At 59.4% G+C, this 113,708-nt stretch carries 102 protein-coding genes and 5 pseudogenes (2 of these 107 only partly in view); 66 read left to right on the top strand and 41 right to left on the bottom strand.

The window, feature by feature from the left end; genetic code table 11:
• The 3 genes from MKS11_RS18340 to MKS11_RS18330 all read left to right on the top strand — a co-directional run.
• On the top strand, positions 1-754 hold the 3' portion of the coding sequence (locus MKS11_RS18340) for a YcjF family protein (RefSeq protein ID WP_053810517.1). It extends 308 nt beyond the left edge of the window; only the last 754 of its 1,062 coding nucleotides appear in the window; its start codon lies off the left edge, out of view; it ends in the stop codon at positions 752-754.
• Positions 755-981: 227 nt separating this feature from the next.
• The gene (gene tyrR, locus MKS11_RS18335; protein WP_053810516.1) at positions 982-2,523 is read left to right on the top strand and encodes a transcriptional regulator TyrR; all 1,542 of its coding nucleotides are present in this window, start codon (positions 982-984) and stop codon (positions 2,521-2,523) included.
• A 100-nt stretch (positions 2,524-2,623) separates the two neighbouring features.
• Positions 2,624-3,676, top strand: a complete 1,053-nt coding sequence (locus tag MKS11_RS18330) for an AbrB family transcriptional regulator (RefSeq protein ID WP_023318052.1) — start codon at positions 2,624-2,626, stop codon at positions 3,674-3,676.
• A gap of 70 nt (positions 3,677-3,746) precedes the next feature.
• On the opposite strand, the gene tpx is transcribed toward MKS11_RS18330, so the two are convergent.
• Positions 3,747-4,253 carry a thiol peroxidase gene (gene tpx / locus MKS11_RS18325; protein ID WP_004203917.1) on the bottom strand — a complete coding sequence of 169 codons (507 nt, stop codon included), beginning with the start codon at positions 4,251-4,253 and terminating at the stop codon, positions 3,747-3,749.
• Between the two features lie 102 nt (positions 4,254-4,355).
• On the opposite strand from tpx, the gene ycjG reads away from it, so the two are divergent.
• Positions 4,356-5,321 (top strand): L-Ala-D/L-Glu epimerase, encoded by a 966-nt coding sequence (ycjG, locus tag MKS11_RS18320; protein WP_023318053.1) that lies wholly within the window; start codon positions 4,356-4,358, stop codon positions 5,319-5,321.
• Positions 5,322-5,323: 2 nt separating this feature from the next.
• Here the strand turns inward: ycjG and mpaA are convergent, their stop codons facing one another.
• Positions 5,324-6,031: a murein tripeptide amidase MpaA gene (mpaA, locus tag MKS11_RS18315; RefSeq protein ID WP_087771651.1), complete on the bottom strand. Its 708-nt coding sequence runs from the start codon at positions 6,029-6,031 to the stop codon at positions 5,324-5,326.
• Positions 6,032-6,103: 72 nt separating this feature from the next.
• Here mpaA and MKS11_RS18310 point away from each other — a divergent pair.
• The 3 genes and pseudogenes from MKS11_RS18310 to MKS11_RS18300 all read left to right on the top strand — a co-directional run.
• Positions 6,104-6,217: pseudogene (locus MKS11_RS18310) on the top strand (hypothetical protein); the annotation flags it as partial.
• Positions 6,218-7,834, top strand: a complete 1,617-nt coding sequence (locus tag MKS11_RS18305) for an ABC transporter substrate-binding protein (RefSeq protein ID WP_043521279.1) — start codon at positions 6,218-6,220, stop codon at positions 7,832-7,834.
• Positions 7,835-8,245: 411 nt separating this feature from the next.
• Positions 8,246-9,214, top strand: a complete 969-nt coding sequence (locus MKS11_RS18300; RefSeq protein WP_284109645.1) for a hypothetical protein — start codon at positions 8,246-8,248, stop codon at positions 9,212-9,214.
• Between the two features lie 136 nt (positions 9,215-9,350).
• Here MKS11_RS18300 and MKS11_RS18295 read toward each other — a convergent pair whose 3' ends face one another.
• Entirely contained in the window at positions 9,351-10,235 is an 885-nt protein-coding gene (locus MKS11_RS18295; protein WP_284109644.1) for a LysR family transcriptional regulator, read from the bottom strand.
• A 169-nt stretch (positions 10,236-10,404) separates the two neighbouring features.
• Between MKS11_RS18295 and MKS11_RS18290 the strand changes: the two genes are divergently transcribed.
• The 3 genes from MKS11_RS18290 (at position 10,405) to MKS11_RS18280 (ending at position 13,757) form a co-directional block, all read left to right on the top strand.
• Positions 10,405-11,538, top strand: coding sequence for an alpha/beta hydrolase (locus MKS11_RS18290; protein WP_284109643.1), 1,134 nt, complete (start codon positions 10,405-10,407; stop codon positions 11,536-11,538).
• A gap of 68 nt (positions 11,539-11,606) precedes the next feature.
• Complete coding sequence (locus MKS11_RS18285; RefSeq protein WP_101865541.1) at positions 11,607-12,809, top strand: MFS transporter; 1,203 nt, start codon at positions 11,607-11,609, stop codon at positions 12,807-12,809.
• Positions 12,810-12,887: 78 nt separating this feature from the next.
• A complete protein-coding gene (locus tag MKS11_RS18280) occupies positions 12,888-13,757 on the top strand; it encodes an aldo/keto reductase (protein WP_023318057.1) in 870 nt (289 codons plus the stop codon).
• A 24-nt stretch (positions 13,758-13,781) separates the two neighbouring features.
• Here the strand turns inward: MKS11_RS18280 and MKS11_RS18275 are convergent, their stop codons facing one another.
• From MKS11_RS18275 to MKS11_RS18245, 7 genes and pseudogenes are all read right to left on the bottom strand, one after another.
• Positions 13,782-15,980: a glycosyl hydrolase 2 galactose-binding domain-containing protein gene (locus tag MKS11_RS18275; protein ID WP_087771655.1), complete on the bottom strand. Its 2,199-nt coding sequence runs from the start codon at positions 15,978-15,980 to the stop codon at positions 13,782-13,784.
• Positions 15,970-18,663, bottom strand: a pseudogene (locus tag MKS11_RS18270) (response regulator). The gene MKS11_RS18275 and the pseudogene MKS11_RS18270 overlap by 11 nt, the downstream one beginning before the upstream one ends.
• Before the next feature lie 2 nt (positions 18,664-18,665).
• A complete protein-coding gene (locus MKS11_RS18265) occupies positions 18,666-19,100 on the bottom strand; it encodes a globin (protein WP_004179506.1) in 435 nt (144 codons plus the stop codon).
• Positions 19,097-20,491, bottom strand: a complete 1,395-nt coding sequence (locus MKS11_RS18260; RefSeq protein WP_087771657.1) for a DUF3131 domain-containing protein — start codon at positions 20,489-20,491, stop codon at positions 19,097-19,099. Before MKS11_RS18260 ends, MKS11_RS18265 begins: the two co-directional genes overlap by 4 nt.
• The gene (locus MKS11_RS18255; protein ID WP_043521171.1) at positions 20,476-22,023 is read right to left on the bottom strand and encodes a DUF3131 domain-containing protein; all 1,548 of its coding nucleotides are present in this window, start codon (positions 22,021-22,023) and stop codon (positions 20,476-20,478) included. Before MKS11_RS18255 ends, MKS11_RS18260 begins: the two co-directional genes overlap by 16 nt.
• On the bottom strand, positions 22,020-23,351 hold the full coding sequence (locus MKS11_RS18250; RefSeq protein ID WP_040146309.1) for a DUF3131 domain-containing protein: 1,332 nt from the start codon (positions 23,349-23,351) through the stop codon (positions 22,020-22,022). The genes MKS11_RS18255 and MKS11_RS18250 overlap by 4 nt, the downstream gene beginning before the upstream one ends.
• The gene (locus tag MKS11_RS18245) at positions 23,348-25,165 is read right to left on the bottom strand and encodes a glycosyltransferase (protein WP_004203931.1); all 1,818 of its coding nucleotides are present in this window, start codon (positions 25,163-25,165) and stop codon (positions 23,348-23,350) included. The genes MKS11_RS18250 and MKS11_RS18245 overlap by 4 nt, the downstream gene beginning before the upstream one ends.
• Before the next feature lie 276 nt (positions 25,166-25,441).
• Here MKS11_RS18245 and opgC point away from each other — a divergent pair, with 276 nt between their 5' ends.
• Genes opgC through MKS11_RS18220 form a run of 5 tightly spaced genes read left to right on the top strand, consistent with a single transcriptional unit; the run spans position 25,442 to position 29,583 of the window.
• Positions 25,442-26,659: an OpgC domain-containing protein gene (gene opgC, locus MKS11_RS18240; RefSeq protein WP_065904036.1), complete on the top strand. Its 1,218-nt coding sequence runs from the start codon at positions 25,442-25,444 to the stop codon at positions 26,657-26,659.
• A 10-nt stretch (positions 26,660-26,669) separates the two neighbouring features.
• The gene (locus tag MKS11_RS18235) at positions 26,670-27,569 is read left to right on the top strand and encodes a hypothetical protein (RefSeq protein ID WP_048294582.1); all 900 of its coding nucleotides are present in this window, start codon (positions 26,670-26,672) and stop codon (positions 27,567-27,569) included.
• A gap of 8 nt (positions 27,570-27,577) precedes the next feature.
• Complete coding sequence (locus MKS11_RS18230) at positions 27,578-28,792, top strand: PP2C family protein-serine/threonine phosphatase (protein ID WP_087771535.1); 1,215 nt, start codon at positions 27,578-27,580, stop codon at positions 28,790-28,792.
• Positions 28,782-29,120, top strand: coding sequence for an STAS domain-containing protein (locus tag MKS11_RS18225; RefSeq protein WP_004183770.1), 339 nt, complete (start codon positions 28,782-28,784; stop codon positions 29,118-29,120). Before MKS11_RS18230 ends, MKS11_RS18225 begins: the two co-directional genes overlap by 11 nt.
• A 19-nt stretch (positions 29,121-29,139) precedes the next feature.
• Positions 29,140-29,583 carry an ATP-binding protein gene (locus MKS11_RS18220; protein ID WP_075205485.1) on the top strand — a complete coding sequence of 148 codons (444 nt, stop codon included), beginning with the start codon at positions 29,140-29,142 and terminating at the stop codon, positions 29,581-29,583.
• Positions 29,584-29,654: 71 nt separating this feature from the next.
• Here the strand turns inward: MKS11_RS18220 and MKS11_RS18215 are convergent, their stop codons facing one another.
• Both MKS11_RS18215 and MKS11_RS18210 read right to left on the bottom strand, forming a co-directional pair.
• On the bottom strand, positions 29,655-29,843 hold the full coding sequence (locus MKS11_RS18215; RefSeq protein WP_004183775.1) for a hypothetical protein: 189 nt from the start codon (positions 29,841-29,843) through the stop codon (positions 29,655-29,657).
• Between the two features lie 302 nt (positions 29,844-30,145).
• Complete coding sequence (locus MKS11_RS18210; protein WP_087771536.1) at positions 30,146-31,060, bottom strand: LysR family transcriptional regulator; 915 nt, start codon at positions 31,058-31,060, stop codon at positions 30,146-30,148.
• Between the two features lie 108 nt (positions 31,061-31,168).
• Between MKS11_RS18210 and MKS11_RS18205 the strand changes: the two genes are divergently transcribed.
• Positions 31,169-31,930 (top strand): SDR family NAD(P)-dependent oxidoreductase, encoded by a 762-nt coding sequence (locus MKS11_RS18205; protein ID WP_087771537.1) that lies wholly within the window; start codon positions 31,169-31,171, stop codon positions 31,928-31,930.
• A 141-nt stretch (positions 31,931-32,071) separates the two neighbouring features.
• On the opposite strand, the gene MKS11_RS18200 is transcribed toward MKS11_RS18205, so the two are convergent.
• Positions 32,072-32,638, bottom strand: coding sequence for a DJ-1/PfpI family protein (locus tag MKS11_RS18200; protein ID WP_049092470.1), 567 nt, complete (start codon positions 32,636-32,638; stop codon positions 32,072-32,074).
• Positions 32,639-33,228: 590 nt separating this feature from the next.
• Here MKS11_RS18200 and tssB point away from each other — a divergent pair.
• From tssB to MKS11_RS18095, 21 genes are all read left to right on the top strand, one after another.
• Complete coding sequence (tssB, locus tag MKS11_RS18195; RefSeq protein WP_101865544.1) at positions 33,229-33,720, top strand: type VI secretion system contractile sheath small subunit; 492 nt, start codon at positions 33,229-33,231, stop codon at positions 33,718-33,720.
• 42 nt (positions 33,721-33,762) lie between these two features.
• Positions 33,763-35,307 carry a type VI secretion system contractile sheath large subunit gene (gene tssC, locus MKS11_RS18190; protein ID WP_049092468.1) on the top strand — a complete coding sequence of 515 codons (1,545 nt, stop codon included), beginning with the start codon at positions 33,763-33,765 and terminating at the stop codon, positions 35,305-35,307.
• 9 nt (positions 35,308-35,316) lie between these two features.
• Positions 35,317-36,660: a type VI secretion system baseplate subunit TssK gene (gene tssK / locus MKS11_RS18185; protein WP_165474114.1), complete on the top strand. Its 1,344-nt coding sequence runs from the start codon at positions 35,317-35,319 to the stop codon at positions 36,658-36,660.
• A complete protein-coding gene (gene tssL, locus MKS11_RS18180; RefSeq protein ID WP_049092467.1) occupies positions 36,657-37,346 on the top strand; it encodes a type VI secretion system protein TssL, short form in 690 nt (229 codons plus the stop codon). Before tssK ends, tssL begins: the two co-directional genes overlap by 4 nt.
• The gene (locus MKS11_RS18175) at positions 37,343-39,049 is read left to right on the top strand and encodes an OmpA family protein (RefSeq protein ID WP_049092466.1); all 1,707 of its coding nucleotides are present in this window, start codon (positions 37,343-37,345) and stop codon (positions 39,047-39,049) included. The genes tssL and MKS11_RS18175 overlap by 4 nt, the downstream gene beginning before the upstream one ends.
• Positions 39,050-39,053: 4 nt before the next feature.
• On the top strand, positions 39,054-39,545 hold the full coding sequence (hcp, locus tag MKS11_RS18170) for a type VI secretion system effector Hcp (RefSeq protein WP_087771538.1): 492 nt from the start codon (positions 39,054-39,056) through the stop codon (positions 39,543-39,545).
• 265 nt (positions 39,546-39,810) lie between these two features.
• Entirely contained in the window at positions 39,811-42,465 is a 2,655-nt protein-coding gene (tssH, locus tag MKS11_RS18165) for a type VI secretion system ATPase TssH (protein ID WP_101865545.1), read from the top strand.
• Position 42,466: 1 nt separating this feature from the next.
• Positions 42,467-44,836, top strand: coding sequence for a type VI secretion system Vgr family protein (locus MKS11_RS18160; RefSeq protein WP_165474118.1), 2,370 nt, complete (start codon positions 42,467-42,469; stop codon positions 44,834-44,836).
• Positions 44,837-45,616 carry a DUF4123 domain-containing protein gene (locus MKS11_RS18155; protein WP_049092462.1) on the top strand — a complete coding sequence of 260 codons (780 nt, stop codon included), beginning with the start codon at positions 44,837-44,839 and terminating at the stop codon, positions 45,614-45,616.
• 63 nt (positions 45,617-45,679) lie between these two features.
• The gene (gene tli1, locus MKS11_RS18150; protein WP_087771541.1) at positions 45,680-46,210 is read left to right on the top strand and encodes a T6SS immunity phospholipase A1-binding lipoprotein Tli1-KP; all 531 of its coding nucleotides are present in this window, start codon (positions 45,680-45,682) and stop codon (positions 46,208-46,210) included.
• Between the two features lie 68 nt (positions 46,211-46,278).
• Positions 46,279-46,809, top strand: coding sequence for a T6SS immunity phospholipase A1-binding lipoprotein Tli1-KP (gene tli1 / locus MKS11_RS18145; RefSeq protein ID WP_023287563.1), 531 nt, complete (start codon positions 46,279-46,281; stop codon positions 46,807-46,809).
• Positions 46,810-46,876: 67 nt separating this feature from the next.
• Positions 46,877-47,407 carry a T6SS immunity phospholipase A1-binding lipoprotein Tli1-KP gene (tli1, locus tag MKS11_RS18140; protein WP_046664084.1) on the top strand — a complete coding sequence of 177 codons (531 nt, stop codon included), beginning with the start codon at positions 46,877-46,879 and terminating at the stop codon, positions 47,405-47,407.
• Entirely contained in the window at positions 47,395-49,836 is a 2,442-nt protein-coding gene (locus MKS11_RS18135) for a DUF2235 domain-containing protein (RefSeq protein ID WP_284109642.1), read from the top strand. Before tli1 (MKS11_RS18140) ends, MKS11_RS18135 begins: the two co-directional genes overlap by 13 nt.
• A gap of 20 nt (positions 49,837-49,856) precedes the next feature.
• Positions 49,857-50,114, top strand: a complete 258-nt coding sequence (locus tag MKS11_RS18130; protein WP_002902252.1) for a PAAR domain-containing protein — start codon at positions 49,857-49,859, stop codon at positions 50,112-50,114.
• On the top strand, positions 50,111-51,250 hold the full coding sequence (locus MKS11_RS18125) for a hypothetical protein (RefSeq protein WP_049092192.1): 1,140 nt from the start codon (positions 50,111-50,113) through the stop codon (positions 51,248-51,250). The genes MKS11_RS18130 and MKS11_RS18125 overlap by 4 nt, the downstream gene beginning before the upstream one ends.
• Positions 51,234-54,674, top strand: coding sequence for an ImcF-related family protein (locus tag MKS11_RS18120; RefSeq protein WP_049092191.1), 3,441 nt, complete (start codon positions 51,234-51,236; stop codon positions 54,672-54,674). Before MKS11_RS18125 ends, MKS11_RS18120 begins: the two co-directional genes overlap by 17 nt.
• Complete coding sequence (gene tssA, locus MKS11_RS18115) at positions 54,671-56,263, top strand: type VI secretion system protein TssA (protein WP_284109641.1); 1,593 nt, start codon at positions 54,671-54,673, stop codon at positions 56,261-56,263. Before MKS11_RS18120 ends, tssA begins: the two co-directional genes overlap by 4 nt.
• A 79-nt stretch (positions 56,264-56,342) precedes the next feature.
• On the top strand, positions 56,343-58,097 hold the full coding sequence (tssF, locus tag MKS11_RS18110; RefSeq protein WP_049092189.1) for a type VI secretion system baseplate subunit TssF: 1,755 nt from the start codon (positions 56,343-56,345) through the stop codon (positions 58,095-58,097).
• The gene (gene tssG / locus MKS11_RS18105) at positions 58,061-59,146 is read left to right on the top strand and encodes a type VI secretion system baseplate subunit TssG (RefSeq protein WP_049092188.1); all 1,086 of its coding nucleotides are present in this window, start codon (positions 58,061-58,063) and stop codon (positions 59,144-59,146) included. Before tssF ends, tssG begins: the two co-directional genes overlap by 37 nt.
• On the top strand, positions 59,124-59,666 hold the full coding sequence (tssJ, locus tag MKS11_RS18100; protein WP_049092187.1) for a type VI secretion system lipoprotein TssJ: 543 nt from the start codon (positions 59,124-59,126) through the stop codon (positions 59,664-59,666). Before tssG ends, tssJ begins: the two co-directional genes overlap by 23 nt.
• Positions 59,667-59,816: 150 nt before the next feature.
• Entirely contained in the window at positions 59,817-60,287 is a 471-nt protein-coding gene (locus MKS11_RS18095) for a hypothetical protein (protein ID WP_209012144.1), read from the top strand.
• Here the strand turns inward: MKS11_RS18095 and MKS11_RS18090 are convergent.
• Both MKS11_RS18090 and MKS11_RS18085 read right to left on the bottom strand, forming a co-directional pair.
• Positions 60,282-60,380: pseudogene (locus MKS11_RS18090) on the bottom strand (oxidoreductase); the annotation flags it as partial. The gene MKS11_RS18095 and the pseudogene MKS11_RS18090 overlap by 6 nt on opposite strands.
• Positions 60,381-60,405: 25 nt before the next feature.
• Positions 60,406-61,161 carry an SDR family NAD(P)-dependent oxidoreductase gene (locus tag MKS11_RS18085; protein WP_087771359.1) on the bottom strand — a complete coding sequence of 252 codons (756 nt, stop codon included), beginning with the start codon at positions 61,159-61,161 and terminating at the stop codon, positions 60,406-60,408.
• A 158-nt stretch (positions 61,162-61,319) separates the two neighbouring features.
• On the opposite strand from MKS11_RS18085, the gene MKS11_RS18080 reads away from it, so the two are divergent.
• A complete protein-coding gene (locus MKS11_RS18080) occupies positions 61,320-62,198 on the top strand; it encodes an AraC family transcriptional regulator (protein WP_087771360.1) in 879 nt (292 codons plus the stop codon).
• Between the two features lie 50 nt (positions 62,199-62,248).
• On the opposite strand, the gene MKS11_RS18075 is transcribed toward MKS11_RS18080, so the two are convergent.
• Positions 62,249-62,455, bottom strand: coding sequence for a DUF1471 domain-containing protein (locus MKS11_RS18075; RefSeq protein WP_017898765.1), 207 nt, complete (start codon positions 62,453-62,455; stop codon positions 62,249-62,251).
• 25 nt (positions 62,456-62,480) lie between these two features.
• Positions 62,481-63,410, bottom strand: a complete 930-nt coding sequence (locus tag MKS11_RS18070; protein WP_087771361.1) for an aromatic alcohol reductase — start codon at positions 63,408-63,410, stop codon at positions 62,481-62,483.
• A 138-nt stretch (positions 63,411-63,548) separates the two neighbouring features.
• Between MKS11_RS18070 and MKS11_RS18065 the strand changes: the two genes are divergently transcribed.
• Positions 63,549-64,454: a LysR family transcriptional regulator gene (locus tag MKS11_RS18065; RefSeq protein WP_049092182.1), complete on the top strand. Its 906-nt coding sequence runs from the start codon at positions 63,549-63,551 to the stop codon at positions 64,452-64,454.
• Positions 64,455-64,475: 21 nt separating this feature from the next.
• Here MKS11_RS18065 and MKS11_RS18060 read toward each other — a convergent pair whose 3' ends face one another.
• On the bottom strand, positions 64,476-65,399 hold the full coding sequence (locus tag MKS11_RS18060) for a LysR family transcriptional regulator (protein ID WP_087771362.1): 924 nt from the start codon (positions 65,397-65,399) through the stop codon (positions 64,476-64,478).
• Positions 65,400-65,486: 87 nt separating this feature from the next.
• On the opposite strand from MKS11_RS18060, the gene MKS11_RS18055 reads away from it, so the two are divergent.
• From MKS11_RS18055 to MKS11_RS18045, 3 genes are all read left to right on the top strand, one after another.
• Positions 65,487-66,350: an MBL fold metallo-hydrolase gene (locus tag MKS11_RS18055; protein WP_165474106.1), complete on the top strand. Its 864-nt coding sequence runs from the start codon at positions 65,487-65,489 to the stop codon at positions 66,348-66,350.
• The gene (locus tag MKS11_RS18050; protein ID WP_087771363.1) at positions 66,350-67,261 is read left to right on the top strand and encodes an NmrA/HSCARG family protein; all 912 of its coding nucleotides are present in this window, start codon (positions 66,350-66,352) and stop codon (positions 67,259-67,261) included. The genes MKS11_RS18055 and MKS11_RS18050 overlap by 1 nt, the downstream gene beginning before the upstream one ends.
• A gap of 205 nt (positions 67,262-67,466) precedes the next feature.
• Complete coding sequence (locus tag MKS11_RS18045) at positions 67,467-67,826, top strand: hypothetical protein (protein ID WP_048294633.1); 360 nt, start codon at positions 67,467-67,469, stop codon at positions 67,824-67,826.
• Between the two features lie 19 nt (positions 67,827-67,845).
• Here MKS11_RS18045 and MKS11_RS18040 read toward each other — a convergent pair whose 3' ends face one another.
• Positions 67,846-69,021 carry an aminotransferase class I/II-fold pyridoxal phosphate-dependent enzyme gene (locus MKS11_RS18040; RefSeq protein ID WP_069734195.1) on the bottom strand — a complete coding sequence of 392 codons (1,176 nt, stop codon included), beginning with the start codon at positions 69,019-69,021 and terminating at the stop codon, positions 67,846-67,848.
• 220 nt (positions 69,022-69,241) lie between these two features.
• Between MKS11_RS18040 and MKS11_RS18035 the strand changes: the two genes are divergently transcribed.
• From MKS11_RS18035 to MKS11_RS18025, 3 genes are read left to right on the top strand one after another with little or no spacing between them, the layout of a single operon-like run.
• The gene (locus tag MKS11_RS18035; RefSeq protein ID WP_004203972.1) at positions 69,242-70,045 is read left to right on the top strand and encodes a MetQ/NlpA family ABC transporter substrate-binding protein; all 804 of its coding nucleotides are present in this window, start codon (positions 69,242-69,244) and stop codon (positions 70,043-70,045) included.
• Between the two features lie 8 nt (positions 70,046-70,053).
• On the top strand, positions 70,054-71,067 hold the full coding sequence (locus tag MKS11_RS18030) for a methionine ABC transporter ATP-binding protein (protein ID WP_048294638.1): 1,014 nt from the start codon (positions 70,054-70,056) through the stop codon (positions 71,065-71,067).
• Complete coding sequence (locus tag MKS11_RS18025; protein ID WP_284109640.1) at positions 71,060-71,707, top strand: methionine ABC transporter permease; 648 nt, start codon at positions 71,060-71,062, stop codon at positions 71,705-71,707. The genes MKS11_RS18030 and MKS11_RS18025 overlap by 8 nt, the downstream gene beginning before the upstream one ends.
• On the opposite strand, the gene MKS11_RS18020 is transcribed toward MKS11_RS18025, so the two are convergent.
• The 3 genes from MKS11_RS18020 to MKS11_RS18010 form a co-directional block, all read right to left on the bottom strand.
• The gene (locus tag MKS11_RS18020) at positions 71,704-72,903 is read right to left on the bottom strand and encodes an amino acid aminotransferase (RefSeq protein WP_043522070.1); all 1,200 of its coding nucleotides are present in this window, start codon (positions 72,901-72,903) and stop codon (positions 71,704-71,706) included. The genes MKS11_RS18025 and MKS11_RS18020 overlap by 4 nt on opposite strands.
• A gap of 38 nt (positions 72,904-72,941) precedes the next feature.
• Positions 72,942-73,556 (bottom strand): YitT family protein, encoded by a 615-nt coding sequence (locus MKS11_RS18015; RefSeq protein ID WP_040218056.1) that lies wholly within the window; start codon positions 73,554-73,556, stop codon positions 72,942-72,944.
• A gap of 251 nt (positions 73,557-73,807) precedes the next feature.
• Entirely contained in the window at positions 73,808-74,287 is a 480-nt protein-coding gene (locus MKS11_RS18010) for an Lrp/AsnC family transcriptional regulator (RefSeq protein WP_023318081.1), read from the bottom strand.
• A 334-nt stretch (positions 74,288-74,621) separates the two neighbouring features.
• Here MKS11_RS18010 and MKS11_RS18005 point away from each other — a divergent pair, with 334 nt between their 5' ends.
• Positions 74,622-76,001, top strand: a complete 1,380-nt coding sequence (locus MKS11_RS18005) for an amino acid permease (RefSeq protein ID WP_004203977.1) — start codon at positions 74,622-74,624, stop codon at positions 75,999-76,001.
• A gap of 250 nt (positions 76,002-76,251) precedes the next feature.
• Complete coding sequence (locus MKS11_RS18000; RefSeq protein ID WP_004203979.1) at positions 76,252-77,001, top strand: hypothetical protein; 750 nt, start codon at positions 76,252-76,254, stop codon at positions 76,999-77,001.
• 112 nt (positions 77,002-77,113) lie between these two features.
• Here the strand turns inward: MKS11_RS18000 and MKS11_RS17995 are convergent, their stop codons facing one another.
• The 3 genes from MKS11_RS17995 to MKS11_RS17985 all read right to left on the bottom strand — a co-directional run bounded on the left by MKS11_RS17995 (position 77,114) and on the right by MKS11_RS17985 (position 79,369).
• Positions 77,114-77,308, bottom strand: coding sequence for a hypothetical protein (locus MKS11_RS17995; protein WP_004203980.1), 195 nt, complete (start codon positions 77,306-77,308; stop codon positions 77,114-77,116).
• Between the two features lie 236 nt (positions 77,309-77,544).
• A complete protein-coding gene (locus MKS11_RS17990) occupies positions 77,545-78,663 on the bottom strand; it encodes an oxidoreductase (protein ID WP_080837638.1) in 1,119 nt (372 codons plus the stop codon).
• The gene (locus tag MKS11_RS17985; RefSeq protein WP_053810500.1) at positions 78,626-79,369 is read right to left on the bottom strand and encodes a DeoR/GlpR family DNA-binding transcription regulator; all 744 of its coding nucleotides are present in this window, start codon (positions 79,367-79,369) and stop codon (positions 78,626-78,628) included. Before MKS11_RS17985 ends, MKS11_RS17990 begins: the two co-directional genes overlap by 38 nt.
• 278 nt (positions 79,370-79,647) lie before the next feature.
• On the opposite strand from MKS11_RS17985, the gene zntB reads away from it, so the two are divergent.
• The 3 genes from zntB (at position 79,648) to dbpA (ending at position 82,530) form a co-directional block, all read left to right on the top strand.
• On the top strand, positions 79,648-80,631 hold the full coding sequence (gene zntB / locus MKS11_RS17980) for a zinc transporter ZntB (RefSeq protein WP_004203984.1): 984 nt from the start codon (positions 79,648-79,650) through the stop codon (positions 80,629-80,631).
• Positions 80,632-80,965: 334 nt separating this feature from the next.
• Positions 80,966-81,142, top strand: coding sequence for a hypothetical protein (locus MKS11_RS17975; protein ID WP_369707506.1), 177 nt, complete (start codon positions 80,966-80,968; stop codon positions 81,140-81,142).
• Positions 81,143-81,156: 14 nt separating this feature from the next.
• Entirely contained in the window at positions 81,157-82,530 is a 1,374-nt protein-coding gene (gene dbpA, locus MKS11_RS17970; RefSeq protein ID WP_004203986.1) for an ATP-dependent RNA helicase DbpA, read from the top strand.
• A gap of 45 nt (positions 82,531-82,575) precedes the next feature.
• Here the strand turns inward: dbpA and ttcA are convergent, their stop codons facing one another.
• Both ttcA and MKS11_RS17960 read right to left on the bottom strand, forming a co-directional pair.
• Positions 82,576-83,511 carry a tRNA 2-thiocytidine(32) synthetase TtcA gene (ttcA, locus tag MKS11_RS17965; protein ID WP_284109639.1) on the bottom strand — a complete coding sequence of 312 codons (936 nt, stop codon included), beginning with the start codon at positions 83,509-83,511 and terminating at the stop codon, positions 82,576-82,578.
• Between the two features lie 48 nt (positions 83,512-83,559).
• Positions 83,560-83,994: pseudogene (locus MKS11_RS17960) on the bottom strand (tyrosine-type recombinase/integrase); the annotation flags it as partial.
• 446 nt (positions 83,995-84,440) lie between these two features.
• Between MKS11_RS17960 and MKS11_RS17955 the strand changes: the two are divergent.
• The 3 genes from MKS11_RS17955 to MKS11_RS17950 all read left to right on the top strand — a co-directional run bounded on the left by MKS11_RS17955 (position 84,441) and on the right by MKS11_RS17950 (position 85,515).
• Complete coding sequence (locus tag MKS11_RS17955; protein WP_087771366.1) at positions 84,441-84,761, top strand: TonB family protein; 321 nt, start codon at positions 84,441-84,443, stop codon at positions 84,759-84,761.
• 149 nt (positions 84,762-84,910) lie between these two features.
• On the top strand, positions 84,911-85,075 hold the full coding sequence (locus MKS11_RS27700) for a hypothetical protein (protein WP_350063100.1): 165 nt from the start codon (positions 84,911-84,913) through the stop codon (positions 85,073-85,075).
• Between the two features lie 179 nt (positions 85,076-85,254).
• Positions 85,255-85,515 carry a bacteriocin immunity protein gene (locus MKS11_RS17950; RefSeq protein WP_077266838.1) on the top strand — a complete coding sequence of 87 codons (261 nt, stop codon included), beginning with the start codon at positions 85,255-85,257 and terminating at the stop codon, positions 85,513-85,515.
• 291 nt (positions 85,516-85,806) lie between these two features.
• Here the strand turns inward: MKS11_RS17950 and MKS11_RS17945 are convergent.
• The 5 genes and pseudogenes from MKS11_RS17945 to nifJ all read right to left on the bottom strand — a co-directional run.
• Positions 85,807-85,974: pseudogene (locus MKS11_RS17945) on the bottom strand (SOS response-associated peptidase); the annotation flags it as partial.
• Between the two features lie 338 nt (positions 85,975-86,312).
• The gene (uspF, locus tag MKS11_RS17940) at positions 86,313-86,747 is read right to left on the bottom strand and encodes a universal stress protein UspF (protein ID WP_023289426.1); all 435 of its coding nucleotides are present in this window, start codon (positions 86,745-86,747) and stop codon (positions 86,313-86,315) included.
• Between the two features lie 81 nt (positions 86,748-86,828).
• On the bottom strand, positions 86,829-87,041 hold the full coding sequence (locus MKS11_RS17935; RefSeq protein ID WP_004203998.1) for a KTSC domain-containing protein: 213 nt from the start codon (positions 87,039-87,041) through the stop codon (positions 86,829-86,831).
• Between the two features lie 142 nt (positions 87,042-87,183).
• Complete coding sequence (gene ompK37, locus MKS11_RS17930) at positions 87,184-88,308, bottom strand: porin OmpK37 (protein ID WP_023318087.1); 1,125 nt, start codon at positions 88,306-88,308, stop codon at positions 87,184-87,186.
• Positions 88,309-88,665: 357 nt separating this feature from the next.
• Positions 88,666-92,193: a pyruvate:ferredoxin (flavodoxin) oxidoreductase gene (gene nifJ, locus MKS11_RS17925; protein ID WP_017898746.1), complete on the bottom strand. Its 3,528-nt coding sequence runs from the start codon at positions 92,191-92,193 to the stop codon at positions 88,666-88,668.
• Between the two features lie 361 nt (positions 92,194-92,554).
• Here nifJ and MKS11_RS17920 point away from each other — a divergent pair, with 361 nt between their 5' ends.
• Positions 92,555-92,818: a DUF333 domain-containing protein gene (locus tag MKS11_RS17920; protein WP_004140155.1), complete on the top strand. Its 264-nt coding sequence runs from the start codon at positions 92,555-92,557 to the stop codon at positions 92,816-92,818.
• A gap of 31 nt (positions 92,819-92,849) precedes the next feature.
• Here the strand turns inward: MKS11_RS17920 and hslJ are convergent, their stop codons facing one another.
• From hslJ to MKS11_RS17905, 3 genes are all read right to left on the bottom strand, one after another.
• A complete protein-coding gene (hslJ, locus tag MKS11_RS17915) occupies positions 92,850-93,290 on the bottom strand; it encodes a heat shock protein HslJ (protein WP_004204013.1) in 441 nt (146 codons plus the stop codon).
• A gap of 123 nt (positions 93,291-93,413) precedes the next feature.
• Positions 93,414-94,403 (bottom strand): 2-hydroxyacid dehydrogenase, encoded by a 990-nt coding sequence (locus tag MKS11_RS17910; protein ID WP_004204014.1) that lies wholly within the window; start codon positions 94,401-94,403, stop codon positions 93,414-93,416.
• A gap of 148 nt (positions 94,404-94,551) precedes the next feature.
• On the bottom strand, positions 94,552-95,052 hold the full coding sequence (locus MKS11_RS17905) for a DedA family protein (protein WP_004204015.1): 501 nt from the start codon (positions 95,050-95,052) through the stop codon (positions 94,552-94,554).
• A gap of 206 nt (positions 95,053-95,258) precedes the next feature.
• Between MKS11_RS17905 and MKS11_RS17900 the strand changes: the two genes are divergently transcribed.
• From MKS11_RS17900 to MKS11_RS17890, 3 genes are read left to right on the top strand one after another with little or no spacing between them, the layout of a single operon-like run.
• Positions 95,259-97,898 (top strand): YdbH family protein, encoded by a 2,640-nt coding sequence (locus MKS11_RS17900; RefSeq protein WP_087771367.1) that lies wholly within the window; start codon positions 95,259-95,261, stop codon positions 97,896-97,898.
• Entirely contained in the window at positions 97,895-98,080 is a 186-nt protein-coding gene (locus tag MKS11_RS17895) for a YnbE family lipoprotein (RefSeq protein WP_004204017.1), read from the top strand. Before MKS11_RS17900 ends, MKS11_RS17895 begins: the two co-directional genes overlap by 4 nt.
• Positions 98,081-98,087: 7 nt before the next feature.
• The gene (locus MKS11_RS17890; RefSeq protein WP_004204018.1) at positions 98,088-98,411 is read left to right on the top strand and encodes a YdbL family protein; all 324 of its coding nucleotides are present in this window, start codon (positions 98,088-98,090) and stop codon (positions 98,409-98,411) included.
• On the opposite strand, the gene feaR is transcribed toward MKS11_RS17890, so the two are convergent.
• Positions 98,412-99,314, bottom strand: coding sequence for a transcriptional regulator FeaR (feaR, locus tag MKS11_RS17885; protein ID WP_032455921.1), 903 nt, complete (start codon positions 99,312-99,314; stop codon positions 98,412-98,414).
• Positions 99,315-99,549: 235 nt separating this feature from the next.
• Here feaR and MKS11_RS17880 point away from each other — a divergent pair, with 235 nt between their 5' ends.
• Positions 99,550-101,049: an aldehyde dehydrogenase family protein gene (locus tag MKS11_RS17880; RefSeq protein ID WP_048294657.1), complete on the top strand. Its 1,500-nt coding sequence runs from the start codon at positions 99,550-99,552 to the stop codon at positions 101,047-101,049.
• 123 nt (positions 101,050-101,172) lie between these two features.
• A complete protein-coding gene (locus MKS11_RS17875) occupies positions 101,173-102,063 on the top strand; it encodes an oxidoreductase (protein WP_087771368.1) in 891 nt (296 codons plus the stop codon).
• Positions 102,064-102,081: 18 nt separating this feature from the next.
• Here the strand turns inward: MKS11_RS17875 and MKS11_RS17870 are convergent, their stop codons facing one another.
• From MKS11_RS17870 to MKS11_RS17855, 4 genes are read right to left on the bottom strand one after another with little or no spacing between them, the layout of a single operon-like run.
• Positions 102,082-102,813, bottom strand: coding sequence for a class II aldolase and adducin N-terminal domain-containing protein (locus MKS11_RS17870; protein WP_284109638.1), 732 nt, complete (start codon positions 102,811-102,813; stop codon positions 102,082-102,084).
• A gap of 5 nt (positions 102,814-102,818) precedes the next feature.
• Positions 102,819-103,649, bottom strand: coding sequence for an ABC transporter substrate-binding protein (locus MKS11_RS17865; RefSeq protein ID WP_004204023.1), 831 nt, complete (start codon positions 103,647-103,649; stop codon positions 102,819-102,821).
• A gap of 23 nt (positions 103,650-103,672) precedes the next feature.
• A complete protein-coding gene (locus tag MKS11_RS17860; protein WP_032455926.1) occupies positions 103,673-104,545 on the bottom strand; it encodes a phytanoyl-CoA dioxygenase family protein in 873 nt (290 codons plus the stop codon).
• 26 nt (positions 104,546-104,571) lie between these two features.
• The gene (locus MKS11_RS17855) at positions 104,572-106,092 is read right to left on the bottom strand and encodes an amino acid ABC transporter permease/ATP-binding protein (RefSeq protein ID WP_049116245.1); all 1,521 of its coding nucleotides are present in this window, start codon (positions 106,090-106,092) and stop codon (positions 104,572-104,574) included.
• Positions 106,093-106,580: 488 nt separating this feature from the next.
• On the opposite strand from MKS11_RS17855, the gene MKS11_RS17850 reads away from it, so the two are divergent.
• From MKS11_RS17850 to MKS11_RS17820, 7 genes are all read left to right on the top strand, one after another.
• A complete protein-coding gene (locus tag MKS11_RS17850; protein WP_004204026.1) occupies positions 106,581-107,495 on the top strand; it encodes a LysR substrate-binding domain-containing protein in 915 nt (304 codons plus the stop codon).
• A 170-nt stretch (positions 107,496-107,665) separates the two neighbouring features.
• Positions 107,666-108,922: an NAD(P)/FAD-dependent oxidoreductase gene (locus MKS11_RS17845; protein ID WP_032455928.1), complete on the top strand. Its 1,257-nt coding sequence runs from the start codon at positions 107,666-107,668 to the stop codon at positions 108,920-108,922.
• Positions 108,923-108,948: 26 nt separating this feature from the next.
• Complete coding sequence (locus MKS11_RS17840) at positions 108,949-109,383, top strand: RidA family protein (RefSeq protein ID WP_004190423.1); 435 nt, start codon at positions 108,949-108,951, stop codon at positions 109,381-109,383.
• Positions 109,380-110,054, top strand: coding sequence for a DUF1028 domain-containing protein (locus MKS11_RS17835; protein ID WP_087771369.1), 675 nt, complete (start codon positions 109,380-109,382; stop codon positions 110,052-110,054). The genes MKS11_RS17840 and MKS11_RS17835 overlap by 4 nt, the downstream gene beginning before the upstream one ends.
• Positions 110,032-111,216 (top strand): acetylornithine deacetylase, encoded by a 1,185-nt coding sequence (gene argE, locus MKS11_RS17830; protein ID WP_370447386.1) that lies wholly within the window; start codon positions 110,032-110,034, stop codon positions 111,214-111,216. Before MKS11_RS17835 ends, argE begins: the two co-directional genes overlap by 23 nt.
• 24 nt (positions 111,217-111,240) lie before the next feature.
• Positions 111,241-112,059 (top strand): phytanoyl-CoA dioxygenase family protein, encoded by an 819-nt coding sequence (locus MKS11_RS17825; protein ID WP_004204030.1) that lies wholly within the window; start codon positions 111,241-111,243, stop codon positions 112,057-112,059.
• 22 nt (positions 112,060-112,081) lie between these two features.
• Positions 112,082-113,065, top strand: coding sequence for a zinc-dependent alcohol dehydrogenase family protein (locus tag MKS11_RS17820; protein WP_165474142.1), 984 nt, complete (start codon positions 112,082-112,084; stop codon positions 113,063-113,065).
• A 2-nt stretch (positions 113,066-113,067) separates the two neighbouring features.
• Here MKS11_RS17820 and tynA read toward each other — a convergent pair whose 3' ends face one another.
• Positions 113,068-113,708 carry the final stretch of a primary-amine oxidase gene (gene tynA, locus MKS11_RS17815; RefSeq protein ID WP_087771372.1) on the bottom strand. It continues 1,627 nt past the right edge of the window, so the window shows 641 of its 2,268 coding nt (coding positions 1,628-2,268); its start codon lies beyond the right edge, outside the window — the gene reads right to left on this strand; the stop codon is at positions 113,068-113,070.

Here is a 113,708-nt window from a genome sequence, read left to right as displayed (position 1 = left end):
CGGCTGCGTCGCCGGGGCGCTGATCGTCGGCGCCGGCGTCGGATCGGTGGCCACCGAGTGGCGCCGCCTGTGGCGACTGCGCCAGCGCGCTCACGAACGCGATGAAGCCCGCGATATGCTGCACAGTCACGCGGTCGGCAAAGCGAAAGCCTTTTGTGAGAAGCTGGCGCAGCAGGCCGGGCTGGATCAGTCGCATCCGGCGCTGCAGCGCTGGTATGCCGCCATCCACGAAACGCAAAGCGACCGGGAAGTGGTCAGCCTCTATGCCCAACTGGTGCAGCCGGTGCTTGATGCTCAGGCGCGGCGGGAAATCAGCCGTTCGGCGGCGGAGTCGACGCTGATGATCGCCGTCAGCCCGCTGGCGCTGGTGGATATGGCGTTTATCGCCTGGCGCAATCTGCGGTTGATCAACCGGATTGCCACCCTGTACGGCATTGAGCTCGGGTATTACAGCCGCCTGCGCCTGTTTCGCCTGGTGCTGCTGAATATCGCTTTCGCCGGCGCCAGCGAACTGGTGCGCGAGGTGGGCATGGACTGGATGTCGCAGGATCTGGCGGCCCGGTTGTCGGCGCGCGCCGCGCAGGGCATCGGCGCCGGCCTGCTCACCGCCCGCCTCGGGATCAAGGCGATGGAGCTGTGCCGCCCACTGCCGTGGCTCGCCGATGATAAACCGCGGCTCGGCGATTTTCGTCGCGAGCTGATTGGCCAGCTGAAAGAGACCCTGCAGAAAAGCAAAACCAGTCCGGAGAAGTAACCTCCGCTCAGAGACATTGCCGGGCGGCGGCTTCGCCTTGCCCGGCCTTGAGGTTATGTTGAATCCCGGCTCGCCCTGGCGTCAATTTCACCACTGACCGCCTGACTTTACGGCGCAACGCCCATTTTTCCGCCATGCTGTCAATAATTGTTGACAGTTAGCTTCCCGAAAGTCCATTCCTGGCCTATTATTCTCCGGTCATTGGCACTTTTAGGGTGAACACTCCCATGCGTCTTGAAGTCTTTTGTGAAGACCGCCTCGGTCTGACTCGTGAATTGCTCGATTTGCTGGTGCTGCGCGGCATTGATCTGCGTGGTATCGATATTGACCCTATTGGCCGTATCTACCTCAATTTTGCCGAACTGGAGTTTGCCACCTTCAGCAGCCTGATGGCGGAGATCCGCCGTATCGCCGGCGTGACAGACGTGCGCACCGTGCCGTGGATGCCATCTGAGCGTGAACATCTTGCGCTCAGCGCGCTGCTGGTGGCGATGCCGGAGCCGGTGCTGTCGCTGGATACCAAAGGCAGGGTCGAACTGGCCAACCCCGCCAGCAGCCTGCTGTTTGGCCAAAGCCAGGCGAAGTTGCGCAACCATCCGGTGGCCCAGCTGATCGCCGATTTCAACGTCCAGCGCTGGCTGGAAAGTAGCCCGCAGGAGACGCATGCGGAGCATGTGGTGGTGAACGGGCAGAATTACCTGCTGGAAGTGACCCCGGTCTATCTGGAAGGGGAGCATAACGAGCGAGTGCTGACCGGCGCCGTGGCGATGCTGCGCTCAACCGTGCGCATGGGACGGCAGCTGCAGACCATGACCAGCCAGGACACCAGCGCCTTCAGTCAGATCCTCGCGGTGGGGCCGAAAATGCGCCACGTGGTGGAGCAAGCGCGCAAGCTGGCGATGCTCAGCGCGCCGCTGTTGATTGTCGGCGATACGGGCACCGGCAAAGATCTGCTGGCGCATGCCTGCCATCTGGCCAGCCCGCGGGCGGGCAAACCCTATCTGGCGCTTAACTGTGGCTCCATTCCCGAGGACGCGGTCGAGAGCGAACTGTTCGGCGACGCCCTGCAGGGCAAAAAAGGCTTCTTCGAGCAGGCCAACGGCGGTTCGGTGTTGCTGGATGAAATTGGCGAGATGTCGCCGCGAATGCAGACCAAGCTGCTGCGCTTTCTCAACGACGGCACCTTCCGCCGCGTCGGCGAGGATCATGAAGTACACGTCGATGTGCGGGTGATCTGCGCGACGCAGAAAAACCTGGTCGAGCTGGTGCAGAAAGGGCTGTTCCGCGAAGATCTCTACTATCGCCTCAACGTCCTGACCCTGTATCTGCCGCCGCTGCGCGACTGCCCGCAGGACATTATGCCGCTGACGGAGCTGTTTGTTGCCCGCTTTGCTGATGAGCAGGGGATCCCGCGGCCGAAGCTCTCCGCCGACCTGAGTACGGTGCTTACCCGATACAGCTGGCCCGGCAACGTTCGTCAGCTGAAGAATGCTGTCTATCGTGCGCTAACCCAGCTGGAAGGATTCGAACTGCGTCCGCAGGACATTCTGCTGCCGGACCACGACGTCGCCTCGCTGCCGGTGGGCGAGGAGGCCATGGAAGGGTCGCTGGACGACATTACCCGCCGTTTTGAGCGCTCGGTGCTAACCCAGCTCTATCGCAGCTATCCCAGCACCCGTAAGCTGGCGAAGCGGCTGGGGGTGTCGCATACCGCCATCGCTAATAAGCTGCGTGAATATGGCCTGAGTCAGAAAAAGGGCGACGAATAATCCCGCCAGGCCGGCGACCTATGTCGCCGGCATTCGGCCTGCAAAGCGGGCCAAACCTGTATATACTGGTTTTTTAATTCTTTTTCCGGGGTGGTGCATCTTGGCGTCGCGTCGCGCGATCGGGCAGTGGCTGATATTGCTGCTGCTCTCCGTTCTCTTTTCCTCGCTGCTGTTACGCCTTCATTTGCCGGCAGCGCTGCTGCTGGGGCCGCTGATCGCCGGTCTCATTTTGAGCCTGCGCGGGGTGAAGCTGAGCATCCCTCGCCCCTGTTATCTGGCGGCGCAGGCCATTGTTGGCTGCATGATCGCCAGGGCGATTAATCCCTCTGTTTTTGGCGTACTGTTCGCTAACTGGGCGCTGGTGCTGGCGATCCTGTTGACCACCCTGGCGATCAGCGGCCTCACCGGCTGGCTGTTGGTTCGCTATAGCGCGCTGCCGGGCGCCACCGGCGCCTGGGGAAGCTCTCCCGGCGGGGCGTCGGCAATGGTAGTGATGGCCCAGGAGTACGGGGCAGATGTGCGGCTGGTGGCGCTGATGCAGTATCTACGGGTGCTGTTTGTCGTCGGCGCGGCGGCGCTGGTGGTGCGCTATGCCCTGGGCAACGAGGCGCAGGCAATGAGCCAGGCCATCGTCTGGTTTGCGCCGTTGACCCTCAATTTTCCTATCACGCTGTTGCTGACGGCGGCGGCCTGTTGGCTGGGCGCCCGGCTGCGTATCCCTTCAGGAGCCATGCTGCTGCCGATGCTGTTCGGCGCGCTGGTCCAGGGCGGCGGCTGGGTGATGCTGGAGCTGCCGGAGTGGTTGCTGGCGATGGCCTACGCGGTGCTGGGCTGGACGGTGGGCCTGCAGTTTAACAAAGCGGTTTTTCTACTGGCCCTGAAGACGCTGCCGCAGATTATCGCCTCCATCCTCGGGCTGATCCTGATGTGCGCCCTGATGGCCCTTGCCCTGACTCATATTTTGCCGATGGACTTTATGACCGCCTATCTGGCCACCAGCCCCGGCGGGCTGGACACCGTGGCGATTATCGCCGCCGGTACCCGGGCGGATATGTCGTTCATCATGGCGCTGCAGACGCTGCGGCTGTTTACCATTTTGCTGACCGGTCCGGCGATGGCGCGGACGATTTCCCGCTATGCGCCGCGGCAATAAAAAGCCCCCGCAGAGCGGGGGCTGAGCAAAGCGAATGTCCGCAGGCGCGATGCGCCAGGGCAGTCTGTTATCAGGCTTTCAGGGCGGCCAGCGCGGCGTCGTAGTCTGGCTCTTCGGTGATTTCGTTCACCAGCTGGCTGTAGACGACCTGATCGTTTTCATCGATAACGACCACGGCGCGAGCGGCCAGGCCAGCCAGCGGACCGGCAGAGATAGCGACGCCGTAGTCAGCGAGGAACGATGCGCCGCGCAGCGTGGAAAGGGTCACCACGTTGCTCAGGCCTTCGGCGCCGCAGAAGCGAGACTGGGCGAACGGCAGGTCAGCGGAAATGCACAGCACCACGGTGTTGTCCAGTTCAGCGGCCAGCTGGTTGAATTTACGCACTGATGCGGCGCACACGCCGGTATCAATGCTCGGGAAAATATTCAGTACTTTACGTTTGCCGGCGTACTGGCTCAGCGCGACGTCAGAGAGATCTTTGGCGACCAGCGTAAACGGCTGCGCTTTAGCGCCTGCCTGCGGAATGGTGCCCTGAACAGAAACGGGGTTGCCCTGGAAATGCACGGTTTGTGACATGGTTATCTTCCTGTTTACATATAGTTAACGTCGCGAGTAGTGTATGACATCCGCCAGCTACACGGCAAACCCTATTTAACATTGACCAGAGAGGACAAGGGAATGCGTAACGTGCGAGTGTATGAGGAAGCCTGGCCGCTCCACACCCCCTTTGTGATCGCCCGCGGCAGCCGCAGCGAAGCAAAAGTGGTGGTGGTGGAACTGGAAGAGGACGGTGTGAAAGGCGTGGGCGAATGCACGCCTTATCCACGCTATGGCGAAAGCATCGCGTCGGTCATGGCCCAGGTGATGGCTATCGGCGAGCAGCTGGAGGCGGGACTTACCCGCGAACAGCTGCAGCGGCTGCTGCCCGCAGGCGCCGCGCGCAATGCCATTGACTGCGCCCTGTGGGATCTGCAGGCGCGGCGCGAAGGCAAAACCTTGCCCCAACTGCTGGGAGTGACGTTGCCCGAGCGGGTGATCACCGCCCAGACGGTGGTCATTGGCACGGCGGATCAGATGGCGGCCAGCGCCGCGGCGCTGTGGCAGAAGGGGGCTCAGCTGTTGAAGGTGAAGCTCGACGACCGGCTTATCAGCGAGCGGTTAATCGCTATTCGCCAGGCGGCGCCGCAGGCCACGTTGATTGTCGATGCCAATGAATCCTGGCACAGCGAGGGGCTGGCGGCGCGCTGCCAGCTGCTGGCGGACCTCGGCGTGGCGATGCTTGAGCAGCCGCTCCCCGCCGACGCCGACGCGGCGCTGGAAAACTTCGTTCATCCGTTACCGATTTGCGCCGACGAGAGCTGCCATACCCGGGAGAGCCTGCCGAGGCTGCGCGGGCGCTATGAGATGGTCAATATCAAACTGGACAAAACCGGCGGCCTGACCGAAGCGCTGGCCCTGGCCGGGGAGGCGGAACGGCAGGGCTTTGAACGGATGCTGGGCTGTATGCTCTGCACCTCGCGCGGGATCGCCGCCGCGCTCCCCCTGGCGCCGCTGGCGCGCTTCGCCGACCTCGACGGCCCGACATGGCTGGCGGTGGACGTTGAGCCGGCGCTGCGGTTCAGCACCGGCGTGCTTCATCTTTAAGTTTAAGCCTGCCAGCGCAGCAGGTCGGTCATCGCCGGCAGGTAACGCTCCGTTGCCTCGTCGGCGGAGACCGGCGGAAACTCGGCGGTGATGCAGGGGAGCCCGATATCGGCGCACCAGCTGCCAAAGGAACCTGGGGTGTCGTAGCCCACGCTGCCCACCAGCGGCAGTGAGAAGGCGTCCGCCAGCCAGTGTCCCAGCGGGCTGTGTCCCGGGTCTTCGATGCAGGCCAGCGGATCGTGAAAGGAGACCACCCACGCCGGATGGATCTGATGGATCAACTGACACAGGGCCTGGGTCTCCCGCTCCGAACCAGGCTGCTCGCCGGTCAACAGCACCACGTCTCGTTCCGCCGCCGCGCTGTTCCAGCGGTACACCGTTTCCCCTTGTCTCCAGTTAGCGGCCGGAAAGTTACGGTTGAGGTCAACGCCGTGGGCGTTGGCGCGTAGCCCGAGCTGACAGCCGTCAGGATTGACCGTCAGGACCACGTGGTGGCGGCGCAGCTCCGGCTTCAGGGTGCGCAGGGCGCAGGAGAGGGTCACAATCGACGAATTCTCATCGCCGTGGGTGCCGGCAATAATCAGGCCGCTGCGGCTGTCGGCCATCGGCGCAGGAAACCACAGCAGCGGCGCGCCCAGTTCCGAGCTGCCGTACTGCCGGGTTCCCGGCGGAAAGTCGCCGCGCTGCGGGCGAGGACGTGAAATAGACATAGGGCTTCCTGTGTGTCGTTATTATTCAGTGTTGGCGAAAAGCGTGTTGGAATCAAACCCATTCCCGGAGGCGTGAAATCCGACGGCACATCAATTTTCTATCATATGTTGTTTGCAATTTCAGGTGATGAAACAAATAATTATCGCTCTGTTGGCGGTGTTTTTTCTCATTTTAAAGGGGATCTTATGAAGTATCCTGTCGCTTTGACATGCGGCGCGCTGTGGTTAGCCAGCGTATCTTCTCTGGCCTGGGCGGCGGACGTACCGCCGGGCACGGTACTGGCGGAAAAACAGCAGTTGGTGCGCCATATCAAAGATGAACCCGCCTCGTTAGATCCCGCCAAAGCGGTGGGCCTGCCGGAAATCCAGGTGATCCGCGATCTGTTTGAAGGTTTAGTCAATCAGGATGCGAAAGGCAACCTGGTGCCGGGGGTGGCGACCCGCTGGCAGAGCAATGATAACCGCGTCTGGACCTTTACCCTGCGCGATAACGCCCGCTGGTCCGACGGTACGCCGGTCACCGCCGAGGATTTCGTCTATAGCTGGCGGCGTCTGGTGGATCCGAAAACCACTTCGCCGTTCGCCTGGTTCGCGGCGCTGGCGGGGATCGCCAACGCGCAGAACATCATCGACGGCAAAGCCGCGCCGGAGACCCTGGGGGTCACCGCCGTTGACGCCCACACCCTGCGGGTGCAGCTGGATAAGCCGTTGCCATGGTTCAGCAACCTGACCGCCAGCTTTGCCTTCTATCCGGTGCAAAAAGCCAATGTCGACAGCGGCGCGAACTGGACGCGGCCCGGCAGCCTGGTGGGCAACGGCGCCTATGTTCTGAAAGATCGCGTCGTGAATGAAAAGCTGGTGCTGGTGCCGAACACCCACTACTGGGATAACGCCAAAACGGTGATCCAGCAGGTCACCTTTGTGCCGATCAACCAGGAGTCCGCCGCCACCAAGCGCTATCTGGCCGGCGATATCGATATCACCGAATCTTTCCCGAAAAATATGTACCAGAAGCTGCTGAAGGATATTCCGGGACAGGTGTATACCCCGCCGCAGCTGGGCACCTACTATTACGCCTTTAATACCCAAAAAGGGCCGACAGCGGACGAGCGGGTGCGACTGGCGCTGAGTATGACCATCGATCGCCGGGTGATGGCGGAGAAGGTGCTGGGGACCGGGGAAAAACCGGCCTGGCGTTTCACACCGGACGTAACGGCGGGCTTCACGCCGCAGCCGTCGCAGTTTGAGAGTATGAGTCAGGCCGAGCTTAACGCCCAGGCGAAAGCCCTGCTGGCCGCCGCCGGCTATGGCCCGAATCGCCCGCTAAAGCTGACGCTGCTGTATAACACCTCTGAGAACCATCAGAAGATTGCCATCGCAGTGGCGTCGATGTGGAAGAAGAACCTCGGCGTGGATGTGAAGCTGCAGAATCAGGAGTGGAAAACCTATATAGACAGCCGCAACACCGGCAATTTCGATGTGATCCGCGCCTCCTGGGTAGGGGATTACAACGAGCCGTCCACTTTCCTGTCGCTGCTGACTTCCACCCACAGCGGAAATATTTCCCGCTTTAACGATCCGGCGTACGACAAAATCCTCGCCCAGGCGGCGGTGGAGAATTCGGCCAAAGCGCGTAACGATGATTACAACGCGGCGGAGAAGATCATTATGGCCAAAGCGCCAATTGCGCCGATCTACCAGTACACCAACGGTCGGCTGATTAAGCCGTGGCTGAAAGGCTACCCGATCACCAACCCGGAAGATGTGGCCTACAGCCGTACCATGTATATCGTTAAACACTGATGCGTACTGGCCTCCTGCTCAGGGCAGGTAGCCATTGCTGAACCCAGAGCTGGCGCGGATTGCGGCGCCAGTTATTTATTAATAAGTAAATCAGCCAATTGAGAATTTGGTGCTTTAAGTTTTGCCAGATCTTAAAAATTAATATCGTCTTCATATAATGAAAAACCAGAACTAAATAATTTTTCATGTTCGAAATATATAAAAAGGCTGTCCTTTTCATATTATATATTCAGTAACTGGTCGCACCGAAGATCGACTTAAGTGAAAATACCAGTTTTCTGTAATCCTGAATTACTAACAATGTACATTGATTTCAGATGTCCGGTATGGACGGTAGCACCATAGAATAGACGAGGGGAAACTATTTCTGTTATAACTGTCTGCAATATTATTTGTTAAAGAAGGAAATTAATGATGGCAAATATACTTCGCTCAATACCTATGCTATTAGTGATTGGTTTTAATCTATTGCTGGCCATCCTGTTTAGTTTGATCTATGCCAGGAAGTATCCGGAAACTGATCTATTCATCATCATAACATTTACTGGTATGTTATTAATTTCTACATATATTATAAATTTCTACTCTGTTCCGACCTTTGCAACTAGTGAGAAAAAGAAAATAAAAGGTGTCTTTCCCGGACGAAGAGGTAAGCTAAAAAGAATTATTACAGACTCGATGGTACTAATCCTGGTTTTTTTTGTATCAGGCTCAATAGTATTTTCAGGGAGTGATTTGAATTATGGTCTTACTCTCTTAGCCATTTCAACAGGCTATTTTACTTTCTTGTTTGTTAATTATTATTTTCTGTGTATGTCAAGAGTAAAAGAAAAGATAGTCAAAATAATAAATAAAATTCTTTTTATTGTGTTCTCGATTATATTGTTTTTTTCTAAGATGATTGCAAACGGTTTTGTTAAAGAGTTTTTTGATGTTGATATCGCTAAAGTTCCTTATATTAGTTGGTCATTCTCGATTTTGTTTGCCATTCCATTTTTTTTGATGGCTTCCCACTTGGGGTGTATGATTTTAGAGGGGGCAACAGATTTATTCCGGATAAGGAAAATTAAAGTGCCATCGATGATCCATTATTCGATATTTTGTTTATCTTGCGTTTTTTTTACAATTAGTTATATTTCTTATTTGGGTAGCGCAGGTTGGTTATTTAATGCTGTGACGAAAAAGGTTTATTCTTATGATACCAGGAGCTCTTTTCAATGCAATAATAAGTACTGGACGATTCCAGAGTTAGGGAAGGATGCGAGGTATCTCGCTGAAACATCTGATAGTTACCGTGTTATCTATATTAGAGGAAATAAAATTAATGTGGAAGTTGTAAAATGTGAAAAAAAAAGAAGGATATATCCGTTTTCCCATTGAAAATGCTAAGGATATATTAAAAAAGCAGGCTCCAAAGGGAGGCTGACTCCCGTGAGGCTGCGAACATTGATTCTTGATTTATTGCGGATAGAGGTACATCTTGCCACCGTTCTAAACACGATTCAGGCGACCTCTACTACATTCGCAATGTATCAATGACCGCTCTCAGCGCGGGCGACACATTTCGGTGCGGGTAATAGAGAAATGAACCTTCCAGACGCTGGCTATAGCGCTGGAGCACCCGGATAAGCGTACCGCGTTGCAGATCATCTGTGACCAGCTCCTCCGGGACATAAGCCAGTCCCAGCCCCAGCCGCGCCGCTTTGGCCTCCATATAGCTGTCGGCGAAAGCCCACTGTCCCTGAGGCGGGTGGGTAATTTTTTTGCCTTCCACGTTAAGTTCCCAGGCGTACAGGCTGCCGTCGCCGAACTGATAGGCGATGCAGGGATGACCGGTTAAATCGGCAGGGGTTTGCGGAAAGCCGTAGCGACGAAAATGCTCCGGGGTTCCGACAACCGCCATCTCCATATCGGGCGAAATACGTACCGCAATCATGCCACTCCCCACTTCCGGGCCCAGACGCACGCCCGCATCGAAACGCTCCGCAATAATATCGACGAACCGGCTTTCGGTGATCAGTTCCAGGCGGATATCGGGATAGCGTTGTTTAAATATCGCCAGCTTAGGCAGCAGAACTTTATCAATAGCGTGCTGGCTGGCATTGATGCGAACCGTACCGGACGGTGTTTGCCGATAATGGGCCAGCGTGGCGAGTCCCATATCTAAGGCGTCGAAACCGGATTCGACATTGTGATAGAGCTGCTCACCCGCCTGAGTGAGCGACAACCGGCGGGTGGTGCGCACCAGAAGCTGAACGCCCAGCCGCTCTTCGAATTCGCGAACCGCACGGCTGATCCCGGACTGCGCCAGACCCAGTCGTTGCGCTGCGGCGGTAAAACTGCCTTCCCGCACCACCTGCATAAACAGGTAGAGGTCATTATAGTTTTCCCGTTTCGCCATCTTCCGCCTCGTAACAATCGCGCTATTCAGAACTAAATGGTATTAATCTTAGCATTTTTTAGCCTCTAATAAGCACTTTTATTGCTAGCTACAATAAGCGCATGACAACAAAGCCCAGCAGCGTTGTCTTCTGGAGACTGGTTTTTACACGTTTATTTAGGGGGATTTAATGACGGTTTTCAGCAAAAAAATGACAGCCACGATACCCGCCATGCTGCTATGCGCCTTATTAAGTGGAGCCACAACGATGAGTTATGCTGATACAACTAACCCGAACGCACCTGTTTCATTGATTGAACAATGGGATAAAACATTCCCGGAGAGCGCAAAAGTGGATCACCGTAAGGTGACCTTTCAGAACCGCTACGGGATTACCTTAGTTGGAGATCTCTACCTGCCGAAGGATCGCGGTGAACGCAAACTGGCAGCTATTGCCGTGAGCGGTCCCTTCGGCGCGGTAAAAGAGCAGTCCAGCGGCCTGTATGCCCAGACGCTGGCCGAACAGGGGGTTGTCACCCTGGCGTTTGACCCATCCTATACGGGCGAAAGCGGTGGCTACCCACGCAACGTGGCCTCACCGGATATCAATACCGAGGATTTCAGTGCCGCGGTGGACTTTCTGGGCCTGCAAAAAGAGGTGGATCGCAACCGTATCGGTTTGCTCGGCATTTGCGGCTGGGGTGGTATGGCCCTAAACGACGCGGCGATAGATACACGCGTCAAAGCGGTGGCGACCAGCGTCATGTATGACATGAGCCGCGCGATGGGGCATGGGGTAGGCGATGGCAAAGACCGCTACACGACAGCCGACCGCCGAGCAGTACTGCAGTACTTGAACGCGCAGCGCTGGAAGGATGCGGCAAACGGCACTTTCGCCCCAGGTGGGCATGACATATATGTTGATGATAAAGGCAACGTCAGCGCTGCCGCTCGTATTTTGCCGGAAACCTTGCCCGCCAACCCCAACCCGGTGCTGAAAGAGTTCTTCGATTATTACCGTATGCCGCGAGGTTTCCATGCTCGTTCGGTTAATTCAACCGGGGCATGGAATGCGACGATGCCGCTGTCGTTTATGAATATGCCGCTGCTGAGTTACGCCAGCGAAGTGACTATTCCGACGCTTATTGTGACCGGCGAACAAGCCCATTCACGCTATTTTGCCGAAGATGCTTTCAAGGCGATCGGCAGCAAAGAGAAAGCGCTGGTGATTGTCCCTGGGGCAAACCATGTCGATCTCTATGACAACGCCGCGGGCAAAATTCCCTTTGCTACGTTCGCGCAGTTTTTCGAAACCAACCTGTAATCGCTCTCCTGTACCGGAGACATCCCCAAAGCCGCCTGCAGGCGGCTTTGTTTTGTCGGAGATAAATAATGTCTGGATTACATAACACCCGCGCATACTGGAGCGGCGTCCTGGCGATGACGCTCTGCGTATTTGTGCTCATTGCCTCAGAGTTTATGCCGGTCAGTCTGTTGACACCCATCGCGGGTGATTTACACATTACCGAGGGATTAGCAGGCCAGGGGATCGCGCTTTCTGGCGCGCTGGCGGTACTGACCAGCCTGACGATTTCCCGTCTTACCGGGTCGCTGGACCGTAAATGGCTGCTGCTGGGGCTCACGGCGCTGATGGCGGCCTCAGGATTGATGATTGCCCAGGCGTCCAGTTTTCCGGTTTATATGCTGGGCAGGGCGCTCATCGGGATCGTCATTGGCGGATTCTGGTCATTGTCGGCAGCAACGGCCATTGGGCTGGTGCCGCAACGCCAGGTTCCCCGCGCGCTGGCCATTTTTAACGGTGGTAACGCATTGGCCACGGTCGTCGCAGCCCCGCTGGGCAGCTACCTGGGGGCCACCGTCGGCTGGCGCGGCGCCTTTTTATGTCTCGTCCCGCTGGCGATGGTAGCCTTCATCTGGCAATGCGTTAGCCTGCCATCGATGAAAAGTCAGCGCGCACCAGAGCGGCAGGGAACCGTGCTGCGTCTGTTCCGTCGCTCGACGGTATCCCTTGGATTGTTGGCCTGCGGGCTGTTCTTTATGGGGCAGTTTACCTTATTTACCTATGTGCGACCGTTTCTGGAGATAGTGACTCGAGTCAAGCCTTCTGGCCTCTCCCTGATATTACTGGAGATTGGCGCCGCCGGTTTTGTCGGCACGCTGCTTATTACGACCGTTCTGAACGCCCGGTTTTATCCGACACTGGTGGCTATCCCTTTGTTAATGGCCGCGATTGCCGGAACGCTTCTGCTGGCCGGGCACCACACAGGTTCAGTCGCCGTACTGTTAAGCCTGTGGGGCCTGCTGGCGACGGCAGCGCCCACCGGCTGGTGGACATGGATTGCGCGGACGCTGCCCGAGGATGCGGAGGCGGGCGGTGGTCTGATGGTCGCCGTGATCCAACTATCGATTGCCCTCGGGTCAACGGCAGGAGGCCTGGTGTTTGATAGTCTGGGATGGCGCAGCACTTTTGCTCTGAGCGGTCTGTTACTTTTGGGCGCAGCAGGGGGGAGCTTCCTGCTTTCTGTCAAACACAGGAGATATCAGCGCACTGCGATTAATGAGCTGGATGCATAAGTCAAATCACAAATGACGGGGTAATCGCGGCGATGTTTCTGGTCTATCATGAAATTTTTAACAAACTGAGACTGCACCGTGGAATATTGTGTATTAAGTAACAACCGTAAAATGCCGATGCTGGGTTTTGGCGTTTTTAAGGTGACCGATAAAGCAGAGTGTAAGCGGGCGGTACTGAACGCTATTCGTGCCGGCTATCGCCTTATCGATACCGCTGCCGTCTACGATAATGAAGATGCGGTGGGGGAGGCCGTTCGCGAAGCCATCGCCGAAGGTCTGTGTACCCGCGAGGCGCTATTTATCACCTCCAAACTGTGGGTTCAGGACATGGCCAACGCCGGGATGGCGAAAGCCGGTATCGCCGCGTCCTTAAAAAAATCCGGGCTGGAATACTTCGATCTTTATCTGTTGCATCAGGCGATGGGCGATTATTTCAGCGCCTGGCGCGCGCTGGAGGAGGCTTATGAGGCCGGTATCCTGAAAGCGATTGGCGTGTCCAATTTCTACGCCCATGTGTTAGCGAACTTCTGCGAAACCGTCAGAATTAAGCCGATGGTGAACCAGGTCGAACTGCATCCTTATTTCGCCCAGCCCGCGGCGCTGGAAACCATGAAGCACTATCACGTTCAGCCGGAGGCCTGGGCGCCGTTAGGCGGCGGCAGACATAACCCGTATGAAGAGGCAACGCTGCAGGAGATTGCCGATGCCCATCATAAAACCATTGCGCAGGTTATCCTGCGCTGGAACGTGCAGCGTGGCGTCACGGTCATTCCAAAATCCACCCGCCAGGAGCGTATTGAAGAGAACTTTGCCATCTGGGATTTCTCGCTCACCGTGCGCGAAATGGCGCAAATCAGCGCTCTGGATTTAGGCTATGTCGGCGAAGCGGTAAAACACTTTAACCCTGAATTCGTTCGCGGTTGTCTGGGGGTGAAAATCCACGACTGATCGCGGCTCAGCGGGAAGCCTCCTTCATTTCGCTGCCTGGGCCGCGGCGACGGGTTCGCTATGTTGGTTAGCCCCCACGCGTTTGCCGCGACGGTTGTCAATACGGTAGACGATCGTCACGGGCTGCTGGCCGGCGGGGGTGACGGTCAGCTCCCTGACCATCTGGCCGGCGTCGGGCGGCAGGGTCCGCGTGGTTTCCCCCTGGGTCAGTATCCGACCATTTTGCCTGACCTGCCAGGTCAGGCGGCAATCCTCGCAGGCCGTCCAGGTATCGTTAATCGCCCACAGGCGCACCGTCGCCGGGCTACCCTGACGCCAGCTGGCGGTCACCGGCTCGATGGACGGCAGGATCGGCTGATAGGCGCGCTGCAGGGCATAGTAACCCGCCTTTGGCTGGCGCAGATAATCCACCACCCCCCAGTTGATGGAGGGCCATGTCTCGACAAACATAAACTGGAACAGGGCGGTCACCGGCTGATAACGCTGGCGACGATAGCTCTCCGCCGCCAGGGCCACCAGCCTGGCCTGATACGCCTGGGTGTTTTCAATCATCTCCTGAATATTGTTGCCTCGCGGAATCCCGGCGAATTTAAAGGTCTGGAAAGGCTGAAAATTATGGTACTTCCATCGCACCCAGCCGGGATCGTCGGCGGCGGTGGTTTTCGGCCACAGCAGACGGGCCGGGATAATGGTCTTCAGGGTGGAGAGGCGGGGCAGCGCCTGGGCGCCAAACTCGGTAATAATCCCGGTTTTCGCCGGGGCGAGCAGGTCGCGCAGGGTGCCGAAATACCACCCTGCCCAGTAGTGCTCTTCGACAGCGGAAAAGCGATGCACGATGCGGGAGGTGTCTTCCGCCAGCGCATCGCCCACCCGCTGCGTCAGGGTCTGGTTTAAGGTTTTACGCCAGTCGGGGAAGCGTTTCTCCATCCACGGCGAGTTCCACGGCGGCTCGTTGTGACCGCCCCAGACAATAATCGCCGGCGAATTGCCGAACTGGTCCATCATCGCCCGGGTCTGGCGCACGGCGTTATCGGCGAAGGCGGCGCTATCATCATAACCCCACTGCAGCGGGACATCCTGCCAAATCATGAGTCCCATCTCATCGGCCACCTCATACAGCGCGCGGCCCGCCACGTGGCCATGAACGCGGATGGCGTTGGCGTTCATCGCCGTGACCAGTCTGAAATCCCGGAGATACTTTTTCCGCGTCATGGTGCTCAGCCACGGCGAGCCAATATAGTTGCTGCCCTTGATGAACAGCCGTCTGTCATTGATGCGCCAGCCCTGATTATCCGCCAGCGCTTCCACCTTGCGTAATCCGGTGCGGGTGACGGCGGTATCCATGATCCCCCGCTTATCCACGAGGGTGGCGCGCACGCGGTACAGGTTCGGTTTACCTGTGCCCACCGGCCACCAGAGCTTTGCCGAGGGCATGGGCAGCGAGACGCGCAGAGTGCCTGCGGTATTCTCCAGGGTGACCGCAAAGGCCTGCTGAAAAGGCGGGCCGGAAAAATTGTCCGGGGTGGCCGTCAGGCGCAGCGTGACGGGGCCGGGCGTCACGGCCCGATAGCGGATTTCGGCACGCAGCATGGGCTTCTCCAGCCCCTGTCGCCAGTCCGGGCGCAGGATCACCTCGTCGATAGTGACGCCGCGGCTCAGATGGAGCTTCACCGGCGCCCAGATCCCCCCGGAGTTGGCATCCTGCCCCTGAACCGACCAGGCGCCGCCCGGACGGGTATCGTGCTGATTCAGGATCCCTTTCATCAGCGTCTTGTGCAGCGGCCAGATTTTTTGCGGGTCTTCATAGGGGCTGTCGACCCGCACGGCGAGCTGATTATGGCGGCGAACGGCCCCGGTGATGTCCACCGGGAAGCGCTGAAAATAGCCTTCGTGCCGGGTCAGCGTCTTGCCGTTGAGCGCCACCTCGGCAAAGTAATCGACGCCGTCAAACACCAGCGTAGCCATGGCGTCCGGCGTCAGGCCATGCAGGGTAAATTGATGGCGATACCACAGGGCGCCCTGATGATCGTATCCGGCGCTGTACCAGTTTGCCGGTACCCGCAGCGTGCGCCAGTCGCCGTCCGAAGCCTGCGCGCCGGCGAAGGCGCTGTCGTTGGCGTCATGCACCCGCCATTGTCCGGCCAGTGACCAGGTCACCGGCGCAGAATCGGCGTGCGCCAGCGGCAGGCAAATGACCAGCAGCAGAAGACGTCTAGCGATCACGGGGAACCTCCTGCGTTCTGCGGCGCAGCCACAGGTGGCAGCCCGCGATCGCCTCGGTCAGCGCGTCGCGCAGGTCGCCCGGCACGCTTTGGTCTGGCGAGGCCGCCTGGCTCTCCAGCCGCTGGAGCACACTGGCAAGGCGTTGAAAACCAAGGGTGGCCGCCTCGCCGCGCAGTTTGTGGGCGGCGCGGCGCCATGTCTCCCGGTCATTGGCGTCAATGGCGTGGTTGAGGGCGGCGGCCGCAGCATTAAGTCCTGCAGCGAAGAGTCCCAGCAACTCCTCGACAAGCTCAGGATCGTCGGCGCACTGTTTCAGCAGGCGGGCTTCGTCCGGCAGGCCTTCCTCTTCCTCCGGCGCGCTATCTTCCGCCGCGCCGACGCGGGCGATGGCTTCCCGTAGCGCCTCCTGGCTCACCGGCTTAGCGATATAGCCGTCAAAACCCATCGCCAGACAGCGTTCTCTATCGCCCTGCATAGCGTGGGCGGTCATGGCAATCGCGGGCTGATGTTGCCTGCCCAGCGCCTGGGTCTCTTCCCGCAGCAGGCGGATGGCGGTTTCACCGTCCATCTCCGGCATTTGCAGATCGATCAGCAGAAGATCCCAGCAGGCTGCGCGCCAGCGCTCCAGCGCTTCCCGACCGTTGTTCACTACTTCGCAGCGGTGACCCAACTGCTCCAGCAGCCGTCTGGCGACCTTCTGGTTTACCAGGTTGTCCTCGGCGAGCAGGATATTTAGCCCGGTCAGGTCCCTGACCGGTTGCGCAACGTGGGCAGGCGTTGTCGTCACCACCGGCGTGGGCACCAGAATGCCGGCGATAACCTGATGCAGTTCGCGCTGTGCCACCGGTTTATGCAGATAGTGGGCAATGCCGATGCGCTTAAGCATATTGGCGTCAAAATGACGGCTCATGGAGCTGAGCATAACAATCTGGCTTTGCCTGGCTTCAGGCAAAGCGGAGAGTTCCAGCGCCAGGGATACGCCGTCCATATCCGGCATCTGCGCGTCCAGCAGGATCAGCGGCCATGGCGGGCCTTCGGCGGCCCGGCGTAGCGCCTCGCCAGCGTTGTTCACGCAGGTTGGCATCAGTCCCATCTGGCGAAGCATGGCGTCAAGCAGGCGCAGGTTGGTGCTGTTGTCGTCAACCACCAGCACACGCTGGTGGTTGAAGCGGCTCAGCGGGGCGCTACCGGAGGCCGCGGCGTTCAGGCCTTCCAGCGGCAGGGTGAAGGCAAATTCGCTGCCTGCCCCAGGCTGGCTCTCCACCGTCAGCTCACCGCCCATCAGGCTGACCAGGCGGGCCGAAATGGTTAACCCCAGTCCGGTGCCGCCGTAGCGACGGGTGGTGGAGCTATCGGCCTGGCTGAAGGCCTCGAAGATCGCCTTTTGCTTCTCCGGGGCAATGCCGATGCCGGTATCGCGAATGCGAAAGCACCAGTGGTTTTCGTCCTCGGCCGGCGCTATCGCCAGCAGGACCTCCCCCTGATGAGTGAACTTCAGGGCATTACCCAGCAGGTTGGTCAGGATTTGCCGCAGCCGGGGGCCATCGACGATCAGCACCTCAGGCACCGCAGGGGAGATATCCACCAGCAGCTCAATGCCCTTTTCGCTGGCGGCAGGCATATGCGGGCGGATCAGCGACTGAACAAAAGGGCGGATCTCCAGCGGCTCTACGTCCACCTGCATCTTGCCCGACTCAATGCGTGAAAAATCAAGAATGTCATTGATAATGTGCAGCAGCGACTGGGCTGAGCTCATCACCAGCGAAAGGTACTCCCGCTGCTCCGCGGTCAGCGGCGTGTCGAGGCAGAGCTGCGTCATGCCGAGAATGCCGTTCATCGGGGTGCGGATTTCGTGGCTCATATTGGCGAGGAAAGCGCTTTTCGCTTCGTTCGCCTCACGGGCCTACTTCGCCGCCTCAATGGCCAGCAGCTCTGCGGCTTTGCGCCGGGTAATATCCTGCAAGGTGCCGATCACCCGCTCTGCCTGCTGCTGCATGTTGAGGGTGACGATCTGCCCCGAGAGCAGCATCCAGCGCCAGCCCTGCGTCGGGTGCTGGACGCGAAGCTCACATTCAAAAACCGGCATGTGCTCGTTTTGCGAGGCGATCATCGCCTGCTGCAGAGTGGCGCGATCGTCCTCGTGGATCAGGTTGAGCATAAAGCGCAGCGGAAAGCGCCACTGCGCCCGCGACTGGCCGACCATCGCCAGCAGGGTGTCATTCACCTGCAGGCTGTCGCCGGAGACCTGCCAGTCCCAGATGCCGATCTGGATCGACTCCGCGGTGAATAAAAAGTCATCATGCAGTTGATGACGCGAACGCCGGGCCTCGTCAAGCTCGGTGATGTCGGTATGCAGGCTGACAATCCCGCCATCCGCCAGCCGCTGATGCTGAACGTAAATCCGGCGGTTGCCCGACTGGCGGACCTCGCAGTGGTTCGTCTGGCGGCAGTTGCGGATAATCGCCTCGCGCAGCGTCTGTTGCCGGCCTGGGTCGATGTTGTATCCGGCATCGATAAACTTCTCCGCCAGGCTCTCAAGAGAGGCGCCGACGGCGAGCCAGGGCGCGATCGTTGGATAAAACAGCGCCACCTTATCATTCCAGGCCTGCAGTCGTTCGCGCTCATCGTAGATCATCACCGCCGAGGGTAGGAGGTTAAGGTCGTTACGGTTAGCGGCATGCATGATTACTGGCCAACAGTTTGATAGTGGAGCTCCGCCTGGCGGCGCAGATATTCGAGCCCAGGGGCGATGGCCATTGCCCATGCGGTGAGGATCTCCTCATCGCACAGCGGATCGCAGGCGCGGACGGTTTTGAGCATCGCTTCCCGCCAGAGGGCAAAAAACCGCGGCGGTAGACGCAGGCCTTCCTCGCTCTGCGCTCGCGCCAGCCGTTCCAGAAAATCGGGTACAAAGAGGTCGCCGTTGACCGCCAGCATGGCGAAAAAGCTCTTAAAGATCATCTGCTGGCCTTCCTCACCGGAGCGTTGGGAGAAGTGCTGCTCGGTTTCCGGTGACATATGGATAAAGGTGCTGTAGAAGGCCTGGAAGAAGCGCTGTTTGTCGTGCTCTGGTACGACGCGATTCAGGCTGGCTTCAAAGAGATCGCGATAAAACTTCATGGTGCGCTCCTCATGACCCGTTCGGCCGGCAGGCAGCGGCGGGGCGGGTTAAATTCGTCCGTCGCGCGGTGGGCAAAGTAGCTGTTGTCATCCGCGAGGCCGTTTTTGAACAACGGCCCGGCGTTGTGTTTGTAAAACAGCGCCTCCAGCACCATGGCGTTGGTGGAGAGGGTGAGGGTGGCATTGACGTCGCCGGTGGCCTCGACCCGTCCTTCAAACCAGCCGCGCTGCGGGTCGTTAAGATGGGTAGTGACCGCCATCAGCGCATCGGTATACTCGGTTTCCCACAGCGTCCACAGGACAAAGACCGCTTTGGTGGTCACCTGCGCCAGCCGGGGGTAGTACTTCCCGTCGTCCCCGAGCGTATTCCAGGCGTAGCCATTCCCCCAGACGGTGTCTTCCACGTGCCAGGGCGCCTGGGTAAGCGAAAAATCGGCCCGGGCGGTAAGCACCTTATCCTGCGTCCAGCGCGTTTTCTGGCTGAGCCATATCCCTTCCGCCCGCTCGCGCATGGCTTTTTGCGCCATCTCCGGCACGCCGGGCGGCTGCCAGCCGAACTCCAGTCCAGGCAGCATGGCGGGCAGAGTAGAGAGCACCACGGGTTGCCAGGTGGTTCGCGGGTCGCGGTCGTCAACGGCGAGGCGGCGCTGATAAATAATCACATGGCGCGCCGGGGGAGAGAGGGCCTTGCCGGCCGGAAATCCCCACAGGCGAAACGCGCTGGCGGCGTATTCACTGTCTCCCAGCCGGAGCTCCTCGCGGATCGTCCGCTGACCGTTCTGCAGTGAGGCGGACCACAGCTCCCCGTCTTTATCGATAACCGGACAGAAGTTCCAGCGCAGGACAATTTTATCAATGTATTCACCATACTGCGGCGCGCGTTCGGCGGTGAGCCGCAGGGCGAGCATCAGTCGGGCCATATCTTTTGCTGACCAGCCGCTGGCCGCCGGTTTGCCGCTGAAGTCGACAGGGGTCGCCGTCTGAGTGGAGTATAGCCTGCCCGGCGAACCGCCGTCGGTCAGCGTCAGGCGATTGAGGGTGCCGAGCAGGGGCGTCAGGCGGGCGTCGAATTCCGCTTCCTTTACCAACCCCAGCTCTCTGGCGGCGAGCAGGGCGATAAGGGTGTCGCCCATCTGCCATAGCGTTGCGCGGGGCTGTTTGTCGCTGCCGTTGACCAGGCCGGTTTGCGGCTGGGTATTGTTCTCGACGTACCGCCAGGCGATCTGCGCCCACGTGCGCTCCTGCGGCGTCAGGCTGCTGATGCGGGCAGTGGTGTGCCAGCCGCCTTTGGTCAGCCAGCGCCACCCCGCGCCTTCGCGATAAAACAGCGCCAGGGCGATAAGAAAAAGGACGACGGCGATGGCCAGCCAGCGGGCTATGGTTTTAAGCATTGCGCGGTCACCGGCGGAAGTTTAACGGGCTCGTCAGCCTTGCAGGCGGCACACTGGCAGGCCTGGCAGGCGGGTTTGGTGCGCTGGGTGGTCCCGGTCTGCTCGCACCATGTTTTGACGGCGGGGGTGTTGCTCAGGAACGGGCGATTGCGCGGGCCGTTATTGGGTTCAAAGAGATCCACCAGCTTCTTGTCCCACAGCGACGGGGCGAAATCGCGGTTTTTCGGATTGTCGCTGGAAAACTGCAGCAGTTTTCCCTCCTTTTTAAATAGCAGTGCTTCCAGCATGATGCCGTTGTTGTTGGCGGTAAACTCATTGATTGGCCCGTCGCCGTTCTCATACAACCCCTCGTAATAGCCTTTTCCCGCTTCGTTCGCGTTTTCAATGGCGTCCAGCAGACGATCGGTATAGGGCGAGTTCCACAGCACCCACATCCCCATCGCCGCTTTGAGCGACACGGCGGCGCTATTCGGTACGAACTGGCCTTTGTCGGTTATGGTGTTCCAGTTAAACCCGTCGCTGAACACGGTGTCATAGACAAAGTACGGGGATTTATCGAGCTGATGCTCGGAGCGGGCGGTGAGGATCCCGGTGATGGCGTAGCGATTCTCCTGGGCCTGGTAGACCCGGTCAGCGAAGTTTTTCATCCAGGGATGGGAGTACTCGCGCGGGCTGTTGTTCCGGTCACCAGGGTTATCAAAGCCAAACTCCATGCCATACAGCACGTAGGATTCACTGACCACATAGTTATGCTGGCTGGTTTGCCGTGGGTCGCGCGAATCATAGGGGACCAGCACGCAGTAAATCTCCGCCAGCTCGTAGGGCTGCGGCCGGCTGGCCTGACAGGTGTTAAATCCCCACAGCTGAAAGCCCGCCGCGCCGTACTCCTCGTATCCCAGACGGCCTTCCTGAACGTATTTGGGCTGGCCGTTTTCCAGATACGCCCCGTACAGCGTGCCGCAGGGATCGACCACATGGCTAAAATCCCACCCCAGCACCACATTATCGATGCTGTTGCTGTATTCCGGATAGCGCTCCTTGATCACCTTCAGCCAGATCAGCATTCTGCCGATATCCAGCGCCGAAAAGCCGATTTCACCCGGCTTGTTCTGGTAGTTAACCTTTTGTCCGCTTATCGTGTTATAGGCTTTGTTGGGTAGTTCGTTACGGAATAAATCGAGCCTATTCAACGTGGCGAGAAACTTCAGCATCCGACGGTCAAACTCCGCCTTATCAATAATCCCCAACTCACGGGCTGCGGTCATCGCGGCCAGATAGGAGGCGCTGTCCCACATGGTGGTGGAGGGGTATTTGTTTACCGCATTCACCAGCCCGGTGGTGGGCTGAAAGTTGGCGACGAAGTATTGCCAGGCGTTTCTGGCGATAGTCATCTCCCTCGGCGTCAGCTCCCCGCTGCGCGGGGCGTATTCCGCAGCCGGCAGACCGGTCGCGGCCTGCGCGCCGGAGAGCGAGAGCCACAGCGCCATGAGTCCGGCCAGCAGGGGAAAACGGGAAAAATAGGTCAGCTTCATGGCGTTGCTCCTGCTGAGGACGAGGGTAGAGGGGCAGGGCTCAGGCAGGCCAGACACAGCATCTGCCCCCGGGAAATGTAGGCCAGGCTTTCCAGCACGATCGCGTTGGTATCGCCGTCAATAACGTCGTTGACGCTGCGGTTGAGATTTAACCCTCGCTGCCAGCCCTTGCCCGGGACCTGCAGCGTCTGCACCTGCTGGCGCAGCGCCTCGCTCCAGCTATTACGGAACAGGGCGTACCAGGCAAAGGCGGTGCGGGTGGAGGTGATCGCCGTTTGCTCCGGGGCGGCGCTGCGTGGGGCGAAGGCGCTCTGCGGCTGCCGGTCCGCCAGCGCGCTGGCATAATCCGGCGCGGGCTCGGCGTAGTCAGTGCTGATCGGCGGCTTGCTGACCCTCAGGCTATGACGGCGCTGCTGGATTTGCATGATGCGCCAGGCGATCTCCGCACTCTGCGCGTCAAAGCCCAGCTCAAGTCCGGTGAGCAGGTACGGCAGGCTGATCAGCGAAGGCTGCCGACCCCAGGGCGTGCGCAGCCCCTCATCGGGCACCATGATGCCGTCGATATCGATCATCTGCTGCCCCTGCGGCGGGTTGGTCACCGCCAGCCCCGCCGCGCTGTCGATCAACCGCAGCGTATGGCTGGCGTACAGCCGGTAGCCAAAGCTGTCCCGCGGTTCATCCGCCGCCAGCGCCCAGTGGTGCAGCGGCGCCGCGGCCTGGCTGGCGGGGCTGTTGCTGATGAGCGCGCCGACCCGCCACTGATTAAACAGATCCCGCACCGCGGCGGCGTGCTGAGGATAGCGCCAGAGCAGGGTTTGCAGGGCGGTGAGCAGGCGTCCCATACCGATGGCGGAGGAGTCCGGGTTGCCGAGGATCTGCAGCGTGTCGGCATGGTACTGAGCGGCGGGCAATCCCTGGGCGTTGAGGGGCAGTTGACCGAGGGTAAACAGGGCGGCGGCAATGCGCTCATCACCTTCGGCGGCGGTCACAATATGCAGCTGCTCTGCGGCGACCACGGCGAAAAGATAGCTGCCGACGCTCCACAGGCTGAGCCAGGGTTCGCCATCGTGCGCGTTGGCCAGGCCGTTTGGCTGGGTATTGTTGACATAATACTGCCAGGCCACCCGCGCCCAGATCGCCTCGTCAAAGGTCAGCTCGCGCGGGGGAGGGAGCGGCGGAAAATCCTGGCTCAACGTCATCCCGCCGCTGCTCTCGACGCGCGCGGGCATTTGTTTTTCCACCCACACGACAATCGCAAAACCCAGCAGGAAGCCAATGAGGATAGTGAGATAGCTGCGCGCGGATAGCAGGGCGTCGCGGATCCTCATCGGCTCGCCTCCTGCTCTTCGGGGGGCGTCCACATGGCGGCGAAGATCAGTGGCAGCATGGCGGCAATATTCACCGCGCCCCAGAAAATGTTGATGACGTACCCGGAGGGGTCGTCAACCTGACCGCGCGCCACCTGAATACCGCCCCATATCAGCCCCGACAGGGTGAGCAAAACGATGGCAATTTGCGGCTTGACGAGATAGAGAAAACGGCCCGTCTGTCGCTCTTTCGGCGTAACGTGAAATTTGATCTGCTCCCCGCGCAAAACGGTGTCCAGCGCCCGCAGATTCATCGAGAAAAAGGAGAGGTAAGAGGCCCGGCCGTCCCAGGCAGAAATGCCCCAGGTGCCGAACATAAAGGCCAGTTCGGAGACAATAAAAAAGGGTAAAAAGTGCAGATAGAAAGGGGTAGACCACGCCGACACCGGCGGAATGCCGGTGAAGAGATAGATAACAGGCGAGATCAGGAACACGGTGTTCCACACGCAAGCCAGATACGACCAGAAGGTGGTCGCGTACATCAGCGTTTGCGGCAGCGAGAGTTTAAAGCGGCGTCGGTTGAAGATGTTGTCATGGAACAGGATATCCAGCGATCCGGCGGCGTACTTAAAGCGCTGGATCATCCACGTCAGCATATCCTGCGGAGAGAGCATTTTCGACTCGATCCGCGGGTGCATTACCGAACGCCAGCGGCGGGCAGCGTCGCCGTGCAGCAGGATGGAGGTATAAATATCTTCCGAGACGTGGAACTTATAGGGCGTCAGTTCAGTATCGAAGGCAACGTGGGGGCGCATGGCGTCCTGCAACGCTTCCCGCGTTGCCGGGTCGCGAATATCCCGCGTATGACGCGCGATTTCGGCGTCAACGCTCCAGACGTAGCTGCGCAGCGCCGCCTGCATCACCGCTTCCCGTCGGTGAACGGAGGCGGCGCCACAGCAGAACGCGGCGTTAGCCCAGTTGCGGCGCCGTAAAATCACGTCGTAAAACATGCGCGGATCGTTGAAAAAAGGATCGCGACCAATGGTCACCGGACCGACGATTTTCTGCGCCAGCCAGCCCACGCCATAGCCTGCGCCGCCTGCTTTACGCCGCAGCCAGCGCGCCAGATCCTCCCCCTCCGGGAGATCGAAAAACCATTGTGGGGTCTGCACCCAGGCGACGTCAGGATCGCGAAAATAGCCGAGCGTGTGGCTCAGCAGGGTCGGGAAAACGCGGGTATCAGCATCACAGATGATCAGAAAGTCGCCATCGGTATGTTCAAGACCGTTGCGCAGGTTACCGGCCTTATAGCCGATATTGCTCTGACGGGTGATATAGTTCGCCCCCTCCTGCTCGCAGACCGCCTTCATCTCCGGGCGACGCCCGTCGTCAAGGACATGCACCTTATAATCGAGCGGACCAGGATAGGTCATCCGCATGGCGTCACGAATCGATAGCCTGACCAGCTCCACGTCTTCGGAGTAGGTGGCGATAAACAGATCGACTTTAATCGGCCTCGACTCCACCGCTTCATCCGCGCGCAGACAGTCGTTGATCTCCGTCGGGGGGACCCCTGGCGGAGGATCTTTCTCCTGCCATAAATTAATGGTGAACAGAACTGTGCCAATCCACGCCAGGGTTTCCGCCAGCACCAGAGGAATCGCATACCACAGGGCGTCCGTGTTTAAGGAGGCGGTCCAGCGCCAGTAAATATAATTAGCGCCAAGAACCAGGGCGGCCACAGCTAATACCTGCCAAATCATTCTCACCCAGCGCGGGGTGCTGAGCGGTTCAGGCGGTCGGCGATGTTCAAAACGGGAAAAATAAAAATCCATAGCAAGGATATCCTGATTCCGCGCTGGGTTTGAATGACAGGTCTGTTATCGATTGGGGGCGTTCTGCAGAACGCACAGGGGCTTATAAATAACAGTAAAGTGAGTGTAGATGGTGGCACAAAAATTTCAACAGCGCGAACTGATAGTCACCGGGATGACTTAACATAGTGTGATGCACGCCGGCGGAATTTATAAAACGAGCATTGCAAGATAGCCCATTCTACACTATCTAAATAATTTGTAATAAATGTTGCAGGGTAGACGGCAGGATCCCTAATGAGCCAGGTTGCTTCAGCGATTTCGCAAAAAGAAACTCATAAATCAATGCCCTGGCGTTACTCTCTGACCGGGGATCGCGACCTGCGTATCGACTTTATGCGCGGTATTGCTCTCGTGATGATGGTGGTGGCGCATACCGAAGTGATGTCGATATTTAATATTTTCAGCTGGGAACGATTTGGTTTGACCACCGGTGCCGAGGGCTTTGTGATCCTGTCCGGCTTCATGTTAGGGATGCTAAATCGTGTCAGATTACAAAAGGCAGTATTACTGACGGTGAGCTGGGGGCTTTATCTTCGCGCATGGAAAATATATCAGGTTAATATTATTATTATTGTCTCTTTTCTTTTGCTGAGATATTTGCCTTATATTAATGTCTATGAAGTCACTCATTTTACCGACCGCTTTTCCGGGACCAGTTGGTCGCTCTATCCGCTAACCCCGCAAATAAAAGAGACGTGGTTTAACATTATCCTCTATCTGCAGATTGGCCCGCATCAGACGCAGATCCTCGGACTCTATATTTTTTTGTTATTGCTCAGCCCGCTGTTTCTGGGAATGCTGCAAAAGGGTCACGTCTACCCCTTACTGGGCGCCTCGCTGCTGATATACGGCTGCTGGCAACGCTGGCCGATACGGGTCACGCCCTGCGAATTTGAATTCGCCTTTCCCTTGCTGGCCTGGCAATTTATCTTTGTGCTGGGCATGTGCTGCGGCTGGTACAAAGCGGAACTGATCTCTTTCGCCCGCACGCCGCCCGGCAAAGTCGCCTTGGCGGCGCTGGTGTTCATCGCGCTTATCCTTGCGTTTGTCGCCCAGAATCATACCAATCCTTTTATGCCGCCCGCGCTGCTGATGCACGTAATCCCGCCGGCGGATTTTAACGCCTTTTACCATACCTGGGCGGCGAAAAACGGCCTCGGTCCGGTACGGATCCTCAATGATATCAGTCTGATGGTCACCATTTATCTGCTATTGACCTGGTGCTGGCGCCCCCTTAACCGGCTGGCAGGCTGGTTCCTGATCCCGCTCGGGCAGCGTTCGCTCTACACCTTTATTTTGCATGTTTACATCGTGCTCGCCGTAAGCCAGCTGGTCACCTTCGATCTGTGGCGCCAGGCGTGGATAGTGAACACCTTGATCCATGCCGCTGCGCTGGGCGTTCTGTGGCTGATGGCCAAATACCGCGTCGCCGCACGCTGGATACCTAACTAAGGAAGGGCAAATGCGGGAGAAATATATGCTGGCCTGCGCGCTATGGTGCGCCATCGCAGGTGCGGAAGGAGCAGAGAAGAACGACGCACAACCGCTGCGTGATAAAAATGGTGAACCGGTGCAGGCCGGCGTGTTTACCAGCCGCTGGGGACGGCTTTTTTCCGGGAATGACAAGGTATTCTCGGGAGCGCTGAGCTTTAGTTCGGGTTTAAAAGAGCAGTGGATGACCGTCCCCAACAGCTCAGACAGCGCAGAACAGAAGAAAAAATATAATCAGACGCTGAACCTCAGCCTGCAATACTCGCCCTACAGCTTCTGGTTCGCCAACGTGACATCCCGTTTACCGGTGACTGATACCAGCCGCTATACCGCCGATTTTCGCTATAGTTTTGGTTACGACGACTGGCATGCCAACACCTTCAGCCTGGTTTACAGTAACTATGGCGATAACCACTTCTGGACCTCGGGCAGCAAGCGTCACACCTATTTTGAGCAGGGGGCATTTACCCTGGCGTATAAATTTTCGCTGCCGAAGCCGATGGAAAATGCACTATTGATTAACAAAGGCGACGCCATTATCTGCCAGGCAGGCTACAGCTGGGTGCCGCGTTATTACGATCTGGAGAGTAACGATATCCGCAAAAACAAAAATGTGCTGCTTGGGGGGTGTGGATATACCTTTAAGCAGCATTTTTTTGTGCGCGCCACCGCCTTCTGGTATCCGGACAGCAGCCAGCAGCAGCCGTGGAATGGCGATTATAGTTACAGTTTTGGCTACGCGGGCTATACGCCGGGATCGTTCTCTGTGCAGTATGCCAACTATGCCGGTACCCGCTACCCGGGGCATGACAGCGGCAGCGGCAAGTTTCGTGAAGGCACGATCAGCCTTATCTGGTTCTTGCCGATTTAGGAGGCGCGATGTCGGCACAGCACGTCCTGATTGTTGAAGATTCGCTGGTTTATCGTCGGCTGCTAAGTCGGATGTTGACGCAGTGGGGCTATATCGTCAGTGAGGCGGAAAACGGCGTCGACGCGCTGGCGATCCTCGAAAACCAGCCTGTCAGCCTGGTGATAAGCGACTGGGAAATGCCGGAGATGAATGGCCTGACGCTGTGCCGGGAAGTGCGCCGCCGCCAGTTTGGTCACTACGTTTATCTGATATTGCTCACCGCCCGCGAAGATCCTGGCGATCTAACGCAGGGGTTTGAGGCCGGGGCCGATGATTTTCTCAGCAAACCGGTAGAGCAGAGCGAGCTGCGGGCGCGGCTGCACGCCGGGGCGCGGATCCTCTCCCTCGAGGCTGACCTCGCCGCGCGCAATGCGCGGCTGAGCGAAGCGCTGCGACAGATTGAACAGGATCTGGAGCTGGCGGCGCGCATTCAACAGTCGGTTCTCCCGGCTCATGAGCTGCGCCATCAGGGATTTTTCTCCGACTGGATTTTCCTGCCCTCGGCCTGGGTGTCGGGGGATATTTTTAACGTCTTCCCGCTGGGCGATCGTCTCGGATTTTACTGCGTGGATGTCTCCGGACACGGCGTGGGGGCGGCGATGATGTCGCTCGCCGTCGCCCGCCAGTTTTTGCATGGCAGGGCCGTTGAGCGCTTTCTTTTTACGGCAGACAACCAGCCGGCGTCGCCGGCCGAGGTGGTGACGATCCTCAATGGTCGTTTTTGCAGTGACGAAACAGAGATCGTCAGCTATTTCACGTTGATCTATGGCGTCATCGACCTGCAGACCGGTGCGGGCAAACTCTGTCAGGCCGGGCATCCCACGCCTTTTATCGTTAGCCCGGACGCTACCGTCCGCCCGGTCGGCAGCGGCGGGGCGCCGGTGGGGTTGATAGACCATCTCTCGTGGGCAGATGTCAGTTTTTCGCTGGCGCCGGGAGAGCGGCTGTGCCTGTTCAGCGACGGTATTACCGAATGTGAAAACCGGAGCGGTGAACAGTTTGGCGAGGCGCGCTTGCAAGCGTGGCTGCAGGACAGCGTGACGCAGCCGCTGCCCGCGCTGCTGCCGCGTTTTGCCCGGCACCTGATCCGCTGGCGCAGCGGCGACGCGCAGGAGACCCAGGCGATGGCCGATGATGTTTCACTCTTGATTATTGAACGTACAGGGGACAGTGATGAAAATTGAAACTGAACGGCAGGCCTCGGTGACGATCCTGACGCCGGCGGTGCGTCGGCTGGATGCTTCCGTCGCGGTAGCCTTTAAGGCGGCAATCGCCCAGGAGATAGGCGAAGATAGCACCGATCTGATTGTTGATTTCAGTAAAATCGATTTTATCGACAGCAGCGGTTTGGGAACGCTGGTTTCCCTGATGAAAATGATGAACGGTAAAGGAGAAATGACACTGTGCGCGCTGAACCCCGGCATTCGCAATATGTTTACCCTGACCAGGATGGATCGTATTTTTCGTATTTGCGAGGATCGCACTTCAGCCCTTGCGCAGTTCAATCCGTGACGCGCCCGTGAATAACGTCATGAATTTTCCTGCCCAACTCAGCTCGCTATCACCGCTGGCGGCATGGCTGGCTCAACAAATGGCGCCGCTGTCCGTCGGGGAGGAGTGGCGCTTCGCGCTCGATCTTGCCGTCTGTGAGACGGCCACCAATATCATTCGCTATGCGTTGCATGAGGATCGGCAACGTGTTTTTCGTGTCGAATTTATCGCGGCGGAAGACCGGGTGACGCTGCGCTTTATTGATGCGGGAGAGGTCTTTCCGGCCGAGCGCCTGGCGCTGGCGCGTGGCGATGAGCGCTTCGATGTCGATCCGTTAGCGGAAAGCGGCAGAGGTTTGCGGCTTATTCTGCGCGCGGTGGACTATTTTAATGTGGAAACCCGCGCCGGGGAGAATGTGACGACCCTGACAAAAGCGTTGCCGGATGCCGTTCTTCGCCATTCCACCGACGATCGCGTCAGGTGAAGGAACAGAGCTTGCCCCCAGGTGAATTCCCGGGGGAATTTTGCCGCCCGCGTTCACCGGCTTCATCCGTCTTATGGCTGGGCCTGAGCGGTGGACAGCGCGCCCAGGTGATAAGGGCGAAGAGTATCTAACGTCATCATGGCCGATTTGCAGAAAATGCATTTCGCACCAAAGGGATTTTTTTCCGTCACGTCAAACTGGGACGTTCTGTACTGGGAGCCATGGCAGCATGGGCATCTAAAATGGATATGTTCAATCATAATGTGAACCTTGTATGGGTAATGTTCTGTTGAAAAGACAATGGTCGTTTTCAGGGAAATTAACGCGGCTGATTTTTGTTAGGAGTAAGCCGGGTATTGGGTCAGTCGGAGGGCTTGTTTAACGAGCCAACAGGGGGCTGACAGGGCCTGTTTACAGAAAAAGCAAAATACTAACGGGACTGCTCAAAGGAAGGTGGTATCAGGGATAACGCCTGGAGATGAGAATACGTACTTAGATAATAACTTTTCGTCTGCTAAATCGACTTAACGATTAACGCACGAGCCGCAAATAATAGCAAACATTATTTTAGCCTTCCGGATGCCTGCTGCGCCAGGGGCGCCTTCATCAGCGCCGTCACCCAGTCGATAAATACCTGTACCCGGGCAGAGAGCTGCCGGCTGCTGGGATAGAGCAGGGAGAGCGGCAGCGACGCAGGGCGAAAATCAGCCAGCACCTCCGTTAATACACCGGATGCCAGATCGGCCTCAAGGCGGGACAAGGGTGCCTGATACAGGCCAAAGCCAAGCCTTGCCGCTTCGGCGCCGACGTCGGCATCGGAGGTCAGCAGCCGACAGGGCAAACGGACCTCGGTCTGGCGACCATCCAGGGTAAAAGTCAGCGGCAAGGTACGGTGCGTGCGCGCTGAAACAAAACCGATCGTCACGTGTCCCGCCAGCCCGTCAATCGTATGCGGGGTGCCGTACCGGGCGAGGTAGGCCGGGCTGGCGCAGGTGATCTCCTGTAGCATGGCGAGCGGCCGGCAAATCATCTCGCTATCGGGAAGATGGCCGCCGCGAATGACGCAATCCACCCCTTCGCGGACCAGATCGACGTCGCGCTCGCTTTCGCCTATCTGTAACGTAATGGCCGGATAGCGGGCGAGAAACTGCGGCAGCGCGGGCAGCAGCAGGGTTCGCGCCAGATTGCCCGCCACGTCCACCCGGATGATGCCGGAGATGCTCCCCCCGGCGCTGCGGTTAGCCTCCTCCAGGGCCGCCAGGATGGACACGCAGCGCTGATAATACAGCGAGCCCTCCGCCGTCGGCTGCACGTGCCGGGTGGTGCGCTGTAGCAGGCGCGCCCCAAGGCTGGCCTCCAGCGCCTTAATGGCCGCAGTCGCCACCGGCCGGGAAAAACCCAGATCCGCGGCGGCGGCGCTGAACGAACCCCGTTCGACGATGCGCACGAACAGGGTCAGGGTATCCAGTTTATCCATGGCATTGTTCCAGCTGGCAAAACAATCCTGTCGCGCCATGCGGTCTTATCGTCGGCATTCAGAGGCCTATAATCGCTCATGTTTTCAGCAGAGATAAAAGGGGGAAACATGAACAATAGCGCAAAAATCGCCCTGGTGACAGGCGGCAGCCGCGGCCTGGGGCGCGCGACCGTTGAAGCGCTGGCTCAGCGCGGCGTGAACGTGGTATTGACCTACAACGCGCATTTTGCCGAGGCGAACGATGTGGTCGCGCGGGTTGAAGCTCAGGGCTCGCGGGCGATCGCGCTGCCCTTCAGTGCCGGCGAAACCGGCACCTTTGACGGGTTTGTCAGCGCCTTTCAGGAGGCGCTGACGGAGCTGGGGGCCGATCGGTTTCATTACCTGGTTAATAATGCCGGCAATGCCAGCGGCATGGGGTTTCTGAATGCTACCGAAGCGGAGTTCGATGCGCTTTATCGCATCCATGTGAAGGGGTTTTTTTTCCTCAGCCAAAAATTATTGCCGCTGCTGGCGGATGGCGGGCGAATTGTGAATATCTCGTCCGGACTGACCCGTATCGTGATGGCGAACCGGGCGCCCTATGCGATCATGAAGTCTGCGGTGGAAACCCTGACCCGTTATATGGCGTTTGAGCTGGGCGGCCGCGGGATCACGGTGAACTGCGTAGCGCCGGGCGCCATCGCCACGGATTTCAGCGGCGGTGTGGTGCGGGATAACCCGCAGGTCGCTCAGGCGGTGGCGAACATGACGGCGCTTGGCCGACCGGGGGTGCCAGAAGATATCGGGCCGATGATCGCCTCGCTGTTATCCGATGATCATCGCTGGGTTAATGCTCAGCGCATTGAAGTTTCCGGGGGAATGCGCATCTGAGTCGAGGAGATCACCCGGCCAGCGTATCGCTGAGCTGGTCAGGTTTGACTGCAACGGAAACGGACGTTCGAAAACCGCCGCGCCGGTGGAAAGAGAGCGCCAGCGCGGCGATAGTCCATTTGTCTGGTCAGAGAAAATGCGTTACTCCGCCAGCAGGGCGGCGAATTTCGCCAGCCACTGCGGGTGGGCCGGCCAGGCGGGAGCAGTGACCAGATTGCCGTCAACATGCGCCTGATCGATACCGATATCGGCATAATGCCCGCCGCTCAGACGCACCTCCGGGGCGCAGGCCGGATAGGCGCTGCAGGTCCGCCCCTGCAGAATACCGGCGGCGGCCAGCAGCTGTGGCCCGTGGCAGACAGCGGCGATAGGTTTACGCGCGGCGTCGAACGCCTGTACCAGTTTAATCACCTGCTCGTTCAGACGCAGATACTCCGGCGCCCGGCCGCCGGGGATCACTAGCGCGTCGTAATCCTCGGCCTTCACCGCGGCAAAATCGGCGTTCAGGGTGAAGCGGTGCCCCGGCTTTTCGCTGTAGGTCTGGGCGCCGTCAAAATCATGGATCGCCGTCATCACATAGTCGCCGGCGGCTTTATCCGGGCAGACCGCATCAACCTGGTGGCCAATCATCTGCAGTGCCTGAAAGGGGACCATCGTTTCGTAATCTTCGGCGTAATCGCCGACCAGCATCAGGATCTTCTTGCTCATTATTTTTACTCGTTGTGGGAGAAAGGTGTCATAGATATAGCCTGGCGATCCGCAGAATGCGACCTCCTCAGGATGCCGAAGACGGTGGTGTGCGCATCTTGTAACCGGGTTCATGTTTTTTTGGTAACGACAACTTTTTTCGCCGTCGCGCTGTGGTCAGTCACCCAGAAAAATATGCGCTTCAGCCACTGACGACTGTCTGTGGAGGAACATGTCGCTGGGCCGCGGTTATTCCTCGCCACGAATGTTGGCCGGTTAGCGCAAACCAGTTGCTGTGAAAAAGGTTGCCCTTGAATGTTTTGCCGCGCGGGTGACGATAAATTGCGTTGATATCGGGATGATTTAATTCCAGGTGGTGTTTTTCGCTATATTTATATTTTGCGTGGAATTTATTTTGGCTATTGTTTTGGGTTTTCTATTTACTTATTGAATATTTATCCCGGATGATAAGAAAAATAAAACTATTCACCTTGCGAGTATATTCAATAAATCTTCTTGTTAAGTTGATCGATAATCTATTTTTGCTTTATTATCCTCAGGGTTTTTACCGTCAACTCTTCAATAATTATTCCCTGAGGAAAGGAACTGCTATGGCTGATACGTTCCAGAATGAAATGCCTAAGGCTCGCATTAATCTCAAATTATCTCTCCACACCGGCGGCGTGCAAAAAAAGGTTGAGCTGCCATTAAAGCTGCTTACCATTGGCGATTTTAGTCACGGTAAAGAAAACCGGCCATTATCGGAAAGAGAAAAAATCAACGTCAATAAAAATAACTTTAACAGCGTACTTTCAGAATTTAGCCCAGAGGTGAATCTCCCGGTGCCGAATACGCTGGCCGGCAACGGCGAGGAGGAGAACGTCAGGCTGCGTTTTACCGATATCAAAGATTTTGAACCGGAGCAGATTGCCCGGCAAATTCCACAACTCCGCGCCATGCTGGCGATGCGTAATTTATTACGCGATCTCAAATCCAATCTGCTTGATAACGCAACTTTCAGAAAAGAGCTTGAGGCCATTCTGAAAGATCCGGCGCTGTCACAGGAATTACGCGACGAAATGAGTGCGCTTGCTCCGAAATAATTGCAGGGCAAGTCTGTTAATGGATTAACCGGGAAAATGCTAATGTCTGTTACCACTGAAAACAGCCCTGTACAGGGGCAAACCACGCTGCAGGAAAATACGGCGAGCGAGGGCGTTTACGCCTCGCTGTTTGAAAAAATTCATCTCGCCCCGGCCTCTCGCCTCGGGGATATCAACGACTTTCTGGACGATGCCGCGCTCTCTGAGGCGCCGGCGGCGGAGCGTCTGACCGCGGCGATGCAGGTGTTTATGGAGCGCATCCGCCAGTCCGGCCAGCGGGTGGAAAAGCTCGACAAAACGCTGATTGATCGCCACATCGCTGAACTGGATTTCCAGATAAGCCGCCAGCTGGACGCGGTGATGCACCATCCGGAGTTTCAGCAGGTCGAATCCCTGTGGCGCGGCCTCAAACAGCTGGTGGACAACACCGACTACCGCCAGAACGTAAAAACGGAGATCCTCGACGTCTCAAAGGACGATCTGCGTCAGGACTTTGAGGATGCGCCGGAGCTGATTCAGAGCGGCCTCTACTGGCACACCTACACCGCGGAGTATGACACCCCCGGCGGCGAGCCGATTGGTTCAGTGATTTCCTCATATGAGTTCGACGCCAGCCCGCAGGACGTGGCGCTGCTGCGCAATATCTCCCGGGTGTCCGCCGCCGCGCATATGCCGTTTATCGGCGCCGTCGGCCCGGCTTTCTTCCTGAAAGAGACCATGGAAGAGGTCGCCGCCATCAAAGATATCGCTAACTACTTCGATCGTGCGGAATATATTCGCTGGAAAGCGTTTCGTGAAACCGACGACGCCCGCTACATCGGCCTGGTCATGCCGCGCGTGCTGGGTCGGCTGCCGTATGGTCCGGACACCGTGCCGGTGCGCAGCTTCAACTATGTCGAGCAGGTGAAGGGGCCGGACCACGAAAAGTATCTCTGGACCAGCGCGGCGTTCTCTTTCGCATCCAATATGGTGAAGAGCTTTGTCAATAACGGCTGGTGCGTGCAGATCCGCGGCCCGCAGGCCGGCGGCGCGGTGAAAGATCTGCCCATCCACCTGTACGATCTGGGCACCGGCAATCAGGTGAAAATTCCTTCCGAGGTGATGATCCCGGAAACGCGGGAGTTTGAATTCGCCAGCCTGGGCTTCATTCCGCTGTCGTACTACAAAAATCGCGATTACGCCTGCTTCTTCTCGGCCAACTCCGCGCAAAAACCGGCGCTGTACGATACCGCCGACGCCACCGCCAACAGCCGTATCAACGCGCGTCTGCCTTATATCTTCCTGTTGTCGCGCATTGCGCACTACCTGAAGATGATCCAGCGCGAGAATATCGGCACCACCAAGGACCGGCGACTGCTGGAGCTGGAGCTGAACACCTGGGTGCGGAGCCTGGTCACCGAAATGACCGACCCGGGCGACGAGCTACAGGCCTCCCATCCGCTGCGCGATGCCAGAGTGGTGGTGGAAGATATCGAGGACAACCCGGGCTTCTTCCGCGTGAAGCTGTACGCCGTGCCGCACTTCCAGGTCGAGGGGATGGACGTCAATCTGTCGCTGGTATCCCAGATGCCGAAGGCGAAGGCGTAGGGTCGGGCGATGATGAAAACAGAACGTCCGTTATGGGGCCGGGGCATGATGGTGTCGCCCCAGCATTTTCAACAGCAGGCTGAGTATGCCGCCTGGGCTGCGGAAGCGATTGCCCGGATGGGCCTCAACCACCCCTGGGGAGTGGTTGAGGCGACCTTCGAACCAGAGATGCTCAAACTGGGCCGCCTGCAGGCTCACAGGCTGCAGGTCCGGTTCCAGGATGGCACGATGATTGATACGGACAATGCCGATGCGCTGCCGCCGGCTTTGTCGCTGGAGGACGAATCCCGCGCGGTACTGGTGATGCTGGCGCTGCCTCTGATGAAGGCCAATGGCGGCAACTGCCTGAAGCCTGATGATGTGGCCGAAAGGCCGGTGCGCTTCCGGCAGCGCTGGCGCGATGTCCGCAATCAGTTCGGGGATGATACCCGGCAGATTGCCGTCATGCAGCCGGAGCTGACCCTCCGTTTCTCCCATCAGGACAACAGCGATTACCTGACCTGTCCGCTTGTTCGCCTGCAGCGGGACTCGCAGGGGGCCTGGCTTATCGACGAGACATTTCTCCCGCCGCTGCTGCAGATTCAGGGCAGCCGCTGGCTGGCGACGCAGCTTGAACTGCTGCTTACTCAGCTCCGGGCTCGTCTGACGCGCCTGATGGCCATGCGTCGCGAGAGCAATGAACGAATGGCTGATTTTGCCGTGGCCGATGTCTCTTTGTTCTGGTTGCTGAACGCGCTGAACAGCGCTGAGCCGGTGCTGGGGTACTTTCTGCGTTACCGGCAAAGCCCGCCGGAACGCCTCTATCCGGAGCTGGCGCGCCTGGCTGGCAGCCTGCTGACCTTTTCACTCACCCATCAGGCGAATGCCGTCCCGGTCTATCAGCATGACCAACTGAACGCGGTTTTTCCGCCGCTGTTTGATTTACTGAGCGACCTGCTGGAGGCGAGCCTGCCGTCGCGGGTGGTGGCGATTGCCCTGGAGCATGATGCCCGGCTGCACTTCTGGCAGGCGCGCCTGCACGATGCCCGGCTGCGGGAAGGGGCTGATTACTATCTGTCGGTTCGTTCGTCGGTACCGGTCGCCCAGCTGCAGGAACAGTTCCCGCGGCAGTGCAAAGTGGGGAGCCCGGATCATGTTAAAGCCATCGTCAACTCCTCGCGGACAGGGGTGCCCCTGACGCCATTGCGTCATGTGCCAGCTGCCATTCCGCTGCGTCTGGAAAACCAGTATTTCAGCCTCGATGTGTCCCATCCTCTGGCGACGGAAATGCTGCAGAGCGGTACCTGTATGTTCTACGTCCCGGGGATGCTCGGCGAGCCTGAACTGGAACTTTTTGCGGTACTACGAACGTGAATGAACGTCAACGCGGCAACGCCGCGTCCATTGATATTGATGCGCTGCTGCAAAATACCTGGCTGCAGGTTATCAGCCTGCGCCATGGCCCGCAGTTCCGCGAGGAGGAGGGGTACACGCTATGGCAGCGCTGTATTGCTGATGTCGAGCGCGTGCAAACTGAGCTGAAGGCGAGCGGGCTTGATGACGTCAGCTGTCAGCATATTCTCACCGCCCAGTGCGCGCTGCTCGATGAAGTCGTGAAAGGGCGCGGCGTGGAGGATGAGGCCTGCCTGCAGTGGTATGACATTCCGCTGCAGGGGCATTTTCTCGGCACCATGGACGCCGGCGACACCCTGTGCGAGCGGATGCGGGAGGTCCTGCGTGATCCTGCGCCAGACCTGGCCGTGGTCACCTGTTTTCAGCGGGTGATGCTGCTGGGTTTTGTTGGCAGCTTTCGCTCCCTCGACGACCCGGAGCGCCTGAAGCTGGTCAACGCCCTCAGTGAGCATGTCCCGCCTTTTCATTGCCCGTCAACCGCTCCCGTACTGGTAGAAAGTCGCGCCGGAGTGGGGATAAGCGACTGGCTGGCCTCCTGGCCGGTACGTATAGGACTGAGCGTGGCGGTGGTACTCGCCCTGTGGTGGGGGCTCAACCACTGGCTCGATCACCTGCTGCTGACCCTGCTGCCGGGGGAGGTGAAATGAGCCCCGCGCAGCAGCGCGGGCTGGCGCTGTGGACAGGCTTGCTGAGCGCGCTGGTGTGCCTGCTGTTTTTGCCGGTTCCCCGCTGGGGGGCGTGGCTCATTCTGCTGGTCACGCTGGCCCTGATTATCGGGGTCTGGCGTATTGCCCGTCGTGGTGCCGAACGTAACGTCACATCAACCCTGGACCCTCTCCCGGACGGCGCTTATCGCCAGCCGGTAGTCCTCGTTTGCGGCGATCTGCCGTTTGTCTGGTCGCAAAAGTCTCCGGTGCGGGTCGTCAAACAGGGCTGCTGGATCCGCGTGGAAAAGACGGAGGAGCTGCAGCAGGTCGCGCGCCAGGTATTGAGCCAGCGGCCGGAATGGGGGCCTCAGCTGTCGGTGCTGCTCTGCGTCTGCCCGCAGCAGCACGCGCAAAGCGATGCGCTAACCAGCGCTCTGCTGTCCCTGCGCTGGCAACTCAGCCAGCTGCGTCGGCAGACGGGGTATGCCGTACCGCTGGCGCTGCAGGGGCAGGTGGGCAGCGCGATGAGCCCCAGTCTGCTCTGGCAGGCGGCGCTTCCGGGTGAAGCGGTGAAAGTCTGGCAGCCCTCCTGTGCCCCCTGTTCCGTGTCGACCTGGTTGAGCGTCGGCGGCGCGGCCGCGCTGCAGCAGCAGGTGCTGATGAACAGCCTGATGGGCTGGTTTGAACAGCACGTCCATGCCGTGTTGACGGAAGAGAATACCGACCTGCCGCCTCTGACCCCAGCGGCCGTGCTGTGGGGTCTCGGACCCTCGCTGCCTGGAAGTCTGGCGTCGTCGGCCTGGACGACGTGGTTATCCCGACATAGCGGCCTGTCGCGGGTAGCGGGCTGGCAGCCAGGGGAGACCGACATCGCTGATGCGTCATCCTTGCCGGATTTCATCCTGCCGCAGTTACCGGCGGGACGGGGACTCACGCCACGGGGCAGGGTCTGGCGCGCGGCGCTCGCTATTTTCACCCTCGCGGCTGTCGCCGCGCTGCTCAGCAGTGGCTGGAACAATCGACAACTGCTGCAGCGCGTGGGCGTCGATATTGCCCGTTATGAGCGGATTGCGATGGATGATTATCGGCCAAAAGCCAGCGCCGTCAGGGTGCTGCGTGAAGATGCCGCGCTGCTCGATAGCTGGGCGCGTAACGGCGTCCCGCTGCGCCTGAGTCTGGGCTTGTATCGCGGGCAGCGGATTCGCCTGCCGTTGCTGGAGGCTATTCGCCGCTACGTGCCGCCACCCCCGCCGCCCAGGCCGGTGCAGCGCGCTGCGCCGGACGTCATCCGCCTTGACAGCATGTCGCTATTCGATACCGGAAAATGGGTACTGAAGCCCGGTTCGACAAAGCGGCTGGTCAACTCGCTGGTGGACATTAAGGCGAGGCCCGGGTGGCTGATCGTGGTGGCGGGTCACACCGACAGCGTGGGTGAGGAAAAAGCCAACCAGCTATTGTCGCTGAAACGCGCGGAATCGGTTCGCGACTGGATGCGAGATACCGGCGACGTGCCGGACAGCTGCTTTGCCGTTCAGGGCTATGGCGAAAGCCGACCAATTGCAACAAATGATACGCCGCAAGGCCGTGCGCTGAACCGTCGTGTCGAAATCAGTCTGGTGCCGCAGGTCGACGCCTGCCGGTTACCGGACCAACCCTCTGCGTCATCCCAGGATGATGGCGCTTCACTACACAATGGAGAGTAATTCTATGGCAATTCCTGTTTATCTTTGGCTGAAAGACGATGGCGGCGCGGACATTAAAGGGTCTGTCGACGTTCAGGATCGTGAAGGCAGTATCGAAGTGGTGGCCCAGGAGCATAACCTGTACATCCCGACCGATAACAACACCGGCAAACTGACTGGCACGCGGATCCATACGCCGTTCCTGTTCACCAAGGAGATCGACTCCTCCAGCCCCTACCTGTACAAGGCGGTAACCACCGGTCAGACCCTGAAATCCGCCGAGTTTAAGTGGTACCGAATCAACGATGCTGGCCAGGAAGTGGAGTATTTCAACACCACGCTTGAAAACGTCAAGGTGGTGAAAGTGAATCCCCTGATGCACGACATCAAAGACCCCGCCTACGAGAAGCACAACCATCTGGAACAGATTGAGCTGCGCTACGAGAAGATCACCTGGACCTATAAAGACGGCAACATCATTCATTCCGATAGCTGGAACGAACGCGCCACCGCGTAATTGCCCGTCATTCTTCGCACCGGAGGTGCGCTGGCGGCGTTCACTCACCCCGGTCGCATCGTTATCTATGCGACCGGGGAGGAATGAGGGCCATCGCCTGATGCGGGCAGCGTTTCTCTGCCCGCCGTTTTTTGCTGAGCGCCTGAGATACGGGTTCTCAGCAAAGAAAAACACAATCTGTCTGCCTGACCTTGTGCGCTTGGGGTTCCTGTTCGGGAACAGCGACGGGCGGTAGCGTGTCCGGAATCAATAAAGAGAGGATCTCATGGAAAATCCAGCCAGCCTGTTACGCCGTCTTAATCCCTGCTGTGCCCGCGCGATGGAGGGGGCGGCTTCGCTGTGCCAGTCCCGGGCGCATGCCGAGATCCTGCCCGAACACTGGCTGCTCAAGCTGCTGGAACAGGGGGAAGGCGATCTGACGGTGCTGGCGCGGCGCTACGAATGGGATCTGGATGCGCTATGGCAGGATCTGCTGGGCTGGCTGGATAAACAGCCGCGCTCGGTACGTCATCGTCCCCAGCTCTCTGACCATACCCTGGGGCTGATGCAGGAGGCCTGGCTGATTGCCTCGCTCAGCGGCGAAGCGCAGATCCGCAGTGTTCACCTGTTGATGGCGCTGGTTGAAAAACAGAATCTGATCCAGTGCGATGGCCTGTGGCCGCTGTTAACGCTGGGCCAGAGTCAGCTGGAACGCCTGCGCCCCTTGCTGGATGCCCAGTCCGACGAACGTCCGGATGCGCAGCAGGAGGCGGCGCTGGCGCAGCGTCATGGCGGGGACGTACAGTTTGTGGGGCGTCCTGCGAATGGCGTACTAAACGCGGATGGGCCCAACCCGGCGCTGCAGAATGTCCTCGACAAATTTACTCTCGACGTCACCGCCAAAGCCAGAGACGGCCAGATTGACCCGGTGTTCGGACGCGACACGGAAATCCGCCAGATGGTGGATATTCTCTCCCGTCGTCGTAAAAACAACCCGATCCTCGTCGGTGAGCCGGGCGTGGGCAAGACCGCCCTGGTGGAAGGCCTGGCGCTGCGCATAGCCGAAGGCAACGTCCCCGACGCGCTGAAGCCGGTGTTGGTGCGCACCCTCGACCTCGGATTGCTGCAGGCAGGTGCCGGGGTCAAAGGCGAGTTTGAGCAGCGGCTGAAAAATATCATTGAGGCGGTGCAGCAGTCGCCTTCGCCGGTGCTGCTGTTTATCGACGAGGCGCACACGATCATCGGCGCGGGCAATCAGGCCGGCGGGGCGGATGCCGCCAACCTGCTGAAGCCGGCGCTGGCCCGGGGCGAACTGCGGACCATCGCCGCCACCACCTGGAGTGAATACAAGCAGTACTTCGAGCGCGATGCCGCGCTGGAGCGCCGCTTTCAGATGGTCAAGGTGGATGAGCCGGACGACGACACCGCCTGCCTGATGCTGCGCGGCCTGAAGCCCCGCTATGCCCACCACCACGGGGTGCATATCACAGATGATGCGGTGCGCGCCGCCGTGACGTTGTCACGACGCTACCTCACCGGCCGCCAGCTGCCGGACAAAGCGGTGGATTTACTCGACACCGCTTCCGCCCGCCTGCGCATGAGTCTTGATACCGTGCCTGAGCCGCTGACCCGCATGAAGGCGCAGCTCACCGCGCTGGCGATGGAGAAGCAGGCGCTGCTGGAGGATATGGCGCTGGGCAACAGCGCCCACGGCGAACGGCTGGCGGCCATTGAGCAGGAGGAGATCCGCCTTATTCTGGCGCTGGATACCCTTGAAACTCAGTATGGTCAGGAGCTGCAGCTGACGGAGGCGCTGCGGGCCTGTCGTCGCGATATCTCCCGCCAGGCGGAAATCAACGAGCTGCAAACAGCGCTTACTGCCGTCCAGCAGGGCAATCCGCTGCTCGGGTTGGACGTCGACGTCCGCACCGTGGCGACGGTGATTGCCGACTGGACCGGCGTGCCGCTCTCCTCGCTGATGAAAGATGAGCAGACGGAGCTGCTGAGCCTGGAAGAGAGTCTCGGCAAACGGGTGGTTGGTCAGGAGGCGGCACTGAGCGCTATTGCCCGGCGCCTGCGCGCCGCGAAAACCGGCCTGACGCCGGAGAACGGTCCTCAGGGGGTGTTCCTGCTGGTCGGGCCGAGCGGCACCGGCAAAACGGAAACGGCGCTCGCCCTGGCCGATGCGCTGTTCGGCGGCGAGAAAGCGCTGATCACCATCAATCTCTCCGAGTACCAGGAGCCGCACACCGTCAGCCAGCTGAAGGGTTCTCCGCCGGGCTACGTCGGCTACGGCCAGGGCGGGATCCTGACCGAGGCGGTGCGCAAACGCCCCTACAGCGTGGTGCTGCTCGATGAGGTGGAGAAGGCCCATCGCGATGTGATGAACCTGTTCTATCAGGTCTTCGACCGGGGGGTGATGCGCGACGGCGAGGGGCGTGAAATCGACTTTCGCAACACCGTGATCCTGATGACCGCCAACCTCGGTAGCGACCTCCTGATGCAGTTGCTGGATGAACAGCCGGAGGCCAGCGAATCAGACCTGCACGAGCTGCTGCACCCGGTGCTGCGCGGCCACTTCCAGCCGGCGCTGCTGGCCCGCTTCCAGACGGTAATTTACCGTCCGCTGCCGGCGGCAGCGCTGCGCGCTATTGTCGGGATGAAGCTCGGGCAGGTGAGTCAGCGTCTGGCTTGCCATTACGGAATAACCACTACCCTCAGCGAGAGCCTGTTCGACGCGCTGACCGAGGCCTGCCTGCTGCCGGACACCGGCGCCCGCAACGTCGACAGTCTGCTGAATCAGCAGATCCTGCCGGCGCTGAGTCAGCAGCTATTGAGCCATATGGCGGCGGGGCAGAAACCGCGCCAGGTAACGCTGGGGTATCACGAAGAGGAAGGCGTCGTGATGGCGTTTGACGAGGGGGCAATCGCCGATGAGTAGCGTGAAATCGTTGTTGTTCAGCCATAACCACCACCTGCTTTCGGTGAAGGGATGTGAAGCCGGGCTTGATGTGCTGGCGTTTGAAGGCGATGAAGCCCTGAGCCAGCCGTTCCGCTATCGTATCGAATTCACCAGCGCAGACCATGCCATCAGCAAAGAGATGATGCTGATGAAGGCAGCCTCCCTGACGCTGCAGGCGCCGGTGGCACAGGGCTTCGGCATCAATGTTCAGCAACCCGTGCGGGTGATCCAGGGCGTGGTGACGGAGTTTGAACGGCTCAGTACCTCCAGGGATGAAACGCACTACGCGCTGACCCTCCAGCCGCGCCTGGCGCTGCTTAACCGCTCGCACCAGAACGCCATTTACCAGGACCAGTCCGTTCCGCAGATTGTGGAAAAAATCCTCCGCGAGCGCCACGGCCTGCGCGGTCAGGATTTTCTGTTCTCACTGACAAAAAACTATCCGCGCCGCGAGCAGGTGATGCAGTACGGCGAGGATGACCTGCGCTTTATCACCCGGCTGCTGGGTGAGGTGGGGATCTGGTTTCGCTTTACCGCCGACACGCGGCTGCACATCGACGTCGCTGAGTTCTGCGACAGTCAGCAGGGCTATGAGAAGGGACTGACGTTGCCTTCGGTCCCGCCGTCCGGGCAGCAGTCGGCCGGGGTGGAGGCGGTGTGGGGGATGGCATGCCGCCACCGCGTCGTGGAGCAGCAGGTCAGTACCCGCGACTATAACTACCGCGAGGCGACGGCTGACATGAACGCGCAGGTGGATGTCACCCGCGGGGAGACGACTACCTTTGGTGAGGCTTACCACTGGGGAGATAACTACCTGACCGCCGGGAATGTCCATGACCGGCATCCGGCGCCGGAGTCCGGGGCGTTTTACGCCCGGCTTCGTCATGAGCGTTATCTGAACGGCCAGACCCGGACGCAGGCCACCACCAGCTGCCCGACGCTCTGCCCGGGACAGGTGCTGAAGGTCACCGGCGGAGAGGAGGTGGCCGGGGAGTTTGCTGATGGCGTGCTCGTCACGGCGATGCGCAGTCACGCCCGGCGCGATGCCGACTTTACGGTGGAGTTTGCCGGCATACCGGACAGCCCGGACGTCGGCTACCGGCCTGAGCCCGGCGCGCGTCCGGTGATGGCCGGGACGCTGCCGGCCCGCGTGACCAGCACCCGGGAAAACGACACCTACGGGCATGTCGACAAACACGGGCGCTACCGGGTGAATATGCTGTTTGACCGGGCGCGCTGGGAAACCGGGTTCGAGAGCCTGTGGGTCCGCCAGTCGCGGCCGTATGCCGGAGACACTTACGGCCTGCACCTGCCGCTGCTGGCGGGGACGGAGGTGGCGATTGGCTTTGAGGATGGTAACCCTGACCGGCCGTATATCGCGGGCGTGCTGCACGACTCGGCGCACGGCGACCACGTCACCATCCGCAATGACAAACGTAACGTCCTGCGCACCCCGGCCAACAACAAAATCCGCCTCGACGATGAGCGCGGGAAAGAGCATATCAAGGTGTCGACGGAGTACGGCGGCAAGAGCCAGCTGAACCTCGGCCATCTCGTGGATGCTGAAAAGCAGCAGCGCGGCGAAGGCTTTGAGCTGAGAACCGACAGTTGGGGAGCTATCCGGGCACAGAAAGGCATTTTTATCAGCGCGGACGGACAGGCGCAGGCCCAGGGGCAGGTGCTGGCGATGGAGTCGGCGGTCAGTTTGCTAAAAGGTGCGGTGAATCAGGTCACGGAATGGGGAAGTATTACGCAAACCCATCACAATGTTGTCCCAGACACCGGCCCATTAAGCGCACTGACCGCAGGCACCAGCGAGCTTAAACAGCCGACATTGCTGATGTTGGCGCCGATGGGGATTGCCGCAGTCACGCCGGAAACGACCCTATTGCACAGCGGTAACGGGCTGTATCTGCAGAGCCTGGGGGAGGTCAACATCACCACGGCACAGCGCTGTTCACTGAATGCCAGCCAGGCTATTTCACTGCTGGCGCAACAGGAAGGAATGCGGCTGGTCTCCGCCAAAGGTCCGCTGGAAGTAGAGTCGCACGGCGATATTCTGTCGCTGACCGCGCTAAAAGATATCACCGTCCAGTCAACCCAGGGGCATCTGCAGTTGACGGCTAAAAATGGCATCACCCTGGGTTGCGGCGGCGCATATATCCGTCTTACCCCGCAGGGAGAGGTACAGATCCACGGACCGGGGGTGATTAGCCTTAAGGGGCAGCATGATTTGCAGGGGCCGGTCAGCGAGGCGTTTCCCTTGCCTGAGCTACCGGCATCGGTGTGTAAAGAGTGCCTTAAAAAAGCCCAGGCGCTGGCGCAGGGCTTCGTACCGCGGGAGGCATAGATGACCAGACAATGGATTGAGGAGGTCGCCGGAACCTGTCGGGATTTCGGAACGGATTATCTGCATGTCATTATCGATCAGGCGGGGGTGGATTTTTCCGTTATTCCGGCGCTGAATTCCCTGTCAGTTGAGTGGCGGTCGCTTTTTCATGGACTTCCGGAAGCATTTATTGTCGATGATGCTCCGCTGGTGGCGCGCTTTACGCTTGATGATCATGAGCAAATGCGCTGGTTACAGGATATCAGCCAGCAACTTGCCATCCAGGCGCCGCTGCTCCTGTTCTGCACATACTGGCCCTTTTCGGCGCTGGCGAACTGGCTCACGCAGTGTATGGATATTCTGCAGGAAGGGCGCAGCGGAATTTTACGCTTTTACGATACCCGGGTATTTCCGCTGTTGTTTACGCACATTCTCAGTGACGAGCAGCAAGAGCCATTGATGCGTCCGGCCCTGTTCTGGGCGTGGCAGGATCTTGATGGCCAGGCGAAAGGCATCAAGGGCAGTGGTCTCCCACCGGAACGCGATGAAAAGGCGCCAAAAATAGAACTCAGCGATCGCCAGCTTGAGCATCTGATGTGTATCAGCGATGTCATCGTCATGTTGTCGCACTGTGCTCCGCCTGCGGGCATGATTGATTCAAGACAGTCGCTGTTTTCGGCCTGTTATCAGGGCATGGTGGAGGCGACACGCCAGGGTATTCTTCTGGATGACGCCCGTGAAGACTGGGTAATGAAGAAGTGGCTTGCCGACGTAAAAACCAGTGAGAGACCTTCAGAATGAAAAGCCTGATCTGGCTGAGTACACCCCTCTCTTCATAACCCTCAACCCGACAGGGAGAGTCCGATGAAATCTGCATTAATCAGCCCGCTGCTGGCGGGTCTGCTGCTGTTAACCGGCTGCGCACAGCCTGCCGCACAGGCCGGAGGCGGCGGTGGCGGCACAATAAAAGCCATCAACCACACCAAATGGGCAATTAACCACTTCAGTGTCAATGGCCAGTCGGGCATCGATTCAATAGGCCCGTTCCAGGGGGGCGGGGGCGGCTGCTGCTTCAGCGTGCCCGCCCGCTGGACGCCGGGTATGGCGGTGCGCGTTGACTGGGAAAGTGGTGAGGCATCGACTGAAGGTTTTCCTGGATTTGCTGATTACGAAAAATATAAAGCCTGGGAGAAAAAAATGAGCTCTCAGAATCGGCAGCACAGTAAAAACGTCCCGCTGCCCGACTATAACGGCCAGGATGTGTGCGGCATTACGGTGCACTTTTTACCCTGCGATGACGTGAAGGTGACCACCAGCTGCTGGTCACCGAGAAATGCGAACTATCCGATAAAAGAGCCCGTCAGGATGAAGGAGCCGGCCGTCTGTCCGAAGTAGCTCGCCTTCGTTTACTCAGGATGGCATCACCCTCACTTAATCACCCTCAAACCGACAGGGAGAGTCCGATGAAATCTGCATTAATCAGCCCGCTGCTGGCGGGTCTGCTGCTGTTAACCGGCTGCGCACAGCCTGCCGCACAGGCCGGAGGCGGCGGTGGCGGAACAATAAAAGCCATCAACCACACAAAATGGGCAATTAACCACTTCAGTATCAATGGCCAGTCGGGCATCGACATTATAGGCCCGTTCCAGGGCGGCGGTGGCGGCTGCTGCTTCAGCGTGCCCGCCCGCTGGACGCCGGGTATGACGGTGCGCGTTGACTGGGAAACCGGGGTGGGTGATACAGAAGGTTCCCCTGGCTTTGGTAATGATGAAAAGTACCTTGCCTGGGTTAAGAAAATGAAGGCTCAGAACCGTCAGCACAGCAAAACCGTTCCGCTGCCTGACTATAACGGCCAGGATGTGTGCGGCATTACGGTGCACTTTTTACCCTGCGATGACGTGAAGGTGACTACCAGCTGCTGGTCACCGAGAAATGTGAACTATCCGATAAAAGAGCCCGTCAGGATGAAGGAGCCCGCCGTCTGTCCGAAGTAGCACGCCCCGTTTATTCAGGCTGGCATCACCTTCACTTAATCATCCTCAAACCGACAGGGAGAGTCCGATGAAATCTGCATTAATCAGCCCGCTGCTGGCGGGTCTGCTGCTGTTAACCGGCTGCGCACAGCCTGCCGCACAGGCCGGAGGCGGCGGTGGCGGCACAATAAAAGCCATCAACCACACCAAATGGGCGATCAACCACTTCAGTGTCAATGGCCAGTCGGGGATCGACATTATAGGCCCGTTTCAGGGCGGCGGTGGCGGCTGCTGCTTCAGCGTTCCCGCCCGCTGGACGCCGGGTATGACGGTGCGCGTTGACTGGGAAACCGGGGTGGGTTCATCTGCGGGTTTCCCGGGATATGAAGATGAGAAGAAGTTTTTAGAGTGGGCAAGGAATATTAAAGCTCAGAACCGTCAGCACAGCAAAACCGTCCCGCTACCCGACTATAACGGCCAGGATGTGTGCGGCATTACGGTTCACTTTTTGCCCTGCGATGACGTGAAAGTGACCACCAGCTGCTGGTCACCGAGAAATGCGAACTATCCGATAAAAGAGCCCGTCAGGATGAAGGAGCCCGCTGTATGTCCGAAATAACCGAAACCCATGCCGCCTGGGTCCCGCCGCCGTTTCCGCCGCAGGGACGTCTGCCGGGCCGGGCGCTGCAGGTTGGGCAGAACTGCCATCAGCAGAACAGCGACGAGCGGCGCTATCATCAGGAACTGTGCCTGGCTGCGGGACGGCGCGTGGAGCCGCCGTGCTGCAAGACGCTGCATATCAGTCTGTTTTTCGATGGTACCGGCAATAACTTAAATCATGACTTTTTTATCGCGAAGCCGAAACATCCGACTAATATCGCCCGGCTGTTTCGGGCAACTATTGGAACGGGTACGGCTGGCGGGGTGCCGTCTGACGATCAGAGCAAGCTGTTTGATGATGACGGCGGGGGGGACGGGAAATATTTTAAATTCTATATGCCCGGCGTGGGAACCCCGTTCCCGGAAGTGAATGACCCGGACTATTCCACCATGGGTCTGGTGGGGGCAGTTAAGGGGGAGGATCGGATTAACTGGGCGCTGCTGCGGATAATCGATGTGCTGATGTTTAGTGCCACCGAAAAATGGCTGACCACCACAGAGAGTCGTCGTTCACTGAAAGAAATGAGCACCAGCTGGAACCGGCTGTGGTTTGGCGGCAGCCATAACCGTTATGAAGAGTTCACTCGCTTGCTGAATGGTCTTGCCCCGAAACTGATGCCGATGCTGATTCAGCCTGAGCCGGGCAAGCCGAAACTGACAGGCATCAAGCTGTATGTCTATGGTTTTTCCCGCGGTGCGGCAGCGGCGCGCACCTTTGTGCGCTGGCTGAGCGAACTGCTGCCCCCGCCGGCGGCGGAAGGTGAAAAACCGCCGCAGTGCCTGCAGACAGGCGGGATGCAGCTGCCCGTTAGCGTGGAGTTTCTCGGGCTGCTGGATACGGTGGCCTCCGTCGGGGTGGCGCATGTGGTGCCGGTTGCCGACGGGCATATGTCCTGGGCAGACGGCACGATGGAGCTGCCGGATGATGAAACCTATGGCGGGCTGATAAAAAAATGTGTTCACCTGGTCTCCGGGCATGAGCAGCGTCTCTGCTTTCCGCTGGACTCGGTGCGGCGGGCAAACGGCAAATACCCGCCCTGTGCCAGAGAGGTGGTTTACCCGGGGATGCATTCGGATATCGGGGGAGGGTATCCGCCGGGGGATCAAGGAAAAGGCAACGATGAATTTGATCGATTTTTGTTATCGCAGATCTCGCTTCATGACATGTATGCCAATGCATTTCAAGCAGGTGCTCCATTAAAGGTTCCAGAACCATCGCTCCCAGAAAATTTGAAAAATGCTAACTGGAGGGCTATGGATCCAACAATGCAATTGGAGTTTGCTGTTTCACCTGAACTTATCAACCGCTTCAACGCCTGGCGCGAACTTACCCTGGGCCAAACCACGCCGAAAGCGTTCGATCCCGAAGCAGCCTCTCACTACGAACCACCTGCCGCCGGCGGCAGTCTGGAAACCGTCATTGCTGAGCAGATGGCCTGGATCACCGCCTGGCGCATCGACCGCTATGCCAGAGGCTCGATGCTGAAAACGCCCTTCTATCAGCGCGCCAAGAATACCGACGCGCTGCCTGCCGCGCGTAAGGCGGCAGAAGAGGTTCGTGATGAAAAACAGGCGGCGGTGCTCAGGGCTCGCCAGAACCAGATAGCAAACCAGCCTCCTGACAGGATGGACGAGCTGGTTCTGCAGCCGGGCGTGAAGGATTTTGACCCAAAGATGGATCAAACCCAGCTGTTCGACGCGGCGAAGGAGTTCGGTAAGGACTACCACGACGGTTACCGTATTCCGGATAACCTGGCGCAGCTGGTGCTGGATACCGTGCTGCAGCCGGTGATTTTCGTTCTCAATACCGATGATGAAGCGCAGGAATACCGGCGCATGAAGCGTGACGGAGAAGCCCGGGTGGCCGTCCTCTTTCCCGATGCCGGGGAGGCCAGCAACGCGGAGCAGCCTGCCGGGCTGGTGAGGGCGCTGTTTGATGATCAGGTGCATGACTCACGTGCCTGGTTTATGTATGCCGTGCTCGGCACGCGCGAGATGTGGACCGGCTACTTCCGCTACCGGATGATTTACTTCAGCGAGCGCTGCAGTAAACCGCTCTCGCCGCTGGTGCTCGCCGGAGACCTGGTGGGTTTTGCGACCGTGACCGCGGGTGTCGTGCTCAGTTTCCGGCAAAAGCGCCTGACCGGCAAGCTGGCCGGGCTGGCTGCGACAGGCGCCGTGCGCTCGCTGGAGGTGGCGGTGCTGGACCAGATAACCGGGGAAGCGCTGCCGGAGCTGCCCGGAGGGGCTCAGCTGCGGGCATTTACCCACGAGCCGGGAACCGTTGTCGCACAGCAAAAGGCGCGGAAAGCGGAACAGCAGCTGGCGCGGGGGCAGGCCGCGCTGCCGGCCAGCTGGCTGGAGGACGTTCTGACGACAACGGTCTGAACGCGGACAAGGAGGATCCGATGAATAAAGTTATTCGCAAAGGCGATACCCTGCGGGAGTATGGGGGCAGGGTGCTGATGGGGCATTATCAGTGTTTTGGTCTGGGGTTCGCCTGCAAGGGCGACCCGGTCAAGTGTAACAAACACGGTATGACGACCATTGCTGAAGGCAGCGCACGAACCACGATTGATGGCCAGCCGGTTGCGCTGCACGGTCATCGCTGCGCCTGCGGCTGCACGCTGGTCAGCTCTAACCCAGACTGCGGGGTTGATCAGTGAGGCCGGTACCGGAGTATCCCCCGTACATAGACGCGCGACCCCCTGGTACGGCCAGGTGGCTAGCGGCTTCGGCCCTGTTGGTCCTGCTTAGCGGCGGGGTCAGCGCTTTACTTCCCTCGTCAGAAGGAAAAAGCGCCCTGGCCGCCACCGGGATCCTGTTGGCTCTGGTGCTGTCAGGTACCGGCTGGTTGATCCGGCTGCTGTACTACCGCATGAGCGTGCATAACGCCAGGTTTTATGACCAACTGGTGGCATACGAACAACAGCAATGGTGGGCGGAGCATCGGCAGCCGATCGGGTTACAGGAAGGTCTGTTACTGGGACCCATGGGCAAAACGACCACTGACTGGCTGCGGGTGCTAAGCCGTCACCAGCGTCCGCCAGAGGAAGAGAACGAGGGCGGCGGCAGGGCGCTGCGAGCGCCATACCTTTCAGTTTCTGAGGCTATCGCCCGCGAAAAACGGCTGGCGGAACTACTGGTGATGGAATGGCAACGACAGCGCAGTGAAAGAACGCTTACGCCGCCGCTGCGTTGCTACTGGCAGGGAACGGAGCTCGCCTGGCAGGCGTTTCGTGCACAGATGACCCTCACTGTTGCGCAGATGACACTACCCTCACGCCCGCATGCCTGGCGTGGGGAGGCCAGCCTCGCGGAGATAGCACACACTCTGGCGGAAGCTGCCCCCGATGACACTGTGCTTATCGCCGGATGTCAGGTGGTTGTCGCCCAGCCGGGGGCGGTGAAACCCGCCGGAGAGTCTGCGGTACTGTGGCTCGCCGGACGGGGCGGTCCGGTGCACCTGACCAGGGGGGAAACCCATTGCGCAGAAAAAGGGGAGGCCCTGACTGCTGTAGCCGCTCGTGTGCTGGAGCAGAACGAACTGAGCGGCCCCCCGGAAGCCTGTGCGCTGTTTTTTCAGCCGGGACTGGAAGCGCTGGCGCACAGCGGTTGGGATATCAACCTGTATCGCCAGGATGCCTGTTGGGGAGACATCGGCGAGATGGAAGGCTTGACCGTTCTGTCGCTGGCGGCGATCTATGCCGCGCACTACCAACAACCGTGTGGCTGGATAGCCCGCGATCCCTTGAATACCCTCGCAATTGGAATTGTAAAACCTGATGGACAACGTCAATAAACCTGCCGCTATCTCTGTGGCGGATACGGTTATCGTCTGTATTGCTGCGGTCACGCTTCTGGTGCTCCTGGGCGGGTTGGCATGGTGGCTATGGGCGATGGATCGTGCCACGCAGTGGGAAACGCTGCGCCCGCTTATCGCCACGGGCTTTATTATCTGGGGGATGGCGCTCAGCCTGCTGGTACTGGGGTTTATGGCCTTTCGACTGCTGATAAAAGATAAGGTTAAGCCTTCAGTAGCGCCTGTGCGGCAACCCACCAGGCCCGCCGGGCGCGAAGCCCTTTATGCCCCGCTGAAAAAGCACCTTCACGCACGTTACAGCCTTCTTTGGCGGCACAAAGTCCGCCTGCTGCTGGTTACCGGGGACGAGGCGGCAATCGAACAACTGGTGCCAGGCCTGGGACAGCAGCGCTGGCTGGAGGGCCTGCGTACCGTTCTGATTTACGGCGGCAGTCTGCTCTCCGAACCCGATAACCAGCAATACGCCGCGCTGCGCAAGCTGCGCCGTGGCCGTCCTCTGGACGGTATTGTGCGGGTGATACCGTCGTCTCTCACCCTGACGCCGCAGATAAGCGAAAACGACCTGCGCGGGCTGGAAAAAATCAGCGAACTGCTGGGCTATGCCGCCCCGGTCTGGCTGTGGAAACTGGGCGACAGTGAGTGGTCGCAGGCAAAACGCACTGAACAGACGGTTGGTGCCACTTTCCCGCTGCGTGCTAAGCCTGACGATATTACCGGCCAGCTGGAGCGGATGCTGCCGGCCCTGCGGGCGCAGGGGATGAGTCAGGTCGCGGAAAATAACAGCCACGATTTCCTGCTGCGGCTGGGCCAGCATCTCAAAGACGGCGGAATCGCCCGCTGGGCTCAGCAACTGGTGCCGTGGCTCTCTGTTTCTCAACAGCGCGTTCCGCTGCGTGGCCTGATGTTCAGCCTGCCTGAGAATAAACCCACGACTTCGCCTGAGGGCACAGCCGACGCTGAACAGTATATCCCGGGGGCACATCGTCATGCGCTGACCCTGCCGGCAACCTGGCAGGGGATTGTTGAGGACTGCAGCCGCGTGCGTGGCCGCCGTGTCAGTATGGCTTGGGAGCAGACGCTTGCCTGGTCGCTGATGGTCATCATTGGTATCTGGGGGGCGGGAATACTGCTGTCGTTTGCGATAAACCGCATGCAGATAGTCTCTGTTGCCGAGCAGGCTCATGCCCTGGTGGAGCATCCTTCCGTATCGGATTACCAGCTCACGGCACTCCATAACCTGCGAAACGACGCCGGTCGCCTGCTGCATAATACTGAGGAGGGCACGCCCTGGTATCAGCGCTTTGGTCTGGATCATAACCATCAGTTGCTCGACGCGATGCTGCCCTGGTACGGCGCGGCAAACAACCGCCTGATCCGTGACCCGGCCAATGTCGCGCTGCGGCAGGTGCTCAGCGCGCTGGTCAACTCCGCCCCCAACAGCGACCAGCGAGCCCAGCTGGCGAAACCGGGTTATGACCAGCTGAAAGCCTGGCTGATGATGGCTCGTCCGGATAAAGCCGATGGCGCCTTTTTCGCGCAGACCATGAAAGCGGTCCAGCCGACGCGAACGGGGATCTCGACCGGTCTGTGGCAAAGTCTGGCGCCGGATTTGTGGGCTTTTTATCTCACCCGGCTACCCGAACGGCCTGAATGGAAGATAACTCCAGATGCGCAACGGGTCAGTCAGAGCCGTCAGGTTCTGTTGCAGCAGATAGGTCGCCGCAATGCCGAAAGCACCTTATATGAGAACATGCTCAAATCCGTGCGTCGTAATTTTGCCGATGTGTCGCTGGAAGAGATGACCAGTGGCACCGATGCGCGCCGCCTGTTTACCACCGATGAAGTGGTCCCGGGGATGTTTACCCGCCAGGCATGGGAAGGCGGCATTCAGCAGGCCATTGATAAGGCAGCCAGCTCGCGCCGGGAGGAAATCGACTGGGTGCTGAGCGATTCGCGCAAAACGATGTCGACAGACCTGTCGCCGGAGGCGCTGAAAGCGCGTCTGACCCGACGCTACTTCACCGATTTCGCCGGCAGCTGGCTGAATTTTCTCAACAGTCTGCGACTTAATCCGGCGACCAATATCGCCGATGTTACCGACCAGCTCACGCTGATAAGCGATGTCCGCCAGTCGCCGCTGATTGCCCTGATGAATACTCTTGCCTGGCAGGGGCAGGTGGGGCAACAAAGGGAGGGGCTGTCGGACAGCCTTATTAAATCGGCCAAAGATCTGGTGGGCGGGAAAGACAAGCCGGTCATCGACCAGTCGGCAGCCGGCCCGCAGGGGCCTCTGGATGACACGTTCGGCCCACTGCTCCAGCTGATGGGGAAAAATACGGGCAGCAACGTCATGTCGGCCGATAGCACCCTGAGCCTGCAAACCTATCTGACCCGGATCACCCGCGTGCGCCTGCGTCTGCAGCAGGTTGCGAATGCCTCCGATCCGCTGGAGATGATGCAGACCCTGGCGCAGACTGTCTTCCAGGGGAAAAGCGTCGACCTGACCGACACGCAACAATATGGCAGCCTGATTTCGGCAAGCCTTGGCGAAGAGTGGAGTGGCTTCGGTAACACTCTGTTTGTGCAGCCGCTGACTCAGGCCTGGGAAACCGTGCTTCTGCCGTCAGCGGCCAGTCTGAATGATAAATGGCGCCGATCGGTAGTCGCCAACTGGCACACCGCCTTTGACGGACGCTTTCCGTTTGCCGCCAGCAAAAGCGACGCCTCCCTGCCGATGCTGGCTGAGTTTGTGCGCAAGGACAGCGGGCGGATCGAACGTTTTCTCACGACGGAGCTGAACGGTGTCCTGCATAAAGAAGGCAGTCAATGGGTGCCGGATAAGGTCAACAGTCACGGCCTGGTCTTTAATCCGGCCTTTCTGCGCGCCATCAACCAGCTAAGCCAGCTGTCCGACATTCTTTTCACCGACGGCAGCCAGGGGATCAGCTTTGAGTTACAGGCCAGGCCTGCCCCGGAGGTTGTGGAGACGCAGCTGACGATAGACGGCCAAAAATTGCGCTATTTCAATCAGATGACCGACTGGCAGACTTTCCGCTGGCCGGGGGAGACGTATAAACCCGGCACTCTGCTGACCTGGACCACCGTCAATGCGGGCACGCGCCTGTTCGGTGACTACAGCGGTACCTGGGGTTTTATTCGCTGGCTGGAGCAGGGTAAACGCCAGCAGCTCGAACGCAGTCAGTGGATGATGAGCTTCACCGCCCCGGATGGGCGCACCCTCCAGTGGGTATTGCGCTCCCAGCTTGGGAGCGGCCCGCTGGCGCTTCTGGCGCTGCGCGGATTGACCCTGCCGGATCAGATTTTCACTGTCGATGCGGCTGAGAGCGCACAGGCACTGACGACGGGGGTAGGGAATAGTGACATGGATGAGATGGAATTATGAGCATTTTACAAAATCTGGTTGCCGCCAGTCAGTTGAATGAAAGCGTACTGCGCCAGCAGGCCCGGTCACGCCAGGCGCATTGGCAGTCATGGCTTGCGCCAATCAGTGATAGCCAGCCCACCGGGAGCGATCCGGGCTATGACGATGATTTTCAGCGTATTCGCGAGGAGGTCAATAAGATCTCCGGTGTCGATACCGAACTGATTTGCCAGCTGGCAGAAAAACTGCTGACTCAGACCTGCAAGGATCTGCGCGTGATCACCTTTTACGTATGGGCGCGTCTGCAGCGGGATGGCGAGAGCGGTCTGGCGGAAGGCGTTACGCTGCTGGCGGCAATGCTTGAGCGGTTTGGGGCTATGCTCCATCCCCAGCGTGAACGTAGCTGTAAATCGGCGCTGGAATGGCTTGGCAGTCGCCGGATGTCGGACAGCCTGTCTCTTTACCCGGAAGTCGACATGACCACTATGCAGGTCATTATCGGGGCATTATTGCTGACGGAAGCCTCTTTTGCCGGCTTGGCTGAGGCATCCCGCCCCGATCTTTCCGGGCTATATCAGATACTGGAGAACCGCCTGGTGCAAAGCGGCGGAGCCCGCAGCCTGGTGCCGCAGACCAGCCGCGAAGAACACGATCTGCTGCCCCAACATGCAGACACCGCTCCGGTAATGCATACCGTCACGTCAGGTCGTGATTTGCTCGATCAGGCTAAGGTGCTGGCGAAATATCTGCGCGAGTGTCCCGGCGGATGGCTGGCAGGTCATCATCTGATGAAGAGTGTGCGTTGGGATACCTTAACGGAGTTACCGCCGCTGGATGCCTCCGGCCGGACCCGGCTGTTGCCTCCAAAGCCTGAGAGTAAAGCCCATCTTAAGCGGTTGTATTTACAGAAAAGCTGGTCGGAACTGCTGGAGTATACGGACACGCTGTTGGCGCAAGGCGTCAATCATCTGTGGCTCGACGTGCAGTGGTACGCCTGGCAGGCGCTGCTGAAACTGGATACTGACAGTGTACGGGCCGATATCCTGTGCCGGGATATGAAAGGGCTACTGGCTCGTCTGCCGGGGCTGGAAACCCTGGCATTTAACGATGGTACGCCATTCGCCGATGAAGTGACGCTCAACTGGCTTAACGAGTGCGTCCTGGAAGAGATGGCCCGATGGCAAGATGAGCCGGTAATGGCGGCGACCAGCGCTGATGAGGTGCTGTCGCTGGAGCCAGAAGTGCTCACCCGCGCGGACGATGAAGGCATTGAGTCGGCGCTGAACTGGTTACAGGCGCAGCCGGGCTATACCACCAGCCGCAATCGGTGGCTGATGCGCTTACTGATGGCGCGGGTCAGCGAGCAGTACGGAAAAAATGAAATGGCGCTGCATCTGCTGGCGGAACTCGACAGCCGCGCCCGGGAAATGACGCTCGAACAATGGAAGCCGGAGCTTATCTTTGAGGTCAAAGCCCGCCGACTCCGGCTGCTCAGAGGCAAGGCCGGGCGCAGTGAGGCAGAAAAAAATCGCTTGCTGCCAGAAATGGAGTCATTGCTTGCCGGGCTCATCGCTCTGGATCCCGCTCGCGCCGCGGTGCTGTGCGCATAATTCATGCATCATTCACATTGCACTCCCTGCTCTTGCTGTTCTCTGCATCTCTGAAAGCTATTACTCATTCTGGTGATTTATGGACGATTTAACCCTGCGTTATTACGACGCTGAAATGCGCTACCTGCTGGAAGCGGGTGAAGCCTTTGCCCGCGCTCATCCTGAGCAGGCGGCGATGCTCAATCTCGACAAAGCGGGCGCCCGCGACCCCTTTGTCGAGCGCCTGTTTGAAGGTTTTGCCTTCCTGATGGGCCGCATGCGCCAGAAGCTCGATGACGATCTGCCTGAGCTGACCGAAGGCGTGGTCAGTCTGCTGTGGCCCCATTATTTACGTACCATTCCCTCGATGTCGGTCGTGGAATTCACCCCCGACTGGCAGGAAATGAAAGAGCCGATGACGATGGCCAAAGGCTTTGAAGTGCTTTCCCGGCCGATCGGTGAAAAGGGCACGCGCTGCCGGTACACCACCACCAAAGCGATCGCTCTGCAGCCGTTATCCCTTGAGCGCGCTCAGCTCACCACCGATACGGATGGCCGGTCGGTGATCACGCTGCGCTTTAACTGCAGCAGCCTGACGGACTGGCGCCGGGTCAATCTCTGCCATATCCCGCTCTATTTCAACGCCGATGCGCCGCTGGCCTGCGCCATGCACGAGGCCTTTACCCTCAATGTGGCCAGGATGTGGCTGCGTGTACCCGGTGAGGAGGACAGAAGGCCGCTGAACGGGTATTTCAGCGCGCTGGGATTTGGCGAGGATGATGGCCTCTGGCCTGAAGATGGCCGCAGTTTTCGCGGCTACCAGCTGCTGCTGGAGTATTTTACCTTCCGCGAAAAGTTCATGTTCATCGATCTACGCGGACTGGAGACGGTGGCTTTTCCGGCCGGGATGGCGTGGTTTGAGATCGACGTCGTACTGGCGGAACGCTGGGAACATGACTTCCGCTTCAGCGAAAAGCAGCTGCGCCTGCACTGCGTGCCGGCGATTAACCTGTTCCCGCTGGAGTCCGATCCGCTAACCATCAATTCCCTGCAGACAGAATACCTGCTGCGCCCGATGCGCGTGCAGGACGGCCACACCGAAATTTACACCGTCGATTCCGTGATCTCCTCGAGCCAGCAGGTTTATGCGCCGTTCTCAAGCTTTCGCCACAAAGGCGGCATGATGCGCCATGACGCTCCTGAATATTACTATCATACCCGGGTGCGCCGTGGCCCCTCCGGGTTGCATAACACCTGGCTTATCGTCGGCGGGGAAGCCTTTGACAAGCATAGCGTACCGGAAGATGAAAGCCTGTCGCTGACCCTCACCGGAACCAACGGCCAGCTGCCGCGTCGCGCGCTGCAGAGCACCGTGCTCGATACGGTGATGAAAACCACCTCGGCCAGCGTCGCGGTGCGTAACCTCTGCGCGCCGACGCTGCCGTGCTATCCCCCTGCCCAGGATCGGTTTCACTGGCGGGTGCTGAGCCATCTGGGCAGCAGTTTTCTTTCCCTGATGGACAACGCGGAGGTCCTGCGCGGCACCCTGGCGCTGTATGAATGGACCGACAGCGAGATGAATCGTCGGCGTCTGGAAGCCATCCTCGACGTGAAGCACCGCGCGACAGAGCGCTTTGCACAGGGCCATCTGCTGCGCGGCGTGCAGATTGAAGTCACCCTCGACAGTCACGGCTTTGCCGGACGAGGCGACATATGCCTGTTTGGCGAGATGCTTAGCCGCTTCTTTGCGCTCTACACCGACATCTACTTGTTCAACCGCCTGATTTTCATTTTGCAACCAACCGGAGAACGACTGGAATGGGAAGAGAAGCACAGCCGCCGCATTCCCGGCTGACCCCACGGCTGGAGGCCGACCTGCCGCGGATCAATTTTTACCGCTGCTGCCAGCTTCTGGAAAAGCGGCGTCCCGGCCAACCGCTGATGGGGGCGACCAGCCATCCGGCTGACGATCCGGTGCGTTTTTACCCGCATCCGGGGATGGGATTCCCGGCCAGCGAACTCAGAGCCGTGGAATACGATGAGGCCGATAACAGCGGGCCGCCGGTCATTCGCACCACCTTTATGGGCTTGTACGGTGTCGATTCGCCGCTCCCGACGGCCTGGCTCGATGATATCGCCCAGCGCAGGGAAGGGCATGACGCGCTGCAGGGCTTACTGGATATCTTCAACCACCGGATCATGACGCAGTTTTACCGCATCTGGCGAAAATACTGCTGGCCCGCCACCTTTGAGCCCGGCGGCACCGATCATCTTTCGCAGTCGCTGCTGGGCCTGGCGGGGCTGGGCATCCCCGGCACGACGCGGCATATCGCCTCGCCGGCGTCGCGCTTTCTGGCGCTGACTGGCGTGCTGCGTCAGCCGGGCAAAACTCAGCAGGGGATCCAGGCGCTGGTCACGCTGCTGGCTCCGGAGACCACCGTCAGGGTGAGCCCGTACTGCCTGCGTCCGGTGGCGGTCAGCCAGCCGCTGGGTTTTTACGGCGATGACGACTTCTTACTGGACGGCAATACGCCGCTGGGTGACGAAGCGATGGATGCCAGCAGCCAGCTCCTCGTCGCCCTGACCACCGACAATCCCGAGGAGGCGCAGGGCTGGAAGCCTGATGGCCCGCTGTTTCGGGACTTCCTCATCCTGCTGCGGGTGTATCTGGGCTGGCGATTCCGGGCCAACATCACCCTGACCGCGCCGACCCGACTGCTGGCTGTCCCGCCGCTGGGGGACGAGCCTTTCTGGCTTGGTATGAACGGCGTGCTGGGCGCTGGAGAGGGCGAGAGCCAGGATGATATCCCTCAGACCTTTACCACCGAACTGGGCACCTATACCGGCCTGCAGCCTGCCACCTCTTCTCAAGGAAACCGACGTGTTACGTATAAGTTTGACTAAAACCGCCTGCCTGCTGCCCCTGCTTGCGCTTTGCCTGAGCGGATGCGGACTCACCCAGCGCGTCTCGGAGGGAACAAAATCTGCCTTCAACGCCGTTTTTTATAAGCAAATTAATACCCTGCATCTGGATTTTACCGCCCGCGAAGCGCTCAATACCGATGCCAGAGAGAATCACTCGCTTTCCGAACCGGTGGTGGTGCGCATCTATCAGCTCAAAGATCGCCAGACTTTCGACCGGCTGGTTTACCAGCAGCTGCTGGAGGAGGGGGATATTCTGCTCGCCGCGGATCTCCTCGCCAGTCGCGATCTGGTGATCAGCCCCGGAGGGGATGCCAGTCTGAATATGCCGCTGGAAACGGCGGCGACGTTTGTGGCGGTTGTCGGCCTGTTCCGCCATCCGGACACCGACAGAAATACCTGGAAGCAGGTGCTGGCGCGCGAGGAATTGGATCCGGACAAACCGCGCATTTTTACCGCCGAAAACAATCAGCTACGGCTCAGGTCTGAAGCGGCGAAGTAACGGCGAAAACAAACTTCTGCGGCGGGGCGATCGCGACGGTTGGCCCGTAATCTTCGTTAGCCAGCGAACGGGCGGCAATCATCCTCATCCAGCCCCACCGGTTTCATCACAGCACAGGGAGATAACGTGACAGCGAGGGAACGTTTTTTTATGAAACTGCAGCAACAGCAAAATCCGCCGCGGACAGCCACTTTGGATGGGGCAGCCGCCGCGGATATCGCCATGTTTCGCCAGCAGATGGCGGCGCTCGCCCGGCAGGTGAATCAGTGGTTTGACGGAACGGGTATCGAGGTGGTGGTTTCGACCCGCCATCTCCACGATCTGAGCACCCTTGGCTATAGCCTCAATAGCGGCATCTACCGCTACGATATCCCTGCTATCCGCCTGCAAAACGGCGCGCGCAGCGTCAATATCGTGCCACAGCAGCTGTGGGATGGCGTGGAAAAGGGGGTGGTAACCCTGAGTCTTGAAGCACCCGGCGGCGTGGGATCCCGGGAGGTGTTTTATCTGAGCCTGGCCCCGGAGGATGGCTGGATGATCCGCAAGGCGCACCAGTCCCCGGAGGCGCGCCTTTTGCTTACCGAAGATCGTTTTTTTATGGCGATCGACAGCCTGGCCTGATGATCCCTGACAGGCGCTTGTGACAAACGAGGCCTCCGGACCGGCCAGCCAGGCTAGCATGCCCGCCACCTCTTCCGTGCGGCCATGGCGCTGGCGCACATCCTGCCGGCCTGATTGGTCAGATGGTCTGTCCGCCCGAGACTTCGATCCGCTGGGCGGTCACCCAGCGGTTATCGTCGCGCAGCAGGCTGGCGATCATCGGCCCAATATCCTCAGGAACGCCCACCCGTCCCAGCGCCGTCATCGCGGCAAACTGCGCGTTAACCCCCGCGTCGTCCCGCACCAGCCCGCCGCCAAAATCGGTGGCGATAGCCCCGGGGGCGATGGTATTGACGGTGATGCCGCGCCCGCCCAGCTCGCGGGCCATGTACACGCTCAGCATCTCCACGGCCGCTTTGGCCGCAGCGTAGGCGGAGAAGCCAGGATAAGAGACGCGGGTCAGACCGGAGGAGAAGTTAACGATCCGTCCGCCGTCCGCCAGCAGCGGCAGCAGGGTTTGAACGAGGAAAAACACCCCCTTGACGTGGACGTTAAACAGCCCGTCGAACTGTGCCTCGCGCGTTTCGGCCAGCGGGGCAAATTCGCCGTGTCCCGCGTTATTGATCAGATGGTCGAAGGTGTCCCGTCCCCAGACGCTGGCCAGCGCAGCGCTCAGGCTGTCGGCGAAGGCCGGAAAGCGGGCGGTCTGCGCCATATCCAGCGGCAGAGCGATGGCCTTGCGGCCAAGAGCGCAAATGTCGGCCACCACCGCTTCCGCCTGTTCAGTATTGCCGCGGTAGGTGACGATAACGTCCCCACCCTGGCGGGCGATATCCAGTGCGGTCTGACGGCCAAGGCCGCGGTTGGCGCCGGTGATAAGTGCAATCTTAGTCATGTTCGATCCTCTCTGGTGTGTGGAGTCCTTACAATAGGGGGTGCCTACCAGACCGGGTTGCCCAATCCTTGTTATTTTTTGCCCATTCCTCTCCATTCACTCCCATCCGGCGGGAAATAGCGCATACTCAGGCTTTAAAACTTGCCTGAAAGGATCTTATGCGCGACGAACTCTTCGCTCTCTGCCGCCGGTATGCCGATGCTCATGTCGATAGCAGCGGGGTGGCGGTTACCCCGGTTCCCGGCATCACCCTGGTGCGGGCCCTGCACCCCGGCGATCTGCAGGCGGCCATCGCCAGGCCGCTGGTGGCCATGCTGCTGCAGGGGCGCAAAAGCGTGACCACCGGCCTGGCAAGCTTTGACTACGGTCCGGGGGAGGCGATGGTTATAGCCGCCGATGTCCCCACCACCAGCCAGATCACCGAGGCCAGTCAGCGCTTTCCCTATTACGCGCTGGTGCTGGAGCTGGACCTGGCTATCCTGCGCGAGCTGCAGGAGGCCGGGCCATCTGGTCCGGATGAGGCGCCCCGCGTCGGTATCGAACCGATGAATGCTGACGTGACGGACGCCGCTTATCGGCTGGCAAGGCTGTTTGATCAACCGGGGGCGCTGGCGGTGTTAGGCGAAGGGCTGCGGCGGGAGCTGCATTACTGGCTGTTGCAGAGTGTTCACGGGCCAGCCATCCGGGCGCTGGGCGCTGAAGACAGCCATTCGGCGCGGATCCGCCGGGCGGTGGCGATGCTGCGCCGGGATTTTATGCAGCCAGTCAGCGTCGACGCGCTGGCCGACGCCGCCGGCATGAGCGTTTCGGTCTTTCACCGTCATTTCCGCGCCATGACCACCTTGTCGCCGCTGCAGTTTCAGAAGCAGTTGCGCCTGATCCACGCCCGCCGCCTGATGCTGGCGGAAGGGATGAGCATTGCGCAGGCGGCCGGGGAGGTGGGCTATATCAGCGTGTCGCAGTTCACCCGGGAATATGCTCGCCTGTACGGTGCGCCGCCGGGCCGCGATCGCCGACGGGAAAAAATGAGCGCCTGACCTGGCGCGCGGGATGGCGGCGGCTCCTCCCTGAGCCGGGTAGCGGTGGTTCAGTTGTCGAGTGTCGCCGTAATATGCACTTTGTTGCCCATTCGCGCCTCAATGATCCGATAGGCGGTTGCGCCCTCGCGGGCGGCCTGCTGGCGAATTTTGCTCTCCGCGTTGTCCAGGGTATCGCCGGTGGCGGTGATGGTTCTGGCGTTGACCGCCAGCGGCAGCAGACAACTCAATACGATCAGTGGAAGCAACTTGTTCATCGTCATTCTGTCCTGTGAGAGAAAATCAGCGCGCGGCCTGCAGCCAGCCGGCAATGTCCTGGGTCGGTAGCGCGTGGCGGGCATTCCAGGTGTCGCCCATCGGCCACCACACGCCATCCCCCCGGGCGAAGGCAGCGCGATAGCGCAGCATGGCGTTATCCGGGTCCGTCCGCAGCTGGTCCAGCAGGGTGGGCAGGGTGTGAACGGCTTTGCTGAACGTCTGCTGCGTCACGCGTTCCACAGTTTCCGCCAGCTGGCGGTAAGAGGTCGTTTCGCCGGCAACAAACACCACCTCGTTGACGATCCGCGGCTGATGCAGATAAATCGCGGTGGTCAGGCGGCCGATATCCGCCGGCGAGGTGACGGTCACCTGGGTGTCCCAGCCGCCAAGGGCGTGAAGGGTTCGGGTGGATAAATTCACCACATCGAAGTCTGGCTCGAAGAGAAAGCTGGTAAACATGCCGGTGGAGACAATGACCCACTCCGTGGCCTGCTGCGCGCGCAGCAGGGTCCGGACATCATACTGCTCGTCCCACACCGGCTGGCCGCTGCCTTTGCCGACCACATCGTAATTGACGCCAAACTGCCAGGGAAAATAGCGGGGCACTCCGGCGGCCAGCACCGCGCGGGTAATTTTTAGCTGCGTCCCCGGACCGGCGACAAACCCCATGCAGTTAATCACGGTGGTGAATCCGCTAAACTGACCAGCCAGCGTCTCCATGTCGCTACCGGCAATGTCGACGGCGAGAAAGGTGGCCCCGGCGTCGGCCAGCGCCTGATGGTTTGCCGACCGCAACTGGCCGGCTTCATCCCAGGCCGCCGGCGAGACGATAACCGAGACCTCGCCCTGACGCTGGATCACCGCAGGCACCAGCGCATCGAGAACGGCGGCGCCCAGTTGTCCCGCTCCCAGCACCAATACCTTTTCCTCGTGGTTAAGATTATCAGATTTCATTTTAACTCCTTACTCAGTTAAGCCTCGTATTGACTGGCTACAGGCTCAGTGTAGAGGGGAGGGCATCATTCGATAAGAACAGGATTTCGGTTTAGACTGTTCGTCATAATGGGATAATAACCGCCAGGGGAGAACGAAATGGACAGACTGGATGCCATGCAGTTGTATGTTGCGGTTGTGGATGCCCACAGCTTCGCCCGGGCGGCGGAGGTGCTGGGGCAGCCGCGCTCAACGGTGTCGCGGGTAGTGAAGGAGCTGGAAGCCTGGCTGGGGGCGCAGCTTCTTCAGCGCACCACCCGCAAGCTCAGCGTGACGGCGGAGGGACGCCGGTATTACGCGGAGTGTAAACGGCTGCTGGCCGAGATGGCGGCGATGGAAGCCTCCTTTCCCGGCCGCTCGGCCCAGCCCGCCGGGCGGTTCAAGGTGGGGATGCCGCAATCTCTCGCCCGACACTGCGTATTGCCAAGGATCGGCGAGTTTCTGCAGCAGTATCCGGACCTGGAGCTGATCCTCTGCTCAAGCGACAACGTGGAAGATATTATCCAGGAGGGATTCGACTGCGTGATCCGTAGCGGACAAATCGAAGATTCCACCACACTGGTAGCCCGTCCTCTGGCCCGCTACCGCTGGATGGTCCTCGCCTCGCCGGCCTGGCTCGCGGCCCACGGCCGGCCGCAGAGCATCGACGATCTGCACCAGCACCGGGCGGTAGGCTATCTGAACCACCGTACCGGGCGGACCATCGACTGGCTTTTCTCCCTCGATGACGGCGATTGCGCGATCCGCATGCAGGAGACGCTGGTGGTCGACGATACCGATGCCTATATCCAGGCCGGCGTTCAGGGGCTGGGCCTGATCCGCGTCGCCAGCTATCTGGCGCAACCTTATCTGCAGAGCGGGGCGCTGGTCGCCTGTCTGGAGCAGGCCGCTTCTGATCTTCCCCTGTCGCTGGTCTATCCGCAAAACCGCTATCTGCCGCCGGCGGTACGCGCATTTTATGACTGGAGCAGACGCGTTCTGCAACCCCCGCTCAGCGAGGCCTGATGTCGGTGGTATTCGCTCCCGCTATGGTCCGCGCATGGCCTGTTTTATCCTCGCTATCAGCCAGTTCAGCGCCGGATCCTGCGCCCGGCGTTTGTGACGCAGTATACACAGGGTAAATTCCGGGTAGGCCACCGGCGGAGCGTCCGCGCGCAGGGCATACTGCGCCTGCCAGCGCAGTGCCAGCCCCTGGGGGACGGTGGCGAAGAGCGGAAGGGTGGTCAGCAGCAGGGGAAAGGTGGAGAAATTCTGCGTGGCAAAGCGCACGCGCCGCGCGAGTCCCTGACTGGCGAGCTGGCGGTCTATTTCCCCGTGGCCGGTTTCGCGATAGGCCACCATCACATGTTCCCAGGCGACGAAATCGCCCACCGACAACGGCCCGCGGCAGGGGATCTGCTGCGGCGACCAGAGAGTGGTCACCCCCATGCTCATCACCGGTTCGCTGACGATCTCCCCGCGGCTCTGTTTGTTGAGGGATACCGCGACATCAATGCGATCCTCCTCCAGCAGCTGGCGTACCTGGAAGGGGTCGGCGGCGAGTGTCTGGAGCGACACCCCGGGCGCCTCCTGCATCAGTCCGGGTAACAGCTGGGGCATCAGCCAGTGTTCGCTCCAGTCGCTGAGGCCGACGCGGAAAAGCTGCCGGGCGCTGGCGGGGGAAAACTCCCCGGCGCCAAACATTGCCGAATGCAGGTGTTCCATCAGCGGCTGCAGCTCGGTCATCAGTGCTTGCGCCCGCGGCGTCGGCAGCATGCCTCTGGCGCTGCGCACGAACAGTGGATCGTCAAACATCTCGCGCAGGCGTTTCAGCGCCCCACTGATGGCCGGCTGGCCAAGATGCAGCGCTTCTGCGGTGCGGGTGACGCTGGCTTCGCGGTACAGCACCATCAAGACCGTCAACAGATTCAGATCGATACGACTAAAATCATTTTCAATGATTTTCTTCATTATGATAATCAATTTGAATGTGGGTTATCCCGGCAGCATAGTGACTATCACCCCGAAAAATCAACCAGCGCAATGCGCGCGGAGGGAGTGATGCAAACTTACCAGACAGGCGACAGTCTGATATTCAAAGTGCCGGAGCGCGAGATTAGCCTGCCGGCGGCGGCGCTCTATCCCGCGGCGTTCCCTGCGACGGAGGCGGACGCCGATAATCAGCCAATCGCGCTGTCGATCCACAGCTGGGTGGTACAGACCCCCCACGATCTGATAGTTATCGATACCGCCACCGGCAACGGTCGGGAGCGCGGCGGCAATCCGCTTTATCATCAACTTAACACGCCCTATCTGGAGAATCTCCGCGCCGCGGGAGTGAACCCGGAGGAGGTGACCCTGGTGCTACTGACCCACCTGCATACTGACCATGTCGGGTGGAATACCGTCTGGCAGGACGATCGCTGGGCGCCGTTGTTTCCCAACGCGCGCTACCTGTGTTCGGCAAAAGAGCTGACGCGGGTGAAGAACAGCGAACGCTACCGGGCGCTGTGGCTCGACAGCCTGCTGCCGGTGATCGAGGCCGGCCAGCTGGAGACCGTCGATGTGGCGGCCAGGCCGCAGGTCGGCGGACGGATCGCCTTTATCCCTACCCCAGGCCACAGTCCTGACCATGCCGCGCTGATCCTCTCCTCTGGCGATGACTACGCCTGTTTCTCCGGCGATCTTCTTCATTCCCCGCGCCAGTTTACCCATCCGCACTGGAACTCGGCGTTCTGCGGCGATCCCCGGCAGGCGGAACGCTCGCGACGGGAGATGATGGCATGGTGCGCAAGCCATCATGCCCAATGGTTCACCGGCCATTTCCCCGGATCCTCCTGCGGCTGGCTGGAGGAAGACAGGCCAGGGGAGAATCGCTGGCGAGACGCCGGACAACGATCTGCAGACGAGGGGGAACGGTGATGAATAATGGCCAGAGCGTATTGGTTTTTGGCGCCACCGGCCAGCAGGGCGGCTCGGTGGCGGGGGCGCTGCTGCACCGCGGCTGGCGGGTACGAGCGCTGGTCAGGGATCCTTTCTCCGCCGGGGCCGTCGCGCTGGCGGCGCGGGGAGCCGAGCTGGTCGTGGGCACCTTTGAAGACCGGGCGACAATGCGGGCGGCGATGGCCGGGGTCGACGGCGTCTTCAGCGTCCAGCCCAGTTCGCCGGGAGGGACGGTGACCGATGAGCAGGAGGTACGCTACGGGATAACCATCGCCGACCTCGCCGTCGAGTGCGGGGTGAAGCATCTGGTGTACAGCTCCGGCAGCGCGGCGGGGGAGACGCCCACCGGCGTAGCGCATTATGACACCAAAGCGGAAATTGAACGGCATATCCGCCGCCTGCCGCTGGCGGCGACCATCGTGCGTCCCGCCACCTTTATGGAGCTGTTGGTGATGCCCGGTTTTGGCCTTGATGAAGGTCATTTTCACTTTTTTATGCTGCCGGAGGGGAGGATGCAGGTGCTGGCGGTGGAGGATATCGGCCATCTAGTCGCGGCAGTTTTTGCCGCGCCAGCGCGGTTTGCCGGCAAGACGTTCGAGATCGCCAGCGACAGCGTGACCGGCCGTCAACTGGAGGCGTTATTCTCCGCGGCGGCGGGACGGCCGATCCCCTATTCGCGATTTTCCGATGAGGTGCTGGCCGCCAGCCCTTTTCTGCACAAGCTGACCGGGCTGGTGGACGACGGGCGGCTGGCCGGGCACGCCGACCTCGACGCCCTGCGCCAGCTGCATCCGCAGCTGCACACCTTCGCCGGCTGGCTGGCGGGCCCCGGCCGTCCCGCCTTCGAGCGGGCGCTGACCAGCGGGGCCAGCTGGGCGTTTAATCGTTAAAGGCGATACCTCCTCTGCGCCGGCGTCTCGGTGTTTGGCCGGCGTGACGACCTGCGCAGGGAGGACCTACAGGTCGTTAAGACAACTCACGAGGAGTACGATTGTAAAATTTTAAGCGGTTTTCACGCACAACGATAGGTAAAAGCGAACATCCAGAATTTTCAGCCGCTTACAATGGAGGAAACACTCTGGGATCGCCTGAATAATGACAATTTACCGATGGGCTTCGGCCTGCCTGTTAAGCATGACCTGCGCCGCTACGGCGGCGGAATTTAAAACCATCGAGGCCGATCTGCTGGCCTCCAACCGGCTGTTCTGTATGACCGGCTATGATCATAAGCCGATCGGCGTGGCGTGGGAGAGCGTCAAATATAGCCGCTATCAGCCGCAGTCGGATGGCGACCGTATTTTCAGCGACACCGTCTCCCGGCGCTTTCTGGAAGAGGAGAATAAGACCGCCTTTTACAATGGCGCCAAATATCGCGTACTGGGTAAACCCGCCAGCGCCTGCTATGACTATTCCGCCGCGCGTATTCAACGCATGGCGGGCTACCTGAAGGTGTAACGGCCCCGCGAGGCGGGCGCTAAAACAGCGCCAGCCGGGCGAGACGGTCCAGCGCGTTGCTCAGCGCGTCGTCCCCAGCCGTCAGACTGATGCGGATAAACCCTTCGCCCCCTTCGCCAAAACCAGTGCCTGGCGCCACCAGAATATGCGCCTCCTGCAGCAGCAGGCGGGCAAACTCTTGTGAACGGTACCCGGGCGGCACGCTCAGCCAGAGGAAGAACGTGCCTTGTGCGGTACGAACCGGCCAGCGCAGCGCGGCCAGTCGACGCAGAACCCACTCCCGGCGCTGATGATACGCCGCCGTCAGCTGCGCAATCCGTTCTGCCGGCAGGCTGAGCGCGGCGATCGCCGCATCCTGAATCGCGCCAAACACCGTGCTGTAGCTGTGGGTGTGCAGCTTTTTAAATGCCCGAATGATCGAGGCGTTGCCGACCGCGAAGCCGAAGCGCCAGCCGGCCATATTAAAGGTCTTGGAGAAGGTGTAGGTTTCCACTCCCCACGCCTTCGCGCCGGGCTGAGAGAAAAGGCTCAGCGGCGCGTCACTGGCCGCGCTGCCGATGGCCGCATAGGCAAAATCGTGCAGGATCGGCACCTGGTGACGGTGGGCAAACTGCAGGGCGCTGGCGAACAGCGCCGGCGTGGCGAGGGCGCCGGTGGGGTTATGCGGATAGTTAAGCACCACCAGCCCGGCCTTGTCAGCCACCTCCCGGGGAAGGTCGTTAAAATCCGGCAGGAAATGGTTCTCAGCCCTGAGCGGCAGGCCATAAAACGTCGCCTGGGACTGCAGCGCCGCTGAGCGATAAATGGGATAGCAGGGATCGGTGGAGATGAGGTATTGCCCGGGACGGAGCAGCGCCCGCGGGATGCCGCCAATACCGATATGCGAGCCCTGAAATACCGCGACTTCGCTGTGCGGATCGAATTCCACATCATACTGGCGACGATAAAAATGGGCGATCGCTTCGCGGACCTGCGGCTTGCCCCAGAATGAGGGGTAGCCATGGTTTTCACGACGATGAATGGCGCTCTGCAGCGCGTCAATCACTTCCGGCGGGGTGGGTTGATCCGGACTGCCGCTGGAGAGGTCGATCAACGGCAGCATGTCGGTGTTGACCTCCGCGGCCAGGTTTTCCAGCAGGCTGAACAGATTCTCTTCCAGGGCGTCCACCAGCGGTGAAGCAGCAAAATCAGGCATAATTTTCCCGGTTTACGTCATCAATAATCTGCCATCTTTAAGGGATTTATGGCGCCTGGCTAAATAACAATATCTGCAAAGGATGATTATTTTTAGGATATGTCGGGATGGCAAAAGGTTATGAGGAATAAGCAAAAGGAAATCCGGCGTTCTGGCTTACAACCCTCTTGCGGCTGTGATTTAATCGCTCAATATCGCCAACCTTCCAGGAAAATACCTTATGAACAAGTCAGTTGCGCTCGGGATGACGCTTGCCCTGTTATCCGCTACCTCTTTTTACGCCACCGCAGATCAAATTATTCGTATCGGCTTCAATCCCGGGCCGTATAAAGAGCAATTTGAAAAAGGGGTCGCCCCCTATTTATTGAGTAAAGGGTATAAAATCGAATATAAAGATTTTAGCGACGGTATTCAGGTCAATGACGCGGTAGCCCGCGGCGATATCGAAGCGAATATTATGCAGCATCCGGTATACCTGAAAGCGATCAATGAGCGGCTGGGGACCGATAACGTGGGCATTGTGCAGGTACCCACACCGCCGATGGGCCTGTATGGCGGCAAACTGACCACCCTGGGCACCCCGGCAGCCGGCACGGTGGTGTCGGTGCCAAACCAGCCGTCGAACGAATATCGCGCGGTGCTGGTGCTGGAAAGTCTGGGCTGGGTGAAGATTAAACCGGACAGCGATCCCGCCACCTTTTCCCAGCGCAACATCGTTGCTAACCCCTATAAAATCGTGCTTAAGGAGATGGACAATGCCCAGCAGGTTCGCGCGCTGCCGGACGTCGACTATGGCCTGATTCAGGGCAATTTCGCCGTCTCCAGCGGCATGGCGCTCACCTCGGCATTAAAGCTGGAGGCCGCCACCAGCCATTTTATTAACGTCGTGACCGTTGCCGGTAAAAATCAGAAGGCGCAGTTTGCCAAAGATATTATCGACGGCTATCACTCTGCCGATTTCAAAAAATATATTCTCAGCCATCCGCAGTATGATGGTTACCTGCTGCCTGATTATTTAAAATGAATAACGCGATGATAGAATTTCGCCATGTCAGTAAAACCTTTTCCAGAAAAGGGCATCCGGTTCTGGCCCTGCAGGATATTAATCTCAGTATCGACCGGGGCGATATTTTCGGCATTATTGGCTACAGCGGCGCAGGAAAAAGCACCTTATTGCGGCTGATTAATCGGCTGGAAACGCCGGGCGAGGGCGAGGTGGTGTTGAATGGTGAGCCGCTACAGGACTGCAGCGGCCAGCGACTGCAGGCGATCAAAAAAGATATCGGCATGATCTTTCAGAATTTTAATCTGCTGAATTCGAAAACGGTATTTCATAACATCGCTATCCCGCTTATTTTGCAGGGACGCGACAAGGCCTTTATCCAGGCGCGGGTTGCGGAGCTGCTGGCGTTTGTCGACCTGAGCGACAAAATGCACAGCTACCCTAATGAGCTGTCGGGAGGGCAAAAGCAGCGGGTCGGTATCGCCCGGGCGCTGGCCACCAACCCGTCGGTGCTGCTGTGCGATGAAGCCACCTCGGCGCTCGACCCCCACACCACGGTACAGATCTTACTGCTGCTGCAGGAGATTAATCGCCGCTATGGCATCACCATTGTGCTGATTACTCATGAAATGTCAGTGATCCAGAAAATCTGTAACAAGGTGGCGGTGATGCAGGCCGGGCGCATTGTTGAGCAGGGGACGGTGTTCGATCTCTTTGCCCAGCCGCAGCATCCGGTCACCGCCAGTTTCGTGCAGTCGGTGGTGCACGATCGCCTGCCGCAGCGGGTGGCGTCGCTCCTGCAGCGCGATAACGGCGCCCGGGCTTTACGCCTCGAATTTATCGGCGCGACGGCCCGGCAGCCGATCATTAACCACCTGATCCGCGAGTATGCTGTCGAGGTGAATATCCTGTTTGCCAGCATGTCCGAAGTTCAGGGCCGGATACTGGGATTTATGATTGTGCAACTCCTCGGCGAGCCTGACGAAACCGAACGCGCTATCACCCATCTGGCCGACGCAGGAGTGAAAATCACCCATGTTTGATCTGATTGATACCGCCATTACCGGCGAGCAGTTTCTGCTGGCGCTGCATGATACCCTGATTATGGTCGCCATCTCACTGGGCTTTGGCGCGCTGATCGGCGTCCCGCTGGGAATTGTGCTGGTGGTTTGTCGTCCCGGCGGCATCGTGGCCAACCCGGTGGTGCATCAGGCGCTGAATCCGCTGATTAACGTGCTGCGCTCGCTGCCGTTTATCATTTTGCTGATTGTGATCCTGCCCTTCACCAGGCTGCTGGTGGGCACGACTATCGGCACCGCGGGGGCCATCGTGCCGCTGATCGTTTTTGTCGCCCCCTATATTGCCCGGCTGGTGGAGAGCTCGCTGCTGGAGGTGGATGAGGGGATCCTTGAGGCCGCAGACGCCATGGGCGCTACCCCTCTGCAGACCGTCTGGCACTTTATGCTGCCGGAGGCGGCGGCGTCGCTGATTCTGGCCCTTACCACCGCGACCATCGGTCTGCTTGGCGCGACCGCCATGGCGGGAACGGTGGGCGGCGGCGGGATCGGCGATCTGGCGATCACCTACGGCTATCAGCGCTTCGACGCCTTTGCCACCCTCACCACCGCCCTGGTGCTGATTGTTATTGTCCAGCTTATCCCGCGCCGGGGATGCCCCGGCTAGCGTGCGCAGACCGCGGCGAAGGCGCTGGCTACCCGCGCAATATTGCCGCGGTTGAGCCCGGCCACGCAGACCCGACCGCTGGCGATCAGATAGATGCCGTGCTCTTCGCGCAGAACGTCTACCTGATCGGCGCTAAAGCCGGTGTAACTGAACATGCCGCGCTGGGTCAGCAGATAGGAAAAATCCTCCGCCGGCAGGGCTGTCTGCAGGGATTTCACCAGCGCGACGCGCATGGCGCTGATGCGGGTGCGCATGGCCTCCACTTCTTCCTGCCACAGGGCATTCAGCTCGGGATCGTTGAGCACCTGCGACACCACCTGGGCGCCAAACCCCGGCGGGCTGGAGTAGTTGCGACGCACGGTGGCTTTCAACTGGCCCAGCACGCGCCCGGCGGCATCGGCATTGTCACAGACCACCGACAGGCCGCCGACACGCTCGCCGTACAGCGAAAAAATCTTCGAGAACGAGTTACTAACCAGCGCCGTCAGCCCGGCGCTGGCGATGGCGCGGATGGCATAGGCATCTTCATCCAGCCCACGGCCAAAGCCCTGGTAGGCAATATCGAGGAACGGGATCAGCTCCCGGGCGATCAACACCTCAATCACCCGATCCCACTGCTCGGGGGTGAGATCGGCCCCCGTCGGATTATGGCAGCAAGGATGGAGCAGCACGATGCTGCGCGACGGGAGCTGCTGGAGGGCGGCAAGCATGGCGGGGAAATTGACCCCGCGAGTGGCGCTGTCGAACCAGGGATAGGTATGCACCTCGAAGCCCGCCCCGGCAAAGATGGCCACATGGTTCTCCCAGGTCGGATCGCTGACCCAGACCGCGGAGTCGGGGAAGTAGCGCTTGAGAAAATCCGCGCCCACCTTCAGCGCGCCGGAGCCGCCCAGCGTCTGGATGGTGGCGATGCGTCCGGCACGCAACGCCGGATGATGTTCGCCAAACAGCAGCGTCTGGACCGCGCGGCGATAGGGCGCCAGTCCCTCCATCGGCAGATAGAGGCTGGCCTTTTGCAACTGGCTCTGTAGCCGGTCAGCGGCCTGGCGGACCGCCTCCAGCTGAGGAATGATGGCCTGCTCGTTATAGTACAGCCCGATGCTGAGGTTAACTTTGTCTGCCCGGGGATCCTGTTGAAAGGCTTCCATCAGCGACAGGATAGGATCGCCCGCGTAGGCGTCGACGTTCTGGAACACAGTGGTTACTCCTGAAATGACCGTTAAAGGTGAAGCCATTACACCGCATAGCGTCCGGGGCGGTGGTTCATGGCGATAATCGAATTCAAAATCACGGCGCCGAGGACAGAGACCAGCAGCATCGGCAGGCTAACCACCCACAGGGAGGCGGTGACGATGCAGGCGTCCACTACCATCTGGAATTTACCGGCGCGGATGCCGCTTTTATCCTGCAGATAGAGGGCCAGAATATTGACGCCGCCGAGGCTCGCTTTATGGCGGAACAGCACCACAAAGCCGATACCGACCATGATGTTGCCGAAGAGGGTGGCGTAATAGGGGTTCAGGCGATCGACATGGATAAAGTAGCCGTGCAGGTCGGAGAACAGCGACACCAGTCCGACCGCGCAGAAGGTTTTCAGCGTGAAGGCGGCGCCCATCCGCCGGACGGAGAGCCAGTAGAAGGGCAGATTAATGGCGAAGAAAACCACGCCGAACGGCAGGTGGGTGGCGTAGTGGATCAGAAAGGCCATGCCTGCCGTCCCGCCGGTCAGGGCACCGGCCTGACGAAACAGGATAATACCAAAGGAGATCATTAGCGTGCCGAACAGCAGCGCCAGGGTATCCTCCAGCCAGGTGTGGGTCAGTTTTTCAGGGGAAAGGACGTTATCCATAAATAAGCACTATCTTTTCGTTAACAAGGATAAGCGCTTGTTTGCAAAAATCGCACCAGCGGAGAGTGCCCGGGCGATCGTTTGCGGAAAAAATAGCCGTGGTTTAGCCTAACCTGTTGTTCTGACAGGAAGAGAAAATTGCACGGGTCGTGCGTTTTATGGTTTCCTAATGCGTGAATTGTGCGAATTTGCCGCTTGTCGCGCATTGTCTGGCCCCGCGTCTGCACCAGCGCAGGGCACTGTGCCCCGGTTCAGCGCAGCGGGGGCGTGCCCGGCATCAGCTGGCCGTTCTCTTTCAGGCGGTTGAGCACAACGGCAGTTTTCAGATGGGCCACCCCTTTGTTTTGCGCCAGAATATGGCTGATCAAATGGCTCAGACCGGGCAGGTCCGGGACCGTTACCCGCAGCAGATAATCGGCGTCGCCGGTGGTTTTCCAGGCGTCCAGAATGGCGTCCACTTCACTGAGCATCTGATGAAAGCTCTCCACGCATTGCGGGGTGTGATTCAGCAGACGCACCTCAATCAGGCCAAGCATCTCCTGCCCGGCGGCATCCGGCGCCAGACGCGCATGGTAGCCGAGGATGAGCTGCGCCTGTTCAAGGGCGATACGCCGGCGTGAACACTGGGAAGCGGACAGGCCGATAAGCTCGCTCAGTTCCTGATTGGTTAAACGGCCATTGGCCTGCAGCAGGGTAAGAATTTTCAGATCATAGTCGTCGATGTTGTACATAGTGGCCACTAGCGGAACGTAAAAGTGACTAACAGCCTAACAGTTTTTTGCCTGGCGTGAAGCCTGGGCGGACGGCGGCAAAGCGGATGCACCAAAATGGGTCAGGTTCATGCATTAAGCTGCTCTTTTTCTCATGATCTGTGCGTAATCTGGCCAGTTTTCGCGTGTGATGCGCCAGGTCAGCGCCGCGATGAGCAGCTACCGGAACTGATGTGAAAACAATATTTTAATATAATTCAATGTATTACTTTTTGTCTGCCGCTGCGCGGCGATCCGCTGGCCTGAAAGTTGCTACCGGCGAAAGTGACTTTTCACAGACAGGGGCAGGTCAGAGATGACAACGCAGCAAGAGCATCAGTTAAAACGCGGGTTAAAAAACCGCCACATCCAGTTGATCGCCCTCGGGGGGGCGGTCGGCACTGGACTGTTTTTAGGTATTGCGCAAACGATCCGTATGGCAGGCCCTTCGGTCCTGCTGGGGTACGCCATCGCCGGGGTTATCGCCTTCTTTATCATGCGTCAGCTTGGCGAAATGGTGGTAGAGGAGCCGGTGGCGGGTTCGTTCAGCCATTTCGCCAACCGCTACTGGGGGCCCTTCGCCGGGTTTATGTCAGGCTGGAATTACTGGGTGTTGTACGTGCTGGTAAGCATGGCGGAGCTGACGGCGGTGGGGATCTATATTCAGTACTGGTGGCCGGAGGTACCCACCTGGCTGTCGGCGGCGATCTTCTTCGTGGCGATCAACGCCATCAACCTGACGCACGTCAAAGTGTATGGCGAGCTGGAGTTCTGGTTCTCGATTGTCAAAGTGGCCGCTATCATCAGCATGATCGCCTTTGGCTGCTATCTGTTATTTAGCGGTCACGGCGGCCCGGCGGCGACGGTGGCCAACCTGTGGCAGGACGGGGGATTTTTCCCTAACGGTATCACGGGCTTGGTGATGGCCATGGCGGTGATCATGTTCTCCTTCGGCGGGCTTGAGCTGGTGGGGATCACCGCGGCGGAAGCCGATGAGCCGCATAAAACCATTCCCAAAGCCACCAACCAGGTGATCTACCGGATTCTGCTGTTTTACGTGGGGTCGCTGGCGGTCCTGCTGTCACTCTACCCGTGGCGGAACGTCGTGGAAGGGGGAAGCCCTTTTGTGCTGATCTTTCACGCCATTGACAGCAATATTGTGGCCAACGCCCTCAATCTGGTGGTGCTCACCGCCGCGCTGTCGGTCTACAACAGCTGCGTCTACTGCAACAGCCGGATGCTGTTCGGCCTGGCTCAGCAGGGCAACGCCCCGCGTGCGCTGCTGCGAGTGAACCACCGCGGGATCCCATTGACCGCCCTGGCGGTATCCGCCGTCGCCACGGCGCTTTGCGTGGTGATTAACTATGTGATGCCCGGGAAAGCCTTTGCCCTGCTGATGGCCCTGGTGGTGGCCGCCCTGGTCATCAACTGGGCGATGATCTGCATCACTCATCTTAAGTTCCGCCGCGCGATGCAGCGGGCCGGGAAGGTAACGGCTTTCCAGAGTTTCGCCTATCCCCTGACAAACTGGCTGTGTCTGCTGTTTCTCGCCGGGATCCTCGGAGTGATGTATCTGACCCCGGACATCCGCATCTCCGTCTGCCTGATCCCGGTATGGCTGCTGATCCTTGCCGCAGGCTATCTGCTGCGCAGGAAAAGCGCGCTGGAGCCGGTGGCGGCGCTGGAGGAGCGTTAATCTGCGATGCCCTGCGTGGCGGCAGGGCGATATTGTTGCGCTGAAAACATATAGCGCCAATATATAGGATGGTTTATATAATTACGATAAATGATAACTAACAATATCACGCTGAATATAAATGAGAATGTGAGGTGACCGCGCGCTTTTTATTGATCTTGCGTACCGCTTTGCTACTATCCAGCCGGCATTGAGTCTTTATTTTATAATGCCTGGAAATGGAATGGTAAAATACATAATGGAGTAGGGTATGAAGCATGTGCACAAGCTGGCCTGGATTGGCCTGTTCGTCAATATTATTATCTGTTTTGTCGCGCGTAATTTATTACTCGATGAAGGACAACTGAATTTCCATAGTCGGGTGGACAGCATGTGGTCCTGGCTGGTTCTTGCCCTGTTTATCGCCGTGGTGGTTCAGGCGCTCAGCATTATGCTGTCTGGCCGCTATCCTTATATGGCCATTGTGCTGGCCTTTATTGGCGGTATCGTGATGATACCCATCAGCATGATCTTTCTGGTCGGCAGCCTGTTCAGCTTTCAAACGCGGATTAACGCCGGTTTTACCCCGTGGCGGTCAACAACCGGGGCGATGAGCCGCGACGATAATCACCAGCTATTAACCTTTAATGCATCCGCTTTTTATCCGCAGGGAGCGCTGGCGCTCATCGCCGGGATAATTATCTTAATGATTGGCATGGGTATTGGCGGCGTATTTATTGCCGCCGGTATTCTGGCGTTGTGCAACGGCTATCGTCTGCAGAATCGGGTGGTGATTGGCGTCAGCGGCGAGTCGATGATATTTACGCCGGGTCTCTATGCCGACACCTACATTATTCCTTTGCGCGATGTAGTTCTCGCTGAGCGCGGCAGTCATGATGCGAAAGTCCGGCTGCTCATCCCGTCGACAGGCAGAAGTATCACCTTGCGCAAAAAAATGCTCGCCGGCGATAACGTCAGCGACACCTTCGCCGCGATCCTTGCAAAACTGACCACCGTTTAGCGCCGGCAGGAAGAAAAGCCGCCAGCGACAACGAGGGCCCTGGCGGCGGAAGGGGAAACATCAACGGCAGGCGCGTCGGCCTGGCCTTTGGTATACCGCAACAGGCTGCCTGTTAATCCACGTTAGTAAAATAATCGCGCGCGGCGGTCTCGACGCGCTTTGCGTCCAGCCCGGTCTTCTCAGTGATCTGCTCGATAAACGGTTTAAATTTTTCGTCCATCACGTTCCCTCCTTCCCAGTGGGCGACGTAAAATTTGCACTGATAGCGATAAAAATGGAGAGTGGTATCTCCTAACGTGTAGTACATGAGCTTCTCCTGTCCGGTATTGCGGTCACCGCGTCCACAGCGTCAGCAACCTTTTTCTCATCACGATCGATCTGTTCTCTATCCTCCTCCCAATTGGCTGAAATTTCCAGCGGTGCTTTACGCAAAAAGGCAGGATAAAGAAAGGATAATCTGCTGACAGGCAGTGATTATTTCTGGAGTCAGGGCGGTGACCCGGTTACCTGCGGGCCGCGCAGATAACCGGAGTAGCGACAGGCTTAGCGCAGCGCGTTGCGCTCGTCGGCGGTCAGGTCGAGGGTTTGCGCCACGCCGCTTTCCGCGGAACGCACCGCCGCTTCCAGAACGGCCATTACCGCCAGCGCTTCAACCGGCGGCACCGGATTGGCGATCTGGCCCTTCAGCGCGTCGCGGATCTGCATATAGTACTGGCGCTGATCGCCCGACGGGGTAGGCTGAGTTTGGGCCTGCAGCGAGGCGTCATAGATCACCAGCTTGTCATCATCCTGACCCCAGCCGGCGCTCCCCGGTACCACACCCGCCAGCAGCTGGCTCTCCTGCTGGTCGGCCCGCGCTTTGACAACGCTGCCTTTATCGCCATGCACGGTAAAGCGCGAGGAGCCCCCCGCAACCAGCATGCTACAGTGCAGGATCGCTTTATGCGCCGGGTAGTTTAACACCACGTGCGCCCAGTCGTTGATCTCCGCGCCGTCGCGCAGGGTGGCGATGTTGCCCTGTACCGACTGCGGCAGACCAAACAGCTGCAGCGCCTGATCGATCAGGTGCGGCCCCAGATCAAACCATAAGCCGCTGCCGGGGACGTTCTGCTCGCGCCAGCGGACGCGGACTTCCGGGCGGAAACGGTCGAAATGGGACTCAAAATGTTTCACCGTGCCGATGACGCCCTGCTCAATAACCTGACGGATCCCGAGATAGTCGCTGTCCCAGCGGCGGTTATGGAAGACGGAGAGCAGGCGCTGTTTCTCCTGCGCCAGGGCGATCAGCTCCCGGGCCTCCTGCATATCAAGGGTAAAGGGTTTGTCCACCACCACATGCTTGCCGGCGTTCAGCGCCAGGCGGGCCAGCGGCGCGTGCGTGGCGTTGGGGGAGGCGATGACCACCAGATCGACATCCGGATGCTGGACCGCCGCTTCCGGGGAGGCGATCACCGTGACGTCCGGCAGGTCGCGTTTGACTTTTTCTTCATCACGCGAGGCGACGAAGGCCAGGTTCAGGCCCGGCACCGAACGGATAAGCGGCGCGTGGAAGGTCTTACCGACGAAGCCATAGCCAATCAGGGCGATATTTATCGTGTTGTTACTCATCAGGTTCTCCGCGTTGTTAAGCATCAGCAATATGTACAGAGAGGGCAGGGTCATCCCCCAGCTCAGGCCAGGGACGATCGAGGAAAAGATGGTGAATGTCGCTGAGACCGGCCACCAGCCAGGGTTCGCAATGGTTGACTTTGGTATGGTCCGCCACCAGCCAGTGTTCCGCGCTGGCGGCGAGCATGGCGCGTTTTACGTCGGCATCGGCCTCCTGGCTGGCGCTCAGTCCAAGCTCGGCATGCAACGCGCAGGCGCCGAGAATCGCGATATCGGCGCGGTAGCGCGCTACCAGCGACAGCGTGGCGCTGCCGGCGAACAGCCGCTGCTCACTGTCCCACTGGCCGCCAAGCAGGATGAGCTGGATATCGGCGCGGTCGCTAAACAGCTGGGCGATATCCAGCGAAGCGGTGATCACGGTCATGGGGCCTTTCAGCTGGCTAGCGACGGCCAGCAGGGTACTCCCGGCGTCGAGAAACAGCGTCGAACCGGAGGGGATGCGCGCGGCGACCTGCTGGCCGAGACGCTGCTTGGTTCCGGGGAGCAGGGCGTTTCTTCCCTGGCGCGTCATCGCCGGGACGTTAAGCGCGATGGCGCCGCCGTGGCTTTTCTGCAGTACGCCCTGGTTTTCCAGCTCGCTGAGATCCCGGCGTATGGTATCGGCCGACACCTGCAGCGCATCAACCAGTTCGCTGATGCTCAGCTGACCGGTTTCACTCAGCCGGTCGAGGATGTGTTTTTGTCGGGCGAGCTTATGCATGACGAGAGACTCCGCAAGTTGACGCAATAAGCGGCATAATACAGCATAAAGTCGCAAAATAAACCGCAAAAAGTCGCACTGAGGCGCGCAAAACCTGAAGAACTTGATTTCACTACACTTTAACGTTAAATGAGGAAGGTGGGCGCGGCCCGGGGGAAAGCGCTTTTTAATGAAGCGATTAGCCCCTTTCACCGAGCAATAAACAGCGAAAAAGCGCGCTTTCGCGTACCTTATACAGAGTGCGTGCAATGTGACAGGCATGGATTAACGGAGGTTGAGTGGACGCGATTAAAGGCTCGGAGTTGCAGATACCGGACGCGATCTTCGCGTGGGTGCTCGACGGGCAGGGGGGCGTGAAGCCGCTCGCCGATAACGATATTATCGACAAAGAGAAGCCCTGCTGGCTGCATCTCAACTATACCCATAGCGACAGCGCCGACTGGCTGGCTGCCACCCCGCTACTGCCTAATAACGTGCGCGATGCCCTGGCGGGCGAGAGCACCCGACCGCGGGTAACGCGGATCGGCGACGGGGCGCTGATCACCCTGCGCTGCATCAACGGCAGCACCGATGAACGCCCAGACCAGCTGGTGGCGATGCGTCTGTATATGGATGAGCGGCTGATCGTCTCCACTCGTCAGCGCAAAGTGCTGGCGCTTGACGATGTGCTGGGCGACCTGAAGGAGGGCAATGGGCCGACGGACTGCGGCAGCTGGCTGGTGGAAGTCTGCGACGCGCTGACCGATCATGCCAGTGAGTTTATTGAACAACTGCACGACCGAATAATCGACCTCGAAGACGACCTGCTCGATCAGCAGGTGCCGCCGCGCGGTTTCCTTGCCCTGCTGCGTAAACAGCTGATCGTGATGCGCCGGTATATGGCGCCGCAGCGCGATGTTTACGCCCGGCTGGCCAGCGAGCGCCTGCCGTGGATGAGCGACGATCAGCGGCGGCGGATGCAGGATATCGCCGAGCGGCTGGGGCGCGGGCTGGATGAGATCGACAGCTGCATCGCCCGGACGGCGATCATGAGCGATGAGATCGCCCAGATTATGCAGGAGTCGCTGGCGCGGCGGACCTATACGATGTCCTTGATGGCGATGGTGTTTCTGCCCAGCACCTTTTTAACCGGCCTGTTCGGCGTCAACCTCGGCGGGATCCCTGGCAACAGCTGGCATCTGGGGTTTAGCCTCTTCTGCCTGATGTTAGTCGTTGTCATCGGTGGTGTTGCATGGTGGTTACATCGCAGTAAATGGTTGTAAAGAATCGCCTTTTAGCAGCGACGATGCCGGGAAAACCCGGCAATGTTTGAGCGAAATCAATAAACCCTCTACCCATTCAGGGCAATATCTCTCTCGCAGGTGAATGCAACGTCAAGCGATGGGCGTTGCGCTCCATATTGTCTTACTTCCTTTTTTGAATTACTGCATAGCACAATTGATTCGTACGACGCCGACTTTGTTGAGTCGGCTTTTTTTTGCGCTCTCCTGACCAGCTTCTACGCTTACTAAGACACCCGACGGTCTTCAGGCCGTTTACGCCTGCGGGTACGCCCGTATCACTTTCCGGGAGGCCACTATGCATTACGCTTCAGGGCTGACAGCCCAGTCTATCCCCATCTCGCCCGAGCCGAACGATCCGGTTCCTTTACCCGATCCACGACCGCGTCCGCAGCCGCAGCCCGATCCGCCGCCTGATGAAGAGCCGATTAAATTGTCGCATCAGGCGCGGAGATCTGCGAGGATACGCGCCTGCAGATCGTCTGTCCTTTAATACGAGAATACATTGTGACCGCTTTTTCTACCCTGACTGTTTTACCTGCCGCCCAATTAGCCAACCTTAACGAGCTGGGTTATCTGTCGATGACGCCGGTTCAGGCCGCCGCCCTGCCGGCGATCCTCGCGGGGAAAGATGTGCGCGTGCAGGCAAAAACCGGCAGCGGAAAAACGGCCGCCTTCGGGCTGGGTCTGCTGCAGCATATCGATCCGTCGCGCTTTGAGACCCAGTCGCTGGTGCTGTGTCCGACCCGCGAACTGGCCGATCAGGTTGCCGGCGAGCTGCGCCGTCTGGCGCGCTGCCTGCCGAACATCAAGATTTTGATGCTCTGCGGCGGGCAGCCGTTTGGCGCCCAGCGCGATTCACTGCAGCACGCCCCGCATATTATCGTCGCCACTCCGGGCCGTCTGCTCGATCATCTGCAGAAGGGGACGGTCTCTCTCGACGCGCTGCAGACCCTGGTGATGGATGAAGCGGACCGCATGCTCGACATGGGCTTCAGCGACGCCATCGACGAGGTGATCCGCTTCGCGCCGGCTGACCGGCAGACGCTGCTGTTTTCCGCCACCTGGCCTGCGGCGATCGCGGCGATCAGCGGTCGGGTGCAGCGTCATCCGGAAACGATTGAGATTGACAGCGTCGATGCGCTACCGGCTATCGAACAGCAGTTCTTTGAAGTTTCCCGTCACGGCAAGATTGCGCTGCTCCAGCGTCTGCTCAGCCAGCATCAGCCGGCGTCCTGCGTGGTGTTCTGCAATACCAAGCGCGATTGCCAGGCGGTCTGCGATGCGCTCAACGCCGCCGGGCAGAGCGCATTATCGCTGCACGGTGACCTCGAGCAGCGCGACCGCGATCAAACGCTGGTGCGCTTCGCGAACGGCAGCGTCCGGGTTCTGGTGGCGACCGATGTCGCTGCCCGCGGCCTGGACATCAAATCTCTCGCGCTGGTGGTGAACTTCGAGCTGGCCTGGGATCCGGAAGTGCATGTGCACCGCATCGGCCGTACCGCCCGCGCCGGCGAACAAGGTCTGGCTATCAGCTTCTGCGCGCCGGAAGAGGCGCAGCGCGCCACCATTCTGGCCGACATGCTGCAGTTATCCCTCAACTGGCTGCCGGCGCCGGCGGGCAACGCTATCACGCCGCTGACGGCGGAGATGGCGACGCTGTGCATCGACGGCGGAAAAAAGGCGAAAATGCGCCCGGGGGATGTGCTGGGGGCGTTGACCGGTGATATGGGATTTGATGGCGCCGATATCGGCAAAATTAACGTCCACCCGGCCCACGTCTATGTGGCGATCCGCCAGAATATGGCGCAGAAGGCGTATAAGCAGTTACAAAACGGCAAGATCAAAGGCAAAGCCTGCCGCGTACGACTGCTGAAGTAAGGGCAGAATAGCGCGTCTCAGGCGGCGGCCTGAGACGCTTGCAGGTTACTTCACTTCCACTACGTTCAGACGCAGCTCATCCAACCGGGCGTCCTCTTCCTCCGGCTGCCAGCCGGCAGGCTGCAGGGGAATCTCTTCCCGGTCAAACGCTAAATCGCCGCCGTCCACCACCTCGGAGCCGTGGTTGATGCCTTTAAAATCAAACAGATTAACGTCGCTCAGGTGCGAAGGCACCACGTTCTGCATTGCGCTAAACATGGTTTCAATGCGTCCCGGATAACGCTTATCCCAGTCGCGAAGCATATCGGCGATCACCTGGCGCTGCAGGTTAGGCTGCGAACCGCACAGGTTGCAAGGAATGATCGGGAAGCCCTTGGCCTGAGAGAAGTGCTCGATGTCCTTTTCGCGGCAGTAGGCCAGCGGGCGGATGACGATGTGTTTGCCGTCGTCGCTCATCAGCTTCGGCGGCATTCCTTTCATTTTGCCGCCGTAGAACATATTCAGGAACAGCGTCTGCAGGATGTCGTCTCGATGATGGCCGAGGGCAATCTTGGTGGCGCCAAGTTCGGTGGCGGTACGGTAGAGAATGCCGCGACGCAGGCGAGAGCACAGCGAGCAGGTGGTTTTCCCTTCCGGGATCTTCTCTTTGACGATGCCGTAGGTGTTCTCTTCAACAATCTTATATTCAACGCCCAGCTGCTCAAGATACGCCGGCAGAATATGCTCCGGGAACCCGGGCTGTTTCTGGTCGAGGTTCACCGCCACCAGCGAGAAGGAGATGGGCGCGCTTTTCTGCAGGTTACGCAGGATCTCCAGCATGGTATAGCTGTCCTTGCCGCCTGACAGACAAACCATAATGCGGTCGCCCTCTTCAATCATATTGAAGTCGGCGATCGCCTCACCGACGTTGCGGCGCAGACGTTTCTGCAGCTTATCGATGTTGTATTTCTCTTTCTTTGTAAGTTCTTGATTTTCTTGCATTGTTAACATTCTCAAAATCTAAAAGGGGCATATAGGGGGCAAAACGTGTTAAAGCCCAAGCCGGGAATTCAACATAGAAACCTGGTCGCCGTTCATTTCTTCTATCCATGTACTATAAACGTCGTACACCATTTGCGCGTTTTCATGCCCCATCTGATTGGCTATAAAAGACGGGTTTGCGCCAGCCGTCAGGAGCCAGCAGGCAAAAGTATGCCGCGTATGGTACGGATTCCTGCGGCGAATGCCAGCGCGTTTTACTGCAGCTTCCCATCTGCTGCCTATACTGCTGTGCGAGTAGCAGGGTTTTTGCTCGCCTTTCCGTCTCCGCGGCATGAAAATAAATCGCAAATTCTGTTCCTCGCTTGAGCCGTATTCCCTGTGGTGAAACGTGATAGTGGATGCCGGATGTCCAGCTGTCAGTTCATGCTGCGCTTTCAGCGCGTCCAGGGCAGGTCCGAGCAATTGTATCGTCCGGTTTCCTGCTGCTAATACCATACCGAGGCCTTTTGCTGAGGCGCTGGTGAGAGGTAACTCGCCGGAGATGTGCCGGGCGTGAGAAACCGTAAAAGCACCTGGGAAGCAATAAAATACCCGGCAATCAGTGCCGGGTTTTGGGGCTCACATAAGATTGGAAATCTGGCTGTAAGAGAGGTGTTTACTTTACTTGACCCTAAATGATAAGTCGAAACTCCTCATTTATTAATGGAATATAGGTGAATGGAAGCGTTATAGGGAAGGAGTAGCCCTGCGGAAGAATGGCGATGCCTCAATCCCCCGCAGAACGCAAAGCGCGCAGCTAACCCGGCTGTGATATATAATCCCCTCCATACCAGCGGGGATGTAGAAGTGGAGCCGCATCCTCCGGCGTTGCATGAAAAAGGCGTATTAGGGATCTATAGACATAAGGAAAACAACAATTGGTATCTGTTATGAAAAAAACATTACTTCTGGTTTGCGCTGTTCTTATATCAAACTTGGCACTTGCTGCAGAAAATAAAGAAGAAGTTGTGCCTGTGCGGATAAGTTGCCCTAATCCTTATTATCCAGTTTCTGCCATGGCTAATCGGATTAGTGGCACAGTAAATTACGCTGCCTCAGTAAATGAAAAAGGGGAAGTAACTTCTGTTGAGACAACTGGTGCTGAGATCTTTTTTAGAGAAACAAGATCAGCAATGAGAAAATGCAAGTATGAGCCCGGAAAGCCAGGCATTGCGCGTGGAAAAATAAGATTTCGTCCATCTCAACCGTAAATACTGCTAGCCTACCTGGATTTTGTGTACTGAGAGATCTAGCAGCCTGATGCTCTTGCAATGGGAGTCGAGCCAAGAGATGTTATGTTGGCAAGCTCTAGAGATTTACCTGGCAAAATCACTGGTTAAGGGGAGCAGGTTAGTCATGGTTGGCTGAAAAAAACGGAGACGAGTCAGGCTCTCCTGTTCCCGGTGTGATTGCTGAAAAATTTCGTGGCTGTGAGTTTTCGAACTTTCATTCATTCGGGAGAGCTTTCAGGAAGGCGGTTTCTGATACCACTGAGCTAACTGAGCGGTTTGACAAGCTAGCTTAGGGGGTATCAAGTTAGAAACATGGTCGTTCATTCGTAAAATGAGCATGTCGGGGGAAGGCTTAAACATGAATTAGAACACGCAAAAGCTATTAAAATACCGGTGATGTGTATGGTATTGAGAACTGGCGAGTTATGATGCACAAAAAGCCATGTCGAAGTTCACTAAGCAATGGTGGTAAATGATGGACAATAAAAAAAGCATTTCTGATTACACCGAATCTGAGTTTTTAGCTTTTGTGGAAAAGATATTTAAACCGGATAATACAACCGAAGATGAAGATGTGCAAAATGTTTTAGAGTTTGAACGTATCACTGAACACCCTAATGGTTCTGATGTAATTTTCTATCCTCCAAAGGGCCGAGAGGATAGTCCGGAAAGGGTTGTTAAGGAAGTGAAAGAATGGCGGGCCAGGAATGGCAAGCCTGGTTTCAAAGAGTAGCTGATCGGTACAGTTGCGTTATCTTACCTATCTTAACGTGATAATAGATGACTTCTGATTGAAACTCGCGCCGGCGGTTTTTTATTACGTTGAATTTATTATCGGTGAAAGTAGTTCACAATTTTGATTTTTTATCAACCAGCCCTAAAGATGCCGTCGGAGCCTGAGCAACTTCCTTAACTTATGCGCTTTGAGGGCATTCCCGATGCAAAAGGCAATCAGAACACCAAGGTCTGCTTTCAGCATAGTGCGGGTATTATCAGGTTATTGGATTTTAATAGCCTCAATCAATTACGCCCCCTGATTCCTAACGTTGTCCACCGCTCGGAAAACGGGGTGCCATGTGAAATGATCAGCAGGTTCCGCACCATCTGCAATTATCTCATTCACCTCTTTTCCTCGAATAGCCTGCCTCATCCATTCCCGGGTGGATTCAGGTACCAGGACCAGCGGCCGGCGCTGTGGGGGCTGGCTGTATGTAAATATAAAATAAATTCAGTTGGTTGGAGGGGGCACAACTTATTGGTGTTGTACATTTTTACTGATTTCTTGATTTTGCAGCATGTAATAGTGGCTCAATTCATAGTGTGGCATCAGAAGAGCACGCGTTCTGCCAGCCGCTGGACAACGTGGCGCTGGCGCGTAGCAATTAATGAGGTCTGACAGACAACCGTGGCGTGTATGGTACGGATTCAGGGGCGGAATGTCAGCATCTTTCCGGCACTTTCCGCTGCGGGCAGGCAAGCTGGTGGAGCAGAAGTAAAAATAAACAGCCCGCCGGGCGGCGGGCTATGGCGCTAGCGGACGACCAGCACCGAGCACTCGGCGTGGCGGACCACCGCGGCGGCGTTGGAGCCCAGCAGATAGGTGGTGATATCCGGCCGGTGCGAAGCGATGATCACCAGGTCGGCGGGTAGCGACCTGGCGAGGGCCAGGATCTTATCTTTTGGCGATCCTTCGGCAACGTGAAAATGTTTCCGATCTTCCGGGATAGAGAACTGTTTCGCGAGTTCTTTAAGCTGCGTTTCCGTTCCTTCACGCAGCTCATCCATACCAGGCAGTTCGGCGGTATAGGCCATTCCCAGTGAGGCATAATAAGGCAGGGAAGGGATAACGGAGAGGAAATGGACCTCAGCGTCGTCAATCCGCGCTTCCGATTCAACGTGACTGATAATGCGTTCAGTAAATTCTTTATCAGAGATATCGATGGGGACAAGAATCATTCTGCTCATAAAACCTCCTGTTTAAGTATCCCCTCATATTGTACGGCATTATGGCACGTTTTGTATCATGACCGCAGTCACACTTTGACATTAACGTGACTTGTGTTCGGGAAATTTTCCCTTTATCACGCCGTCATAAAAGCGACCTTTTGACACCACCTGTAAAAAGTCACGAAAAATACGCGGTGGAACGCCGGTATATTGCAACGGCGGCTGGTGATAAAAACAAATTTCCAGCGTGGCGGAAGCGTCATCATAGGCGACAGAGATAATTCGGGAAGATTTAACCGGGTGATGATGCATGATGGACGTCCTCGGGCAGGCACTGACTGAGCACGACTATATCACTAAACGGACGCTTATTTTAAGCGGTGGGATATATTGTTTTGTTTTAGCTGCTGCGATGCAGAGAGAGAAAGCCCGCCGGAACCGGCGGGCTGGCGCATCAGAACTGGTAAACCAGGCCCAACGCGACGATGTTGTCGGTAGAGATACCGTTGTCTTTGTAGAAGCTGTCGTTGTCATCCAGCAGATTGATTTTGTAATCAACGTAGGTTGACATATTACGGTTGAAGTAATAGGTGGCGCCGACGTCCATATATTTGACCAGATCTTTATCGGCGTAGCTGCCGGTATTATAGAGATCTTTGCCTTTGGACTGCAGATAGGAGATAGCCGGACGCAGACCAAAGTCGAACTGATACTGAGCGGTGACTTCGAAGTTTTGCGTTTTGTTGGCCACGCCGTCGTTGCCGTAAGGGGTCATGTTGCGGGTTTCAGAGTACATGGTCGCCAGGTAGATATTGTTGGCGTCGTACTTCAGGCCAGCGGTCCAGGCTTCAGCTTTATCGCCACGGGCGTTGGTCTGGGTCATCTGGTCGTTGGTACGGTCAGATGAGGTGTAGGCCGCTGCCGCGCTGATGCCCATGCCGAAGTTATAGGAGGTGGAAAGACCGAAACCGTCGCCGTTGTCAAAGCGAACATCGCTGTCGCTGCTGCGGTTGTTGGTGCCGACGTTGATGTCCTGGGCGTTCTGGCCTTCGTTTTTACCCTGATACTGCAGGGCGAAGTTCAGACCGTCTACCAGACCGAAGAAGTCGCTGTTACGGTAGGTCGCGACGCCGTTGGCGCGGCCTGCCATAAAGTTATCCGCATAGGTGTAAGAGTCGCCGCCGAACTCCGGCAGCATATCGGTCCAGCCTTCGACGTCGTACAGCACGCCGTAGTTACGACCGTAGTCGAAGGAACCGTAATCGCCCACTTTGATACCGGCGAAGGCCAGACGGGTCCACGCCTGATCGCCGGCGCTTTCGGTATTGTTGGCCTGAACGTTGTATTCCCACTGGCCGTAACCGGTGAGCATATCGTTGATCTGGGTTTCGCCTTTAAAGCCAAAGCGAACGTAAGTTTGGTCGCCGTCTTTTTTCGAGTCGCTGGAGAAATAGTGCAGACCGTCTACCTTGCCATAGACATCTAATTTATTTCCGTCTTTATTATAAATTTCCGCCGCATGCGCGGCGCCAGCGGCTAATAAAGCCGGAATAACGAGGGCCAGTACTTTTCTTTTCATGAAGAAATTCCTTTAACTGTTTTTATGTTTTAGCTTCCGGGAAGGAAGTGAACTCATGCTAAAGGAGCGGTCTGAGATATGGTAAGACTCAATTGTTACGATATAAGTAAATTCTAAATAAAATAATACTGAAGTAATGGTGATAATTATGATGAATACATCTTCAACTAATATACAAAATAAAAATTATACATGGTCAGTTTGATCGCGTATTATTCGAGCGTTATATGCCTTTATTGTCATGCCAAGCATTTTTATTTGCCGTCTCATTCTGCGGAATGGTTTTGTTATCGGTAAAACGACAAGCCCGAACTTCATGTTCGGGCTTTTTTTATGGCTCCGGGATGGAAAATAACCTTAGCTCTCGCTCGGTGATTTCTCCGCTTTGCCAGCCAGCTGGGCGAGGAAGTCGTAGCGCTTCTGCAGGTCGGCGGCAGCATCTTTCCACAGCTGCTCCGCCACTTCCGGCTGCTGCGCATTCAGGCGACGGAAGCGTTGCTCATTGAGCAGCGTCTCAGCCAGGGCGTCTGACGGTGGGCGAGAGTCGAGCGCCAGCGGGATCTTGCCTTCTTCCGCCCGACGTGGGTCGAAGCGGTAGAGCGGCCAGAAGCCGGTGGCGGTCAGCTGACGCATTTGATCGTGGCTGAGCGCCAGATCGTAGCCATGCTCTTCGCAAGGACTGTAGGCGATGATCAGCGACGGCCCCGGATAGGCTTCCGCTTCCTGAATCGCTTTCACCGTCTGGTTCAGCTGCGCGCCCAGCGAAATCTGCGCCACATAGACATGACCATACATCATCATGCTGACGCCAAGATCTTTGCGTGCCTTGCGTTTACCGTGCTCGCCAAACTTAGTGACCGCCCCCAGCGGGGTGGCTTTTGACGCCTGGCCGCCGGTGTTGGAGTAACACTGGGTATCCAGCACCAGAATGTTGACGTTTTCCGTCAGGCTCAGCACATGATCCAGGCCGCCGAAGCCGATATCGTAGGCCCAGCCGTCGCCGCCGATCAGCCAGACGGATTTCTCCACCAGCGCGTCGGCATCGGTCAGCAGCTCTTCAGCGCCTTGCACGCCGGTCAGCGCCTGGCGCAGGGCCGCCACCTGTTCACGGCGCGCTTCCGGCGTCGCCTCGGCATGCAGCGCCGCGTTCAGCTCTGCCGGCAGCTGGTCGGCGAATTCGCTCAGCAGGCGCATCACGCGCTGACGATGTTGATCGACGGTTAAGCGGAAGCCGAGCCCGAATTCAGCGTTATCCTCAAACAGCGAGTTGGCCCACGCCGGGCCGCGGCCGTTGGCGTCGGTCGTGTACGGGGTCGAGGGCAGGTTGCCGCCGTAAATGGATGAGCAGCCGGTGGCATTGGCAATCAGCATCCGGTCGCCATACAACTGGGTCAGCAGTTTGATATACGGCGTTTCGCCACAGCCGGAGCAGGCGCCGGAGTATTCAAACAGCGGGCTGATCAGCTGCGAAGTGCGGATATCAATACGCTCCAGTTTGCTGCGGTCGATTTCCGGCAGGTTGAGGAAGTAATCGTAATTCACTTTCTCCTCTTCCACATGCTCCAGGCGGGACATCATATTGATGGCCTTGATCTCCGGATTCTGGCGATCTTTTGCCGGGCACACTTCCACGCACAGGTTGCAGCCGGTGCAGTCTTCCGGGGCGACCTGCAGTACGTATTTCTGCCCGCGCATATCGCGGGACTTGACGTCCAGCGAGTGCAGACTGGCAGGGGCGTTCTCCATCTCTTCCGGTGCGACCACTTTGGCGCGGATCGCCGAGTGCGGGCAGGCGGCGACGCAGTGGTTGCACTGGGTACATAGCGCTTCCTTCCAGATGGGGATCTCTTCGGCGATGTTGCGTTTCTCCCAGCGCGTGGTGCCCATGGGCCAGGTGCCGTCCGGCGGCAGGGCGGAGACCGGCAGCGCATCGCCGAGACCGGCCAGCATCGCGGCGGTGACCGTTTTGACGAAATCCGGCGCGGCGTCGGAGACCACCGGCGGGCGGTTCGGACTGTTGGCATTCACCGGCTGCAGCGGCACTTCCGCCAGCGATTCGCGGGCCAGGGCCAGCGCCTGCCAGTTGCGTTCCACCAGCTCCTGGCCTTTGCTGCTGTAGCTTTTGGCGATGGCCGCCTGCAGTTCCGCCAGCGCGCTGTCGCCAGGCAGGATGTGAGTCAGATGGAAGAACGCCATCTGCATCACGGTATTAATGCGCGCCCCGAGGCTACATTCGCGGGCGATCTTCGCCGCGTTGACCACGTAAAAACGCGCTTTTTTCTGATTCAGAGTGGCCTGTACTTCCTGCGGCAGGCGGGACCAGACTTCATCGGCGCTGTACGGCGTGTTGAGCAGGAAAATGCCGCCGGGCTTCAGCCGCTCGGCCATCTGGTATTTATCGATAAACTGCAGCTGGTGGCAGCCAACGAAATCGGCCTGCGAAATCAGATACGAAGAACGAATCGGCTTTTCGCTGACCCGCAGATGGGAGACGGTCAGGCCGCCCGCCTTCTTCGAGTCATAGACAAAGTACCCCTGGGAGAACCACGGGGTGGAATTGCCGATGATTTTGATATTGTTTTTGGTGGCCGACACGCTGCCGTCGCTGCCGAGGCCGTAGAACAGCGCTTCGAGCTTGGCCTCTGATGGCAGAGTATTTTCGCCCAGCGGCAGCGACAGGTTGGTCACGTCGTCATAGATGCCGACGGTAAAGCGCGGCTTCGGCTGGGCGGCCTGCAGCTCATGGAATATCGCCAGCACGCATTCCGGACCGAACTCCTTGGAAGAGAGACCGTAGCGGCCGCCGATGGTCCGCGGCAGCGTCTCGCGCTCGCCGCGGTTAAAGGCTTCCGCCAGGGCGGTCATCACGTCGAGATACAGTGGCTCCGCGTGCGCGCCAGGTTCTTTGGTGCGATCCAGCACCGCCACCGCCCGGGCGCTCTCCGGCAGCGCTGCCAGCAGGTGGGCGGCGGAGAATGGGCGATAGAGGCGCACTTTCAGGACGCCGACTTTCTCGCCGCGGCTCAGCAGTTCATCGACCACCTCTTCGCAGGTGCCGATGGCCGAGCCCATAATGACGATCACGCGTTCCGCCTGCGGATGGCCGTAAAACTCAAACGGTTTGTACTGGCGGCCGGTGGCGGCGGCGAAGTCATCCATCGCTTTCTCGACATGATCATAAACCGCGTCGTACCACGGGTTGGTGGCCTCCCGCGACTGGAAGTAGGTGTCAGGGTTAGCGGAGGTCCCGCGGATCACCGGGTGTTCCGGATTGAGCGCGCGCTGGCGATGCTCAGCGATTTTCTCCTGCGGCAGCAGGGCGCGAATCGTGTCATCCGCCAGCGGGGCGATTTTGTTGATTTCGTGCGAAGTGCGGAAACCATCAAAGAAATGAATAAACGGCACCCGGCTTTGCAGGGTGGCGATATGCGAGATCAGCGCGAAATCCTGCGCTTCCTGAACGCTGCTGGCGCACAGCATGGCGCACCCGGTCTGACGCACGGCCATCACATCGGAATGGTCGCCGAAGATCGACAGCGCGTGGGTGGCGACAGTGCGGGCGGCGACGTGCAGGACAAACGGCATCAGCTGGCCGGCCAGTTTGTACAGCGTGGGGATCATCAGCAGCAGGCCCTGCGATGAGGTAAAGGACGTGGAGAGGGCGCCAGTCTGCAGCGCGCCATGTACGGCGCCAATGGCGCCTGCCTCCGACTGCATTTCGACCACGCGTGGCACATCGCCCCAGACGTTTTTCAGCCCATTGCCGGCCCAGGCGTCAGCCTGTTCCGCCATCGTTGAACTGGGCGTGATCGGGTAGATGGCGATAACTTCACTGGTGCGAAACGCGACGGAAGCGACCGCGCCATTACCATCAATCGTAATCATATGAAGACACCCTTACATTGCGCAAAAGAATGGACGCGTGAAACCGCGACGCGCCCTGTAATTATATAAGAGGTAGTTTAGCAAACCGTTGGCGCCGCCATTTTTGCATTTGTGTCCTCAATACGACGGCTACCCGTGACCAGATCAATATTTTGCGCAGTTCGCGGAGAAAGTAGCTTTTCTGGACGTGAAGGCGAGCCATCGCCCGGTGAGTATCCCTGTGCAGATCAACCTTTACGCAGAAATTTGCTAGAAAATGTTAATGAGACGCATAAATACGTACTTCCCCTCTCGACGCCGCGCGCCACGCTGCCTATTATTCTTGGGTTTGCTATTTAAGACGTTTCCGAGGGGAGAGAAAATGCGAGCTGCGATGTTAGTGGGATGTGCGGCGCTGTTGCTGTCGGCGTGCAGTAGTGAACCCGTTCAGCAGGCCACGGCGGCGCACGTCACGCCAGGAATGCGGGCGGCGATGAGCGACGCCGGTCAGGCCAACTGCGCCATGATAGGCGGCTCGTTATCGGTGGCTCGTCAGCTCGATGGTTCAGCGATTGGCATGTGCGCGCTGCCGAACGGTAAACGCTGCAGCGAGCAGGCGCTGGCGGGCGGAAGCTGCGGCTATTAATGGCAGCTCCGCAGCGGGCTCAAAACGCCGGCTAGTGCATCAGGTCGGCGAGCTTATAGACCAGCGTCTGGTCGGCGGTCGCCAGCGTCAACTGGTTTTCCGTCAGATCGACCTGCGCGCCCTCGCGCAGCATCTTACCAATGGTCGCATCAAGGGTATTAAGCTGGGCATCGTGGCACAGCATCCGGGTCATCGCCAGCGATTTGACCTTCAGCTCGCCGTCCGACACCTTACCTTCCCCGCTGAAGCCGTTGCACATATTGCCCGAAACATACATATTGCCGGTGATAGCCATCTTCTCGCCGAAGCTCAGCTCCAGCGGCCGGTCGCCAGCGTTTACCGCCTGGCCGTTGACGCTGGTCAGCACGAAACGATGATGCTGTAGCTGTTCCGCGCCGGTGGACACCTTACTGTTATAGACACAGCCGGACAGCAGCAACCCTGCCGCCAGTAATGCCGCAAATTTGTTCATTTTCACTCCAAAACATTCACATTACTAATAAAACAAAGCCAGTGTAACGGTATCGCAGCGGGGATCTGTGGGGATTATCTGAATGTGCTCCCCCCGGGGAGAGGAGCACAAAAGGGAAAGGAATCAGACGATAGCGTTCGGGCAGGTTTCACCGTTGGCGACCTGCTGCAGATTGCCCAGGGTGGTCTCCGAAATGCTGATCAGCGCCTCGGCGGTGAGGAACGCCTGATGGCCGGTGAACAGCACGTTGTGGCAGGCGGAGAGGCGACGGAAGACGTCATCCTGGATCACGTCGTTGGATTTGTCTTCGAAGAACAGATCGCGTTCGTTCTCATAAACGTCCAGCCCCAGCGCGCCAATTTTTTGGTGCTTCAGGGCATCGATGGCCGCCTGGGAGTCGATCAGCGCGCCGCGGCTGGTGTTAATCACCATCACTCCGTCCTTCATCTGATCGAAAGCCCCGCGATTGAGCAGATGGTAGTTTTCGTCGGTCAGCGGGCAGTGCAGGGAGATCACGTCCGACTCCTTGTACAGCGTGGCGAGGTCGACATATTCCACCCCCAACTCCAGCGCGGCGGCGCTTGGGTACGGGTCGAACGCCAGCAGACGCATGCCAAAACCTTTGAGGATCCGCAGCATCGCCACGCCAATTTTCCCGGTGCCAATCACCCCGGCGGTTTTGCCATACATGGTGAAACCGGTGAGGCCTTCCAGGGAGAAATTAGCATCACGGGTACGCTGATAGGCGCGGTGGATGCGGCGGTTAAGCGACATCATCATGCCGATCGCATGCTCAGCCACCGCTTCCGGCGAGTAGGCCGGGACGCGCACGACGCGCAGGCCAAGCTCTTTCGCCGCCTCGAGGTCGACGTTGTTAAACCCGGCGCAGCGCAGGGCGATATACTTCACGCCGTGGGCCTTCAGCTCCTCCAGCACCGGACGGCTGCCGTCGTCATTGACGAAGATGCATACCGCTTCGCAACCGTTGGCGGTTTTGGCGGTTTTCTCTGTCAGCAGGAAGTCGAAGAATTCCAGTTCAAAGCCGTAGGTATCATTCACGTGCTGCAGGTACTTTTTATCGTACTGCTTCGTACTGTAAACCGCGATTTTCATAAGACTTTTCTCCAGTGATTATAACGTCACGGTAGCATATTTAAAATAATCGTACAATTATTAAAAAATAGTTTAAATGGCAGGTGCTTATCCTAATTCTAGAGCATATCGCGGATTTGAGGAATCTCTTTGAAAGACAAAGTTTTTTTTACCACAAACTCAGGCTTAAAGCGCCGGGGGAGAGCAGCAGAAACGGCCACAGCAGACCGGAGCTGACGTTAGCCAGCTGAAACGACCACAGCGGCAGGCCGCTGGCGCCGCTGACCAGGGGCAGGGTGGCGCGCAGGGGAGAGAGAAAGCGGCTGAAAAAGACCGCCCACAGCCCTCGGCGCTGAAAAAAGAGTCGGCTGCGGGCCAGCCGCTCGGCGGTCAGCCAGCGTAACTGCGTAAGGCGGTGACGATAGCGAACGCCCAACCACCACGAGAGCCAGAATCCGCCGATGGCGCCGAGGCTGGCGCTGGACCACATTAGCAGGAAATGACCGAGGCTGGCGGAAGCGAATGTCCCCAGCAGCAGCAGGCCGGAGGTGCCCGGGATGGCCAGCGACACCAGCGCGCAGGATTTAGTGAAAGTGAGCAAGAAAACCATCAGTAATACCAATGGATAGTGGCCCTGTGCGCTCTCAATGAGCGAGATAATTAACGACACCGTCTCTCCCGCAAGCAATACCTATCTTTCTGGAGTGTGGCAGGGGGTGCTTAAACAAAGGTTAAATGGTGACGGCCGATCGCCGCGCCGCGATACCGGCTGGCAACTATGCTTTAACAGGTCGCAAACTTTCACTCACTGGTCGAACGTGTCACAATGGGCGCCTTTCGGCTTTTACTTATGTTGAATCAGGATATTAACTGCCCATGAAGGGTAAATATAAAGCCGCCATCGCGCTGGTGTTAGCGCTGGTGTTACTGCCGCTAACCCTGCTGTTGACGCTGACCCACTGGGTGCCGACGCTGGCGGGCATCTGGCTGCCCGTGGGCACTCATATCGCTATGCAGGAGAGCCCGCGTCTTACGCGTTCCGCCCTGCTGATCCCCGATCTGCGCTATCTGGTGGGCGAGTGTGAACTCGCCAGGGTGACCGATGCCCGTCTCTCGCGCCCCAGCCGCTGGCGGCTGCATATTGACCAACTGGAGATCAACAGCGCCTGCCTGAGCAAACTGCCGGCCAGCGATCCCACGCCCGGATCGCCGCGCACCCTTGCCGAATGGCAATCGATGCTGCCCTACAGCTGGTTAACTATTGATAACCTGCGGCTGTCGCCGTGGGAAAAATGGCAGGGGCGGCTGGTGATGTCACTGACCCCTGCGCAGCAGGATATCGGCTTTGCCGGTAACGATTTGAGCCTGCAGGCGCGCTTGCGCGGCCAGGCGCTTACCGTCAGCCAGTTCAGCGCCCGGCTGGCTGACGATCAGCCGCCGGTGAAGCTGGTGGGTACCTTCCATCTGCCGCTGGTGCCGGATGGCCTGCCGGTCGATGGCCAGATGCAGGGCACCTTCGAATTCCCGCAGACTGCGGAATGGATCGATGCCGAGCTGACGTGGCAGCATAATCGCGGCCAGCTGCTGGTCACCCCGCGCGGCGAGGTGGAGCCCATTCTCGACCTGCCGTGGGAGATCACTCCGGTGCGGATCACCATCAGCGACGGCCGCTGGCGCACCCGCTACGAGGCGTATCCGCTGAGCGGCCGCGTGGCGCTGTCGGTGGGTAACTGGCAGCAGGGCACGGAACAGATGATCGTCAGCGGTCGCTTGAATGTTCTCACCGAGGGGCATGCCGGAAAAGGCAACGCGGTGCTGAATATCGGCCCGGGCAAGCTGAGCATGGATAACAGCGACCTGCCGCTGCGACTCACCGGCGAGGCCAAGCTGGGGGAGATGATCTTTTACGCCGCGCTGCCGGCCCAGCTCAGCGGGTCGCTGGTCAGCCCGCAGCTGGCGTTTCACCCCGGGGCGCTACTGCGTTCGCGCGGGCGGGTGATCGACGCGCTGAACATTGACGAAATTCGCTGGCCGCTGGCCGGGGTAAAGGTCACGCAGCAGGGCGTCGATGGCCGCCTGCAGGCGATCCTCCGCGCCCATGAGCAGCAGATGGGCGACTTTACGTTGCACCTGGACGGTCTGGCGAACGATTTTCTGCCCGACAGCGGCCGCTGGCAGTGGCGCTACTGGGGCGAGGGGCATTTCACGCCTATGCAGGCGCGCTGGGATGTGAAGGGCAGCGGTGAGTGGCGGGACAATGCCATTACGCTGAGCAGCCTCTCCACGGGTTTCGACAAGCTCGAGTACGGCACGATGCGGGTCAGCACGCCGCGTCTGACCCTCGAGCAGCCGATCCGCTGGCTGCGCGATGCTGAGCATCCTCGGCTGACCGGCGCGCTGTCGCTGGATGCGGCAAAAACTACCTTCACCGGCGGCAGCTATCTTCCGGCATCGACGCTGAAATTCGCCCTCGACGGCCGGGACCCGACGTGGTTCCAGTTCACCGGCGCGCTGCACGCCGATACCATTGGCCCGGTGCGGTTGACCGGGCGCTGGGATGGCGAACGGCTGCGCGGTCAGGCGTGGTGGCCAAAACAGTCGTTGACGGTATTCCAGCCGCTGGTGCCGCCGGACTGGAAGATGAACCTGCGCGAAGGCAGTCTCTATGCGCAGGTGGCCTTCTCGGCGGCAGCCGGGCAGGGATTTGAGGCAGGCGGCCATGGCGTCCTGAAGGGCGGCAGCGCCTGGATGCCGGATAACCAGATCAACGGCGTCGACTTCGTCCTGCCGTTCCGCTTCAGCGACGGCCACTGGCAGCTGGGCACCCGCCGTCCGGTCTCCCTGCGCATTGGCGAAATCGTCAACCAAGTCACCGCGCGCAACCTGACGGCGGACCTGCAGGGCACCTGGCCGTGGAGCGAGGCCAATCCACTGCAGCTTAGCGACGTCAGCGTCGACCTGTTAGGCGGCAAGCTGACCCTGCTGCAGCTGCGCATGCCGCAGCGCGACCCGGCGCTGATCCGTCTGCAGCATATCTCCAGCAGCGAACTGACCAGCGCGGTCAAGGTGAAGCAGTTCGCCATGTCCGGGGCGGTGAGCGGCGCGCTGCCGCTGTGGCTGGAGAACAATCAATGGATTATCCATGACGGCTGGCTGCGCAATGACGGACCGATGACCCTGCGGCTGGATAAAGACACCGCCGATGCGCTGGTGGCGGACAACGTCTCCGCCGGGGCGGCGATCAACTGGCTGCGCTATATGGAGATCTCCCGTTCATCGACGCAGATTAACCTGAACAATCTGGGCGTGCTGACGCTTAAAGCCGCCATCAACGGCACCAGCCGGGTGGACGGGAAAAGCAGTACCGTGCATTTAAACTACGCTCATGAGGAGAATATTTTCGATCTGTGGCGCAGTTTACGCTTCGGCGACAATTTACAGGCGTGGCTTGAGCAAAATGCCACGCTGCCCGTGCGGCGCTGTACGGACGGTAAGACATGTAAGGAACCTAAATGAAGAAGCTGTTACTGGCCATAGTGGCGTCGATGCTGCTCGCCGGCTGTACGCCGCGTATCGAAATTGCGGCGTCGAAAGAGCCCATCACCATCAATATGAATGTCAAAATTGAGCATGAGATCCATATCAAGGTCGATAAGGATGTGGAAAACCTGCTGAAATCCCGCAGCGATTTGTTCTGAGGCGACGATGAGAAAACGACTGTTAACCGCGGCGCTGGCGCTGACTCTGCTCAGCGCGCCCGCGCTGGCGTTAACCCTGAGCGAAGCGCGCCAGCAGGGGCGGGTGGGGGAGACGCTGAACGGCTATCTGGCGCCGCTGCGTCAGGATAAAGAGACGCTGGCGCTGGTGAAACAGATCAACGCCGCGCGCAGTGAAAGCTACCAGCAGCTGGCGGATGACAACAATCTGCCGGTGGATGAGGTAGCGAAAATGGCCGGACAGAAACTGGTTGCCCGCGCTCAACCCGGCGAGTACGTTCAGGGGCTAAACGGCCAGTGGCTGCGCAAATAATTAGCGGCAGCGCTTGCGGTATTCGCCCGGCGAGACGCCAAAGCGCTGCTTAAAGGCGGTGGAGAAATGGCTATGGTCGCTGAAGCCCCAGCGGTAGCCGATCCCCGCCAGCTTTTCGTCATCGTGGACGTCCTGTAACGCCCGGGCGCACAGATCCAGCCGCCGGTTCTTAATATACTGCGCCACCACCAGCCCTTTGTCGGCAAACAGCCGATAGAGGCTGCGCACCGACATTCCCATCTCGCTGGCCAGCCACTCCGGCCGCAGATGCTCCGACTGAATGGATGCGTCGATTAACGCTATTATCTTCTGAAACTGCTTGTCCCGCCGGGACGGGGTCGGCTCACGCTGGCGCAGCACCGGGCGCAACAGGCAGGCGATCGCCTCCAGCGCCGCTTCACTTTCGCTGGCGGAGAGCGCCGTGCCGCCCATACTCTCCAGCAGCAGTCGCTGGCTGAGCTGCACCATCGGCAGAGACTTATCCAGCCGGCAGGCGGTAACTATCTCGCCCGTCGGCGCCACCCGCTGGCGCGGCAGCAGCAGCGAAGCCTGACGCGAGGTCTGCTGCCAAACGATAGAGCACGGGCGGGCGGCATCGATCAACGTGATATCCCCTGCCGCCAGGGTCACCTGGCGATCGTCCTGTTCGATCACCGCTTCGCCGGCGAGCTGAAACACGGTATAGAACCAGGCGTCGTTATCGCGTTTTATCTCATTGCGCGTGCGGTAGAGATTGACGCCGGCGGCGGTGACCGTGCTGACCTTGAGGCTGCCGGCGTAGCGGGCGTCAATCTCGCCGTGAAAGCGGCCCTCCAGCGGCCGGGCGGCGAAATGGCCGCAGACCTGATTGATCGTCGCCAGCCAGCGCTGGTACGCCAGCCCCCCCTCAGCCGTGGTCATCATTCGCCCTTCTCCTGTAATAATAATGTTTCTGCATTGTTGCATTTATGCCGCCTCAGGCAAGGGCGCGATGTCGGGTATATGAAAGAACTATTACCTGCGGCACATTTCTGTCAGGGCAGGCGACGGAATTGCGGCGACTGTCACAGCGGCGCAAACGAATGTCACAGAGAAAAAAGCGCCAGCCGCCAACCGGACATAGACTGAAAGCACTATCCGCGAAGAATAAGGAAAGGGTATGTCCACCTCTCAGATAGCGCTGCTTGCCAGCGTCCAGCAGTTTTTAGACCGTCAGCATGGCCTGTATATCGACGGCGCCCCCTGCGCCGCGCAGAGCGAAAACCGGTTAACCGTCTGGGATCCGGCCACCGGGCAGGCGATCGCCACCACCGCCGACGCCAGCCCGGCGGATGTTGACCGGGCGGTGATGTCCGCCTGGCGTGCCTTCGTCGACCGCCGCTGGGCCGGGCGCACCCCGGCCGACCGCGAGCGCATCCTGCTGCGCTTTGCCGATCTGGTGGAGCAGCACGGCGAGGAGCTGGCGCAGCTGGAAACCCTCGAGCAGGGTAAATCCATCGCCATCTCCCGCGCCTTCGAGGTCGGCTGCACCCTGAACTGGATGCGCTACACCGCCGGGCTGACCACCAAAATCAGCGGCCGGACGCTGGACGTCTCGATCCCGTTCCCGCAAGGGGCGCGTTATCAGGCGTGGACCAAAAAAGAGCCGGTGGGGGTAGTGGCGGGCATCGTTCCGTGGAATTTCCCGCTGATGATCGGTATGTGGAAGGTGATGCCGGCGCTGGCGGCGGGTTGTTCGATCGTCATTAAACCCTCAGAAACCACCCCGCTGACCCTGCTGCGGGTGGCGGAGCTGGCGACCCAGGCGGGCATTCCTGACGGGGTGTTCAACGTGGTCACCGGCAGCGGCGCCGGCTGCGGCGCGGCGCTGACCGCCCATCCGCAGGTGGCGAAGGTGAGCTTTACCGGCTCGACGGCCACCGGGAAACAGATTGCGCGGGTGGCCGCCGACCGCCTGACCCGCGTGACGCTGGAGCTGGGCGGCAAGAACCCGGCGATTGTGCTTAAAGACGCCGATCCCCAGTGGGTCATTGAGGGGCTGATGACCGGCAGCTTCCTTAACCAGGGGCAGGTCTGCGCCGCCAGCTCGCGGATCTACATTGAAGCGCCGCTGTTTGACACCCTGGTCAGCGGCTTCGAGCAGGCGGTGAAATCACTGCAGGTAGGGCCGGGAATGCTGGAGACGGCGCAGATCAACCCGGTGGTCTCCCGGGCCCACTGCGACAAGGTGGCGGCCTACCTTGAAGAGGCCCGACAGCAGAAGGCGGAGCTTATCAGCGGCAGCGCCGGACCGGATGCGGGGGGGTACTATATTCCGCCGACGCTGGTGGTTAACCCGGACGCCGGACTGCGCCTCACCCGCGAGGAGGTGTTTGGCCCGGTGGTGAACCTGGTGCGGGTGGCCGACGGCGAGGAGGCGCTGCGCCTGGCCAATGACAGCGATTTTGGCCTGACCGCCAGCGTCTGGACCCGCGACCTGACCCAGGCTCTCAACTATACCGATCGCCTGCAGGCCGGGACGGTATGGGTCAACAGTCATACCCTGATTGACGCCAACCTGCCGTTCGGCGGCATGAAGCAGTCCGGCACCGGTCGCGATTTCGGCCCGGACTGGCTCGACGGCTGGTGCGAAACTAAATCCGTCTGCGTGCGTTACTAGCCCTCCGTCGGGGAAGGCGCATCGCTTTCCCGACGTCCCGCTTGCCGATCTCCGCTCTTTCTCGCTACTGTGAAGGGCAATCTTTGCCCGCGCAGGGCGGAGAATGATGAGGAGGACTTCGGCATGACTGCATTTCCTGAGGTTGCACTAATTGGTCCTGGCGCCATCGGCACCACGATCGCCGCCGCCCTGTTTGCGGTGGGGAGGACGCCGGTGGTTTGCGGGCGCACTGCCCATTCGTCGCTGGTGCTGCGCACTGATGAGGGCGAGATCGTGGTGCCCGGCCCGGTGCTCACCGACCCGACAGCGATAGCCGCCCCCTTCGACCTGGTGTTTGTCGCGGTGAAGGCCACCCAGACGGAGGCCATCGCCCCGTGGCTGGCGGCCCTGTGTTCGCCAGACACCGTGGTGTGCGTGCTGCAAAACGGCGTCGAGCAGCGCCAGCAGTTTGCCCCTTTGACCGGCGGCGCGACGGTGCTGCCGTCGGTGGTCTGGTTTCCGGCGCAGCGCGACGCCGATGCTTCGATCTGGCTGCGCGCCGCGCCGCGCCTGACGCTGCCGGATCTGCCGGGGGCGGAGCGGGTGCAGCAGGCGCTGGCGGGAACCCACTGCGCGGTGGAGCTGGCGGCGGATTTTACCAGCGTCGCCTGGCGTAAACTGCTGCAGAACGCCGTCGCCGGACTGATGGTGCTGACCGGACGACGCGCCGGGATGTTCGCCCGGGAGGAGATCACCGCCCTCGGACTGGCCTATCTGCGCGAATGCCTGCAGGTGGCGCGGGCGGAAGGGGCCGTCCTGAGCGACAGTGTGCCGGAGGAGATCATCGCCGGCTTTCATCGGGCGCCTGCCGACTTAAGCACCTCTATTCTGATCGATCGCCTGCATGGCCGACCGCTGGAGTGGGATATTCGTAACGGGGTGGTACAGCGTCGCGGGCGTCAACACGGCATACCGACGCCGCTCAGCGATATCATCGTGCCGCTGTTGGCGGCGGCCAGCGACGGCCCGGGCTGACCCCGGGCTGGCGCGGGGTTAATCCACCAGGGAGGGATCGAGGTCGATCATCAACTGCTTCATCTCGGCAAAGTGCTGCCGGGAGAAATCGGCAATTTTCTCCCAGTCCTGGGCGGTTTTTTCCGCCACCGCGTCCGACAGCACCTTCAGCGGCTGGCCGGTTGACCAGGCGGTGATCAGGATCTGACAGGCGCGCTCCAGGGTCCAGATATCGTCGAACGCTTCGCCGATAGTCGGGGCGGTCAACAGCACCCCATGGTTGCCCATCAGCAGACGGCGTTTATCCGTCAGCAGCCCCGCCAGCCGGGCGCCTTCTGCCGCGGTGTCCGCCATCCCGCCGTACAGGGTATCGACGGCGACCCGGTTAAAATAGCGGGCCGTGTTCTGGTCGATGGGCAGGATCTGCGGCGTCGCCAGACAGGCGAGGCTGGTGGTGTACACCGGGTGCAGATGCAGCGCCACCCGCACGTCGGGCAGTCGCTGATGGATCTGCCCGTGAATGGCCCACGCGGTGGCATCGACGTCAGGTCGCGCGGCGCAACGTTCATCATCGGCGTGCAGCACCAGCAGATCGCTGGCGCGGATGCGCGAAAAGTGTTTCCACTTCGGGTTGAGTAAAAACGTTTTCCCGTCAGCGGAGAGCGCGGCGCTGAAATGGTTGGCCACCGCCTCATGCATGCCGAGATGGGCAATGATGCGAAAGGTGGCCGCCAGGTCGATGCGGATCTGCTCTTCATCGGAATCGCGCATGGGCATTACTCCGCTTTCGGCATCAGGGTCTGCAGATCCTCTGCCGTCGGCGCCTGGAAGTGATATTTCTTCAGCAAGGCGGCATATTCCGGCGTCGCGCTGTATTTTTTCAGCGCCTGTTCGAGGGCGGTTTTCACCTCCGTGTTGCCTTTTTTAACGCCAAAGCCGTTCAGCACCGGATAGATCAGGGTGTCAGAGGAGATCGCCACCCGGTCGCCCAGCTTTTCCACCACCCCGCGCGCCACGGCGGCGTCGGTGATCTGCGCATCCACTGCGCGCGACAGCAGCGCCTGGGTGGTCTGCGGGTCGGTGGTATAGACGCTCAGCGCAATTGGCTTCAGCCCTTTCTTCACGCAGTAGTCGGCGGAAAGCTTCTGCAACTGCGCCAGCCACGAGGTGGCGCCCATCGAACCGATTTTATGCCCGCAGAAGTCTTCCGGCGTCTTAGGCTGGTAGTCGCTCCCTTTGCGGGCGAGGATCGCTTCCCCGCTTTTCAGATACGGCACCATGTCGATCACCTTCAGGCGCTCGGCGGTAATGTACATCGACGAGTTGGTGATATCGAAGCGCCCGCCCTGCAGTCCGGGGATCAGGTTGGGGAAGCGGGTGTCGATATTCACCGCCTCGCGGCCCATGCTCTTCGCCAGACCGTCGAGCAGTTCAATATCAAACCCCGCCGGTTTGTTGTTCTCCATGTACTCGTAAGGGAAAAAGGTCATGTCCGAACCGGCGGTGATCTTGCCGCTTTGCTGGAAGGCCAGCGCGTTCAGGGATGTCAGAGCCCCCGCTGCGCAGAGCAGCAGAGCCAGCGGGCGTGGTGCGAAAAAGCGTGTCATAAAACCTCCGGAGTGTGGGCGAATTACATGCTGGCGCGATCGGCACCGGCCTGCTGAACAAAAAACGAAGCGCCGCGCGGCTTCTGCGGCAGGCGAAGCTGGTTATTGGTGCTGCGCACCAGACCGCTCTCTTCCCCGGCCACCAGCTGGCCGGCATGGCGGCTCGGCAGCGGGTTTTCGCCGAAGGGCAGCGCATCCTCGGCGGCGTAGACGCTGATGAACAGGGTGCGCGGCAGGGCGGTTTCGTTGGGGCTGGAGGCGTGCAGCAGGCGGGTATGCATAAAGCAGACTGAGCCCGCCGGGCCAAAACAGGCCTGCGGCTGCTGGCACTGAGCCGTCACCACCTCGTCATCCACCGCCCCGGTGAAGCGACCCTCCTGCCAGTGGGACCACAGCGGCCCCTGATGGCTGCCCGGCACCACATTGAGCGGGCCATTCTCAGGAGTCACCTCGCTGACCATCAGCAGGGCGGTGATAATGTCGTCATTGCTGTGCGGGGTGAAGAGGAAATCCTGATGCCATTTCACCTCGGTGGCGGTGTGCGGCAGCTTGGAGTTAATTTTGCTGTGGTGAAAACGGGTGCCGTTGCCGCCGATCAGCTGCGCGGCAATGGTCGCCATCCGCGAATTCAGCGCAGTATGGCGATAGGCCTCGGAGATCTCCGTCGGGGAGGCGACCCGGCGCAGCGACGGATGGTCGGGAGCATGGTCGCGTTCGATATCGAAACGCGGCCGCCCGTCAAGGGTTTCTCCCCACGCCGTCGCGTGACGGCGGCTCTCCTCGACCCAGCCGTCGAAATCGCTCTGCAGCGTGGCGATGTCGGCGGCGGAAAGCACCCCTTCGACCACCAGATAACCCTGCTGATGAAACTGCTCAATTTGCCACTGCGCAATCATAGTTTTTCCTCTTCACGTCCCGATAATTAAGCCAGAGAAACATCTTTCAGAAAGGCCTCGACCCGCGGGTGTTGCCCGCTGCGCATCGCCTGCGGCGTGTCATCGCACACCACCCGGCCTTTCTCCATAAACACGATCCGGTCAGACACTTTGAAGGCGAAGTTCATCTCGTGGGTGACGATCACCATCGTGATGCCTTCGTGGGCCAGGGATTCGATAACCTGCAGCACCTCATTCACTTTTTCCGGATCCAGCGCCGAGGTGGGCTCATCGAACAGCATGATCTGCGGACGCATCATCAGGGCGCGGGCGATCGCCACCCGCTGCTGTTGACCGCCGGAGAGCTGGTGCGGATACTTCCAGGCGTGTTCCAGCATGCCCACCTTGTGCAGCAGCTCGCAGGCGTGCTGGCGCAGCTCCGTGTCGCTCGCCAGATGGTGATAGCGCGGGGCCAGCAGCAGATTGCCGAACACGGTCAGATGCGGGAACAGGTTAAAGCTCTGGAACACCATGCCGATATTCAGACGGTGTTCGGCATTCTCCATAAAGCGCGGCTTCTGCTGCCCCTGATGGTCGAGATGAATAAAGGGCTGGCCGTTAATCTGAATTTCGCCGTTATCGATCTGCTCAAGACCGTTTAGCAGGCGAATGAGGGTGGTTTTCCCCGAGCCCGACGGGCCGATAACCGAGACCACTTCGCCGGGCTGGATCTGCAGGCTCACCGCCCCCAGCACTTCGACATTATTGTAGGCCTTATGCAGCTTAGAGGCCTGCAGCGCCGGCTCCTGGCCCTGGGAGACGCTGCGCGCCATCGCCGGGCGACGGGCGGTCGCCAACTGCTGCATCTCGGCATCCACCGGCCGGGCGGTGTCGCGTCGGGTGACATCGAGGTAGTTCTCCAGCCGTTTCAGCAGAAAATCGAACACCGTGACGATAAAGATGTAATAAAACGCCACGGCGGTCATGGTCTCCATGACCAGAAAGTTCTGCGAGTAGAGCTGCTGGCCGACCATCAATATTTCGGTCAGGGAGATCACCGACACCAGCGAACTGAGCTTCACAATGGCGATATACTCATTGGCCAGCGCCGGCAGGGCGACGCGCAGCGCCTGGGGAATGATCACCCGCCACTGGATCCCGGCGTAGCGTAAACCCAGGGCCCGCGCGGCTTCACTCTGCCCGCGGGGGATGGAGAGCAGCCCGCCGCGATGGATCTCGGCAATATAGGCCGCTTCGCTGAGGACCATCGCCAGCAGGCCGGCCCAGAAGGGATCGTTCAGCACCGGCGCGAAGGAGGGCAGCGCCTGCGGCATGTTGTAGACAAAAATCAGCAGGACCAGCAGCGGCATACTGCGAAATAACCAGATATACAGCCGGGCAGGGGTGGATAACCAGCCGCGCGGCGACTGTTTAGCCAGCGCCAGAATAAATCCGAGCACAATACTGCAGCCCCAGGTCAGCAAACTTAATTTAATGACGGTCCAGGTGGCCCACCAAAAATCGGCATCGCTGAGCAGGCTTAACATGTAGTTCCAGTTAAACGTCATGGGCTATTTCACTCGTCATAATTAACCTAAATGAAAGCGGCTCGGCTGTGCATTAATGGGGAGCCGCCGGTGTTCATCGTGCGAATACACTATGCTGGCGGGATGCTTTCAGAGGCAATTAGTAAATTTTTGGTCTCTAAGTTTAAAAAAACTATACAGCGTTATTAACGATATGGAATTTAAAGTGATTATCAGGATACTTTGCGTAAACAATTTAAAAACAATAGCTGCAATTGAATAACGATATTTTATGCAGGCAGGTTATTTTGCGCGAAACTGGGGCGACCGCTGCCTGCTCAATGTGCAGCGTGTTGCATGATGGTGCAAAAGCGGAAATAAACCGTGCCGGCGCGGGAGGAGAATAAATAATATCGCCCCCTGGCGGGCAATGCGCCGCCATTTTTCGCGGGTGGCACGCGGATTGCTTGGGACTTAGAGGAAAACTATTTCCTGCGTGCGCCGGACCATATTTTATCAATGGTGATGCTATGAACCGATTTACCCTGAAGCAGCTCAAATATTTCGTCACCGTGGTGGAGACGGAGAGTATCGCCGAGGCCTCCCGCCAGCTGCACATTGCGCAGCCGTCGATTTCCATTGCCATTAAGAATCTGGAGAGCACCTTCGACCAGCAGCTGTTTATTCGCCACCACGCGCAGGGCGTCTCGCTCACCTCCAGCGGTCGGCGGATCTACGATAAAGCGAAGGAGCTGCTGCGCCTGTCGTGGGAATTTGAGCAGAATTCGCGGGCGGATAAAGAGCTGGTTTCTGGCATGATCTCCATCGGTTGCTTTGAATCGGTAGCTCCGCTGTATATGCCGAAGCTGGTGGCTGGATTTAAGAAATGCTATCCGGAAATTACGCTGCATCTGTATGACGGCGAACAGCATGAGCTGATGCATGGCCTGCACCGCGGCCGCTTTGACCTGGCGCTGGTCTACGATCTGGAGCTTGGCCACTCGATCAATAAAGAACGGCTTAACGCCCCGCATAAACCCTACGCGCTGCTGCCCGCCGCGCATCCGCTGGCGCAAAAGGCGCAGGTGACGCTGCAGGAGCTGAGCCGCGAGCCGATGATCCTCCTTGATGCGGTCCCGAGCAAAAATTATTTCATCTCCATCTTTAAGGAAAAAGGCTATCACCCGGAAGTAGCTTACAGCTCACCCTCTATCGAAATGGTGCGCTGTATGGTCGGTCAGGGACTCGGTTTTTCGGTGCTGGTCACCCGGCCCTGCTGCGATATGACCTACGATGGTGAAAGGGTGGTGCAGCGGGATATTGCCGACGATATGCCCGCCTCAACCTTAATTATGGCGCATCTCGCTAATAATGAGCCGACGCGGCCAACGCAACTGTTTATGGATTATTGCCGCAGTATCGAATTAACCCCCTCTCACGGCTGAAATAACGCCTGTCGATCCGGCAGGCGTTATTTTTTTTGTCGTCAATCAGCCTCGTAAAATTCTATTCAGTCGATCGTTTTATAATATTTTACCAATTCGTCACAGTTAAATAACCTGAAAGCCGTCAATTCCGGCGACCTCGTCGGCAACTGTGCTTGAAGGATAGAGAAATGACTGAACAGATAACCGAGATCGATACCCTGGTGGTCGGCGCGGGGCAGGCGGGCGTCGCCATGAGCGAGCATCTGACCCGGCTGGATATCCCCCACCTGGTGCTGGAGAAACAGGGTATTGCCCAGGCCTGGCGCAGCGGGCGCTGGGATTCGCTGGTGGCCAACGGCCCGGCCTGGCACGATCGGTTTCCGGGGATGGTGTTCCCGGACTGCCCGCCGGATAGCTTTGTCGGCAAAGAGCAGGTTGCGGACTATTTTGCCGCCTATGCCCGCAGCTTCAATGCGCCGATCCGTACCGGGGTGGAGGTGTACAGCGCCGAACGCCTCGCCGGGCGACCGGGCTTTCGTGTTGACACCTCCCAGGGGGTGATTGAGGCGCAGCGGATCGTAGCGGCCACCGGACCCTTTCAGCGCCCGGCGATCCCGGCTATCGCCCCGCAGAGTCCGGCTATTCAGCAGCTCCACTCGGCGCACTATCTTAATCCGCAGCAGCTGCCGGAGGGCGGCGTGCTGGTAGTGGGGGCCGGATCCTCCGGCGTCCAGATTGCCGATGAGCTGCAGCGGGCCGGACGCGCGGTGTGGCTGTCGGTGGGGGCGCACGACCGGCCGCCGCGTCGCTATCGCCAGCGCGATTTTTGCTGGTGGCTCGGGGTGCTGGGAATGTGGGACGCCGCGGCCAATGCGCCGGGGAAAGAGCATGTCACTATCGCGGTGAGCGGCGCGCGCGGCGGCCATACCGTCGATTTTCGCCAACTGGCGCATCAGGGGGTCACCCTGGTGGGGCAGACCCGCGGCTTTGACGGCGCCAGGGCGTTGTTCCACCCCGACCTGGCGGAGAATATCCGCCGCGGCGATGCCTCTTATCTTGCGTTGCTCGACGCCGCCGACGACTGGGTAGCGCGCAACGGTTCGGATCTGCCTGAAGAGCCCTCCGCCCGTGAGTTTCTGCCCGATCCGGCCTGCGTCAGCGACCCGCTGCTTAGCCTCGACCTGGCCGAGGCCGGGATCGGCGCCATCATCTGGGCGACCGGATATACCACCGACTATCGCTGGCTGAAGGTCAACGCCTTCGATGACGCGCAGCGGCCGCAGCATCACCGCGGCGTGTCGACGGAGCCGGGGGTCTATTTTCTCGGCCTGCCGTGGCTGTCGCGGCGCGGGTCCACCTTTATCTGGGGCGTCTGGCACGATGCCAAATATATTGCCGACCAGATCGCCATTCAGCGCCAGTATCAGCGTTACCAGCCGTCCTGATAACCGTTTCCTGAAGGAGTGCTTTGATGCCAACCCATACCCGTATTCGCATGTTTAACACCAAAGAGACCTACCCGAACCAGGCGCTGAACAACGATCTGTGCCAGGCGGTGCGGGCCGGGAATACCGTCTACGTTCGCGGCCAGGTCGGCACCGATTTCGCCGGCAACCTGATCGGCCTCGGCGACCCGCGAGCCCAGGCGGAACAGGCGATGAAGAATGTCGAGCAGCTGCTGAAAGAGGCCGGCAGCGACCTCTCGCATATCGTCAAGACCACCACTTATCTGATCGACCCCCGCTATCGCGAGCCGGTCTATCAGGAGGTGGGAAAATGGTTGAAAGGGGTCTTTCCCATCTCCACCGGGGTGGTGGTGTCGGCCCTGGCGCAGCCGCAGTGGCTGATGGAGATTGACGTCACGGCGGTGATCCCTGACGACTGGCAGGGGGAGGCGGCAGAATGACCCTTTCCCTTACCGCCCGTTGCCCGGAAACGGGTCAGTTGGGCATCGCCATTAGTTCATCGAGCATGGCCGTCGGGTCGCGCTGTCCGTGGCTGCTGCCCGGCGTGGGGGCGGTTTCCAGCCAGAACATTACCCTGCCGTCGCTGGGGCCGCAGATCCTCAGCGCGCTCGAAGCGGGAGCCAGCGTTGAGCAGGCCCTGAAGCAGGCGCTGGCGGAGGATCGCTTCCGCGAATATCGCCAGGTCGCGGCGATTGACGCCAACGGCGACACGGCGGTGTTCAGCGGGGAATTCACCCTCGGGATCGGCGGCGCCCTGGCGGGGGATAACTGCGTGGCGGCGGGCAACATGCTGGCCAGTGAGGGGGTGATCGCTGCGATGGTGGGCGCCTTTGAGGCCGCCACTGGTGAGCTGACCAGCCGGCTGCTGGCCGGACTGCGCACCGGGATCGTCGCCGGGGGCGAGGCCGGGCCGGTCCACTCGGCGGCGGTGAAGGTGGTGGACGATTACCCGTGGCCGGTGGTCGACCTGCGCATTGACTGGGCGGAAGCGGATCCGCTGGCGGCCCTTGAGCAGCTGTGGCTGGCGTGGGAGCCGCAAATGGAGGCCTATATTACCCGGGCGCTCGACCCGCGCGAGGCGCCGGCCTATGGCGTGCCTGGCGATGAATAACACGCCGGGAGCGATCCTTGCCGCGCTGCTGGCCTTTGATACCACCAGCCGCCATTCAAACCTGGCGATGATCGACTGGATCGCCGATTTTCTCGCCGCCCGCGGCGTGGCGTCCCGCCGCTTTTATGACCCGTCGGGGGGAAAGGCCAATCTCTACGCCCGGCTGGGGCCGTCCGGCGGCGGCGGGGTGATGCTCTCGGGCCATACCGACGTGGTCCCGGTGGACGGGCAGGACTGGAGCGTGCCGCCGTTCAGCCTGACCGAGCGCGATGGCCGCTACTACGGCCGCGGCAGCGCCGATATGAAGGGCTTTCTCGCCTGCGTGCTGGCGGCGGTGGATGACTTTCTGGCGGCGCCGCTGCGGATGCCGCTGCATCTGGCCTTCTCCTATGACGAAGAGGTCGGCTGCCTCGGCGTGCGCAGCCTGGTGGATTTTCTGCAGGCCTCGCCGGAGAAACCGGCGCTGTGCCTCATCGGCGAGCCGACGGAGATGCAGCCGGTGTTCGGTCATAAAGGCAAACTGGCCATGCGCTGCTGCATTGAGGGCCAGGCCTGCCATTCGGCCTATGCCCCGCAGGGGGTGAACGCCATCCGCTACGCGGCCAGGCTGATCAACCGCCTGGATCGGCTGGGCGAGCGTCTGGCCCGGCAGCTGGACAGCCGCTTTTCGCCGCCTTTCAGCACCCTGCAGGTGGGCACCATTCAGGGCGGCGCCGCGCTGAACATCGTTCCGCAGTCCTGTCGCTTTGATTTTGAAATCCGCTACCTGCCGGGGATGCGTCCCGAAGCGGTTACCGAAGCGCTGGCGGCCTACGCCCGCCGCCGGCTGCTGCCGGAGATGCGCCGGGTCGGCGGCGGAAGCGACATCCAGTTTCAGCTGTTGAGCCACTACCCGCCGCTGCTCAGCGATCCACAGTCCGACTTCGCCTGCTGGCTGGCGCAGTGGTGCGGCAGCGATCGGTTTTCCACCGTGGCGTTCGGCACCGAAGGGGGGCTGTTCGACGAGATGGGCGTCGCGACCCTGGTCTGCGGGCCGGGCAGCATGGCCCAGGGCCATAAGGCCGATGAGTACATCAGCATCGACCAGACCGAACGCTGCATGGCGATGCTGGGCCAGCTTTGCGCGTGGATGCGCGCCGAGCCCGCAGAACCGCTTACCTGATCCACCCACACAGGAACCCAAGCGATGCACAACCAACACTCTCACCATATCGATCAAGCGACAGTCGACCGCTGGCAGGCGGATGGCGTGGTATTACTGAAGGGCGTTTTTACCCCCTGGGTTGAGCGCCTCGCCGAGGGGGTCACGGCGCTGATGGCCAGCCCCAGCGAATATGGTCATGCGCGCACGGTGATCCCCAAAGATGGTTCGCCGCCTTTTTTTCAGGATTACTGCAACTGGTCGCGGATCCCGGCGTTTAGCGAGTTTGTCTTCCAGTCGGCCGCCGCCGAAATCGCCGCGGCGCTGATGCAGTCGCAGACGGCGAAATTTTTCCATGAGCATACGCTGGTCAAACCCGCCGGGGGCAGCACGGTCACCCCCTGGCATCATGACCAGCCTTACTATTGCGTCTCCGGCCGACAGAACGTCAGCTTCTGGATCCCGCTGGACCCGGTAGCAGAGGCCACCTCGCTGCGCTGCATTCGCGGGTCGCATCGCTGGGAGGCGGAGTACAGTCCCACCCGCTTCAATGGCACCAGGCTCTACGAGCACACCCGGTTCAGCGCGCTGCCGGATATCGACGCCCATGAGGACGAGTACGATATCGTCAGCTGGGCGCTGGAGCCGGGGGATGCGGTGGCCTTTCATTTTCGCACCGTCCATGGCGCCCGCGGCAACCCTGGAGCGCGGGCGCGACGGGTCTTCTCCGCCCGCTGGGTGGGGGATGACGCCGCCTTTGCCGACCGCGGCGGCGTGACGTCGCCGCCGTTCCCCGAGCTGACCCTGCGGGACGGCGACCCGCTGGATTCTCCACTGTTCCCCCAGGTCTGGCCACCAGCGTAAGCGGCTTCGGACGGGATCTGCTATGATCCCGTCTTTCGTTGTCTGGAGCCAGTCGATGTTCAACGACGCCATTGTTTATGACCGCTACGGGCCGCCGGCCGCGGTGCTAGCGCTGAAACGCGCCCCGCTGGCGCCGCTGGCCGGTGGACGGGTGCGGGTCAGGATGCGCTATGCCCCGGTGAATCCTTCAGATCTGATCCCCATCACCGGCGCCTATCGCCACCGTACCCGACTGCCGGCCGTCCCCGGCTACGAAGGCCTTGGCGAGGTGGTCGCCGCGCCATTCGGCAGCCGGCTGACCGCGGGCCAGCGGGTGCTGCCCCTGCGCGGGGGCGGCACCTGGCAACGGTTTATCGATCTCGATGAGACCTGGCTGGTGCCGGTTCCCCCGGCGGTGGACGATCTGCTGGCCGCCCGCGGGTATATCAATCCGCTGACTGCGATGCTGATGCTCAGTCGCTGGCCGGTTGCCGGGAAACAGATCGTGCTGACCGCCGCCGCCTCCTCCTGCGCCAGCCTGCTGGGGCAGTGGGCGCTGGCCATGGGCGCCCGTTCGGTAAGCGGGATTATTCGCTCGCCGCAGCATCGGGCGCGTCTGGAGCAGGCCGGGATCTATCCGATCCTCGACGCCGATCGGGCGCTGGTGGAGAAGGTCAGCCAGCACAGCGATCTGGTGTTTGACGCGGTGGGCGGGGAGCTGGGGAACACGCTGTTGTCGGTGCTGCCCGCGTCGTCGACCCTGGTCTCCTACGGCTTATTATCCGGGCGGCCGTTGATCCAGACGCGCGCCAGCGCGGCGGTGCGCAAGTTTCATCTGCGGGAGGCGCTGCCTGGCCTCAGCGTGGCGGCATGGCGGGCGGCGTTCGATGAGATCTGGCAGCGGCTGCCGACGACTACGCAACCGCCGGCCCAGCGGGTGGCGTTGAACGACTGGCGCGAGGCGATTGCCGCCGCCGGCCAGCCGGGAAGAGGCGGTAAAATCCTGCTCGATTTCACCGTGGGTTGAGATTACTGTTTCTTCTCGCCGAGGGTCGGCGTTTCGTCAAAGAAGTTCCATGGCTTCAGCAGGGCGTGCGCCCATTCGGTTGGCATGATCGGCCACTCTTCAGCGCGCGCCACGTGGGTGGTGCCGGTGGTGATCCACACCACGTCATCCTGGTGCGTCAGCGACTCATCGTCCTTGGCATACTGGCCTAACCCGGTATCGTGAGCGGAGCGGTTAGGGTATTTGCCTTCCGGATAGCGTTCGCTCGGGTGGTAGCGCGTTACCCACAGCTGTTTATCCATAAAGCTCAGACGATGGTAGATCCACTCGTCGGGGGCGAACTTGGCGCCGGTCGCCGCCGGATGGGTGCCGCCAGCGTAAGGGATGATCTGGTAAGAGACTGGGTTACCCATGCGGTTCTCTTTGCTGGTGTTGCTCAGCAGGCGAATCGTACCCGGGTCGAATTTCTGCGCCGCTTTCTGTTCGCTGTCAATCGTGTACTGATTCACCTGCATGGTGCTGGTGCGCGGGCCGCCGGCGGTGTTGGGCTTCACCTCCGGGTCCATCGCCACCAGAGTGTTGTTTTCGCCGTCCACGTCGAGGTCGAGGCGGAAGTTATAGATATGCTGGTGGGTGGTGCCGACAATATTATGGTCGATCAGCG

The organism is Klebsiella sp. K5-45 (assembly GCF_030128605.1).
Classification (GTDB): domain Bacteria; phylum Pseudomonadota; class Gammaproteobacteria; order Enterobacterales; family Enterobacteriaceae; genus Klebsiella; species Klebsiella quasipneumoniae.
This window is presented reverse-complemented; position numbering and strand designations above follow the sequence as displayed.

Excerpts from the sequence above, each read along its gene's own strand:
- MKS11_RS18030 (WP_048294638.1), top strand. The coding sequence starts at position 70,054 with ATGATAGAATTTCGCCATGTCAGTAAAACCTTTTCCAGAAAAGGGCAT.
- MKS11_RS17995 (WP_004203980.1), bottom strand. The coding sequence starts at position 77,308 with ATGTACTACACGTTAGGAGATACCACTCTCCATTTTTATCGCTATCAG.
- tli1 (WP_087771541.1), top strand. The coding sequence starts at position 45,680 with ATGAAATCTGCATTAATCAGCCCGCTGCTGGCGGGTCTGCTGCTGTTA.
- ompK37 (WP_023318087.1), bottom strand. The coding sequence starts at position 88,308 with ATGAAAAGAAAAGTACTGGCCCTCGTTATTCCGGCTTTATTAGCCGCT.
- MKS11_RS17895 (WP_004204017.1), top strand. The coding sequence starts at position 97,895 with ATGAAGAAGCTGTTACTGGCCATAGTGGCGTCGATGCTGCTCGCCGGC.
- MKS11_RS18290 (WP_284109643.1), top strand. The coding sequence starts at position 10,405 with ATGACGGTTTTCAGCAAAAAAATGACAGCCACGATACCCGCCATGCTG.
- MKS11_RS18300 (WP_284109645.1), top strand. The coding sequence starts at position 8,246 with ATGATGGCAAATATACTTCGCTCAATACCTATGCTATTAGTGATTGGT.
- ycjG (WP_023318053.1), top strand. The coding sequence starts at position 4,356 with ATGCGTAACGTGCGAGTGTATGAGGAAGCCTGGCCGCTCCACACCCCC.
- MKS11_RS18135 (WP_284109642.1), top strand. The coding sequence starts at position 47,395 with ATGTCCGAAATAACCGAAACCCATGCCGCCTGGGTCCCGCCGCCGTTT.
- MKS11_RS18095 (WP_209012144.1), top strand. The coding sequence starts at position 59,817 with ATGAAACTGCAGCAACAGCAAAATCCGCCGCGGACAGCCACTTTGGAT.
- tssC (WP_049092468.1), top strand. The coding sequence starts at position 33,763 with ATGTCTGTTACCACTGAAAACAGCCCTGTACAGGGGCAAACCACGCTG.
- MKS11_RS18010 (WP_023318081.1), bottom strand. The coding sequence starts at position 74,287 with ATGTACAACATCGACGACTATGATCTGAAAATTCTTACCCTGCTGCAG.
- MKS11_RS17850 (WP_004204026.1), top strand. The coding sequence starts at position 106,581 with ATGAACCGATTTACCCTGAAGCAGCTCAAATATTTCGTCACCGTGGTG.
- MKS11_RS17990 (WP_080837638.1), bottom strand. The coding sequence starts at position 78,663 with ATGACCCTGCCCTCTCTGTACATATTGCTGATGCTTAACAACGCGGAG.
- MKS11_RS18040 (WP_069734195.1), bottom strand. The coding sequence starts at position 69,021 with ATGCCTGATTTTGCTGCTTCACCGCTGGTGGACGCCCTGGAAGAGAAT.
- MKS11_RS17920 (WP_004140155.1), top strand. The coding sequence starts at position 92,555 with ATGCGAGCTGCGATGTTAGTGGGATGTGCGGCGCTGTTGCTGTCGGCG.
- tssF (WP_049092189.1), top strand. The coding sequence starts at position 56,343 with ATGGACGATTTAACCCTGCGTTATTACGACGCTGAAATGCGCTACCTG.
- MKS11_RS18035 (WP_004203972.1), top strand. The coding sequence starts at position 69,242 with ATGAACAAGTCAGTTGCGCTCGGGATGACGCTTGCCCTGTTATCCGCT.
- MKS11_RS18200 (WP_049092470.1), bottom strand. The coding sequence starts at position 32,638 with ATGAGCAAGAAGATCCTGATGCTGGTCGGCGATTACGCCGAAGATTAC.
- tssH (WP_101865545.1), top strand. The coding sequence starts at position 39,811 with ATGGAAAATCCAGCCAGCCTGTTACGCCGTCTTAATCCCTGCTGTGCC.
- MKS11_RS18265 (WP_004179506.1), bottom strand. The coding sequence starts at position 19,100 with ATGAAGTTTTATCGCGATCTCTTTGAAGCCAGCCTGAATCGCGTCGTA.
- MKS11_RS17855 (WP_049116245.1), bottom strand. The coding sequence starts at position 106,092 with ATGACGTTTAACTGGAACTACATGTTAAGCCTGCTCAGCGATGCCGAT.
- MKS11_RS17860 (WP_032455926.1), bottom strand. The coding sequence starts at position 104,545 with ATGATTGCGCAGTGGCAAATTGAGCAGTTTCATCAGCAGGGTTATCTG.
- MKS11_RS18060 (WP_087771362.1), bottom strand. The coding sequence starts at position 65,399 with ATGAAGAAAATCATTGAAAATGATTTTAGTCGTATCGATCTGAATCTG.
- MKS11_RS17955 (WP_087771366.1), top strand. The coding sequence starts at position 84,441 with ATGAAAAAAACATTACTTCTGGTTTGCGCTGTTCTTATATCAAACTTG.
- tssK (WP_165474114.1), top strand. The coding sequence starts at position 35,317 with ATGATGAAAACAGAACGTCCGTTATGGGGCCGGGGCATGATGGTGTCG.
- mpaA (WP_087771651.1), bottom strand. The coding sequence starts at position 6,031 with ATGTCTATTTCACGTCCTCGCCCGCAGCGCGGCGACTTTCCGCCGGGA.
- MKS11_RS18220 (WP_075205485.1), top strand. The coding sequence starts at position 29,140 with ATGAATTTTCCTGCCCAACTCAGCTCGCTATCACCGCTGGCGGCATGG.
- MKS11_RS17900 (WP_087771367.1), top strand. The coding sequence starts at position 95,259 with ATGAAGGGTAAATATAAAGCCGCCATCGCGCTGGTGTTAGCGCTGGTG.
- MKS11_RS18250 (WP_040146309.1), bottom strand. The coding sequence starts at position 23,351 with ATGAGGATCCGCGACGCCCTGCTATCCGCGCGCAGCTATCTCACTATC.
- MKS11_RS17890 (WP_004204018.1), top strand. The coding sequence starts at position 98,088 with ATGAGAAAACGACTGTTAACCGCGGCGCTGGCGCTGACTCTGCTCAGC.
- uspF (WP_023289426.1), bottom strand. The coding sequence starts at position 86,747 with ATGAGCAGAATGATTCTTGTCCCCATCGATATCTCTGATAAAGAATTT.
- MKS11_RS17875 (WP_087771368.1), top strand. The coding sequence starts at position 101,173 with ATGACTGCATTTCCTGAGGTTGCACTAATTGGTCCTGGCGCCATCGGC.
- MKS11_RS18155 (WP_049092462.1), top strand. The coding sequence starts at position 44,837 with ATGACCAGACAATGGATTGAGGAGGTCGCCGGAACCTGTCGGGATTTC.
- MKS11_RS18050 (WP_087771363.1), top strand. The coding sequence starts at position 66,350 with ATGAATAATGGCCAGAGCGTATTGGTTTTTGGCGCCACCGGCCAGCAG.
- tssG (WP_049092188.1), top strand. The coding sequence starts at position 58,061 with ATGGGAAGAGAAGCACAGCCGCCGCATTCCCGGCTGACCCCACGGCTG.
- MKS11_RS18130 (WP_002902252.1), top strand. The coding sequence starts at position 49,857 with ATGAATAAAGTTATTCGCAAAGGCGATACCCTGCGGGAGTATGGGGGC.
- tssB (WP_101865544.1), top strand. The coding sequence starts at position 33,229 with ATGGCTGATACGTTCCAGAATGAAATGCCTAAGGCTCGCATTAATCTC.
- MKS11_RS17835 (WP_087771369.1), top strand. The coding sequence starts at position 109,380 with ATGACCCTTTCCCTTACCGCCCGTTGCCCGGAAACGGGTCAGTTGGGC.
- MKS11_RS17825 (WP_004204030.1), top strand. The coding sequence starts at position 111,241 with ATGCACAACCAACACTCTCACCATATCGATCAAGCGACAGTCGACCGC.
- nifJ (WP_017898746.1), bottom strand. The coding sequence starts at position 92,193 with ATGATTACGATTGATGGTAATGGCGCGGTCGCTTCCGTCGCGTTTCGC.
- MKS11_RS17865 (WP_004204023.1), bottom strand. The coding sequence starts at position 103,649 with ATGACACGCTTTTTCGCACCACGCCCGCTGGCTCTGCTGCTCTGCGCA.
- MKS11_RS18175 (WP_049092466.1), top strand. The coding sequence starts at position 37,343 with ATGAGCCCCGCGCAGCAGCGCGGGCTGGCGCTGTGGACAGGCTTGCTG.
- MKS11_RS17910 (WP_004204014.1), bottom strand. The coding sequence starts at position 94,403 with ATGAAAATCGCGGTTTACAGTACGAAGCAGTACGATAAAAAGTACCTG.
- MKS11_RS18210 (WP_087771536.1), bottom strand. The coding sequence starts at position 31,060 with ATGGATAAACTGGATACCCTGACCCTGTTCGTGCGCATCGTCGAACGG.
- MKS11_RS18085 (WP_087771359.1), bottom strand. The coding sequence starts at position 61,161 with ATGACTAAGATTGCACTTATCACCGGCGCCAACCGCGGCCTTGGCCGT.
- hcp (WP_087771538.1), top strand. The coding sequence starts at position 39,054 with ATGGCAATTCCTGTTTATCTTTGGCTGAAAGACGATGGCGGCGCGGAC.
- MKS11_RS18260 (WP_087771657.1), bottom strand. The coding sequence starts at position 20,491 with ATGCTTAAAACCATAGCCCGCTGGCTGGCCATCGCCGTCGTCCTTTTT.
- MKS11_RS18005 (WP_004203977.1), top strand. The coding sequence starts at position 74,622 with ATGACAACGCAGCAAGAGCATCAGTTAAAACGCGGGTTAAAAAACCGC.
- MKS11_RS18255 (WP_043521171.1), bottom strand. The coding sequence starts at position 22,023 with ATGAAGCTGACCTATTTTTCCCGTTTTCCCCTGCTGGCCGGACTCATG.
- MKS11_RS18305 (WP_043521279.1), top strand. The coding sequence starts at position 6,218 with ATGAAGTATCCTGTCGCTTTGACATGCGGCGCGCTGTGGTTAGCCAGC.
- MKS11_RS18225 (WP_004183770.1), top strand. The coding sequence starts at position 28,782 with ATGAAAATTGAAACTGAACGGCAGGCCTCGGTGACGATCCTGACGCCG.
- MKS11_RS18000 (WP_004203979.1), top strand. The coding sequence starts at position 76,252 with ATGAAGCATGTGCACAAGCTGGCCTGGATTGGCCTGTTCGTCAATATT.
- MKS11_RS18230 (WP_087771535.1), top strand. The coding sequence starts at position 27,578 with ATGTCGGCACAGCACGTCCTGATTGTTGAAGATTCGCTGGTTTATCGT.
- MKS11_RS18080 (WP_087771360.1), top strand. The coding sequence starts at position 61,320 with ATGCGCGACGAACTCTTCGCTCTCTGCCGCCGGTATGCCGATGCTCAT.
- MKS11_RS18065 (WP_049092182.1), top strand. The coding sequence starts at position 63,549 with ATGGACAGACTGGATGCCATGCAGTTGTATGTTGCGGTTGTGGATGCC.
- MKS11_RS18235 (WP_048294582.1), top strand. The coding sequence starts at position 26,670 with ATGCGGGAGAAATATATGCTGGCCTGCGCGCTATGGTGCGCCATCGCA.
- MKS11_RS17870 (WP_284109638.1), bottom strand. The coding sequence starts at position 102,813 with ATGCGCGATTCCGATGAAGAGCAGATCCGCATCGACCTGGCGGCCACC.
- MKS11_RS18075 (WP_017898765.1), bottom strand. The coding sequence starts at position 62,455 with ATGAACAAGTTGCTTCCACTGATCGTATTGAGTTGTCTGCTGCCGCTG.
- MKS11_RS18295 (WP_284109644.1), bottom strand. The coding sequence starts at position 10,235 with ATGGCGAAACGGGAAAACTATAATGACCTCTACCTGTTTATGCAGGTG.
- tpx (WP_004203917.1), bottom strand. The coding sequence starts at position 4,253 with ATGTCACAAACCGTGCATTTCCAGGGCAACCCCGTTTCTGTTCAGGGC.
- MKS11_RS17935 (WP_004203998.1), bottom strand. The coding sequence starts at position 87,041 with ATGCATCATCACCCGGTTAAATCTTCCCGAATTATCTCTGTCGCCTAT.
- tssA (WP_284109641.1), top strand. The coding sequence starts at position 54,671 with ATGAGCATTTTACAAAATCTGGTTGCCGCCAGTCAGTTGAATGAAAGC.
- MKS11_RS18025 (WP_284109640.1), top strand. The coding sequence starts at position 71,060 with ATGTTTGATCTGATTGATACCGCCATTACCGGCGAGCAGTTTCTGCTG.
- MKS11_RS18120 (WP_049092191.1), top strand. The coding sequence starts at position 51,234 with ATGGACAACGTCAATAAACCTGCCGCTATCTCTGTGGCGGATACGGTT.
- hslJ (WP_004204013.1), bottom strand. The coding sequence starts at position 93,290 with ATGAACAAATTTGCGGCATTACTGGCGGCAGGGTTGCTGCTGTCCGGC.
- MKS11_RS18070 (WP_087771361.1), bottom strand. The coding sequence starts at position 63,410 with ATGAAATCTGATAATCTTAACCACGAGGAAAAGGTATTGGTGCTGGGA.
- MKS11_RS17880 (WP_048294657.1), top strand. The coding sequence starts at position 99,550 with ATGTCCACCTCTCAGATAGCGCTGCTTGCCAGCGTCCAGCAGTTTTTA.
- MKS11_RS18215 (WP_004183775.1), bottom strand. The coding sequence starts at position 29,843 with ATGATTGAACATATCCATTTTAGATGCCCATGCTGCCATGGCTCCCAG.
- feaR (WP_032455921.1), bottom strand. The coding sequence starts at position 99,314 with ATGATGACCACGGCTGAGGGGGGGCTGGCGTACCAGCGCTGGCTGGCG.
- MKS11_RS17845 (WP_032455928.1), top strand. The coding sequence starts at position 107,666 with ATGACTGAACAGATAACCGAGATCGATACCCTGGTGGTCGGCGCGGGG.
- MKS11_RS17840 (WP_004190423.1), top strand. The coding sequence starts at position 108,949 with ATGCCAACCCATACCCGTATTCGCATGTTTAACACCAAAGAGACCTAC.
- MKS11_RS17950 (WP_077266838.1), top strand. The coding sequence starts at position 85,255 with ATGATGGACAATAAAAAAAGCATTTCTGATTACACCGAATCTGAGTTT.
- MKS11_RS18015 (WP_040218056.1), bottom strand. The coding sequence starts at position 73,556 with ATGGATAACGTCCTTTCCCCTGAAAAACTGACCCACACCTGGCTGGAG.
- ttcA (WP_284109639.1), bottom strand. The coding sequence starts at position 83,511 with ATGCAAGAAAATCAAGAACTTACAAAGAAAGAGAAATACAACATCGAT.
- MKS11_RS17820 (WP_165474142.1), top strand. The coding sequence starts at position 112,082 with ATGATCCCGTCTTTCGTTGTCTGGAGCCAGTCGATGTTCAACGACGCC.
- MKS11_RS18245 (WP_004203931.1), bottom strand. The coding sequence starts at position 25,165 with ATGGATTTTTATTTTTCCCGTTTTGAACATCGCCGACCGCCTGAACCG.
- MKS11_RS18045 (WP_048294633.1), top strand. The coding sequence starts at position 67,467 with ATGACAATTTACCGATGGGCTTCGGCCTGCCTGTTAAGCATGACCTGC.
- MKS11_RS18285 (WP_101865541.1), top strand. The coding sequence starts at position 11,607 with ATGTCTGGATTACATAACACCCGCGCATACTGGAGCGGCGTCCTGGCG.
- tli1 (WP_046664084.1), top strand. The coding sequence starts at position 46,877 with ATGAAATCTGCATTAATCAGCCCGCTGCTGGCGGGTCTGCTGCTGTTA.
- MKS11_RS18205 (WP_087771537.1), top strand. The coding sequence starts at position 31,169 with ATGAACAATAGCGCAAAAATCGCCCTGGTGACAGGCGGCAGCCGCGGC.
- argE (WP_370447386.1), top strand. The coding sequence starts at position 110,032 with ATGGCGTGCCTGGCGATGAATAACACGCCGGGAGCGATCCTTGCCGCG.
- tyrR (WP_053810516.1), top strand. The coding sequence starts at position 982 with ATGCGTCTTGAAGTCTTTTGTGAAGACCGCCTCGGTCTGACTCGTGAA.
- MKS11_RS17985 (WP_053810500.1), bottom strand. The coding sequence starts at position 79,369 with ATGCATAAGCTCGCCCGACAAAAACACATCCTCGACCGGCTGAGTGAA.
- opgC (WP_065904036.1), top strand. The coding sequence starts at position 25,442 with ATGAGCCAGGTTGCTTCAGCGATTTCGCAAAAAGAAACTCATAAATCA.
- tli1 (WP_023287563.1), top strand. The coding sequence starts at position 46,279 with ATGAAATCTGCATTAATCAGCCCGCTGCTGGCGGGTCTGCTGCTGTTA.